This is a genomic window from Geojedonia litorea (assembly GCF_042654525.1).
In the GTDB taxonomy this organism is placed as follows: domain Bacteria; phylum Bacteroidota; class Bacteroidia; order Flavobacteriales; family Flavobacteriaceae; genus Geojedonia; species Geojedonia litorea.
Genome location: NZ_JBHSGP010000012.1, coordinates 115343 through 230685 on the forward strand (window position 1 = coordinate 115343; position 115343 = coordinate 230685).

Genomic DNA, 115343 nt, shown 5'->3' on the forward strand with positions numbered 1-115343 from the left:
AAAATAAACCTATTAGGATAAGTAAACCCAAAACAACAGAACTTGCCAATGAAATTCTGCTTCCAGTTTTAATGACTTGAGGTTCAAATTTGAATTCGATTGTATGCTTACCAGCAGGAATTTTCATTCCTCGTAAGGCGTAATCAACTCTATAATGAGGTATTTCTTCCCCATCAATTAATGACACCCAACCATTACCATAATACATTTCAGAAAAGACAGCAAATCCATCATTGGTGTTTGTTGATTGGTATTTTAAATAATTTGGTTTAACTTCTATTAGCTCAATAGTTGCCAAGGAATCAACTGTAAATCTTGAAGTTTTTAATTCTTCGGAAGTTGTAACAGCTTTTTGTTTTGTATCTAAGCTATCAAGTACTAACATTTCTTCATTGGCATGATTTAATTTTTCTAATTCACTAACAAACCATGCATTACCGTTAGCGTCTTCGTTGATATATGGAAAAACACTACCTTCCTCACCATCTGCAATAATATACTTTGTGTTTAGCATATTAAGCACACTCAAATTGGTTTGAGAAATATAAAAATCATACAACTCGTTGAATCGTTTTAACTTTGCAGCATGGTAACCATTGAGCGAATTATGAAAATATGCCGCTTTAGCAGGTGCTCGCGAGCCTTCAGTAGAAATATCTAATACCCTAAAATGCCCTTTGTCATTTAAAATTTGCTTATCAGCTTCGTTAGGTTGATAAGGTTTATTAACTCTTACAGACGACACAAAATTATCGTTATTTACATAACGCCTATCTACACCTACCAAATCAAAAAGTATAAGACCAGCAAATACAACAATGACCAAAGTTTCGGATAGTTTCTTTTTCAAAAACATCCAAATCGTTCCGGCAGATAACAACACCAAAACAAGTGTTCTAATAGTGTCCTTATTGAAAATGGCCTTTCTGTCTTCAATTACGGCCTCTATAAATCCTTGACCATAATTTTGGCGGTAATAACCATCATTTACTCCAACAAAATCAAACAAACTTCCTTTAAAAAGGAAAAATAAGAGTGTAAGTCCTCCCGTAATAAAAAGCGTATACTTTAAAGCTTTTTCTTTGATCTCTAATTTCTCGGCACTATTGAACAATCGTACCAATCCAAAAATGGCCAACACAGGAATGCAAAGTTCCAAAATAACCTGAATAGAGCTCACTGCCCTAAATTTATCGTATAATGGTATGTTATTGATAAAGATATCTGTAATAAAAGCAAAAGGTTCACTATCTCCATAAGATAAAAGTAAAGACACTATTGTTCCACCTAATAGCCACCATTTAAGACGTCCCTTCACTAAAAATAAAGCTAAAACAAATAGAAACAATACCACTGCTCCAATATATGCTGGCGCTTCTACTATGGGTTGATCTCCCCAGTAAGTAGGTATTTGTTTAGTTTGTTCTAAAGCTTGAACAGGTGAGGCACCTAAACTTAAAAAGTAATCGTAAGATGCCGATTCTTTACCTACATCTTCATAGCTTCCTCCTCCTAAAAATCTAGGTATAAATAGGTTAAACGTTTCTAATATTCCGTAACTATACTCGGTTATGTAATCTTTATCCAAACCAGTTGTGGCAACTTTTTCAGTTCCATCTGGGTTAATGGTCAATTCTGTTTTGCCTCTTGTGCTTTCTTTTACATATTCTTGAGTAGCTAATAAATTGGAAGCATTCAATCCTAGAGATAAAGCAACAGCCACTGTTAATATTCCTACCGATTTAAAATAATGTGGCAACCATTTCTTTTTGTAAGCATCAATTAAATAAGCTATTCCTAGTACAATAACCAATAGAAGTAAATAATAAGTCATTTGGAAATGATTGGCCCCAATTTCCAAAGCCATGGCAATTGCTGTTAGCAAAAAACCTATAATATATTTTTTTCGGAATGTTAAAATGATTCCGCTCAAAACTAAAGGCATATAGGCAATGGCGTGTGCCTTACTGTTATGGCCTACACCAAGTATAATGATTAAATAGGTCGAAAAACCAAACGCTAGGGCACCTAATCCCGCAAGTTTAAAATCAACTTTTAATACTAATAATAATATATAAAATCCTATAAAATAAAGGAACAAATAATCTGCCGGTCTTGGTAAGAATCGGAGTGCTAGATCTAATTTTTTGATATAATTATGAGGATATTTAGCTCCTAACTGGAATGTGGGCATACCTCCAAAGGCACTATTGGTCCAATAAGTTTCTTCACCAGTTTCAGCCCTAAAGTCATTTTGCTGTTTGGACATCCCGATATAATGCATAATATCGCTCTGAAAAATAGATTTTCCACTTAATACTGGACTAAAATAGGCTAATGAAATAATAACAAATCCTACAAGTACTAAAACATGAGGAAGAATTTTTTTAAATGTGGATTGCATGGGAATAATTTCAACTGTAAGTTCGAAAATTAATCAATTTCTTCGTAATCTATATATTCCCCAACCTTTTTATTTGAAGCATTATCTTGTTTTGGAACTTTATCAATCACTGTTTCGCCCTCTTTATGTTTGGGTTGAGACTGATTTTGATACTCTTGAAAAGATCCACCAAAACGCTCCTGCATTTTTTTTGACATATATCTAATAAGAAATGGTGCAAAAAGTCTAGTTAAAATCTTTATACCGTAATACACCAAAAGTATGATTAAGATGGTTCTTAAAAAACCTGTAAAGGATGCCGCCTGTAACATTAAAAAATATTTTTTTCAAAAATACAATTATCAAGGCGTAAAAACAGTTATAAATACTTAAAAAAAATATAAAATCTCTATATTTGAAACAAACATATTTCTCATGAAATCTATCAAATACTATCTACTTACATTATGCTTGGGCGTTTCAATCCAAGCATTTTCTCAATATACAGAAGTCATAAATTCCAATCGCCCTGGTGTTTCTCGAAGTGCCTTTTCTGTTGGTACTAATGTTGCTCAATTAGAAGTTGGTCCTTATATTATAAAAGAAGAACATTCACCTTTACGCTACGAAGTTTCCGGCTTTGGAATTGATTTTGCAGCTCGATACGGATTACTATTTGAAGAATTGGAGATTAATTTAGAAGGCACTTACCAAAAAGATACTTTTACAGATCATCGTTCATCAATTGCTGTTGAAGATTCACGTTCAAACTTTAAAAATTTCACTATTGGTGCCAAGTATTTGCTTTATGATCCCTTAAAAAATGCTGGTGAAGATAAACCCAACTTATATAGTTATCATGCCAATCGCGCCTTTAAATGGAACTCTTTAATTCCTGCTGTAGCCGTTTATGCAGGCGCCAATTTTGACACCAAAAACAACCCTTACACCGCTCCAGATGTTGAAGGATTCAGTCCAAAAGTGGCAATAATGACACAAAATAACTTTGCAGGAGGATGGGTATTTGTTATGAATCTTATTAAAGATAGAATTGGAAGTGATTATTCAGATTTTCAATATATTCTGACCTTAACACATTCGTTTAGTCCTAAATGGGTAGTTTTTGGCGAGGCACATGGTATAAAAAGTGATTTTTACGCCGATAATCTATTTCGATTTGGAGGCGCTTATTTATTAGGAAAAGATTTACAATTAGATACGGCTTTAACGTTGAATACTAAAGATACACCTTCAGTTTTTAGTGTTAATTTTGGTGCATCTTATCGTCTCGACTTTCATAAGGATAGAGAGATGGAAATTACTAATTAAAAGACCAATTTTTGAAATACTTTTTGAAAATCAACTTATGATTACAGTAAAAGAAATTAATTCACAAAAAGATTTAAACTTATTTGTAAAATTTCCTTTTGGTCTTTACAAAGGTTCTAAAACTTGGGTTCCCCCTATTATTAAAGAAGAACTTGCCACATTAGATAAAACAAAAAACCCGGTATTTAATGATGCAGAGGCTCGTTTTTTTCTAGCCTATAAGAATAATCAAATCGTAGGCAGAGTTGCTGCAATTATTAACTGGATTGAAGTCAACTCTCAAAAACAGCGTAAAATGCGTTTTGGATGGTTTGATGTTATTGACGATATAGAAGTTACAAAAGCTTTACTTGAAAAAGTTCATGAAATAGGCAAACAACATAATTTGGACTATGTTGAAGGGCCTGTTGGCTTTTCTAACCTTGATAAAGTTGGTGTTTTAACTGAAGGTTTTGATGAAATTGGAAATATGATTACTTGGCATAATCACCCTTACTATGCCGAGCATTTTAATAAATTAGGTTATAAGGTAGGTAAAACCTATTCTGAAAATAAAATGAATTTTAAGCATATTACACCAGAATCGTTTTCAAAAATTCAGGAATTAATTAAAAGACGATATCAATTAAAAGCATTAAATTTTACAAAGAATAAGGATATCATGCCTTATACCGATCAAATGTTTGAAGTGTTTTCTCAATCGCATTCTAAACTTTCATCTTTTGTAGAAATCAATCAAGAGCAACGTGAGTATTTTAAGAAAAAATTTATTGGATTTTTAAACCCCGAATATGTGAAATTCGTTCTAGATAAGGATGACAAACTCATTGCCTTTGGTATTGTGACACCCTCCTATGCAAAAGCGTTACAAAAAATGAATGGCAAATTATTTCCCTTCGGAATATTTCATCTATTACGTGCGAAAAAGTATGCCAAAACAGTAACTTTTTATTTAATTGGGGTATTACCAGAATACCAAAATAAAGGTGTGACGGCTATTATTTTTAAAGAATTCTATGATACTTTCAATGCAAAAAATGTTGAGTGGTGTATTAGAGGCCCAGAGTTAGATGACAATGTTGCTATACACCAAATATGGAAACACTTTAACCCAATAACGCATAAACGACGTTGCACGTTTACTAAAACAATTCAATAAAAAAATCCGATGATTAAACATCGGATATTTTAATTACAATTATTTTGAATTAGTCTATTGCCCCATCGCCGCAGCAACCGCAGCTGATAAACGTTTATAAGTTCCGTTTACCAAGCGCTCTCTAATGGCATCAAAGGCGTTCAATGTAATTTCAACATCTTCTAAAGTGTGTGTGGCTGTAGGAATCAATCGTAATAAAATCAATCCTTTAGGAATTACAGGGTACACAACAATAGAGCAGAAGATTCCATAATTTTCACGTAAATCTTTTACTAAAGCCATAGCTTCAGGAATACTTCCTTTTAAATATACTGGCGTCACACAACTTTGAGTTGTCCCAATATCAAATCCTCTTGCTATTAAACCAGATTGAAGTGCGTTGGTGTTTTCCCAAAGCTTTTCTTTTAGTTCTGGCATTGTTTTAAGCATTTCCAAACGTTTTAAAGCACCAATTACCAATTGCATTTGCAATGATTTGGCAAACATTTGAGAACGTAAGTTATATTTTAAATAATCAATAATTTCTTGATCGGCGGCTATAAAAGCTCCAGTACTAGCCAAAGATTTTGCAAACGTTGCAAAATAAACATCTATGCCATCTTGAATACCTTGCTCCTCACCTGCTCCAGCTCCTGTTTTACCCAAAGTGCCAAAACCATGTGCATCATCAACTAAAAACCTGAAATTAAATTTCTTCTTTAATTCAACTATTTCCTTTAAACGTCCTTGCTCTCCTCGCATTCCAAAAACGCCTTCAGAAATGACTAAAATCCCTCCACCGGTTTGCTCTGCCATTTTAGTAGCACGTTCCAAGTTTTTTTCTAAACTTTCAACATCATTGTGCTTATAGGTGAATCGTTTACCCATATGTAACCTAACACCATCAATGATACAGGCATGAGCATCAACATCATAAACAATAATATCGTCCTTAGACACCAAGGCATCTATGGTAGAAACCATTCCTTGATAACCAAAATTTAAGAGATAAGCCGCTTCTTTTTTCACAAATTGCGCTAACTCATTTTGAAGCTTTTCATGAAGGTCTGTATGTCCAGACATCATGCGCGCACCCATTGGATAGGCCGAACCGTAAGCTGCTCCTGCATCAGCATCTGTTTTTCTAATTTCAGGATGATTTGCCAAACCTAAATAATCGTTGATACTCCAAGTAATAACATCTTTTCCTTGAAATTTCATTCGATTGGAAATCTGCCCTTCCAATTTAGGAAACACAAAATACCCTTCTGCTTGTGAAGCCCATTTGCCTAAAGGCCCCTTGTCTCTATATATCTTTTCAAATAAATCCTTCATGTAAGCGTTTTTAGTCTAATTAGTTCGGGCAAAATTAATTAATTATAATATGATTGCATAATTAATTTTTAAACTTGTGTTTCTAGCCCATTTAACCAGAAAAAATCCCATAACAAATTTAACTTGTTACGGGATTTACTATTGAATTAGTTAGTTATTTTATGTATTGAATGGTTTCAACAGTAGCCGTATGCTTACTGTCAAAAAAGCCTTGTTCTTCCATCCATTTATCACTATAAATTTTGCTCATATATCGTGATCCGTGGTCTGGGAATATGACAACTACTTGATCTCCTTGTTTAAATTCTCCCTCTGCCTGAAGCTGTTTTAATGCTTGCATCGCTGCTCCACTAGTATAACCAACGAACAATCCTTCTGTTCGTGAAATTTCTCTAGCAGTATGAGCACTATCCTCATCTGTTACCTTCACAAATTTATCAATAAGATCAAAATCTGTAACTGTTGGAATTAAATTTTTCCCTAATCCTTCAATGCGATAAGGGTATATTTCAGATTCATCAAACTCTTTAGTTTCATGGTATTTTTTCAAAACAGAACCAAAGGCATCAACTCCTATAATCTTGATATCTTTATTTTTTTCTTTCAAAAATTTTCCAACTCCCGAAATTGTTCCTCCTGTTCCACTACAGGCTACCAAATGGGTAATCTTACCACTAGTTTGATTCCATATTTCTGGTCCAGAAGAATTATAATGCGCATCAACGTTAAGTTGATTGAAATATTGATTAATATAAATAGATCCTTTCATTTCCTCATGTAACCGCTTTGCTACTTGATAATATGAGCGAGGATCGTCTGCACTTACATGGGCTGGGCACACATAAACTTTTGCACCCATTGATTTTAACATATCTATCTTATCTGCCGATGATTTAGAGCTAACTGCCAAAATACATTCATAACCTTTAATAATACTAACCATAGCGATACTAAATCCAGTATTACCTGATGTAGTTTCAATAATTGTATCTCCTGGAGTTAAGATGCCTTGTCGTTCGGCTTCTTCTATTATGTGAAGTGCAATTCGGTCTTTTGAAGAATGGCCTGGATTAAATGCTTCAACCTTTGCATAAAAATCACCATCAAAGCCAGAGGTCATTCTATTTAGTTTAATAAGTGGTGTGTTCCCTATTAGGTCCAACACATTATTAAATACCTTTTTGTTTTGATTCATAAATGCTATTTATCAGTTCCAATTTAAAAAAATGTAACCTAAAACCTCGCAAAAATAAGAGATTTTTTTTAATTAGTCATTAATATTCTCCAAGTCGAGCAAAAATGCATACTCTTCGGCGTCTTCTTTTAATGCTTCAAATCGCCCAGAAGCACCACCATGACCCGCTTTCATATTAGTCTTTAGTAGTAATAAATTTTTATCAATTTTTTTATCTCGTAATTTAGCAACCCATTTGGCTGGTTCCCAATATTGTACTTGAGAATCATGTAAACCAGTTGTTACTAAAATATGTGGATAATTCTGTTCTGAAACGTTATCATATGGTGAATACGACTTTATATAATTGTAAAAATCCTTATCATTAGGGTTACCCCATTCGTCATATTCTCCTGTGGTTAATGGAATTGTATCGTCAAGCATCGTTGTTAATACGTCTACAAAAGGAACAGCTGCAATAACACCATTGTAGAGTTTAGGAGCCATATTAACAACAGCGCCTATAAGTAAACCGCCAGCACTTCCACCTAAAGCATAAAGATGTTTAGATGAGGTATATTTATTTTCAATTAAATATTTAGAACAGGCTATAAAATCAGAAAACGTGTTTGTTTTGTTTAACAGTTTGCCTTCCTCATACCATTTTCTGCCTAAATATTCTCCACCTCTAACATGCGAAATAGCATACACAAACCCTCTATCTAAAAGACTCAATCGTACACTTGAAAAATAAGGGTCAATAGTATGCCCATAAGCACCGTATGCATATTGTAGTAATGGCGTTGACTTACCAAGCTTAACATCTTTTCTGTACACCAATGAGATTGGGATTTTCTCACCATCGTTGGCTGTGGCCCATAAACGTTCAGACTTATAATTGGATTTGTCAAACTTCCCTCCTAAAACTTCCTGTTCTTTTAAAATGGTTTTTGTTTTAGTAGCCATATTAAAGTCTATAATTGAGGATGGACTGGTGAGTGCATTATAGGTAAATCGTAATATTTCAGTATCAAATTCAACATTGGTACTAGTATATGCCGTATAAGTTTCATTATCGAAGGGCAGGTAATAATCTATACTTTCATCCCATTTTTTAATTCTGATTTGATTAAGCCCATTGGTTCGTTCACTTAAGACTAAATAGTCCTTAAAAATATCTATATCCTCTAATAGAACATGTTCACGGTGCGGAATAAGGTCTTCCCAAGCTTCAATATTAGTTTTGTATTCAGGCGCTTTCATTAATTTAAAATTCGTAGCGCCATCTTTATTAGTTACAATATAAAAATGATCCTTATAATGGGAAATACTGTACTCTAATCCACGTATTCGTTTTTGAAACAGTTTAAAATCTTCGTTTGGTGTATTTGCGTCTAAAATATGATACTCATTGGTTAAAGTACTATAGCAGGCAATGATTAAATACTTTCTTGATTTAGATTTATAAACAGTAACTCCAAAAGTGTCATCTGCTTCATGAAATACAATGACATCTTTAGAAGACTTCGTGCCAAGGACATGCCTATATATTGTATGCGAACGTAAAGTTTCTTCGTCCTTTTTTGTGTAAAATAGCGTTTGGTTATCATTAGCCCAAGATGCTGAACCCGTAGTATTTTCTATAGTATCTGGAAAAATTGTGTTATCCAATAGGTTTTTAATCTGAATCGTATACTGTCGTCTTCCAACTGTATCTACACCAAAAGACACTTTGGTATTATCCAGACTAATACTCAATCCAACTAACCTGAAATAATCATGTCCTTTGGCCATTTCATTACAATCAAACAACAATTCTTCTTCTCCATCTAGAGTTCCGTTCTTTCTTGAATAAATGGGGTAATCCTTCCCTTTTTCATACTTAACAATATACCAATAGCCATTATATTTGTAAGGAACAGATTCATCATCTTCCTTAATTCGTGACTTCATTTCTTTAAATAATTTACTCTCAAATGCTTTGGTATGTGCAGTCATTTGATTGTAGTAGTCATTTTCGGCATTGAGATAATCTAACACGTCTTGATCCTCTCGTTGGTTAAGCCAGAAATAGTCATCAATTCGAACATCACCATGTTTTATAAGTTCTTTAGGAACTTTTTTAGCCTTTGGTGGTTGAACTTTTATTTTAGTCATTGAATAAACCGTATTAAAAACGATTGCAAAAATAGAACATTAATTACAATTGAGCGATCCCAATAAAATGTTTGCTAAACATTGTTCGTACTTAAAATTTAAGTTTTATAAATTAATTGATTTTGTAATTTTGCAACGTAATATAAAATTGACGACTATGTTTGGAGATATGATGGGAATGATGAATAAGTTAAAAGATACCCAGAAAAAAGTAGAAGAAACAAAACAAAGGCTTAATACTGTCTTGATTGATGAAATAAGTTCTGATCAACGCTTAAAAGTGACCATCACAGCTAATAGAACCATAAAATCAATATCCATTGATGATGTGTTGCTTGAAGATATAGAAATGCTTGAAGATTATTTAATATTGACTTTAAATAAAGCCATTGAACGGGCTACTAATGTTCATGAAGCTGAAATTGCTGCAGTGGCTAAAGAAGGCATGCCTAATATTCCAGGGCTAGATATGTTTAAGTAGTGTTTGGTATTTGGTAAATATTAAACGATTAATGTTTTTAAAGTTGACAGAAAATAATCGTGCATAACATTGGTATAGTCTAAATGTGTTACGATTCTTAATTTTCCGCCCCCCATACCAATTATATGAATGTTTTTTTCTTTTAGCAATTGAACAAATGCTGATTCATCAATGGTTTTATCCAATTCAAAAATTACAATATTGGTTTCAACAGGTTCTACAGTTTTGATAAATGGAAGTTTTCTTAACACTTCTTCTATTTCCTTGGCTCGTTTGTGATCTTCATTTAACCGTTCAATATTATGATCAAGAGCATATAACCCCGCAGCAGCAAGATATCCAACCTGTCGCATATTGCCTCCAAACACTTTTCTCAATCGGATTGATTTTTCCATTATTTCCTCATCACCTATAAGAACTGAACCTACTGGACATCCCAAACCCTTACTCAAACAAACTGATATCGTATCAAAAAGTTCTCCGTATTGTTGAGTTGTTTCATTTTTAGCCACCAAGGCATTCCACAATCGGGCACCATCTAAATGATACCCTAAATGATGTTCATCACAAACTTTTTTTATGTTTTTTAATTCGTTAAAATCCCAACATGCACCTCCGCCTTTATTGGTTGTGTTTTCAACCTCAACCAAGCGGGTTTCACTATAATAATAGGCATCTGGATTGATGGCATCTTTGACTTGTCGAGCTGTAAACATCCCTAAATGCCCATCAATCAATTTACAAGACACACCACTATTAAATGATGCTCCTCCAGCCTCATAATTATAAATATGGGCGTATTTATCACATATTACCTGATCACCAGGATTAGTATGAAGTTTAATTGCTGTTTGATTCGCCATACTTCCAGAAGGAAAAAATAGAGCTTTTGACTTTCCAAACATGTTTGCTAATCGCTCTTCTAATGCATTCACGGTTGGGTCTTCTTTAAATACATCATCTCCAACTTTAGCGCTCATCATAGCTTCCAACATTCCATGTGTTGGTTTTGTTACGGTATCACTTCTTAAATCTATTAACATATAATTTAATCGAATTGGAAACTACAAATATCCATACCAATTGGTGAACCATCAGGAATTTTTGGTGCTTCAGGGGCCTTGTAACCGCTAGGATTTCCTAAAAATTTATCAATTTCTTTAACCAATAACATGGCCATCGGATCTACCCGTCGCTCCTGTAAAATAACTTTAAGCTTCATAACTTCAAAATTAACCAAAGCTTGAACTTGCGGTAATAATTTATCATGACCAGAGATAGCCATTATATGCTTTAATACTGAAATGTTAATCGTCTGCTGAACTTCGGCTAAATAACCGCTTTCAGTTTTCTTTTTTATTGTAGCCTCTGCAATAGTTTCAATGAGTTCTTTTATACTCAATTGTGAAGGGTCAAGAACATGTTGTTGATATACACGATTCATACGTTCTCCATTTAGAAGAAGACTAAGGGTCATGTCACAAGACGTTTCAACTGCTCCAAAAGGATCAAATGCAACACCCATATTTCCTTTAAATGATTCTCTTGTTTTACCATAACCATAAGCTCTTGGAGGGAATAAACTTAACTTATCTTCGGGTATTGCCAAGTTTTTTGTTGAAAGTGTCCTTAAAATTGATTTTAAAGTTTCACGTTGTGTTTTGGCATCAACAACTTTGGTCGTTATTTGACCGTCATCTTTCACTACATAATTATAATCCAAACCGCCAATTACTTTTGAAGCAGCTTCAGTTTGGTAACGGTGGAAAAAATAAAGAGGTACAAAAACATCCTCTAGAACTGAATACGGTTCATTAGTTCTGATATTATCTTTTGAAAAATTTGAAATTGCTTTTTCCCGAACGTCCAATACATTTTCCAATTCTTCTGCAGGACTTTTACCATTATCCCATAAATGCGCGAAAGCATGTGCTCCATTTTGAGCACGAGCATCGTAATCGGCTATAAAACGAAGTCCATCATCTTGTGCCTTTTTTAAAATTTCATTTAAAGCTATTCTTTCGTTAGTATTCTCATCAAATTGAGAATAACTATAAGCAACTGTCACCTTATCCCAAGCACCAATTTTATTGTCATAGGCATCACTTAAATCAATCTTACCATCTGTAAGCTTTATTTTAGGGTGCGGATAATCCATTACCGATGCTCTGTTGTTAGTACTTGCAGCAAAATTGTGAGTAAAACCAAGGGTATGACCAACTTCATGTGCTCCTAATTGTCTAATTCTGGCCAATGCTAAATCTAACATTGGTTGATAATTATCATCACGTTCTGCAAATGGTTTATTCATTAATGCTTGAGCAATCATAAAATCCTGACGAATACGTAAACTTCCTAGACTTACGTGACCTTTTATAATTTCTCCTGTTCTTGGGTCGATTACACTTCCGCCATAACTCCAACCACGGGTTGATCTGTGTACCCATTGTATCATATTATATCTACAATCCATTGGATCGGCATCTTCAGGCAACATTTTAACCTGAAATGCATCCTTAAATCCAATGGCCTCGTATGCTTGGTTCCACCAGCTTGCACCTTCTAGTAGGGCTGATCGTACCGGTTCTGGTGTACCTGGGTCTAAATAATATATTATAGGCTCAACGGCTTCGCTTACCGGAAGTTCTGGATTCTTTTTTTCCAATCGATGTCGTGTTACATAGCGCTTAGTAATTAGTTCTTGAACAGGCGTTGCATAATCCATATAGGAAATAAAAATAGCACCACTTCGCGGATCAAAAACTCGTGGTTTATAATTATTATCTGGCAGTTCAACAAATGAATGATGCTGAATAACACTAACCAAAGATGGAGTTGGAGTAACACTTCTAATATTTCTGCCTTTGGGCTCTCCTTTAAAGGTTAAGAGCGCTTCAAATTCAACGTTTTTGGGAAAGGCTTTGGTACGCTCTAAAGACAAAGCACTTTTACTTAAATCTACCGAATAATTACCTTCATCTTGATAACGCAAGGTGTTTGCAACACCATGCATATCCTGCATTAAAAAGGACGTTATATCAATAATGTAACTATTCTTAAAACTCTCTTCAATTGGAAATCCAAACAATACGGATTTCGCAAAAGCTTGCTCAACACTTTTCTTTTCTAAATTGTTGTCGGTAATAGCCCTATAATCTTGATTGGGTTGAATGAGTAAAAGTTTATTTCCAGCTTTTACAAATTTTACAATGCGTTCTCCACCAAGTTGCCCTCGATCTAAACCAATATCATTAGACCCAACTCCCGAAGCTAGTGAACTTACATATAAAAACTCTTCATCTAATTTATCGACCTCTAGATAAATTTTATCTTCTGAAGCTTCATAATAAAAATTGAAATAACCTTTAAAGGTATCGAGACGTTTGTTTTTTAAAACCTGTGAGAATGAAAGATTAGAAATTAAAACCAGAATAAAAATAATACTTCGTGTTTTCATAGTGTTTGATTAGGCAATAAAACTACATAATTTTACTTAAAAAAATAGAAGCCTAAAAGTTTTAAATCGGAGTTTTAAATTATAAATTTGTTCAAAATTAAATTTTATGACTACATCTGATCAAATAAAGGATCTTGTAGAACGCCTTGGAGCGTTGAGGAGGTATCTTTGACATTGATGCCAAAACTATAGAAATTTCAAACGAAGAAGAAAAAACCTTCGATCCTAATTTTTGGAACGATTCAAAATCGGCCGAAATTATAATGAAATCGCTTCGCGAGAAGAAAAAATGGGTTCAGGATTATCAATCTGCCAAAACCTTAGTTGAAGATTTAGAAGTCTTTTATGAGTTTTACAAAGCTGAAGAAGTTTCTGCCAATGAATTAAATGCTCATTTTGAAAAGACTCTAGAGTTAATTGAGCGTTTAGAGTTTAAAAATATGCTTTCGGATGAAGGTGATAGTTTAAGTGCTGTACTTCAAATTACGGCAGGTGCTGGCGGAACTGAATCTTGTGATTGGGCAAGTATGCTGATGCGCATGTATTTAATGTATGCCGAAAAAAGCGGGTTTAAAGTAAAAGAACTCAATTTTCAAGAAGGCGATGTGGCAGGTATTAAAACCGTTACTTTAGAAATTGAAGGAGATTATGCCTTTGGTTGGCTTAAAGGCGAGAATGGTGTACATCGATTGGTTCGAATTTCTCCATTTGACAGTAACGCTAAACGCCATACCAGTTTTGCATCGGTGTATGTTTATCCTTTAGTTGATGATACCATTGAAATTGATATCAACCCAGCAGATATTGAAATTACTACGGCGCGTTCTAGTGGTGCCGGTGGACAAAACGTGAATAAAGTTGAAACGAAAGTTCAATTAACACATAAACCCACTGGTATTCAAATTTCCTGTTCTGAAACACGTTCACAACATGATAATAGGGCTCGTGCTTTACAAATGCTTAAATCACAACTTTACGAAATAGAGCTTCAAAAACAGCTATCCCAGCGTGATGATATTGAAGCTGAAAAAATGAAAATTGAATGGGGTAGTCAGATTCGCAACTATGTTTTACACCCTTATAAATTAATAAAAGATGTAAGAACTGGTCATGAAACCGGTAATGTCGATGCGGTTTTAGATGGCGACATTGAAGCTTTTCTAAAAGCGTATTTAATGATGATGGGACAAAAAGAAGAAGACACCAATACATTATGAAAATGAAACCGAAATTGAAGTTGAAACCTGAAATAATATAGCAATGAAAATTTCTAAAACAAATTCAAGTTCAAATTTAAATTCAGTTTAAAAATATGAAACAGATTGATACCATTATTTTCGACCTTGGTGGCGTTTTAATTGATTGGAATCCAGAATACGTTTATTTAGATGTGTTTAATGGAGATCGAGAAAAAATGCAATGGTTTTTTGACAACATTTGCACACACGATTGGAATGAAAATCAAGATGCTGGTTATCCATTAGCTAAAGCTACAGAAGAACGTGTAGCCTTATTTCCTGAACATGAAGATCATATTCGAATGTATTATGGTCGTTGGGTCGAAATGTTGGGTGATGCGATTGATGGAACAGTGAAAATTCTTGAACAATTAGTTAATAATAAAGAGTATAAAGTTGTGGCGCTAACCAATTGGAGTCATGAAACTTTCCCCATAGCTTTAGAGCGCTTCGAATTTTTACATTGGTTCGAAGGCATTGTCGTTTCAGGTACAGAGCAAACTAGAAAACCATTTAGAGAAATATATGAACTAACACTTAACAGGTTTAACATTCAGGCTGAAAAGGCCATTTTCATTGACGATAATTTAAGAAATATCAACGCAGCCAATGAAATAGGTATTAACGGCATACATTTTAAAAACCCTGAACACCTCAAAGAACAATTAAAAACTTATAGCATTAATTTATAATATGATTGAAATTTATCACAACCCTAGATGTAGTAAGTCTAGAGAAGGACTTCAACTTTTAGAAGATTCAAATAAAGATTTTAAAATAATAAAGTATTTGGATGAAGAATTAACCAAAAAAGACTTGAAGCATATTATTTCATTATTGGGGATTAAACCTATAGAGTTGGTAAGAACCAATGAAGCCATCTGGAAGACCAAATACAAATCAAAAAAACTCTCAGATACTCAAGTCATAGAAGCTTTGGTTGAAAACCCCAGACTCATTGAAAGGCCAATTATAATCAATGGTGGAAAAGCTGTCATTGGCAGGCCATCAGCCAAAATATTGGATATCATTTAGCTCAAATTCTGACGTAATTCTTTTAACACAATTTTAACCCTTCACCACTAAACCTAGGAATACTTTTACAGTCCAACTGAAAAAAGTAAACCATCAATAATGAGAAAAATCACATTTGCCTTAATTTGTATATTAACTTTTACAACAGTTTTTGCACAAAATCAACAGCCTACTAGCCCACAATCACCTGGCGAAAAAACAACTAAAATCATCACAAATGAAGTCAGAGATATTACTGTTACTGGTAAAGTCATTGACAAAGATGTAAATCTACCTTTAGAATATGCGACGGTAGCCTTTTTCAGTAGAAAAGAAAATAAAATAGTAACAGGGGGAATAACTGATATTGATGGTAATTTTTCAATTCCTGTGCCCACTGGAACATATGACATTACTGTTGAATATATCTCCTATCAGAAAAAAACAATTCCAAATCGAAGTCTTACTTCTGATACCGATTTAGGTGTTTTAGGAATCGCAATAAACGTAGAATCCCTTAATGCTGTTGAAGTTATAGCAGAACGAACTACAGTTGAGATAAAATTAGATAAAAAAATATATAACGTTGGAAAAGACTTAACCGTAAGAGGCGGTACCGTTAGTGATGTGCTTGACAATGTTCCTTCTGTTTCAGTTGATGTTGAAGGTAATGTGTCTTTAAGAGGAAATGACAACGTAAGAATTTTAATCAACGGTAAGCCTTCTGGTTTGGTTGGATTAAATTCTACAGATGCCCTACGTCAATTACCAGCAGAATCTATTGAGCGTGTAGAAGTCATCACCTCTCCCTCTGCCAGATATGATGCAGAAGGAACTGCAGGAATATTAAACATTATCTTAAGAAGAAGTAAACTACAAGGTCTTAACGGTGCGATTACGGCAAATGCCGGCCACCCTACTTCGGCAGGAATATCCGGAAATATAAATTATAGAACTGGTGATTTCAACTTTTTCAACACCTCTGGTTTCAGCTATAACGAATCTCCTGGTTTATCAAAAACAAGAACCGAATATTTTAATGGTATTGATCCTAGTACGTTTTTAAATGAAACTAGAAACTCTAATCGCGAAAGACAAGGTTTTAATACAAATCTTGGAGTCGAGTGGTACATTAATGATACGGCCTCATTAACAACATCGTTCTTATATAGAGACAGTGATCAAAATAACGAGAGTACAAATACAATTAATGAGTTAGATAGCAATGGTAATTTAATTAATCAATCCATTCGATTCGATCCAGAAGATGAAACCGATAAAACCATTCAATATTCTGTAAATTTTGATAAGCAATTTGGTGGTAATAGCGAACATAAACTTACAATGGATTTTCAATTTGAAACAAGTGATGAAATTGAAAAATCTATAATAGCACAAGATGGAGATGACGCAGAGCGTGTGCAAACCATTGAAAATCAAAGAGAAGTATTATTACAGAGTGACTACGTAAGACCAATAGGTGAAAATAGTCAGTTTGAATTTGGTTATCGCGGTAACTTTAACGAATTAGACACTGATTATACTCTAGAATTTAATGAAAATGGAGACTACGTTCTGGATACTGATGTAAGCAATAATTTAGTTTATCGTGAATATATTAATGCGCTTTACACACAATTTGGAAGCAAAATAAAAGATAAGTTTTCGTTCCTTTTAGGCTTACGTATGGAATCAACTCGAATTTCGATTAATCAAAAAACGAGTAATGATTTTGAAAGAAAAAATTATGTTGGCCTTTTCCCAACGGTAAATCTAGGTTATGAGATTTCTGATAAACAAAGTTTAACGCTCGGGTACAATAGACGAATTAGACGTCCGCGCTCTAGATTTATTAACCCATTCCCATCTCGTACCAGTGCTACAAATTTGTTTCAAGGAAATCCAGATGTTGACCCAAGTTATTCAAATTCATTTGATCTTGGTTATTTAAATAGATTAGGAAAATTAACTTTAAACTCATCAATCTATTTTCAGCATGCTACTGACGTGTTTACGTTTATCACTGAAGACACCGGAGACACTGCAATTGTTGGTGGAACAGAAGTTCCAGTGATCAGACGTTTTCCTATCAACCTTGCAACTAATGATCGCTATGGTTTTGAATTTACATTAACTTACCGTCCTACCAAAAAATGGAATATCAATGGTAACTTTAATTTATTTCAATCCATAACTAAAGGCGATTATAACGGAACCAGTTTTGATGCCGAAAACTTAAGCTGGTTTGTGAGATTGAATAATAAATACACTTTACCTGGAAATATTGATTGGCAAACACGTGTATTTTATATGGGGCCAAGTGAGGATGCACAAAACAAATCCAAAGGTATGTTCTCAACTGATTTAGCTTTTAGTAAGGATTTATTTAAAGATCAAGCTTCCATTACTTTTAATGTAAGTGATTTGTTTAATTCAAGAAAGCGTCAAACTACCTCTACTACTCCAACTTTTATTGGCTATAGTGAATTTCAATGGAGACAACGTAGTTTTAACTTGTCGTTTACCTATAGATTTAATCAACAAAAGAAACAACAACGTGAGCGTGGTCAAGGACCACAAGATGGCGGCGATGATTTTGAATTTGAAGGATAGATTTATCTGAAAAACTAATAGAAAATAAAAAAGGGAACCAAATTGGTTCCCTTTTATTATGTTTAACACTAATTATTAGCTATTTGCAGCTTCACGTTTTGCTTTTCGTTCTTCTCTCATTTCTTTTAAACGCTCAATTAATGAACCGCCAATCCAATAAGGAATCACAAACGTGATTAAAAAAATCATTAACCAAAAACCGATGGTTAAAATGGTTAAAAACGCTAAAAATCCTAAATATTGATCAAATTCAAACATAATAATGGTTCATTTTTTAAACTATGGCAAAGATATAATAAAGCATTTTGTTTTACAATACAAAATTTAAGATTTATTAACAGGGTTTTTAAAAGTTAAACTCGGCATCCTAATTTAAATTAGGCTGTGGTGTCATACGTAAATAAGGTTTAATTTCAATATGCCCCTTTGGAAACAAACTGGGAATATCTTCATTTGCTACAGAAGGTACAATTACACAGTCTTCACCATTATTCCAGTTGGCAGGAGTAGCAACCTTATGATAAGCCGTAAGCTGTAAAGAATCTATAACTCGTAATAATTCATCAAAATTACGGCCCGTTGAAGCGGGATAAGTAATCATTAATTTCACCTTTTTATCAGGATCAATCACAAATACAGATCGCACGGTAGCCTTTTCATCTGCGTTAGGATGAATCATATCATATAAAACAGCGACTTTTCGATCTTCATCTGCAATAATTGGAAAATTGACCGTTGTGTTTTGTGTTTCGTTAATGTCACTAATCCAACCGCGATGAGATTGCAAACCATCAACACTTAAAGCCACTACTTTCACATTTCGCTTTTCAAATTCTTTTTTATATTTAGCTACTGTACCTAACTCTGTTGTACAAACTGGTGTATAATCTGCTGGATGTGAAAATAAAACTCCCCAACTATTACCCAACCAATCATGAAAAATAATTTCACCTTCTGAAGATTGCGCAGTAAAGTTTGGGGCTTCGTCTCCTAATCTAATTGATGCCATTTTTATATTTTTTAAATTATACAATAATTATCCATTAAAGATAAACATAAATCTATTGAAAATGAAGGGATTGAAAGATTTAAGTGGTTTAAAATGTCCATTTAAAATAATCAAACAAAACTTAAACTGGTTTAATTTCACTGTAAAAAGCCGTAACTTTGTTCTAGATTTAAAAGACCTTTAGTTTATGAATTATAGAATTGAAAAAGACACCATGGGCAAGGTAGAAGTACCTGCGGATAAATTATGGGGAGCACAAACAGAACGCTCTAGAAACAATTTCAAAATTGGTGCTCCGGCTTCAATGCCATTAGAAATTATTTATGGTTTTGCCTATCTTAAAAAAGCAGCAGCATTCACTAATTGTGAACTTGGTGTGCTTTCTGAAGAAAAGCGAGATTTAATTGCCAATGTTTGTGATGAAATTTTGGATGGTAAGCACGATGATCAATTTCCTTTAGTGATATGGCAAACGGGTTCAGGCACACAAAGTAACATGAACGTGAATGAAGTTATTGCGAACAGAGCACAACAATTGGCAGGTCGTGTCATTGGTGATGGTGAAAAAGTGATTCAACCTAATGACGATGTTAATAAATCACAATCCTCTAATGATACATTTCCGACTGGAATGCACATAGCTGCTTATAAAAAAATAGCTGATGTCACTATTCCTGGGGTTATTAAATTGAGAAATACCTTACATGAAAAGTCAATTGCATTTAAAGACTGCGTTAAAATTGGACGAACGCATTTAATGGACGCAACACCACTTACACTTGGACAGGAATTTTCAGGCTATGTGTCTCAATTAGATCACGGACTCAAAGCTTTAGAAAATACAATGCCCCATTTAGCAGAATTGGCATTAGGTGGAACTGCTGTAGGAACTGGATTAAATACGCCTAAAGGATACGATGTTTTAGTTGCTAAATATATTGCTCAATTTACTGGATTGCCTTTTATTACGGCCGAAAATAAATTTGAAGCTCTTGCTGCGCACGACGCATTAGTTGAAACTCACGGTGCCTTAAAACAATTAGCGGTATCCCTCAATAAAATTGCTAACGATATTAGAATGATGGCTTCAGGGCCTAGAAGTGGGATTGGAGAAATTATCATACCTGCCAACGAACCAGGAAGTTCAATCATGCCAGGCAAAGTCAATCCAACACAGTGTGAGGCATTAACTATGGTTTGCGCACAAGTAATGGGTAATGATGTGGCCGTAACCGTTGGTGGAACACAAGGTCATTATGAACTGAATGTTTTTAAACCCATGATGGCGGCCAATGTTTTGGAATCAGCTCAATTATTAGGTGACGCTTGCGTAAGTTTTGAAGAACATTGTGCTGTAGGAATAGAGCCAAATCATCAAGTGATAAAACAATTGCTAAACAATTCGCTAATGTTGGTTACGGCACTTAATACCAAAATCGGGTATTACAAAGCGGCTGAAATTGCAAATACTGCTCATAAAAATGGAACTACTTTAAAAGAAGAAGCCATAAACTTAGGGTATGTTACTGCAGATGAGTATGATAAATGGGTAAAACCTGAAGATATGGTGGGTGGTCTGAAATAAAATATTATCTTAGGGAAATTAATTAATCCTCTTAATACTTCCCTATGAAGCAGACTTTACTTTCAATTTTATTAGGCATAATAATCAGTCCGAGCTTATTTTCGCAAATCACCTTCAGTAAATTTAGTATTTCAAGTAACAGTGTTGAACCATATACAATAGCTTCAGGCCATTTAACAAAAGACCAATTTTTAGATATTGCTATAGGTACAGATGCGGGTAGTACTGTAGAATGGTATAAGAATAAAGGTGATGGTACTTTTGAGGCAGGGATTACCCTAACTGCATTAGCCCCAGATGATTTATCGAAAGTTCAAGGAATTGCTATTGCCGATATTAATGGTGATGGATATAATGATATTTTGGCCTCAAGTTATGCTAATGACAAGTTGGTTTGGTTTGAAAACAATGAAGATGAAACTTTTCAAAATGCCGTAACAATTTCATCTGATCTTAAAAGCGCAGGTGCGATTATTGTTACTAATCTGGACAATGATGTCAACGGTTATTTAGACGTTATAATTTCGGTGTATGGCGATGGAGATGTGACCGATAGTGTTGTATATATGCTTGGAAATGGAGACGGTACTTTTGGTGTAAAGCGTTTTATATCACCCGAAACTGACGGAACAGGACCTGGGCCAATCAACATTATGGATTTTGATAATGATGGGGATATCGATGTTCTTGTCGCCCTCATTGATAGTGGGGAAATTAAAGTTTATGATAATAGACTTATCCCTGATGGAATTGATGGTAGTGGCAACATCCCTTTCGTAGCCTATACCAATGCCGTCGATACTGGAAATGGTTTTCTGTTTAATTCCATAAATTTTGCAGACATAAACGATGATGGAAGAGTAGACATTATTAAATCAGATTATTTACGCCAAGATGGAATTTCAGGGATTGCTTGGTATTCATATGACAACAGTGATCCAAGTAATGAGCCATTTCCGTTAACTACAACTACCTGGACTGAACATCACGTGAGTACCTCATTATTAAGAACAGGCACTGCGTCGGTAGCTAAGTTCTATGACGATTTAAATAGTGTTCTTGACGATCCTAAAAATGATCTTATTGTAACTAATGGTCGTCAGACTGATAACGATTTAGTTTGGTTTCAAAGTGATAATGCTGGTGGACTTGGATCTGAAACTTTAATTAATGATGATCAACCATCAATATTTGATATTGAAATACAGGACTTTGATAATGATGGTGATTTAGATTTTGTAACTGTGAGTTATTTATCAGATCAAGTAAGCTTATTTATTAATGACCTAATTACTTTAAGTGATGAAGGTGTTTCTGATAAAAATATTCTAATCTACCCAAATCCAACAAAAACAGAATTAAATTTCAAAGGGTTTTCTGAAAATGTCGATGTAACGGTTTATGATATTTTGGGTAAAAATGTTATGAATGAATCCTTAAAAATAAATGCGTCATTAGACGTTTCTAAACTTCACAATGGAATATATATTTTAAAGTTGAAGGGGTTTGACTCAACTTATAAATTTGTAAAAGAATAATTCATTTCATTAGAAAATCAAAACGTCAACTTAATAAGTTGACGTTTTTTTATTCTTAAAAAAATAATCAACTTTGAAAAAAATAAAGTTTTGACTATTCTTATTAAAAACATAAAGGAATTACTTCAGGTTAGAGAGCCTAATATTGCTATAGTGAAGGGTGAAGACATGAAACATCTTCCAACACTAAAAAATGCATATCTACTAATTGAAAATGATACCATTGTACAATTCGGTCCCATGGACGATTGCATCGGTATTGAGGCAAACAAGATAATTGATGCCAATGGAAAAACAGTGCTTCCTGCGTGGTGTGATTCTCATTCCCATTTGGTCTATACAGGCGATCGCACCCAAGAGTTTGTGGATCGAATTAATGGTCTAAGCTATGAAGAAATTGCCAATCGTGGTGGAGGAATTTTAAATTCAGCTGAAAAACTTCAACAAACAAACGAAGACGATTTATTTGAACAATCATTAAAACGACTTGAACTTGTTGCCAATCAAGGTACAGGAGCCATTGAAATAAAATCGGGCTACGGACTTACAATAGAAGCCGAACTCAAAATGTTAAGAGTCATTAAACGATTAAAAAAGCACTCACAAGTAAAAATAATTCCAACCCTTTTAGCCGCACATGCTGTTCCAAAAGCTTATAAAAATGATAAGCAAGGATTTTTAGATTTAGTTATTAATGAACTTATTCCCAAGGTAAAAAAGGAAGAACTTTCCAATTATATTGATGTGTTTTGTGAAAATGGGTATTTTGATCTTGATGATACCGAACAAATTTTGAAAGCCGGAAAAGCTCATGATATGATCCCAAAAATACATGTCAATCAATTCAACGCGTTTGGTGGCGTTGCTTTGGCTGTAAAATATAATGCCTTGTCAGTTGATCATCTTGAAGAATTGAACCCTGATGACATGGATGCCCTTAAAGGAAGTAATACTATGCCGGTTGCATTGCCCAGTTGCTCTTATTTTTTAAGTATTCCCTACACACCTGCTCGTAAACTAATTGATGCTGGTCTTCCATTAGCACTTGCAACTGATTATAATCCAGGTTCTACACCTAGTGGTAACATGAATTTCGTTATAAGTACTGCCTGTATTAAAATGAAAATGACACCTGAAGAAGCCATTAATGCGGCTACTATTAATGGGGCCTACGCTATGGGAATTAGTAATTTGTATGGAAGTATAACTAAAGGTAAAAAAGCCAATTTAATTATCACTAATGAAATTCCAAGCTATGCTTATATGCCTTACGCCTTTGGGGATAACCATATTGATAGCGTAATTATTAACGGTACAATTATTAAATAAAAAGCCCGAAAGGAAAACCTATCGGGCTTTTCAAAAAAATCAATTGTTTTTATTTTAGTGTAAACTCTGTAGTCGACACTAATTCTTTTTTATTAAATACGTTTACAGTGTATTTCCCTTTGATGAATTCATCATTTGGAGCAACAAACTCACAAATATTCAAGTTTCTATTTTCATAGTTGAATTTACTTATTAAACTGTAGTTTAATACTTGATCTCCAAACTGAATTTGCTCATTTGCCCCTAAAACATTGTCTTTAGGATCCAAAACCTGAACATATAATTCTTTGTCTCCTGCTCCAACTAAAGTGTTTTTAGCAACAGTATAACAAACTCTAATTTTATCACTTCGGCTAGCACGTTCGGTTGGTATCAATTTACCTGAACTTCTTTCAATAACTCCAAATCCTTTTAGTCCTACAGTCTGTAATACGGCAGCATTTTCCATAACGGTCGCCAATTCAGTGTTTTGAACTAATAATGAATCAGTAAACATGGTTCGTTCTGCAAGTTGAACTTGTGTACTATCTAATGAAGTTGCCAATAATGAATTTTCTACTTTAAGTTTTTCATTTTCGGTTAACAACACATCCATTTCTTCTTGTAAGGCAAGAAATTTCTTTTTGTAACTCCATAAACTAGCTACACTATTTTGTGAAATTTTTAAAGAGTCCATTAATCCTTGAATTCGAGCTCTCGCTTCAACTAAATCTTGATTAGCAGCTTCATTTTCACCTATGACAATGTCGTATTGTTTTGCCATTGTACTCAAATCGGCCATAACTTGTTCTTTCTCTTTAATTAAGGTTGCTTCAGTTTCTTTTTTATCCTTGTACAATTTGGAAGTATAAACTCCTGTACCGATAAACAAGGCTAATAAAATACCTATGGCTACTTTTAACCCTGTGCTTTTGTTGTTGTTTGTATTCTCCATGAGATTTTGTTTAAATTTTGTAATTAAATTAATCAATAACATTCGATGCTAAAAATAAAATATATGTATTTTTAAATAAATTTTAAATCCGTAATGGACAACCTTGTTTTATTTAATAAAAACGACTTAAAAAGTCTTTTAAAAAATCGTTCTGGTGAATCCAAGTTTGGAAAACATATTCATTTACTTTCTAACTTCAATTCTATATACGATGAGATTTTAAATTTGGACGTTACCTATGTCATTTTTGGTATAAAAGAAGATATTGGGGTATTTGCTAACTATGGTAACGTAGGAACGTCTAGAGCGTGGGATGCAGTTTTAAAGCCTTTATTGAACATTCAAAGTAATGAGTTTACACATGCCAATAAAGTACTTATACTTGGTCATTTAGATTATTCTAAATCATTAGAAAAGTTGAAAGAATTAAATCAAAGTCAAAAGAAACATATTCAAAAGGCACGAAAAAAAGTTGCTAAAATTGACAATGATGTTTCTGAATTAGTATATCAAATTGTAAAAGCTGGTAAAATTCCAATTATAATTGGAGGTGGCCACAACAATGCGTATGGTAATATTAAAGGGACTTCGCTTGCCTTAAAAGAGCCTATAAATGTGGTAAACTTTGACGCTCATTCTGATTTTAGAATCGAAGAAGGAAGGCATAGTGGCAACGGATTCACATATGCGCTACATGAAGGTTTTTTAGATCAATATTTTATTTTTGGTCTACATGAAAATTATACTCCACAGGAGATTTTTCAGACATTGAACAAAAACAAGCAAATTCATTATAACACATTTGAATCAATTGCAATCAGAAAAGAGAGGAAATTTAAAAAAGAACTCGAAAACGCATTAGAAATTGTATCTACACGTTCATTTGGAGTTGAATTTGATTGTGATGCCGTTGAAAATATACCGAGCAGTGCAATGACCCCAAGTGGTTTCAATACTATAAAAGCGCGAAGATATGTACATTTTTTTTCTCAAAACAAAAATGCCAAGTACCTTCATATTTGTGAAGCTTCACCAACTCAAGAAACCGAAACTCAAATTGGTAAATTCATTACTTATTTAATTACAGATTTTATTAGAGCCAATGCCAGTTAATATCTTACCATTTAATCAGAACTATGCTAGTAACTTTTATGATCTCAATATTGAGTGGTTAAAAACGTTTTTCTATGTTGAACCATTTGATGAAGAGGTATTAAGCAAACCTCAAGAGTATATCATTAATAAGGGAGGTCATATTTTTTTTGCGCAAATAAACAATGAAATTGTAGGTACAGTAGCTCTAATGCCAACTAACAATCCAAAAGTATTTGAACTCACAAAAATGGCTGTTTCACCCCAACATCGTGGACTTCAGATTGGTCAATTGCTCATGCAGCATTGCATTGATTTTTCTAACAATGTTGAAATTGAGTCACTTATGCTCTATTCTAACAGAATTTTGAAGAATGCCATTTATATTTATAAAAAATATGGTTTTGTTGAAATACCAATTGAGAAAAATTCTCCCTACAAACGTAGTAACATAAAAATGATTTTAAGCCTTAAACCAGAATAACCAATGTTGTTAATAATAATGATAACATTTTTATTATGAAACAGTTACCAAATTAAATAAAATTGTATATTTGGACATGTTAACCCTACTATCAACTTAGTTATGTCCACTATATTGAGCATTCTCTACGCTTTGGTAAGCACTTCACAATTGACTATTATTCTTATAATAACGGCTACGGTATTTTTGTTCTTTATAATAATAGCAGTGATAAAAATGTATAAGCTTAAAGCAGAAAACAAGAAATTAACTGAAATGAATTCTTCAATTGACGAAAGTTATAAAGATTTTACAGATGGTCATCTGTATGAAAATAAATAGTAAATAAACCTTTTAATACTTAAAAAAAGCCCTGCGATGCAGGGCTTTTTTTATCTTACTAACTTTTTATATTTGATACGCTTAGGCATTAAATCGCCACCTAATCGTTTTTTCTTATTGTCTTCATATTCACTAAAACTTCCTTCAAAGAAATAGACTTGTGAATTACCTTCAAATGCAAGAATATGGGTACAAATTCTGTCTAAAAACCATCTATCATGACTAATAACAACCGCACATCCTGCAAAATTCTCTAATCCTTCTTCAAGTGCTCTTAAGGTATTGACATCTAAATCATTAGTTGGTTCATCTAAAAGTAAAACGTTACCTTCTTCTTTAAGTGTCATTGCTAAATGCAAGCGGTTACGTTCACCACCAGAAAGCAACTTAACCTTTTTATTTTGCTCACTTCCAGAAAAGTTAAACCGGCTTAAGTAAGCTCTAGAGTTTACTTGACGTCCGCCCATTAATATCAATTCTTGTTCATCACTAAAATTTTGCCAAATGGATTTTTCAGGATCAATATTAGAGTGTTTTTGATCTACATAGGCCAATTTAGCGGTATCACCAACTTTAAATTCGCCTTTATCTGGTGTTTCTTCACCCATAATCATTCTGAAAATGGTTGTTTTACCAGCTCCATTTGGACCAATTACACCAACGATACCTGCTTGTGGAAGTTTAAAGTTTAAATCCTCATACAATAATTTATCATCGTACCCTTTACTAACCCCAACCGCTTCAATTACATTAGTTCCTAATCGTGGCCCATTAGGGATATATATTTCTAGTTTTTCGTCAAGTTGTTTTTGGTCTTGGCTCAACAATTTATCATAGTTATTCAAACGGGCTTTTTGTTTGGTTTGGCGCCCTTTAGCCCCTTGTCTTACCCATTCTAGCTCGCGTTCGAGGGTTTTTTGACGTTTAGAAGCCACTTTGCTTTCTTGTGCCAAACGTTTAGATTTTTGATCTAACCAAGATGAATAATTTCCTTTCCATGGAATCCCTTCTCCTCGATCAAGTTCTAAAATCCAACCAGCTACATTATCAAGAAAATACCTATCGTGTGTTACAGCAATTACTGTTCCTTTATACTGTGCTAAATGGTGCTCCAACCAATGTACCGATTCGGCATCTAAATGGTTAGTGGGCTCATCTAAAAGCAATACATCCGGTTCTTGTAATAGAAGACGGCACAATGCAACACGTCGACGTTCACCTCCCGAAAGTACTCCAATCTTCTTGTCTCCATCAGGAGTTCGCAACGCATCCATTGCAATCTCAAGTTTTGTGTCCAGTTCCCAAGCGTTTGCTGCATCAATCTGGTCTTGCAATTCGGCTTGGCGATTCATCAATTTTTCCATTTTATCTGGATTAGAATACACTTCTTCTAATCCAAACATGTCGTTGATTTTATTATACTCGTCAAGAATAGCAACAGTTTCGGCAGCACCTTCACGTACAACTTCCATTACCGTTTTATTATCATCTAATTGAGGTTCCTGCTCTAAATACCCAACAGTATACCCAGGAGAAAACACAACATCGCCCTGAAAATTTTTATCAACTCCTGCAATAATCTTTAAAAGAGTTGATTTTCCTGATCCATTAAGTCCTAATATCCCAATCTTAGCACCATAGAAAAAACTTAAATAAATATTTTTTAGAACTGGCGTATTTGCACTTTGAAATGTCTTAGTAACACCAGACATTGAAAAAATCACCTTTTTATCGTCACTCATTATTTTTGAATAGATAGAGAGTCAAGAACTGACTCAAGTTAAATTATCAAATTGTTACACTCTTCCTTTTAGTGCGTTAAACACCCACGCATTGGCAAAAAAACCAATACCTACGGCAGCAAAGCCCCAACCCGCAACATCATCGTACCTAAACGCGCCCAGAGCAATTAAAGCTAATCCTACAATTATCATAATGGTTGTAGCCCAAGCTAAAACCGTATTTTTATTCATCGCCATAATAGTTAGTTATTTTTATTCGAATCACAAATATCGGGTTTTTTCATAAAAAAAGCATTCAATTCTGAATGCTTCTTTATTTGAAATAATTAAAAATTTAAAAATTCATGGGAACTTCTATGAACAGTACACTAGAATCTTCTTCAGATGAAATTTCAAAGGATGAAGCATCCCATATACCAATAGCATCTCTTGTGTTTAAGGTTTTATTATCAATTGAAATTCTTCCATGAATATTCATTAAATATACTCCATGTTTGATACTCATTAAATTATATTGAAAATTTTGACCATTTTCTAAATCAATTCTTGAGATTTTAGCATCCTGGTGGATTTTTAGACTACCTTCATGATCATCATCAATTGAAGTCACCAAGGTTTGTAGTTTATTGATCCTATCATTTACATCAAATGTTTTTTGACCATAGCGCGGAGCAACATTTTGTTTATTTGGCATAATCCATATTTGAAAAAGACTTAAATGCTCAACAATTGATCCATTTATTTCGGAATGCTGTACTCCTGTGCCAGCTGACATTACTTGAACTTCTCCAGGCAAAACCGGTTGCCACTCATCATGCATATTATCGCGATGCTTTAGAACACCTTTTAATGGAATGGTTATGATTTCCATATTGTTATGTGGATGAGTTCCAAAACCCATTTTTGGTGCAATTACATCATCATTAAGTACTCTTAAAGCCCCAAAATTCATATTTTCTGGGTTATAATAATTGGCAAAACTGAATGAATGATTAGCTTGTAACCATCCGTGGTTAGCAAACCCTCTTGATTCTGCTTTATGAAACGTTGTTTTCATTTTATTAGTTTATTCTATTTTTGTTTTATCTTAATTTATCGAGTAAGTCACTTAATTTCGTGGCCTCTTGCTCTGTTATCTTTTCCAAAATATCTTCATTAAAATCTTCGTCTATTTCATTTAATAAACTCAACCCCTTCTCTGTTATTTCAATATGGACTACTCTTCTATCTCCTGGGCATGGTATGCGATCAATAAGTTGCTTAGCGCATAATTTATCCATTAAACGTGTAGCGTTCGGAGATCTATCAATCATTCTCCGCTTTATAGTTTGTACCTTTAGTGGTTGATCGGCGCCTCTTAATATTCTTAAAATATTATATTGCTGTGGTGAAATTCCAAAGGGTTTGAAATAGGTGTTTTGATAATTAGTTATCCAATTAGCAGTGTACAAAATATTGATTATTGCCTTCACTTTAGCATTGATGAATTTTGAATTTACGTCTTTTGAAATATCTCCCATTGGTTATTTTTTAACACATTATACTAAGCCATTACATCAAAATACACTTCTTTCTTCTTTTGAAAGACTGCATTTGCAAACGGACAAAGTGGAATTGCTTTAATTTCTTTTGCTCTCATAAATTGCACAGCAAATTCTACCAGCTTATAACCCACACCCTGACCTTTAAGTTTCTCACTAACTTCGGTATGATCAATAATAATTTTATGAGGGCCCGCATAAGTGTAAGTCATTTGAGCTTCTTCAACACCGTCGAGTTCCAAATAAAATTTTCCTTTTTTACCGTTATCTGTTTGCTTTATGTCCATTTTAAATCGCATTTTCAAAAAGTTCTACTTTTGATATTAATTCTTCCTTTAGTTCTTCGTTTACAATTTGTCCTTCCGAAAAATTTGAACCAAACGAAGGAAAAGAAAAGTCTGCAACAATATTTGCATTATGCCTTGGAAATCGATCATTTGCCATTGCAAGCACAGATTTCCCACCTCTACCTCCTGGTGAAGCTGCCATTAAAAGCATTGGTTTTCCATAAAAATTTTTAGACTCTATACGCGACATCCAATCTAACATGTTTTTAAATACAGCTGTATATGCACCATTATGTTCAGCCAAGGACAATAAAACGCCATCGGCTTGTTTTATTTGGTTCAATAGTAACTTGGCATTTTCGGGATGCCCCATTTCTGCCTCTAAATCTACCCCAAACAAGGGTACTTCGAAATCGTTTAAATCTAACAGGTCTACTTTGGCATTATCTAATAAACTCGAGGCATAAGTCACTAGTTGTTTATTTATAGACGACCTACTATTACTTCCTGCAAATGCTATTATATTCTTCATTTTAATTTATTTTCCATGGCAAATATATTAATTTTATTTTTATTTTCCTAGGTATATATTTCCATGTTATATTATTTAACAAATTATTCACTTTTTATACAAGCACATCTTTTGTAAATTCGTTGCAAATTAAATTTACTTATATGGACCTTAGCTTCAATAAAAACGAAGATCATAATAAACTCTTAATGTCTGATTTACGTCGCCGTCTTGCCAAAGTTAAGCTTGGTGGTGGGCAAAAAAGTATTGATAAACACCATTCTAAAGGTAAAATGACCGCAAGGGAGCGTATTGATTATCTTTTGGACTCAAAGTCAAAATCAATTGAAATCGGAGCTTTTGCAGGTGAAGAAATGTATAAAGAACATGGTGGTTGTCCATCTGGAGGTGTAGTGGTTAAAATTGGTTACATCAAAGGAAAACAATGCATGGTAGTTGCCAATGATGCGACGGTGAAAGCTGGCGCTTGGTTTCCAATAACTGGTAAAAAGAATTTACGCGCACAGGAAATTGCCATTGAAAATAAATTACCCATCATCTATTTGGTAGATTCTGCAGGCGTTTATTTACCTATGCAAGACGAGATTTTCCCGGATAAAGAACACTTTGGTCGAATTTTTAGAAATAACGCTATAATGAGTAGTATGGGCATTACTCAGATTGCCGCAGTCATGGGTAGTTGTGTGGCTGGAGGTGCATATTTACCCATTATGAGTGATGAAGCATTAATCGTTGATAAAACAGGAAGTATCTTTTTAGCAGGAAGTTATTTGGTAAAAGCGGCCATTGGTGAAACTATTGATAATGAAACTTTGGGAGGAGCCACAACACACTGTGAAATATCGGGTGTTACAGATTACAAGGCCAAAGATGATCAGGACGCACTAGACACCATCAAAAACATTATCGATAAAATTGGTGATTATGATAAAGCTGGCTTTAACCGAATTAAACCTGTTAAGCCTTCTGAAAATGAAGATGATATATTTGGAATTATCCCAAAATCGCGCGCCGATCAATATGACATGTACGAAATTATTAAACGATTAGTAGATAATTCTGAATTTGATGAATATAAGGCCGGGTATGGTAAAACCATTATTACGGCTTATGCCAGAATTGATGGCTGGGCAGTAGGTATAGTGGCCAATCAACGCCAGTTAGTTAAAACCAAAAAGGGTGAAATGCAATTTGGAGGTGTGATTTACAATGATAGCGCCGATAAAGCCACCCGCTTTATTGCCAATTGTAATCAGAAAAAGATTCCTTTGGTGTTTTTACAGGATGTCACCGGATTTATGGTGGGTAGTAAAAGTGAACATGGTGGTATTATAAAAGATGGCGCTAAAATGGTGAATGCTGTAAGCAACAGTATTGTTCCTAAATTTACTATTGTTATTGGTAATAGTTATGGCGCTGGAAATTATGCCATGTGTGGCAAGGCTTATGACCCTAGGCTGATTGTAGCTTGGCCTAGTGCAGAACTCGCTGTTATGAGTGGTAATTCGGCTGCGAAAGTTCTTTTGCAAATAGAAACAGCTTCACTAAAGAAAAAAGGTGAAACTATTACACAAGAAAAAGAAGAAGAACTGTTTAATAAAATTAAAGATCGCTATGACGCTCAAGTATCTCCGTACTATGCAGCAGCCAGACTATGGACAGATGCTATTATAAACCCATTAGATACTAGAACTTGGATTAGTATGGGAATTGAAGCCGCCAATCACTCCCCTATTGAGAAAAAATTTAATATGGGTGTTTTACAAGTATAAAACAAACTTTAAACACACTAAATGGTTACAGGAGGGTATTAAACTATATAAAACATGACCAATAAAAAATTAATTGCCTTGATGTAATTTTAGTCGAGGAATAGTAAGTAATTGGGTTTGGCGTCCATTAACATACCTAAATCCATCCACACCAAAAAACCCTGCTTCTTCAAGCATTATTCTCACATCTCTATTCCATTGAGGAACTGTGACCGTAGTATTTAACTCTATGGCATACACAGTATTGTAATATAACGGATAATCCCCATTACCTTCAACACCTTGTTGTGAATCCCACATACCTATTGTTGGTCCTGATGAATGCCCATAACTACCTAAAGGGTGTGTGTAAATTGACGGCCTCATTCCTACTTTTTTTGCTTCATTTAGTGATTTAAGTAAAATTTCATTCCCTGTTTTTCCTTCAATAAAATTTAGGGTTAAAATATCCTGAAGCTTATTTCCTTCAGCTAACGCGTCAATTAAAAATTTCGGAGGATCTGTTTCGTTTGGTTTTAAGACATAAGCCAATTCCTGACAGTCGGTATTTAGTCGCAAGTAAGTTATTCCAAAATCACAATGTAACAAATCACCTGGTAAAATAATGGTTTGGTCAGGTCGATTAGAAAATGAATATAAATGCCCTTTTAAACCTTCACTAGACCGTTGCACATCCACAGTTGGATGAAACCAAGTCTCAAGACCCAAATTGGTGACTTTTTCACGCATCCACCACTCAACATCAGATGTTGTAGTAACTCCTGGAGTAATAACTTTTTCTGAAAAAGCTTCAGCAATTATGTCATGGGTAATGTCAACTAATTGTCTATAAATAACCATTTCACGCTCTGTTCTTGTTTCTATCCATCCTATAGCCAATTTTTCCGCAGAAACGACTCTATCTCTATATTTCTCGGGCAAAAACTGCATAAATTCATCATAATCTGTTTTATCCAAACCATCTGCGATGTTAAAATTTTTGGAATAATTAAGTCCAATTGTATTAGGACTTCGGTCTTCAATTAACTCCATTAATGCTTTCCATTGACTAGGTTCCTTGTCCTTATCCCAAGCAGATATTATATTATCACCAAAATTATATCGAGCCACAGCCAGTTTTTCAATTGATTCATTAGCTTTATTTTTGTAAAACACAATAATTGTTCTTCGTCTAGCATTAAGCCAAGTAGCAGGTAGCATCGTTTTTAAAACAGGATCCTCATTGTATTCTCTTGATATTAATATCCACATATCTATTTCAGCCCTGTCCATTAAATCAGGTAATAGGTTATTAAACCTATCTGCTAATATATCGTCAACAACAGCTGCTCGCTCCTTTTCTGAAAGGACCTGTTGCGAATTACTATTAATAGTTATGGCTAAAAAAAATATCCAAATATATTTCATGGGATTGATGTTAACATTTTTAAAAAGTGAAATATAACTATTTTAAAGCTATATACAGAACTAACCTTTCTTCGATTTTATCACCATCAATTATTTCATTAATATTTTGTATCTTAACTACATTAAATCATTACATTTTTAATCATGGGAAAGATAAAATCACTCAATAAATGGGCTAATGCCCATACCTATGTACCATTAGATATACTACGTATGGCTTTAGGTGTTTTTTTATTTATGAAAGGCATTAATTTTATGGGTAATAGCCAAATGTTAGTCGAATTATTTGCTCCTTTTAAAAATATGGCCGGCGGCATGATCATGATTCATTATGTAGCACCCGCGCACTTTATAGGTGGAATTTTAATTGTTTTTGGATTACTCACCAGATGGGCAATTATTGGACAATTACCTATTTTGATTGGTGCCATAGTAATAAATTTTGCTGGAGAAATGAACACAACCAACTTACTACTAGCCAGTATTACATTTTTGGTTTGTGTATTTTTCTTGTTTTATGGTTCTGGAAAACATTCAGCTGACTATTACTTTAAAATGCAGCAATGACCTAATAAATTTAGACTACTCGAATTTTTAAGTTATTTTCTATTCACCAATTTTAAGGTTTCAGTTCGTTTGATTTTACCTGTTGGTGTCATTTCAAATTTTCGAACAGTATAAATAGCTTTAGGTGTTTCAAATTTTTTCAACCCTACAAAAACATCGTTTCTCAATGTGTTTTCGTCACTTTCCAATATTAATATCAGTTGTTCTCCAAGCTGATCATTTGGTTCAGAAGTTACAAAAAATTGTTGGTCGATCTTTCCTCTTAATTTCTCTTCAATTTGTTCAGGGAATATCTTGATTCCTCCTGAATTAATAACATTATCATAGCGTCCTAGCCACTCAAATTCAGTTTCAGAATGTAATTTTACAATATCGTTAGTTATAACTTTTTCATCTGAAATTGACGGAGCTTCAATAACCAAACAATCTCGGTCATCTTGAGAAAGGCTCACTCCTGGAAGAGCCTTAAAAAAAGCAGATTTTTTGGCGTGATTGATAGGTTTCAAGGCAATGTGCGTAGCTGTTTCGGTCATACCATAAGTCGCAAAAACTTTAGTTTGAATACCTTTTGTCATTTCTATTAATTGTGGAGAGACTAATGATCCTCCTACAATCATAATTTTTACATTATGCAAATAATTAAGTGTAGACTTGAGTTGCATTGGGAGCATTGCTGCAAAATGATACGTTTTATCATAGTCGAAAATCGGCTGTGAGGTAGGTTCAACCATATCAATTTCAAGACCTAAAATCATAGCTCTTACAAGCATCATTTTCCCAGCTATAAAATTTGTAGGTAGGCAGTGTAATGCCGTTTGTCCTGGTTCTAACTGTAAATAATTTCCCGTTGCAATGGCAGAATTCACCATAACTTGTTTATGCAAATGCATCACTTTAGGTTGACCAGTGGACCCTGAAGTATTAACAACAATATAATCCTTATCATCTAACCAGTCGAGCAAAAAGTCGCCAATAGTTTTTTCGTAATAAACCCCTTCTTTCACAAGGCTATATGCTACTTCCTTTAACTCTTCATGAGAATAGTTTGTATTATTTAATTTAAATTTTAAATGGATTTTATCAAAGGTTGGTATCATTTTTGGAACACAATTAATTGAAATAAAATTATACTATTTTTAACGATTCGAAGTTAAAAATTAATATTAAAATATAGTTATATTTGGAAATTAAGTTAGAATCTATGATGAGAGCCCTTATTATTCTTTTGAGCGTGCCATTAGTTGCATTTGCTCAAGACTTTTCAAACGAAGATTATATCTATCTCAAACGTTATGAAAATATAAAAATTGAACTGTCTGATCACAAATTTGATATTGCAAAACATGTTTCAGAACAGGCCCAGTATTTAACTTCAAAAAAGCTTTATTTTGCTAATGAAGTAATGCATTTTGATAGTTTTACGTCAATTGAAAATATTGATGCGTATACGTATTTACCAAAATTTGACAAAAAAATTAATGTAGATTATATTGAAACTAAACGCGAATTTGACAACGGTGTTTTTTACAGTGACCAAGAAGCTAAACATTTTACTTTTCCAGCCGTAACTGAAGGTGCAATTACAAATTTAAATTACACTGAAGTTATTAAAGATCCACATTTTTTAGGAATGTTTCGATTTGGCACCTATGTCCCTACAAAACATGCACAGCTTTCAATTGAATTCCCAAAGAATGTCACTATTGGCTATATAGATTTCAATACCGAAGGCATTAATTTAGACTTTAAAAAAGAATCCTTAAGTAATAGTAATAAATATACATGGACTGTAAACAACCTTAAAGGTTTTGAAGGTGAAGAAGATTCAGAGTCAGCCTTGTATTATTTGCCGCACATCATCGTCTATATTAAGAGCTATGAAGAAAATGGCAAGGTTCATAATGTACTCAACGACACTAAAGATTTATATAAATGGTACGCTTCCCTTGTGAAGCAAATAGATACCAATGCACTTGACAAGGTATATGCAATTGCCGAAAGTGTGACAAAAAATCTATCGTCAGATCGAGACAAAGCGGAAGCCATTTTTAATTGGGTACAAGATAATATTACTTATGTGGCTTTTGAAGATGGATTAGGTGGTTTTATACCAAGAGGAGCAGCGAGTGTATGTGAAAAACGTTATGGTGATTGTAAAGATATGGCCAATTTGCTTTATGAGATGCTCAATCATGTTGGAATCACATCATACAGAACATGGATAGGTACACGAGATCGTCATTATTCGTATAAAGAAGTACCAACTCCTATGGTAGATAATCATATGATTAATACCGTAATTATTGATAACGACACTATCTTTTTAGATGCTACTGATAGTTATGTCCCTTTTGGTATGCCTAGTGCCTTTACACAAACCAAAGAAGCACTTTTGGGTATTGATGAAGAAACCTTTAAAATCATAACCGTTCCTGCCCAAAAACCAGAACAAAGTGTTTCCAAGATTACAAGTCATATGTCTTTAAATGACGAAACCCTAAACGTTGCTGAACAACGACAATTAATTGGCTATGATAAGGTAGATTTCATCTCCGACTACACCTATAAAAAGGCGGATAAAACAGAAGAAGAATTCTTAAATACAACTTTAGCACTTGGAAATAATAAAACCAAGTATACTAATATCAAAATGGAGAATTTTGATAATAAAAACACGCCATTAGTCATTAATTATGACTTAAGTATTGAAAACTATGCTAAATCCATTGGAGGGAAATACTATGTTAATTTGAATATCGATCGCACTTTATCACAAAGTAATATTGACACAAAAGATAGAAAATACAGTAAAAAAATTGACTATAAATTCATAAAGGAGTTTACAACAACCTTCGATATTCCCAATGGATTTAAGGCCAGCTACATTCCTGAAACGCTTTCATTTGACAACCCAGATTACGGTTTTGAAATATCATATTCAACTGAAGGGTCTAAAGTAATTCAGCACAAATCAATTTATGTCAACACCTTAAGCATTCAAAACAAAGATTTCGAATCCTGGAACGACTTTATTAAAAGTCTTATAAAAGCCTACAAAAAAAGTATAATCATAGAACAACTATAATGATAAAGAACATAACTTTAGTCCTATTTCTAACCACTTCAACTTGCTTTTCGCAACATTATACTTCATACGACTGGAGTGCAAAGCCAGAACATCATTCATTAACTAAAGAAGAATTAAAAGAGTCTTCCGTTGGAATTTTAAAAAAACATATTGTTGAATTTAAAACAAGTGTTTTATCTCCAGAACCTAGATGTTTTGAAACAGAACACACAATTACACGCGTTAATGATGACAAGGGTATTGCAAGACACAATACCGTTTATATTCCTATGTACGGCGTAAAAACCCTTATTGATGTTAAAGCGCGTACCATAAATGCTAAAGGAAAAGTTACACTTTTAAATAAAGACAATATAAAAGAGGTAAAAAATGTTGAAGAATATGGTGATTTTAAAATTTTTGCTATTGAAGGCGTAGAAAAAAACTCTGAAATTGAAGTACTATACACCGTTGAAAAAGAGTTTGATATTTTTGGTTCAGAAACGCTTCAATCAAATTACCTCATAAAAGATGCGCAGTTTTTGTTCATTCCAGGTAGCCTCGAATACGACATAAAAGCTTATCGTACCAATTCCAAGTTTAAAGACATCACAGTTGATAGTAATAAAGCTAAACTATTACAGTTAAAAGATATTCCTGCCATACTTGAAGAAGAATATGCAACACCTAATGCCAACAAAATTGAAGTTGCTTATCAATGTTATCCACAAGGGCAATCCTTTACACAAGATATGTTTTGGGCCAATGTTTCAAATAATGTGGGCTCCAAGTTTTTTCCAGTAACCGTAGCTAGTCAAATTGAAAGTGATTTGGCATTAATTACTGAAGGAAAACAAGATTTATCAAATTTTGAAAAGGCATCTAGGGTAGATAATTTTATCAAAACAAATTTTACAATTGTTAAAAACAACAATGCCGAACTCACCAATATAGATTACATTTTAAAAAACAGATCGGCCAGTGATTATAGCATATTAAAGGCTTATGGTCATTATTTAAAAGCACTTAACGTTCCATACGAAATTGTGATTACAGCCAACAGGTTTCAGTTTAAATTTGATCCAGAGTTCTTTATTCCAAATATGCTGCGAGATTTTTTAATTTATCTTCCGACTGAAAAAAAATATATCGCACCTGATCGTATCGAAAACCGAGTTGCAGAGGCACCTTTTAATATTCTAGGAAATTATGGTATGTTTATAAACAGTGATTACAATTATTATTTTCATAAAATTGACCAAGAGGATCCAAATTACAGTAGAATCTACCGACAAATGGATATCAATTTTGAAAATGAATTTGAACACGTTTCAGTTAAAGAATACCAGGAATATTATGGTCATTGGTCTGAAACTAACAGAGCGGTCCTTACGCTATCGTCAGAACAAGGCATAAAAGAATTTAAAGACTACTTAACAGGATCTGGTATTGAGGATAAGGAAATTGTAGAATATTCTCTTGAAAATACCGATATGAATCAATTAGAATACAACAAACCTTTTATTGTAAAATCTAAAATCACATCAGAATCTTTACTCGAAGATGCAGGAGACAGCTATATTTTTGAAGTTGGAAAAGTTATTGGAATACAAAGCGAACTGTATCAAGAAACAAAACGTGTTAACCCAATTGAGATGCAGTATCCAAACCAATATGATTATACCATTACGGTTAATATCCCAGAAGGTTATGTAGCTGAAGGCCTAAACTCATTAGCAATTGACAATAGTTACAAATCTGAAAATGGTGAAAAGATCTGTAAATTTGAATCCAATTATAAAATGGATGGAAATAAAATCATAATCACTATTCAAGAGTTTTACAAATCTCATGAATATGATTTAACGCGTTACGACGAATTTAGGAATGTAATTAACGCCGCCTCCGATTTCAATAAAGCGGCCATACTTATTAAGGCAAAAGAATAAAAAAAAGCGACCAAATGGTCGCTTTTTTTTTATGATACTCCTATGTCATTTATTTCTTCATGAACTGATTGTTCCTCTACCCTTCCTAATAATTTGCCCTTCCAATTATTCCATTTATACACTTTTGAAAAAATAAACAGCAGTATTGGAAACACTACAAAAACTGGCATAAAAACATCAATAAAGCCTGCTTCGGTAGGATCTGACAAATCCTTAAAAATTGAATGCGTTTGAAAAGCTGTCCAATCTGCCGTAACCAACAAGGCCGTGAATAAATTATTAGCTGCATGAAACCCTAATGCAAGCTCCAAACCTTCATCCATAAGCGTCATAATACCCAAAAACAAGCCCGTGCCTATGTAATAAACCATTATGATATAGCCAAGTTTTTCGACCTCAGGATTCGAAATGTGCAGCAAACCAAAAACCAAAGAGGTGGTAATGAGTGGCACCCATTTTCTTTTAGTTATAATGCCCAGCCCTTGCATTAAATACCCTCTGAACAAGTATTCTTCAAAACTGGTCTGTAAAGGCACTAGAATAATAGCAATTACACACAGAATTAAAAATGGCGTAAGATTAAAATTTAATACATAGTCGTCTGGTGACATAAAATAATCGAGCAGTACTAATCCTGAAGATAGTATTCCCCAAAAGAAAAACACAAACCAAAAGCGTTTCCAATCGATACTTTTTCTGGTTGTTGTTAATTGAATTAATGGTTGCTTGTGTAGAAATTTTACTGCTAACAATAAACAAATTAATCCACCTACAAAAGGTAATAATATTAAAATGAGATTAATATTGGACTCAAAAAGGGTCATAATATAGTTGATGTCATTAAGTTTAGACATATCCACTTCTCCCTTTAGTTGCTTGTAAGCAATCGCGGCAGCATGAGGCACGGAAAATATGAAAACACCTGCTATAGCAATTATCACCCCAACTATATATCTCCACCAGTCATGAAGACCCTTATATGCTTGTTCTATATACATAATTATAAATTAAAATTCCAGTTTAGTTTTTTGTTATAGTTTAATTCACCATGAGTTACTTCTAACGGACAGTCAAAATTATTGGTGAATAAGCTACCAGTACCAAGTCCTTGCGGTAATTCATTTTTTAAATTATAAGTCCATTGAGCAATAGCATTCAACCCAATATTGCTTTCAAGTGCCGAAGTAACCCACCACGCAACACCAAATTGATCACAAATGGTAATCCATTCTTCACTTCCTCTATAGCCTCCAATAAAACTTGGCTTCAAAATAATAAATTGTGGCTGTATGGTTTGTAGCAATTGTTTCTTTTTTGTTACTGAAAAGACCCCTATTAATTCTTCATCTAAAGCTATTGGCAACGGCGTTTCGGCGCATAACCTTGCCATATCTTCCCACTGTTTCACTTTTATAGGTTGTTCAATGGAATGTAAATCAAGATCAGATAGATGCTTTAACTTTTCCATAGCTTCATTTTTAGAAAAAGCCCCATTAGCATCAACACGAAGTTCAATGTCCTTTGATGAAAATTCTTTTCTAATGGACTTTAAAAGCTGAATTTCAGTCTCGAAATCTATAGCTCCAATCTTCATTTTTATACAGCTGAAACCTGATTCTATTTTATCCTTGATTTGCTGTTTCATAAAAGTTTCAGAACCCATCCAAATCAATCCGTTAATAGGTATTGAATTCTTCCCTTCTGTAAACGCCGAAGGAAACACTATAAATGGGTTTTGACTTTCAATTGATCTAAAGGCCATTTCAAGTCCAAACTGAATACTAGGAAACTCCCTGTTAGATACATATAATTTTTCAAGGCCTAACGAGATGTTTTCGCAAGTCCATCTTAACTGATCGTCATAATCCGGTCTGTCATCAGCACTCAACCCTCTCAAGATACCACATTCACCAATGCCCAGCTTTCCTTCGTAATTCAGAATAATAAACCATGTTTCTTTGGTTTTCAAAATCCCTCTTGAAGTACCGCTTGGCTGCTTAAAATTGAGAATGTATTTGTGGTAATTTGCCTTCATATTGTGATGCCAAAAATAGTTAATTAATTTTGTAATTTAGATTTCAAATTGATACCATGCCAGAATTTCCAAATATCATTCTTTTCGCTATTCCTTTTTTTATTCTAGCAATGCTTGTTGAGCTGTTTTTCACTATTAAACTCAATCTAAAAACCTATGAACCTAAAGATGCATTTTCGTCTATTAGCATGGGTATTGGTAATGTTTTATTGGGATTTTTAAGCAAAGCTATTGTTCTGGCTTCATTTTTTTATATCTACGAACATTTTAGATTGGCTACAATTCCATTGGCATGGTGGAGTTTTGTCCTTCTTTTCTTCGCAGATGATATTTCGTACTATTGGTTTCATCGTATATCACATGAATGTCGCTTATTTTGGGCTTCTCACGTTGTGCATCACTCTTCTCAACATTATAATTTAAGTACAGCATTACGGCAAACATGGTCAGGCGGATTTTATTCTTTTATTTTTTGGTTATGGCTGCCATTAATAGGATTTCATCCCGGAATGATTATGCTTCAAATGTCTATTAGTTTACTGTATCAATTTTGGATTCACACCGAAACAATTCATAAAATGCCCAAATGGTTTGAAGCTGTAATGAATACACCTTCGCATCATCGCGTACACCATGGAAGCAACCCCTTATATTTAGACCGGAACCACGCTGGGATATTAATTATCTGGGATAAATTATTTGGCACCTTTCAACCCGAACTAGAAGATGAAAAGGTTATTTATGGCTTGGTAAAAAACATAAATACGTACAACCCTGTAAAAATTGCTTTTATAGAATGGGTGAATATGTTTAAAGATGCTTTTACAGGAAAAAAATCACTAAAAGATCGTGTTTTATACCTTACCAAACCGCCTGGATGGAAACATGACGGCACAGGAAAAATTAGTGATGAATTGAGAGAGGAATGGTTAACTTCAAAAAACTTAAATCACCCCAAAGACTAAATTAGTTCTGAAGATGATCTGAAAAGAATTGAATCATTGAAGGTTTCCATTCTGGGTTTCTCATCACAATATGATCCATACCTTGATACTCGATAAATTCATAATTTTTGTATCCTATATTTTTTAATTTTTCTACGAGAAAATAAGAGTCATCTATAGGAACATCATCATCTGCAGTGCCATGCACAATCATGAGTGGTGCTTTTAAACGATTCAATTTATCAGAAATTCTCGATTTTTTATATAGCTCTGGACAATTTTCTGGCAAACAGCCCATAAAGGGTTCAACAGCTACACGAAAATTTTCAGGGTCAATGGCCGGCGCATTAATGTGGCCCGCTTTATAAAAATCTGGAAATTCTACTAATGCACGAAGCGCAAAATGTCCTCCCCAGCTATGCCCCATAATTCCAACTTTTTCAAGGTTCATATATGACCGATTTTCAGCAAGTTGTTTTATGGCCTCTACATGATCTAAAAGTTCCACTTGACCTAATTTCCCATAGCTAAAATCGTTAAATGCTTTACCTCTCCCTTCAGTTCCCCGTCCATCAATACAAACTACTATAAATCCCTGTTTTGCGAGTATATTTAAATCCCAGAGCCACGGTGAGAAAAAATTCATATTGGCTACATTATTAAATGGCGCGCCATAAATATATTCAACAACAGGGTAGGATTTATTTGGATCCAAATCTGTAGGCTTTAGTACAAAAGCTTGAATGTTGGTTTTCTGATCGACAGCTTTAACCGTAGCAAATTCAAAATTAAAGTAGTTATTTCCAATCGAGGAAAAATTACCTTGCCAAGCCGTATTAAGAAATTGTCCTTCAGGAGAAAAGCAATCCAGTTTTAATAATTTTGGGAGCTCGGCTCTTAAAATCCAAAGTGTATCATTTTTACTTGAGACGAAATCCATAATCCCACTCGAATCTGAAATTTTATGAATGCTATTTGAGCTAAGAGAAGATTTAAACACTTGCATGCTATATGGTTGTTCTGGATTACTATAAGCTGTAAAATAGATGTAATCATTTTTTTTATCATAGCCCCTTGCTTCTGCAACTATTCCATTTTCTGTTTTATTGGTTAATGGTCTAATTAATTGACCATCATAACCATATAGATATAATTGTTTATAACCACTGCGATCACTCAACCAAATAAACTGCTGCTTGTGATCAATAAAAGTGATTAAATTCATATCCTTTAGTCGATTACTATAGCCTTGTAACAAGTTTAGACCTACTAAATACGTATCTGATTGTTCACTTAAAATGATTGAAGACTTCCCTGTTTCTGAATTAACATGTAATAAATTTATTTGTTTCATCAAGCGATCTGATGCAATCATAAAAAATGAACTGCTATCTGAATTCCATTCCATAATATGTACATAGGGATATTCAGGATCATAATCAACCACTATTTTTTCACCAGTTTTAACGTTAACTATATAATATTGATAAATAGGAATAGGCTCACCCGCTCTAAAATAGGGTTTGTACACTACATCTTCGGGCGTTGCCATGGTCAGTTTTATTTTTTTCACATTTCTATCATCTATCTGTTTTACTACAAGGTGTTGACCATCAGGAGACCAAGTTGCATTATCAATATCCCAGTATAAGCCTTCATTTGGTTTTATCGAAATATCGAATTTGTCTGATCCTAGAGTTCTAAAATAAAGATTACCTTGTTCAGTACCTGCAAATACTTGATTACTTTTTGAGTATACTTCAAATTGAGGTCGGTTATGTAAAAAAAACCCAGGGCCTAAATGTTTAGCCTCTGGATGCCAATCTTCACCAGGCTGCATCATTACCTCTGGTGGAGACTCCATGATTTGATTCATCATGGGTTGAGAAAAGGATAAACTAGATAATAAAACCGTACCTATAATAAGTAAATAATTCTGTTTTTTGATGTTCATGATCGTTTTGTAGTTATAAACTTATTATTAAATGTGTTCAAATCTTATTACAGTTCAATACTCTCTCCTATTTCTAATAACATGAGGTCTTTATCTTTATCAAAAAACTTACGCTTGGCTTCTTCATGATCGATTTCTATATAACCAAAAGTATCAAAATGGTAGCCTAAAATTTTGTCGCATTGTATAAAATCACTGGCTAAAATGGCGTCATCTACGCCCATTGTAAAATTGTCTCCTATAGGTAAAATAGCTAAATCGAGCTGGGTTTGCATAGGAATCAATTTCATATCCATCGTTAAAGCTGTATCTCCAGCGATATAAATATTTTTTCGCTCGCCTTCAATTACAAATCCTCCCGGTTGACCACCATAACTTCCGTCTGGAAATGAAGACGTATGAATGGCGTTAACATATTTAAGGTTTCCAAACTCAAAATCCCACTGTCCGCCATGATTCATTGGGTGTACTTCTAGTCCGAGCTTTTCATAATGTGTTGCTACTTCATAGTTTGAAACAATAACTGCATTGGTGCGTTTTGCAATCGCTTCAGCGTCTAAAATATGGTCCTGATGTGCATGAGTAAGTAAGATATAATCTGCCTTTAGTGTAGTAACATCAACGTTTGAGGCTTTTGGATTTCCAGAAATAAATGGATCAACTAAAATATGAACATCATTAACTTTTATCCCAAGACAAGCATGACCGTAAAATGTAATTTTCATGTTTTTAAAATTTAACTTGAAAATACAAAAAAGTGCTTAATAAAAACAGATTATAAAATATAACCTACTCCTAAAAGAATTGAAAACAAAAAAGTAGTGAGTGCCAAGACCTTTAATTGTGAATCAAAATCGTTTGGCTGTTTTGCGTTAGAAATATTTTTTAAATGAATAATAAGTGGGATATAAGCTAAAAAACACAAAAAATTGAGAACAGACGAATAATATAGGAGGGCGAATAAGAATGAAATAAGAATTGCACCACCAATAAGTATAAAATGATAAATTTTTGAAGCCTTACTCCCTAACTTTACAGCCAAAGTAATTTTATTAGATTGCTTATCAGTCTCTGAATCGCGCATATTATTGAGGTTCAAAACCCCTACACTTAACAAGCCCAATGCAGTTGCAGGTAAAAACACATGATGATCTAATTGTTTAGCATACAAAAAATAACTACCCACTACACTAACCAACCCGAAAAAAATAAATACAAAAACATCACCTAACCCTTTATATCCATAGGCCGATTTACCCATAGTGTAATTAATGGCGGCATAAACAGAAAAAGCTGCTAAACCAACAAACAATAAGATATATAGAAAATGCCCATTACCAAACGCATTATAAAGGAGTAAGAAAACCAATAAGATAATAATCAGTATATTAATTTTTATCGCTTCGAACATCTGTTGTGGCGTTATTGCGCCACTTTGAATTGCTCTTGTAGGGCCAACCCTTGAATCATTATCAGTACCCTTTATACCATCTCCATAGTCATTGGCCAAATTAGAAAGTACTTGAAGGCTAACCGTAGTTAAAATTGCGAGTACAAACACGGCTATATTAAAAAACCCATTATAATATGCAAAACAAGTACCAACGATGATCCCTGAAATAGATAGTGGAAGCGTTCTTAGTCGAATAGCAGACAACCAAGGCTTTAGATTATTCATTAATATTGGTTTTGGAGATTAAGGTATCCATTTTTTATCAAAATTAGGTTTCCGCTTTTCCAAAAATGCGTCGCGACCTTCTTTAGCTTCATCGGTCATATACGCTAATCGTGTAGCTTCTCCAGCAAAAACTTGTTGACCAACCATACCATCATCTGTCAAATTCATGGCGAATTTAAGCATTTTTATAGAGGTTGGAGATTTTGCCAAAATTTCTTGTGCCCATTGATAAGCTGTTGCCTCAAGATCTTTATGAGGTATAACAGCATTAACCATACCCATATTATAAGCCTCTGTAGCTGAATAATTTCGCCCTAAAAAGAATATTTCTCTAGCCTTTTTTTGTCCTACCATTTTTGCCAAGTAAGCAGATCCATAACCGCCATCAAAACTAGTCACATCAGCATCAGTTTGCTTAAAAATAGCATGTTCCTCACTCGCCAGCGTTAAATCACAAACCACATGAAGACTGTGACCTCCACCAACGGCCCACCCAGGAACAACAGCGATGACTGCTTTGGGCATAAACCGAATTAAACGTTGAACTTCAAGTATATTTAAACGATGGTAGCCATCTTCGCCTACATAGCCTTGGTGACCTCTGGCTTTTTGATCGCCTCCACTACAAAAACTCCAAACACCATCTTTTGTTGAAGGGCCTTCTGCCGACAATAAAACGACGCCTATATTAACATCTTCGTTGGCATCATAAAATGCATCATACAACTCGCTAGTAGTTTTAGGTCTAAAGGCATTTCGAATATCCGGTCTATTAAACGCGATTCGAGCTACTCCATTACATTTTTTGTACGTAATGTCGGTATACTCTTTAGCTGTTTTCCATTTTACTTCGCTCATAACTTATATTTAAAGGTGTGCAACACAATTAAACTAAATAAATTCCATCATCTTTAATTTCTATCAATCGTTGCTTGTACAAAGTTCCAATTGCTTTTTTAAAACTTTTTTTACTCATTTCTAGAGATTGCTTAATGGTTTCGGGATCAGACTTATCTGTTAATTTCAAAAAGCCATCATTATCTTCTAATTCTTGCATTATGGTTTCGGCATTAGGTTCGATATTTCGATAACCTATTTTTCCTAAAACAATATCTAGCTTATTATCAGGCCGTATTTTTTTCACGTAACCTTTCAAACGGTCACCAACACTTAAATCTTTATAAATGTCATCTTTAAAAATTAATCCTGAATGTTTTTTATTCACTATAACATTCATTCCTATTTCTGAAGGGTGTGATACAATAAGATCAACTTCTTCAAATTTTTCAACTGTTAATACTTTATTGTCTAAAAAACGATTCGTTTTACTTGAAGCGACTAATCTACCTGTTTCTTCATCTAAATAACAATACACCAAATACCAGCCACCAGCTTTCATTTTAAAGGCTTGCTCTTTAAAAGGACAAAATAGCTCCTTTAATAAGCCCCAATCAAGAAAAGCACCATGCTGAGTCACTTCATTACAACGCAACAAGGCAAATTCATTAACCTTTATGTATGGTTTATCTGTAACCGCTACTGGGCGTTCTTCATTATCTAAATAAACAAACACCTCTAATTTTTCCCAAATTTTAAAATTTTCTGGAACGTAGCGATTAGGTAACAGTACCTCATTACCTTCATCATCTGCTATATATAATCCTTGATCTGTTTCACGAAGAATTTCAAGCGTGTTGTAGTCACCAATTTGTATCATGTGGCAAAGGTAATAATATATAAGATTAGAATGTTAAAAATGAACGCAACTTTAGATTACTAAAATAACTTATTTCAAATACTTAAAATAGTCCAATAAAATCGAATCATTAAGTGTTCGCGGTGTAAAGATTTCTAACAGTTTAGGGCGTTCAGATTCTGAATAAAAGCCTTTTAATTTCAGTTTTAATTGCTTTTCATCGGCCACCGATGTGTACTCAAAATGATACATTTTACAGAGCTGTTTTGCACTCAAATTATGTTTGGTTTCAAAAAAGGCATCAAAATTTTCGGTGTCTTTATGACCAGGTAAAATTCTAAATATTCCACCACCCTGATTGTTAATAACTATAATCCTAAAACTATTTGGAATGTAGTTATTCCACAGCGCATTACTGTCATAAAAAAAGCTCAAATCACCTGATAATAAAACTGTTGGCTGTTCATTTATTGTTGCGCATCCAATAGCTGTTGAGGTACTCCCATCTATCCCGCTTGTACCTCTATTACAATACACCTGTAAGGTTTTATTGAGATCAAACAATTGCGCATAGCGAACCGTTGAGCTATTACTTAATTGCAAATTAGAGTTATCTGGCAAGGATTTTAAAACCACATCAAATACCTTTAAATCAGAATATTCTAATTCTTTGAGATAATCGTTATGACGCTGTGCTCGATATTTTTTCACCTCATCCCAAACCCTTCTATAGTCACTCTTTACGTAATGCGTGATTTTAGGCAAAAATTTCGAAAAAAAAGTATTTGGATCAATTGTAATCTGCTTTTCTAAACAGAAAAAGGTATCGTTAGCTTCCTTTTCTCCAATATGCCAATGTTGTTTTGGTTGATACTTGCGTAAAAATGCTTTTATCTTTTTTGAAACTATTAATCCTCCAAAAGTTAATAATATTTCAGGCTGTAGTTGCTTAAACTCATTATCGTCAAGTGGAGCGATAATTTTATCAATACTTGGAAAAAATTCATTGTGATTGAGATTAGAGGTCGTCTCTGTAAACACCAGAACACTATCATCGGCCGCCAATTCATCAAGCCATTTTTGTTCAATACTATTGGGGTGATTAACACCAACCAAAATCATTTTTTTAGAAGCTTCATTCCAATCCTCCAAACATTGCTTGATTTCAAAATCGTCAATTTTGTGGGCCTTTGTCTCTAATTTCACAGGTTTTAATTTGATGCTCAAATTATCAACCATTTCATATAATGGTTCGTCAAACGGAACATTTATGTGAACTGGTCCCGATTTTAAAACGGCTCTCTGAATGGCCGAATTAATTTCAATTTCATTAGATGTTTGAATATCCTGTTGCAGACCTAAAAAGCGTTCCAACTTATCTTCAATGCTCTTAAAAATGGGTAAATCTTCATCATCTGGAAGTCTGTGTTCATCTTTAAGATCCAACTTTAAATTAACCGATTCCAAAATATGATTGGCAAATACATCCTGCTGATTAATAGTTTGTCCATCACCTATGCCAATTAAATGTTTAGGTCTGTCTGCAGATAAAACAATTAGAGGAATATCGCTGTAAAACGCTTCAGCTATCGCGGGATAATAATTCAATAATGCACTCCCTGACGTGCATAATAAGGCCACAGGATGTTTTAGTTGTTGTGCTATACCTAAAGCAAAAAATGCAGCACAACGCTCATCTACAATACTATAACATTTAAAGTAGTCGTTATTTGTAAAACCAATTGTTAAAGGTGCATTTCGGCTTCCTGGAGAAATTACAATATGCTTTATTTGATGAGATTTGCAAAGCTCTATAACTGTCTGTGCAAGTGGAATTTTCGGGTACTTCATTTAATTTTTTAATCTGCCTACAAAATTAAGTAATAGAAAGCACAAACAAATCCTTAAAGCACACTTTTCATAGTTTGTGCTTTATTTTTTGTTTCTTCCCACTCTAATTCTGGATTAGAATCTGAAGTGATGCCGCCTCCAACATAAAGTATAGCTTCATTTTTTTTAATTTGCATACAACGAAGGTTAACAAATACATTAGAAACCTTTTTCACACTAGTATAGGCCCTGTTTTCAATATTGCGTCTATTAGAACTTCTTTCGTTTTTTACTACAAAATTTAGTTCGCCGAGAAAACCTGTATAAAATTCGCGATTATAATTTTCGTTTTTTAATATGAATTCCTTTGCCGATTCCTTGGGTAGTCCGCAAATTGCAGGAGTTGGGTGTAAAACGTTTAATATTTGTTTAATACCTACCTGATCTACATCAATTGTGGCAGAAATATCTGTTTTTAGGTGTAAAACATTACCTGCTTTAACCGTTTGTGGTTCACTTGTTTGCAAATGATTTGCCAAGGTGTTTAAATTATCCTGTATAAAATGAGTTACTAATTGCTGCTCATTACGTTCCTTTTCTTGCCAAATCACATCCATGTTACCTGTAAACTTTTGAGTTCCTGCCAATGAAGTAGTAAACAACCGTCTGCCTTCCATTTTCAATAGGGTCTCTGGAGTTGCACCCAGCCAAATTCCCACTTTTGGGTGATGAAAACAATACACAAAAGCCGTTGGATAATTAGCTAATAATCTTTTGAATATTTCTATAGGATTTGGGTCTGAATGTAATAGGATTTCAGTTCGCGCTAAGACTACTTTTTTTAGTGTGCCTTTTTCAATGGCATTGATTCCTTTTTGAACTAAATTTATATGAAACTCTTTATCAGAATGGACTTCAACAATCAAGTCTAATGTTTTATTAAATTGAAGGTCCTCTTCAGTTATTTGAGCAGAAATACTTTTTGAATGCCCTAATGGTATTAAAACAGCAACTTCATTGTCATCAAAAGGTGCAAACACAAAACCAGATTCGGTAAAATCTGAAGTATTATAAAGTGAAATGTCCTCTTGAAGTAAGGCCTTTACTTGTTCTGAATCAGGTTTTCTATAAGCTACAAAAGGTAGCGCTTGTTGGCAATGCGAATCAATCTGTTTAAAAAAATCTTCCAAATGCATTATTTCTTTTTTGGAAGGGAAATAGTGGTTAGCTTGCAAATTGAAATTAAATTATCATGATCATCAGTAATCTTAATTTCCAAAAGTTGTGTTGTTCTTCCTTTATGAATAAAAATAGCTTTAGCATGAACAAAACCTTCTGAAACACTCTTTAAATGATTGGCATTGATTTCAATCCCTCTCACAAAAACTTCATTTAAATTTAAAAATATATGAGATGCAAAACTACCAACACTTTCAGCTAATGCAACCGTAGCACCGCCATGTAAAATACCAGCGGGTTGATAAACTCTTTGGGTGACCGGCATTTTTGCAGCAAGCCAGTTATCTCCAAAATCGGTAAATTCAATCTGAAGCGTTTCCATTAACGTATTTTTACATACTTTATTGGTTTGAGCAATTAAATCTTCTTTAGATAATTCCATATAAAAACTTATTTTCGTAAAAGTACAAAACCAATCCAAAAAATGAATTCAGAAGAAAAAGAATTATCCTATACCTCAACAAATTCATACAGCACCTTGAATAACTTAACAGATCAAACAAAATATGTTTGGTTTGTGTGCCATGGTATGGGGTATTTAAGTCGTTATTTTTTGAAATATTTTGAAGGTTTAAATCCAACTGACCATTATATTATTGCGCCACAAGCACAAAGTAAATATTACATTGCTCCAACATTTAAACATGTTGGTGCGAGCTGGCTGACCAAGGAAAACACATTAAAAGAAACTGAAAACGTCATGCGCTATTTTGATGCTGTTTTTGAAGCTGAAAAATTGCCTAAAAATGTCCATTTAATTGTGTTTGGCTACTCACAAGGTGTAAGTGTGGCATTACGTTATATCGCTAAAAAGAAGCTTATTTGTTCACACGTTATAATGCATTCTGGAGGAATTCCAAAAGAACTAAAGCCACAGGATTTAGACTTTTTAAATACAAAAGCACATTTAGTATATGGCACTAAAGATGAATATTTAAATGAAGAACGTATGATGGAAGAAAAGAATAGAGCTTTAGAATTGTTTGGAAATCAACTTCAAATTCATCCGTTTGAAGGCAAGCATGTAGTTAATGTCAATTTTATAACATCTTTAAAATTATGAAGATTCCTGTTCTCGAAAATAAGCGTGTTAAACTTTCGCTATTAGATTTAAGCAATTATATGCACCTGCTTCCAATTGCTCAAGAAAAAGATCTAATTTATTATTCCCCTTCAGATATTTCAACTCCAGAAAAATTGAAATCGTATGTCCAAACGGCAGTTGATAATTATTACAATAAAACCGCCATTCCATTTATTGTATTTGATAAACTAAAACAGGCTTATGCTGGAAGCACTAGGTTTGGACTCATACATTGGGAAAATAAAGTACTTCATATTGGCTGGACTTGGCTAGGCCAAGATTTCCAAGGAACAGGGCTCAACTTACATATAAAATTTTTAATGCTAGAATACGCCTTTGAAACTTTAAATTTTGAGAAAGTAGAATTCAGGATTGATGAACGTAACATCCGTTCTAGAAAAGCTGTTGAAAAATTAGGCGCCACTTTTGAAGGTATTCTTCGTAAAGACACTGTAATGTCTGATGGTTTTAGAAGGAGTACCAGTTGTTATGGCATATTAAAGGAGGAATGGTCTAACATTAAAGAAACGCTTTATCTACGATTATAAACTATACTATTCAAATACAATGTATTAAACCATCACTTCACTAATCTGTATTATTGGTTCTATATTAGTATAATTTGGTATATCTCCCAAAATTTTATCTGCGTTTGGACCAAAGGAATTTTGAAATGCATCCATTGAATTGAAATACAAATTACCCATGGCAACATAGGTTGGTTGAGAATTGGGAGCTCCTCCAGCGATACCTTTCTCGATAGTTGCTCCAATTATAGCTTCACCCAATAATCCTGAAACCATTGCAACATGTGTGTTACAATAATATCCCATATCAAATGTTTTGCCTTCGCCATACGGATATAAAACACTGACTTTAATCGTTCCTTTTTTCATAATGTATAATTTTAAAATTAAAAAGGTAAGCAGGCAGATGGTACAACTTGTAAATTACTCATTTTTTGAAACTTAAAAAAATAATCTGTTATAAAGAACGCTATTTAACTAGCAAAAAACTCAAAGATTTAAATGCCTAATTAACAGCTTTCTCTTTTTTAACTTCCTCCAGAACATGAACGTTTTCAATTAAAGTTGATTTTAAACTAATTGCGATTTCATAAGCCATTAAAGGTGGTACTGCATTACCTATCTGCTGGTATTGGCTCAAACCTTTTTCCCAACTCATTTTGGTTCGCATACCTTCAAATATAAAATCATCAGGAAAGGACTGCAATCGTGCACCTTCCCTAGCTGTAAAATTCCGGTCTAGATACGGGTGAATAAAATTACTTTGAAAAGAAGCCGCAATAGTTGGTGCAGGTTTATCTTTAAAAAGGCGTAAATTATTCTGACTGAATTTAATTTTTGATTTTTCATTTGGGCTACCACGTTTCACCGCTCCGTGAGTTTCCCATACATCCAATAAATTTTGACCAGGCTTTATCGCTTTAAAACGATCAATCAAGCGCTGTGTATGTTTCATAGCTATATGATTATACACTTGCTTTGAATGTTTCCGCATTAATTTTTGATAGTTGTTTTTAGGCAGAGATAAATACGGCATTAAGACTTCCCCTTCGCCGGCATTAATGTCTGGTAAATCTGAAATCGCTTCACCAACGGTTATTTCTTTTGCTTCTTTTTTTGAAGGAAATAATGGAATTTTATTTAAATCTTTCCTTATTCCGATAACAATGACGCGTTCTCTGGATTGTGGCACTCCGTAATCAGAGGCTTTTAAGACTTCGTAACGCACCTCATAACCAAATTGTCCTGCCGATTGAAATTCTTCTAAAATCTGTTGCATCACTTGTCCGGATTGCATAGACAACAAGCCTTTAACGTTTTCCATCACAAAGGCCTTTGGATTGTACCAATCAATTGTTTTTACGAACTCATAAAACAGTTTATTTCTAGGATCTTCAGATACTTTATTTCTTCGTTTATTAGCTAAACTAAAGCCCTGACAAGGTGGACCTCCTAATATCACATCAATCTGTTTTGTATTAATGATATTATCAAAATCTACTTTGGTGAAATTTGACAAATCACCACATAAAAAAGGCGTTTCGGGAAAGTTTCTGGTAAAGGTTTTTTCGCAATTTTCATCAATATCTGAAGCCAAAACCGAATTAAACCCAGCCCAATGAAAGCCAAGCGTCATACCGCCACAACCAGAGAAAAGATCTATAGAGTTCAAAGAATAAGCTTATTCAAAATTCAATAACGAAAATAATTTTTTTAAGTTTTAAATCAGAATCTGAATTGAAGGACTTTTATCGAGTTATTAACAATAAAACTCATGTTTAATAAGCATTAGTGAATTTCACTTTCTCACTTTGTGATTAAATTCTTGATAATTTCTTTAGTTGGTAAAATGGCTCGGGTATGTTCGATGCTGGGTCCTGCTACCCAAACGGTTTTATAGGTAACCTCTTTCGCTGCTTTTTCAGTAGCACGCATACCTATTGAAAATCGAATCATCTTTACCCATTTTTTAAGTTTTTTGTTCTTATTTAAAATCGATTCTAACCACGTCGCTTTAGTACCCACTTTTTGAACATAAGGCGTGTTTATTACAGTACAAGGCGTACCTGAAATGCGTTCAGTTACAATAATATCATTTGCTCCATAATCTACACAGGCTTGCTTATACTCTTCTGTTACATTGGCTTCAATCGATGCAATAAAAGGACTACCTACTGATACTCCAGCGGCCCCATGGCTTAACATTTTATCTACATCAGCTCTACATCCCACACCACCAGCTGAAATTACAGGGATTGAAATGTTTTGCGTCAACAATTTAATGAGATCCTCGGGTGATAAATTACCTCTATGCCCTCCCGCTTCATTATTAACAGCAATGGCGGCATCGGCACCTAAAGCTTCAACTTTTTGTGCAAATTTTAAATCTACCACGTCACAAAATACTTTTATTCCAGCTTTATGGGCTTGCTTAATAGTTTCCTCTGGACTACCTAATGAAGTTATAATAAAATCACAGCCTTCTTGGCACAATACTTCTAGCTGCCCTTTATATTTAATATTTGATTTATTAACTATTAAATTGAAACCAAAAGCTCCCCCTTCAACTTTATTAGCTTTTAATTCTAGTATTGCCGCTCGAAGTTCGTCAAGTGTTCGGTAATTTAGGGCTGGAATACAACCGGCAATTCCACTCTTCATAGCTTCAATAACCATAGAAGTATTTGAAACCAAAAACATTGGAGCTTGGATGATGGGGTAATTGATTTTAAGTAATTCGTTGAGTTTAGCTGTCATTTATAATAAATTAAGATGTAACAAATATACTAATTTTGTTATGCATGCATAATATTTATGGGAGAAAACAATGTTTAAACCCCTGCAAATACTAATATTATATTAAAATTCTCATAAAACATTCTTAACAAGCACTTTAAATAAAATTATGATTTCTATATTTAAGTAATAATTTTAAACGGCATACTTTATAAATTCATCAATCAAAATCATCACAATCATCACCATCACCTTTAATGAGTTTTTAATAGTTAGTCCATAACCATCTTTAAAATTAGAATTTTAATTACGTAAAAATTTAAAACTCTAATATTATGAAAACTCAATTGTTTGGTTTATTATTTTTAGGACTAACCACCCTAGCCTATTCTCAATCTGAATCTGAAACAGACCCTGAAGCCGAAAATGTTGGCTTGAAAAATGTAGTTATTTCTGCTAACAGCAAATATCTAAGTGAAGCCTTTGATGATAACACTCCCAATTCGGTAAAAGATATCGAATATAAGGTTGCTACCTATGATTTAAGTAAGTCAGAGGTCTTTGACAAAGAATATGAAGGATATCTTGTAGATTTCGCTGGTGATAGTTTTAATGTTAAAACTTCTTACGATTCTGAAGGATTTATCATTTCTTCTAATGAACGATTTGAAGATGTCCTCTTACCACATTATTTGCGCCAGTCGGTTTATAAAGAATATCCTGGATGGATAGCTCACAGTAATTCCTATTCTGTACAGTACAATCACAAAACAGGTGCCAAAAAAAGATATAAAGTACAATTAAGAAAGGACGGTAAACGCAAGAACTTAAAAATAGATGTACAAAGTGACATGTCACTGGTATACAACTAAACTTGACTAATAGATATAAAAAAAACGCAACCAAATTGGTTGCGTTTTTACATTTATATTGAGATGCTGAAATGTTTTCAGCATTTTGATGTTTACTTAACTTCTTCGAAGTCTACGTCTTCAACATCGCTACCTTCTGCCTGTCCATTTTGGCTTGCATCAGGACCTGGTTGAGCTGCACCTTGTTGTGCTTCAGCTTGTGCTTTGTACATTTCTTCACTAGCAACTTTCCAAGCCTCATTGATTTTCTCTAAAGCTGGATCAATAACCTCTAAATCTTTTGTTTCAAAGGCTTTTTTCAACTCTTCTAAAGCTTCTTCAATTGGTTTCTTTTTATCATCTGATAATTTGTCACCAAACTCTTTAAGTTGACTTTCTGTTTGGAAAATCATAGCATCAGCCGCATTCAATTTATCTGCTTTTTCTTTAGCTTTTTTATCTGCTTCAGCATTTGCTTCAGCATCAGCTTTCATCTTTTGAATTTCTTCTTCTGTTAAGCCTGAAGAAGCTTCGATACGAATATCCTGCGTTTTATTGGTCGCCTTATCTGTAGCCGTTACATGAATGATCCCATTGGCATCAATATCAAAAGTTACTTCAATTTGAGGTGTACCACGTCTTGCTGGTGGAATTCCATCTAAATGGAAACGTCCAATAGTTTTATTGTCGGCAGCCATAGCTCTTTCTCCTTGCAAAACATGAATCTCAACAGAAGGTTGATTATCGGCTGCGGTAGAGAATACCTGTGACTTTTTAGTTGGGATTGTTGTGTTGGCTTCAATTAATTTAGTCATCACATTACCCATAGTTTCAATACCAAGTGATAATGGTGTTACGTCTAAAAGTAATACATCTTTAACATCTCCTGTTAAAACACCACCTTGGATTCCTGCACCTACAGCAACCACCTCATCTGGATTCACACCTTTACTCGGTGCTTTACCAAAGAATTTTTCTACAGCCGATTGTACTGCTGGAATACGAGTTGACCCCCCAACTAAGATGATTTCATCGATATCATTTTTAGTTAGACCAGCAGCTTTAAGTGCTGATTGACAAGGTTCAATTGTGCGTTTTACCAAGTCATCAATCAGTTGCTCAAATTTAGCTCTAGTTAATGTTCTCACCAAGTGTTTTGGTCCACTAGCAGTAGCAGTAACATAAGGCAAGTTTATTTCGGTTTGTGCAGATGATGATAATTCAATTTTAGCTTTTTCAGCAGCTTCTTTTAAACGCTGTAAGGCCATTGGGTCTTTACGTAAATCAATGCTTTCGTCCTTATTAAATTCGTCAGCTAACCAATCAATTACTTTTTGATCAACGTCATCACCACCTAAATGGGTATCACCATCAGTTGACAATACTTCAAAAACACCATCCCCTAACTCTAAGATCGACACATCATGGGTTCCACCTCCAAAGTCAAATACAACAATTTTTTGGTCTTTCCCCTTCTTGTCAAGACCATATGCTAATGCAGCAGCTGTTGGTTCGTTAATTATACGACGAACTTTTAATCCTGCGATTTCACCTGCTTCTTTAGTTGCTTGACGTTGTGAATCGTTAAAATAAGCTGGAACAGTAATAACCGCTTCACTAACGGTTGTCCCTAAATAATCTTCAGCAGTTTTCTTCATTTTTTGAAGAATCATCGCCGATAATTCTTGTGGGGTATATAAACGCCCATCAATATCAACTCTAGGAGTATCGTTATCCCCTTTTACTACTTTATAAGGTACACGTTCTGCTTCTTTTTTAGATTCAGAATATTTGTTACCCATAAAACGTTTAATAGAATAAACTGTTTTTGTTGGGTTTGTTACGGCCTGACGTTTTGCTGGGTCACCAACTTTAATTTCACCTCCGTCTACAAAGGCAATGACAGATGGTGTTGTACGTTTACCTTCCGCATTAGGAATAACAACTGGCTCGCTTCCTTCCATTACCGAAACACAAGAGTTGGTTGTTCCTAAATCGATTCCAATAATCTTACTCATAATTGTTCTCTTTTGTATTAATTAGTCCCTGTTAAACCAGAAACCTATATTGATTGTTCATTTTTAAATTCGTAAGGTATATGACAATGATTATGCCATGACAAAAAATATGACAAGGTGTCATTTTAATCATTTAAAGTTTTATTCTTCTTTACATATATATTCTTTTAAAGACTTTATATTTGTCCAAAATCTATAACGTTTTCGTACATGGAATGTATTTCGGTTTTCGATATGTTGAAAATTGGTGTCGGGCCTTCAAGCTCCCACACTTTAGGGCCTTGGAGAGCGGCTCAACGCTGGATAAAAGAGCTTAAGGAAAATAACAAGTTTGATGCAGTGGAACGTGTACAAGTTGACTTATATGGCTCTTTGTCATTAACTGGAAAGGGGCACGCTACAGATTATGCCATCATGTTAGGATTGAGTGGTGCCGATCCAGAAACCATTCCAACCGAAACCATTGATATAGTTATAGCTTCAATAAACAATACCAAGCAATTGCCTTTAAACAACGAAAAGGTTATTGACTTTGACCCTAAATCAGATATCGTTTTCAATAAACAATTTTTACCTTTTCATGCGAATGGATTAAAATTTACTGCAACGGTAAATGGTAAAAAAACGAGCTCTACGTTTTACTCAATTGGTGGTGGATTTGTGGTTAAGGAAGAACGCAAGAACTCAAAAAAGAATAAGGAAATATTTTTCAACACCTTTCCTTATCCCATCCAATTAGGAACAGAGCTATTAAACTATTGTAACCAGTTAAAAATGCCAATTTCTAGCGTAGTTCTGGAAAACGAAAAATCAATACGTACACCAGAACAGATAGATTTTGAACTCAAACGTATTTGGGACACCATGTTGGAGTGCATGTACATTGGTTGTCATACTGAAGGAAATTTACCCGGAGGGTTAAATGTACGCAGGCGTGCTTTTGATAGTCACCAAAAGTTAATTGGCGATTTACCCTATACTACGCCTCAAGAATGGTTAGAAACCATACGGAAAACTGAAGTTAAATTTAGACAGATTCTTAAATGGGTAAGTTGCTTTGCTTTAGCTGTAAATGAAGTAAATGCGTCGTTAGGTCGCGTAGTTACTGCCCCCACCAATGGTAGTGCAGGTGTCATCCCCGCAGTTTTGATGTATTATATGGTGATTGAAAACCATGAAGCCGATTTTGAACATGTCAAAAAGTTTCTTTTAGTTGCTGGTGAAATAGGAAGCATATTTAAAAAAGGTGCTACAATTTCTGCAGCCATGGGTGGTTGTCAGGCCGAAATAGGTGTTTCTGCGGCCATGGCTGCTGGTGCATTATGCGAGCTTCTTGGTGGTACGCCTGACCAAGTTTTAATTGCTGCTGAAATTGCTATGGAACACCATTTAGGACTTACTTGTGACCCTATTGGAGGATTGGTTCAAATTCCTTGTATTGAACGCAACTCCATGGGTGCTATAAAAGCCATAAACGCTGCTGAATTAGCAATTGATACCGATCCAAAAAATGTAAAGGTACCTTTGGACAAGGTGGTTGCAACCATGTGGGAAACTGCAAAGGATATGAATACAAAATATAAAGAAACTTCTGAAGGCGGTCTGGCAATTGGTGTTAACATGTCTGATTGTTAATCATTCGTTTCACAACCAATTTTTCTTCTAGTATCAATTAAATACACAATTTTCCATTTCCCGTTTTCATTAAATAACTGGAACGAGTTAACACCACAGTGACTAAATTTTCCATCAAACCAAAATTCGTAAGGTGTCCAGGCATGTGCCATCGGGCCATCGACCTGAATATTAAATCCTAGAAGTTTTTCTTCAAATTTCTGATTTTTTGGAATTGAAGTTATGGATTTTAAAAAATTACCAAAACCAACTGTTTTTACACTCGGCATACCTTCTGCATTATTGCCTATGGTTTGTAATATAACAGATTCACTTACATGTGGCTTAATTGCCAAACTATCTTGCTTATGAAATCCATCAAAAAATGAAAGGATGGTTTGTTTGACTTCTAGTTCTGATTTAGATTGGGAAAATCCATTTAATCCAAAAAGGAAAATTACAATAATAATCGTTTTATTCATGTTCATTTTAGTGTTTGAAAGTTTTAAAGATACTAGGATTTCACATTCATTTACCCAAAAGTTGCTCAAAACTCTTTATTTTTACATCAAACTTTAAAATTATGTCTGCAGCTAAAAACGATTACAAAAGAATTACGGTAAAAACTTTGGTAGATATGAAGGCTAAAGGTGAGAAAATATCAATGCTCACTGCCTACGATTATACCATGGCCAAAATAGTAGACGGCTCTGGAATTGATGTGATTCTCGTTGGTGATTCAGCAAGTAACGTGATGGCCGGACATGAAACTACACTGCCCATTACTTTAGACCAAATGATTTACCATGCGTCTTCTGTCATCAGGGCGATAGATAGAGCATTAGTTGTTGTTGATCTCCCGTTTGGAAGCTATCAGAGCGATCCTAAAGAAGCTTTGAGATCTGCAATTAGAATTATGAAAGAGAGTGGCGGACATGCCGTAAAAATGGAAGGTGGCCAAGAAATTAAAGAATCTATTAAACGTATTTTAAATGCGGGAATACCAGTTATGGGGCATCTAGGACTAACCCCACAATCTATATACAAGTTTGGAACCTATACCGTAAGAGCAAAGGAAGAACAAGAAGCTGAGAAGCTAAAGCAAGACGCTTTAATGCTCGAAAAAATAGGTTGTTTTGCTATTGTTTTAGAAAAAATTCCTGCGCAATTAGCTAAAGAAGTTGCCGAGAGTGTGAGTATTCCAGTGATTGGCATAGGAGCTGGAAACGGCGTTGATGGTCAGGTGTTAGTACTTCACGACATGCTTGGAATGACCCACGAATTCCATCCACGATTTTTACGTCGATATATGAACTTATTTGAAGATATGACTAAAGCCATTTCCCAATATGTCTCTGATGTAAAATCTGTAGATTTCCCAAGCGAAGAGGAACAATATTAGTTAACGACTCGTTATTTAGTGGCCGAAAAAACACTTTCCAACAAAAACAACTTAATTGTCTTATATGAAGACAATCACATTATCGTTGTCAATAAACGCGCTGGTGATATTGTACAAGGTGATAAAACAGGAGATCAACCCTTAAGTGAGGTCGTAAAAGACTATATCAAGGAAAAATACAACAAACCTGGTAATGTGTATTTAGGTGTTGTACATCGATTAGACCGTCCTACAACCGGTGTTGTGATGTTTTCAAAAACAAGCAAGGCCTTACCACGACTTAATAAATTATTCTCTGAAAAAAGTGCAAAAAAAACCTATTGGGCAATTGTAAAAAATACACCTCAACAACCACAAGCTACGCTTGTACATTGGTTGATTAAAAACCCAAAAAATAATAAGTCTACTGCATATTCAAAAGAAAAGAATCAGAGTAAAAAAGCAATACTTCATTACAAACTGTTAAAACAATTAGATAATTATTATTTGCTTGAAATTGAATTAGAAACAGGACGACATCACCAGATACGCGTACAATTAGCCAGTATTGGCTGCCCAATAAAAGGAGATCTTAAGTATGGGTTTGATAGAAGTAATAAAGATGCCAGCATAAGCCTTCACGCCAGAGAGTTACGTTTCACCCATCCAGTGTCTAATAATGAGATTCACGTTATTGCACCTCTACCTGATGACCCAATTTGGAATGCTTGCTTGGATTAAGAATTCAGTGGATATGTTAAAGTCAACCTTACACCTTCGTTTGGACGTGATTTTAATTCAAGCTGAGCTTGAATAAGCTCTGCTCTGCTCTGCATATTAAGTAATCCAGATCCTTTTTGAGCAGTTTCAATATTAAAGCCTAGGCCATCGTCTGAAGCCTGAATCAATAACTTATCTTGTTGATAATCAAGTTCGACCTTTAAATTTTTAGCTTCAGAATATTTCACCGAGTTAGAGAAAAATTCTTGAAGAATTCTGAACATAATAATTTCATGTTTTTTATTGGAAAGATTTACTTTTTCACCTTTAATATACAATTCTGCACTCTCAAACTTCATCTTCCTTAAGCGATTCAATTCATTGCCAATAGACGTTTCAAAACCAAGATTCAAAATAACTTCATTGTTCAAGGATTTTGAAAGCGACCTTACTTCTTTAAGACTTTCTTTTATCACGTCCTTGGTTTCATTAACTTTTGATTTAATGTCTTCAGATGCTTTTGAAGCAATTAAATTAAGCTGCATATTGGCATAGGCCAACAATTGACCAACATTGTCATGTAATTCCCAGCTAACATGCTTAAGGGTTTGCTCTTGAATCTCGGTTTGAGCCTGTTGTAGCTCTTCATCAAATAGTTGTTGTTGCTTTATTTTATCCATCAATAACTTATTCTTTCGCTTTTGAAATACAATAAAGAACACAATCACCAGAGTAGTTATGACCAGCAAAACAACAACCATATATGCTAATAAATACCTCTCGGCATCTGTACTTACTAATTGTTCTCCGGTTTGGACCATAATAAGGCAAATGTAAAAGTTGAATACATAAAAATGTTAGCGAATATAAATATTTGTGCTCTCAATTTTATAAAGTTTAAGTCGGCAGTACTATAATAAATTTGATAAAAAACAACAGGCGTAGTGACCAGCCACCAAATTAAAAGAGCTGCACTGGCATAAAAATTAAACGATCTATAAAAGGTTAGTATCTTATCGCCTCTTAAAATTTCAATAAAATATAAGACTATATTCAATAATATGACAATAAGTGCCATAATTTTAATGAACACCACAGAACGGTTAAAAAACTCATCAAAATTAAAAGTTAAGTAAACAATTGCCGCTGCTAAAAAAATAATGGCAGCCCATTTAACAACCGCCTTGTAAGGCTTAATTTTAATGATTTTATGATAGTAAAAAGAAAGAAATAGGGTACTCAATAAATTCCAAAACAAATTATAAACCCAAAAATTCCTTTCAAACTTAGTGCCTTTTAAAAACGCCTTAATATGTGATAAAGAAGGGTTATCGTGTAAAGCCGATGGATAACCTGCCAATAATTCGAAGGAAAAAATGTAAACTAAAAAGAATATAAAATACCTAACATTGGTGGTTTTATACTTTTTGTAAGTCACAAGTCCAAAAAAGGCCGAAGCTCCAATGAAGATCCTATAAATCAAGGAGTAATTGTTAAGGATGAAATCTTTCAAACACGTAAGATTTTATTAGTAGCCCGATCCAGGTGGATCTCCAGGATCCCCATCATTTAAAACATCTCCTCCAGGAATGTTATCGCCACCGTTTTGCATTGACCAACTAAATAAACTGAAACTTGATTCAGAGTGTGACTTTTTACCTGTTGGAACAACAAACATCGTTGTATAATCGGCCTTCCCTTCAGCTGCACTATTGGGATACACACCCAAATACACGCGAATGCCATCCATCTCGTAACCCAAACTTCCTGCTTGGTTTTCGGCATAAGCCAAGTAGTTTTGAATATCTTCTAAAGACCACCAAGACGATCTATTATCTGGACGACCCGCTGCGCTGTCAACGGCATTTTTTCTGGTTTTAGTCCAATTGGCATCCAAAACTTTAGCTTGAGCAGGAGTTATGACCCCAATTGGTTTTACAATTTCTTCTTCAGCTATGGATAGATAACCACAACAATAAAAGTATGTGGCTACGGCACCAAGCAAAAAACCAAGTAAAAATAGAATACTTTTTTTCATGATTAGTTAGATTTATAAATGTGTTACCATTCAAGTTTGCCCTCTAAAATACATAAATATTCCTACGCAATTAATTATGATTATTACAAAATTTTTAATCAACTAACTTGAATTGTAATAAACTACCCTTGTAGGTTTGTGCCAAAAAATTAATAGCTGATTCCTTTAACTGAAGAATCCGAGGATATCCCCCTGTGGTTTGTCCATCTCGCATTAAAATGATTAAACTTCCTGAAGGTGTTAATTGCACTGTACCTGGCATCACTGGAGACGTTAGAATTGATGGTAGGTTATTTTCCAGAAGCTCTTCTAATTGATAACCCATACGATTGTTTGAACCTGAAACCCTAAATGGCTGAAACAATCGTTCTTGTTGCGACGAATTTAGCAAGTCAAATTCGGGTCCCTTAAAGACTTCTATACAAGAAGAATTAAAAATTTCACTTTTAAATTTAAGACTTGAATTTACATTAGGAAATTTAACCTTTGGCGTAAGTATTGGTAGTAATTGGTTGGCTTCAATTTTAACTGTAGAAGTAATAGAATTAAACATACTACGGCTATCAAGACATAGCCCAGTTTGAAACCCTCCAAAAACCCCTAAATAAGCTCTAAATCCAGTTGTCAAACCTCCAAACGAAAGCAGGTCATTGGGTGATATATGCACTACTTTATTCATTTTAATAGGCGAAGCATTTAATTTGGGAGCCATATCTGCCCCAGAGATACATATATAAGTTTCGATTTGAAACTCCAAAATTGGCCCAGTCATGGTGATCTCCAATAGAGCGGCTTCTGGTTTGTTGTTTAGTACAGCATTGGCAAAACGTGATGAATACTGATCCATTGCTCCCGAAATTGGAACGCCATAATCTTGATAGCCTAATCGCCCTAAATCCTGAATAGTAGAATAAAACCCAGGCTTAATCACCCTAACCATCAATCACCTCACTTTCTAAATTATAAATACCTGCTTGCATTTCAACTTCAATACGACGGTAAGTTTTTAAATCAATCGGTACAAACTGAATTTTATCTCCTGCTTTAGCAAAGCAGGGTGTTTTCTTTGAAGCATCAAAAAATAATATGGGAGAATTCCCTATAATATGCCAACCTCCCGGACTTTGATTGGGATAAATACCAGTTTGACTTCCTCCTATACCTACATCTCCCTTATTAATCTGCAATCTTGGAGTCGACCTCCTAGGTGTAATTAGTCGGTTATCTAAACCTCCCAAATATAAAAACCCTGGCAAAAACCCAATAAAAAAAACAGTGTAAATGCCTGTTGAATGTATGTTAACAATCTCGGTTTTTGAAAGTTTTTTTAGCTTTGAAATATACTCTAAATCCAAGGCAAATTCATGGTCATAACATACAGGAACTTTCCAAAGTTTGCGTACTGGTAATGCTGTTTCAATTCTTGCCGAATATAAGGTTTTAAGAGTAGATATTTTGGTATTGATATTGTCTATACCTAAATCATAAGTAATTAATATCGAGTTATATGCAGACTTTATTTGAATTATTACTTCATTACTTCTTTCAATAATACAATTTTTGAAATTAAGGATATCTTCAAGAATATTTTCATCAATTTTTTTAGGCCATTCTATTAAAATTGACCGCTCCCCGTAAGACTTGTATGTAAGATCATATTTAAGCAAAATCTTATCGAATTAAAACATGATGTTCTTTCAGTTTTTGACTTAATCCTTCTAACAATTTTACCGCTTTAGGGTTATCGCCATGAACACAAAATGTTTCTGCTTTAACAACTACTTCTACTCCATCTACGGTTTTTACTTTCTGATTAAATATCATATTTTGAACATGCTCAAACATTAAATCTAGATTCTCAATTATAGCATTTGTTTTAGCCCTTGAGACCAATGTGAGATCTTTATTATAATTTCTGTCAGCAAATGCTTCATAAGTTACCTCAATATGCTCCTTTTCTGCTACTTCCGCTAAAACCGATTTATATGGAGCATACAGGTAAACAGGTAGCGCAATACTTTTGACTACCTCTACAACAACATTCGCTGTCCTTTCATCTCTTGCCGCTAAATTATATAAGGCACCATGAGGTTTAATATGATGCAGCATGAGATGCTCTTCACGCAACACCGTCATTAAATCCCTGATTTGCTGCTTTAAAGAAGTATAAAGATCTGCACATGACATCTCAATAATTTGTCTTCCAAAATTTTCTTTATCTGGAAATGACGGATGCGCTCCAATCTTAACCTGATGCTCTTTAGCCAACCTCACAACGGCTCTCATGGTATCTGGGTCACCAGCATGACCGCCACATGCAATGTTACACGAAGACACATATGGCATCAACAAGTGCTCATTATTTAATCCTTCCCCTACATCACAATTAATATCAATAATTAATTTTTGCATTACAATATTTCAAAAACTTTCAATATACTTTTTAAACCTAAAAATACAGCTATTCCCAAAACTATAAAAGCAATAAAATTTTGCACCCTGGTGTTTTTATAAACTCCTAAAATAGAAGACTTATTCATAACCCAGATCAAAAACCCTGCAACAAGAGGAAGCAATAAGCCATTGGTTACTTGGGCAAACTTTATTATTTCAATTGATTTAATTCCAATTGAAGAAAATAAAATCCCTAAACCTAAAACTAATATCCAAACCGCTCTAAATTTTATTGAACGCATATGAGAAGACCACCCTAAACAGCCTGTAGCCACATAAGCCGCTGCTAAAGGCGCAGTAATAGCACTTGTAATGCCTGCCGCAAACAGACCAATTGCTAAAACATATTTTGAAAGACTCCCAAACAAAGGCTCAAGCCCTAATGCTAAATCAGCAGCACTATTAATATGTTCTGACTGAATCGCGGCGGCTGCAATAATTATACACATTGAAACCATACCACCTAAAACTACTGCGATTATCGTATCCTTTCTAGCGTATTTCATATCCGATGCATTCTTCCATTTTTCTTTAACTAATGACGCATGCAGAAAAAGATTATATGGAACTACCGTAGTTCCTATTAGACCAATAACCACTAAAAGACTTCCTTTTGGTAGTTTAAAGCTAAAAATTCCATTTAAAATTTCAGTCACATCTGGTTTTGTGAGTACAGCCGCAATTAAAAACGAAATACTCATCAAAATCACTAAGGTAACCAAGGCCCTTTCAAGTATTTTGTAATTTCCAATGTACAATACAATAAATGCCACAATCCCAATAATTAAGCTAAACGAGTTAATTGTAACACTTCCTAAATTAAATACGGGGTTTTCAAAAATGGTTTCTAAACCCAATATACCACCGCTTATATTGCCTGCTTCATAAGCCGCATTTCCAATAACAATAGCTGATAAAATTAGAATAATTGCAAACGCTCTAACTAATGGGTTTTTAATTTCAAATCGTATAATTTCTGACAAACCTTTTTGGGTAATAATCCCTAATCTCGCTGACATTTCTTGCAAAACTATAGTTGCAATAATGGAAAAAATCATTGCCCAAAGCAATGCAAAACCAAATCCCACACCTGCTAGTGTGCAAATAGTTACGGTGCCAGGACCTATAAATGCAGCTGCCACCAAAGGACCTGGACCTATATTTTTAAAATAATTTTTTAGCATTTAATTGAATTTGACTGTTTACTGCATCTTAATGGTGTTTTCAATTTACCTATATTAACGACCAGCTTTTTGAATGAATAGTACTTAAATATATAAAGTTTTGTGTTATTAGTCTTAATATAGTTTGGAAATTATTTCAAGTCAATATTAATGACAAATATTCATAACGATTAACTTGAATATATTAATTATAAAATAGCATCCTATTACATATTATAACTATACTAGCTATATCACTCTATATAAAGCACTAATAACTTGCTAATAACCTTTCATTCAAAAAGTTGATTTTTATTTTAGACTGTATAACTTTGTAATATTAAACCAATCTTAATCGCCTATTATGAAGGGTACAGTACCTACTGATAGAACTAAAATTTAAATATTAATAGTCAGAGATGGAATTTAATTTATTAATCCAGGTTTTATTTTTAACTAAGATTGTATTGGATATAGTTGAAAGCCTAATTAAGTTATCCAAGTAAAATCGTAGATTGGAAGTGTGATTAACCAAAACCCCTTACATTTTTGTACGTTAAGGGGTTTTATTTTTTAAATTGACATGTTTTTTTTAAACTAAATTCATCCCAACCAACCTTCTCTATCCAAACTTCTGTATTGAATAGCCTCACTAATGTGCGAGCCATTTATATCTTCAACGCCTTCTAAATCGGCAATGGTCCTAGAGACTTTCAAAATCCTATCATAAGCCCTAGCTGATAAATTTAGACGCTCCATGGCCGTTTTAAGCAATTGTTTGGATGCATCGTCAAGGATACAATACGTTCTAATCTGTTTTGTACTCATTTGGGCGTTATAATGCACAGAATCTGAATCTGTAAAACGCTTTGTCTGCAACTCTCTTGCTGCCGTGACACGTTTTCTAATTTCAACTGACGATTCCCCTTTTCGTTCATCAGACAGCTTCTCAAAAGGCACTGGTGTCACTTCAATATGAATATCTATTCTATCCAATAAAGGTCCAGAAATCTTACTTAAATACCGTTGCATTTCGGCTGGTGAGGATGTCACTGGTGCATTGGGATCGTTAAAATAACCTCCAGGACTAGGATTCATGCTAGCTACTAGCATAAAGCTACTTGGATATGTTACTGTAAATTTTGCTCGAGATATGGTCACTTCGCGATCTTCTAAAGGCTGACGCATAACCTCCAAAACTTCGCGTTTAAATTCTGGCAACTCATCTAAAAACAAAACGCCATTATGCGATAATGAAATTTCGCCAGGCTGTGGACAGCTACCACCTCCAACTAGAGCAACGTTAGATATAGTATGATGCGGACTCCTAAATGGACGCTGGGACATTAACCCAGAATCTTTTAATCGCCCCACAACCGAATGAATTTTAGTCGTTTCCAAAGCTTCACTTAACGTCATAGGTGGTAAAATACTAGGTAAGCGCTTGGCCAACATGGTCTTTCCAGCCCCCGGCGGACCTATCAATATAATATTATGCCCTCCGGCTGCGGCAATTTCCATACAGCGTTTAATACCTTCTTGACCCTTAACATCGGCAAAATCATGTTCTGGGAAATCAAGATTTTTGTAAAACTCTTCTCGGGTATTTATAATAGTTTGCTCAAGCGCTATTCCTTTATCAAAAAAATCAATAACTTCCTTAATACCTTCAACACCATATACTTTTAAATCATTAACAATAGCAGCTTCCTTGGCATTTTGTTTTGGGAGAATAAATCCATTAAATCCTTCTTGACGTGCTTTAACAGCGATTGGCAAAGCACCTTTAATAGGCTGCAGTGTCCCGTCTAAAGACAACTCGCCCATAATTAAATAAGTTTCTAGATTGTCGGCCTTGATTTGATTTGAAGCTGCTAAAATACCAACAGCTAAAGTAAGGTCATATGCAGAGCCTTCTTTGCGTAAATCGGCCGGACTCATATTGATTATAATTTTTTTACCCGGGATTTTATAACCATTGTTTTGAAGTGCCGCAGCAATACGATAATTACTCTCTTTTATAGCGTTATCTGGAAGTCCAACTAAATGATATCCAATACCATTATCTACATTTACCTCAACTGTTACTGTAGTAGCTTCAACTCCAAAAACAGCACTCCCAAAAACTTTTTTCAGCATATATTAATTGGTTTATTTAAATGTAATAAAAGTATTTTTATAAAATATCATCCCTTTTGAAATATCAAATATTTTTCTCTCATGTTTAATAAAATAAGCGTTATATTTGTTAGCATATAGCGCGATTTTATGATATCTGTTGAGCAGGCCATAGATATAGTTCGAATAAACACCAAACCCATAGCTGCTTTTGAATTAAAAAAAGTTAAGGATGCTTATGGAGATATTTTATTTGAAGATGTTTTGTCTCCCATAAACATGCCTCCTTTTAGGCAATCTGCAATGGATGGTTATGCGCTGCACTTAAATGGTAGCGATAGTTATAGAATTATAGGCGAAGTCAAAGCAGGTGATGGTCATCATCCAATTCTCAAACCAGGAGAAGCTATTCGGATTTTTACAGGCGCTCCTGTACCTGATACAGCTAATGCATTGGTGATGCAAGAAAAAACAGCGGTTGATGACACCCGTTTAAAGCTTAAATCAGAAGTAGTCCAAAATGAAAATATACGGCCTCTTGGGGAACAAGTTCTAAAAGGTCAAACTGCATTAAATAAGGGCACACATTTGACAGCAGCAGCCATAGCATTTTTAACTTCTCTTGGCATAACTGATATTAAGGTCTATAAAAAGCCAACTATTGCAGTTGTGGTCACTGGTAATGAATTGGTAGAAGCTGGACAGCATCTCGCTTACGGACAAATTTACGAGAGTAATGCCACCATGTTAAGTGCTGCTCTTAAATGCTTGGAATATAACAATGTATCGATTCACAAAGTAAGTGATGATTATAAAAGCACTTTACATCTATTAAATCAAGTGATTTCTGATTATGATGTAATTTTAATATCTGGAGGAATTTCAGTTGGGGATTATGATTTTGTAGAGAAAGCACTTGACGAAATTGGTGTAGAACAATTGTTTTACAAAGTGAATCAAAAACCTGGTAAACCTTTATTCTTTGGAAAAAAAGAAAGTAAAACCGTATTTGCGTTACCCGGTAATCCTGCCGCCGCATTAAGTTGCTTTTATGTATATGTCTATCCTGCTTTGCAAAAAATGCGTGGTCATTTAGACTTTTCATTGACAAAAGCAAAGGCAATTTCTAAATCCAATTTTACCATTAATGTAAACAGAGCTCAATTCCTTAAAGCTATATATACAAATGGGGAAGTTGAAATTTTAGATGGCCAAAACTCTTCGATGTTACATACATTTGCCCTTGCTAACGCTCTAGCATATGTTCCTGAAACCTCTGGTTCAATAAAAATAAATGACATGGTTGAAGTTATTCTTTTTCCAATAAATTAAACGATCATGGATTACAAAATTAAAAGTCGAATATGGATTGAAGCCGATGGAAACATTTTACTCGGTGAGGGTCGCGTACATTTAATAAAAGCGATAGACCAAACAGGTTCCCTATCAAAAGCGGCCAAATCCATGGGCATGTCGTACAAAAAAGCCTGGTCATTAATTGATGCTGTAAATAAACGAGCAGAACAGCCCGTTATAATTTTAAGCACTGGTGGCAAAGGAGGTGGCGGTGCCCAATTGACACCTTACGGCAAATCTCTAGTAAGCACTTTTGAAACCATTAACCAAAATTGCTGGGAATTTTTGGATGAACAACTGGTCATTATTGAAAAATTTTAAGCTAATTAATAAAATGAGCAAAAGTTAAAAGTATTTAAAGTGCCTAAAAAATGAAGGATGGAAAATAAGGAATTCGCCAAAAAACTTGAATTGAGAACACTTCAATTTGCTGTTTCTATTATTAGTTTATCGGCTTCATTACCAAAATCGGCAGAAGCTTTGGTTATCAGAAATCAATTATCGAAATCTGGAACGAGTATAGGTGCCAACTACAGAGAAGCAAATCGCTCAAGGAGTAAAAAGGATTTTAAAAATAAAATTAATATTTCAGTAAGTGAAGCAAGCGAAACAGAATATTGGCTAGAAATCATTTTAGAATTGAATTGGTTAGAGCCAAATGCTTTAAAAGAGATTATGAAAGAGTCCAAAGAGCTATTGGCTATTTTCACTTCCATTTCAAATAAACTTTAAATACTTTAGACACTTATAACTTTAGACACTTATAAATTCAAATGTTACAAACCGAACACATATTAATATTTCTACTCATCCTTCCGGTTGTTGCATTTTTATATGCCACAGTAGGTCACGGTGGTGCAAGTGGTTATTTGGCCTTAATGGCTTTATTTTCATTTGCTCCCGAAACCATGAAACCCACTGCCCTATTACTTAATTTGTTTGTTGCTGGCATTGCGTTTTATCATTATTATAAAGCTGGATATTTTAAAATGAAATTATTCTTACCATTTGCCATAACCTCAATACCCTTGGCTTTTATAGGTGGAATGATAACCATAGATGATTCTATTTATAAAAAGATTTTAGCCTTTTTGTTAATTTTTGCCATTCTTAAACTTTTGAATGTTTTTGGTAAGGAAAATACCGAAATCAAAGATTTAAAACTATGGCAAGGCTTGATAGTTGGTGGTATTATTGGTTTCTTTTCAGGGCTCATTGGAATTGGTGGCGGCATCATACTAACCCCAATAATTTTGCTATTACACTGGGGAAACATGAAAGAAGCTGCTGCTGTATCGGCTTTGTTTATTTGGGTAAATTCGGTGTCTGGACTGTTCGGACAATTTACCAGTGGCGTAACCTTATCTTTACAATCGTTTGCTCTGGTTGCCATTGCCGTAATTGGAGGATTTATTGGAAGCTATTATGGTAGCCGAAAGTTTAACAATCAAGGGTTGCGAAATCTATTGGCCATTGTATTAATTATAGCTTGTGCCAAACTAATTTTTGCTTAAATGATAGAACGAAATAACATAACTGGACTAATTTTGGCAGGCGGAAAAAGTTCCAGAATGGGTACGGATAAAGGATTTCTTAAGTTGGAAGGTATTACTTTTATGGAACGTATTATTGAAACTATCCGACCATATGTCAACGAAATAATAATAGTCAGTCATAACAGTGATTATGATCAATTTGGATTTAAACGAATTGAAGATAGCATCAAAGATGCAGGCCCATTGGCAGGCTTGTATACGGGATTACATCATTCAGAGACTGAATACAACCTAGTTTTGAGTTGTGATGTTCCTTTGGTAAATAGTGCAATTTTAGATAAATTGTTTGAAGGAATTGACACAACTTCAGAGGTCATTCAATTGGAAAGTGATGGTAAAACCATGCCACTTATTGCCATTTATAAGAAAAAGTGCCAACATCGTTGTTTGGAAATGTTGCAAAGTGGAGAACGACGTTTACAGGTGGCTGTTAAACAGTTTAAAACTAAAACAAGAACCATTGATTCAGAACTGAATCCATTTGTTAAAAACATAAATACTTTAGAACAATTTAAAGCCTTGGAACATGAAATTGAACGTTAAATATTTTGGACTATTAGCTGAAATCACGGGCTGCAATGAAGAAACTATAGCCTTTAATGGCACAACACTTTATGAGTTGGAAGACTTGGTCTTTAAAAAATATCCTGCCTTGCAAAAAAAGGAATATCAAGTGGCACATAACAACGAAATCGTGAACAGCGATACAAAAATAACCGCTAAAGAAATTGCATTTTTACCACCTTTTTCAGGAGGATAAACTATGAGTAGGTACAACAGACATATTATTTTATCAGAAGTTGGACAAGAAGGCCAAGACAAGCTCTCTAAAGCTAAAGTGTTGGTGGTTGGTGCCGGAGGCTTAGGGTGTCCCGTATTGCAATATTTGGCTGCAGCAGGTATTGGCACACTTGGTATTGTGGATTTTGATGTAGTAGAAGAATCCAATTTACAACGGCAGGTTTTATTTGGGACTTCATCTATTGGAAAAAACAAAGCCTTGGCAGCAAAAGATAGGTTGGAAGATTTAAATCCTACTATTCTCATCGATACCTATCCTAAAAAATTGACTTCAAAAAATACTTTAGAACTATTCAAAACATATGACATTATTATGGATGGCACTGATAATTTCGCGACCCGATACCTCATCAACGATTTTGCCATTCGTTGTGGCAAACCGGTGGTATATGGTGCTATTTATAAATTTGAAGGTCAGGTTTCAGTGTTTAATTATAACAACGGACCTAGTTATCGCTGCCTATTCCCTTCCCCTCCAACAGACACTACCGCAATCAATTGCTCTGAAATTGGAGTATTAGGAGTTTTGCCAGGTATCATTGGCACCATGATGGCCAACGAAGTGCTAAAAATGATCTTGAATATTGAAACTGTGCTGTCAGGAAAACTACTTTGTTATTCCTCAAAAACTGCTGAAACCACCATTTTAAAAATCAGCAAAAATCAAAACAATTTTGAAAAGGTTTTGAATGAAAAGGAAGATTTGGCATTAATTTATATGGATGGAATTTGCAGCAATCCGGAAATCGAAATTTCTGAACGACAAATGCTGCTCATGGAGCCTATTCAAATTATTGATGTTCGTGAAGCCAATGAACTTCCAAAAATTGAATTGGAAAATTGCACCCAAATTCCTTTAGCCACTTTGGAGCAAAATATCGATAAATTAGATATAACAAAAACCTTGGTTTTGTTTTGCCAAACTGGTGTACGAAGCCTAAAAGCAGCGAATGCTTTACGCAAAAAAAACATCACCGACTGCTTTAGTTTAAAAGGAGGTGTTTCAACCTTAATGGAAGGATTAAAAATAAAAGTATGATGGACAAAAAAGTAAAAAACGTATTTATTAATGGTGCTATTTCTTCTGAATTTATAGGAGAATCTATTGCCAAGCACCAATCCAAAACTAGTATTGGTGCACATAATATTTTTCTGGGTCAGGTTCGGGCCGATGAGATTGACGGAAAACTTATTTCAGCCATTGAATATACCGCTTATGAAGACATGGCCAACGCGAAATTTCATGAGATACGTGAAGCCACTTTTGAAAAATTCAATTTGACCTGCATGCATATTTACCATAGTTTGGGAACGGTAAAGACAGGAGAAATCTGCCTTTTCGTATTTGTGTCCTCACCTCGAAGAAAAGAGGTATTCAAGTCTTTGGAATATGTAGTAGAAGAAATCAAAGCTAAAGTTCCTGTATTTGGAAAAGAACTATTTGAGGACAATACGCATCAATGGAAAGTGAATACCTAATGATTAAATTACTCAACAATAAAACAACTCAACAATAAAACATGGTCGATATCACAAACAAATCCAATACTCTTCGCGTTGCTACTGCGCAAGCTATTGTCAAGGTAAGCAAGGCAGAAACCATTAAGGCTATTGAGCAAGATACGGTTCCGAAGGGTAATGTATTCGCTATGAGCAAAGCTGCCGGATTGTTGGGCATTAAAAAAACACCCGATTTGCTTCCCGATTGCCATCCCATTCCTATTGAATTCGCCGGAATTGATTATGACATTGACGGACTTGAAATCACCATAACCTGCACCATAAAAACCATCTACAAAACTGGCGTAGAAGTAGAAGCCATGCATGGCGCTAGTGTTGTCGCCCTGAACATGTATGACATGTTGAAACCTATTGACAAAGGTGTTGAAATACATCACATAAAATTGTTGAAAAAGAAAGGTGGAAAAACAGATTTCAAAAGTCGTTACCGAGAGCAGTTAACAGCTGCTGTGGTTGTTTGTTCCGATACTATTTCGAAAGGCCAAAAGGAAGATTTAGCAGGAAAGGCCATTATTGAAAAGCTGAAAGCTTCTGATGTTTCCATTTCAGATTACATTATCATTCCTGATGAAAAAGAAACTATACAGAACAAAGTTAAACATTACGAAAGTGAAGGGATCGATCTCATTATTTTTACTGGTGGCACGGGCTTATCCATGCGAGATGTTACTCCTGAAGCACTTGATGAACTCATTGAACGCAAAATTCCTGGTATTGAAGAAGCCATAAGAAGCTATGGTCAAAACCGAACGCCTTATGCGATGCTATCACGAAGTGTGGCAGGAACTATAGGCAATTCGTTGGTTTTAGCATTGCCTGGCTCTACCAACGGTGCAAAAGAATCTATGGATGCTATTTTCCCATCAATCTTACACGTTTTTGGTATTTTAAAAGGCGAAAGACATAACTAATGAAGAAAAAACAAAACATATTACAAGACACTTTTGGAAGAGAGCATAGTTATCTGCGTATTTCACTTACCGAACTCTGTAATTTACGCTGCACTTACTGTATGCCGGCTGAAGGTGTCCAACTCTCGCCCAAGGCACATATCATGACTTTTGAAGAAGTCTATACCATTGCCAAAACATTTGTTGAACACGGTGTCACGAAAATTAGGTTGACAGGTGGCGAACCCTTGGTGAGAAAGGATGTAGACGTTATTCTGAAAAAATTAGCTACACTTCCTGTTGAATTAGCCATAAGCACCAATGCTGTCACAGTAGACCGGTTTATTGATACTTTTAAAGCTTGTGGCATCAAAAACATTAATGTGAGTTTGGATTCCTTGAATCCTGAAAAGTTCAATCAGATTACCCGTCGTAATGATTTCAAAAAAGTATATGAAAATATTCATTTATTGGTTCAAGAAGACTTCAAGGTGAAGCTCAATGCCGTATTGATGAAAAACTTTAACGACAATGAAATCATCGATTTTATTGAACTCACCAAAGAACTTCCAATTTCAGTTAGGTTTATAGAATTCATGCCATTTGACGGCAACAAATGGAACAAGGAAAAAATGGTGTCCTATGCTGAAGTCATGGAAATAGTTAATTCAGCTTTTGATGAGAATACTGTGATAAGAATTCAAGATGCGCCAAATGACACTTCCAAAAACTACAAAATTGAAGGTTATAAAGGGAGTTTTGCCGTCATCAGTTCGGTAACCAATCCGTTTTGTGATTCCTGTAATCGATTAAGGCTTACTGCTAATGGCCGTATTAAAAATTGTTTATTTTCTTCAACTGAATCCGATCTATTGACCCCACTTCGTGAGGGAAAAGATATTGAACCCATCATTCAAAAAGCGGTTCAGGCGAAATTCAAAATCCGAGGTGGCATGGATACCCTCGAAAAATTGGAAGAACCCAAGTTACACACTCAAAACAGAAGTATGATTACTATTGGTGGATAATACCGTAAAATGATATTTTACTTTATTGCCTTTTTAATCAGGGACAAAGTTTTGGTTGTATAGTTAAGCTTCAAGGCCACTTCATGTCCTTTCTCTGACATTTTTTGCCATGTTTTCCTTAAGATGTCTACCACTTTTTCTTCTTCATGTTTGGCGGCAAATTCTTCAAAATAATAGTCCAGAAAAACTAGGCAAATCACATCTTCCAATATTTGGGATTCCTTATCTTTTTTAATCATTTTCTTTTGAATCAAAAAAGAGACCCTATCAATAAATTCATGGTCATAACCAACTTCTTTTAAAATTTCTGAAATCAGTGCAGCATGCATATTTTTCAAGACTTCTCGCCATTTGATATAGCCTATTTTATCCATTGAATAGTCTTCCCTTGGAATTTTCCACCGACAAATATGTTGGGCATGTGCTGCAACACGAAGCGCTTCAGATGCGTTGGGGTGAAATTGCAAAAGCCGTTGGGACATGCGCATCGAATACAACACCTCTTTTGAAAATTTAACTCCAAAACGATGATACAAATTAATATCTTCTGAATTTTTCTTGTCAATTAAAGCTATGGCACATTCAAATTTATTTGGTTCCATATAATTTTATGTTTCAATAGTGATTTTCACACTTTTGGATGCCGGAGTTTTTGCTGTATGTGCAAAACTATCTAAAGGGACTAGAACATTGGTTTCAGGGAAATAGGTTGCACAACAGTTTTTCGGGATTTCGTAACCTACAACTTTAAAGTTTTTTGCTTCTCGAGTGACACCTTTATAATTAGATTTTAAATGAACAACCTGCTTTTCTCTCAAACCACGTTGTTTCATGTCGTCACGATTCATAAAAATAATGCGCCGTTCATTATAGATACCGCGATACCTATCGTTTAAACCGTAAATAGTCGTGTTAAATTGGTCGTGACTCCTGATGGTCATCATCATCAATTCATCATCCTTTAACTCCCAACCAGGCAATTTATTAATGCTGAAATGTGCCTTTCCTGTATTTGTTTTAAATTCCCGGGTTCTAGCACCATTTGGTAAATAAAATCCCGAGGGTTGCATTAATTTGGAATTGTAATCTTGAAACCCTTCAACTACTTCCTGAATATCATCACGCACCATGTTATAATCATCTACGTAAGCCAACCAATTGATTTTTGTCCGGCCTTTTAATGTTGCATAAGCCAAATTACAAACTACAGCAACTTCACTCATCAATAAATCCGAACACGGCTCTAAAACGCCTTTGGTTGAAGATACAATGCCCATAGAATTCTCAACACTTTGTATCTGCACTCCTGTTTTTTGATAATCCTTTTCAGTACGGCCTAAACATGGTAAAATTAGTGCTTCCTTACCTGTAACCAAATGCGATCGGTTGAGTTTGGTACTAACATGGACCGTTAAGTTACAGTTGGATAACGCTTCAGCCGAATAGCTCGTGTCCGGGACAGCTGAAATAAAATTTCCGCCTAAACCAAAAAACACTTTTGCCTTTTTCTCGTGCATCGCTTTTATGGCGTCAATGACGGAGTACCCGTGTTTTGACGTTGGCTTAAATCCGTATTTATTTTCAATTCTATCCAAAAAGGCTTGTGGAGCAGATTCCCAAATACCTACGGTTCTATCGCCTTGAACGTTTGAATGTCCGCGAACAGGACATGTACCAGCACCTTCTTTTCCTATACTTCCTTTCAGCAGTAATAAATTGACAAGTTCTCGAATATTGTCAACGGCATTTACGTGCTGCGTTAAGCCCATGGCCCAACAAATAATAATTTTATTATGATTTAATATGAGTTCAAAAGCTTCATTAAAAACATTTTCTGAAATACCTGACAGCTTTAAGCAATCTTCAAAATTATAGCGCTTTAAATCTGAAATAAACTCATCATATCCATCAGTATAGCCTTCAATAAATTCTTTATCAAAAACTGCTGCACTTTCTTCTTCCTTTTCTAATAATTTCAACAATATGGCCTTTAAAAAGGCAACATCGCCATTGATGCTTATTGGCACATGAACATCGGCAATAGTTGTTCCTCCAGAAATTAATTTCAATGGATTTTGCGGATTTGTGAACTTAATTAGGCCAACTTCAGGCAAAGGATTAACCGCAATTATTTTTCCTCCATTGGTTTTACACTTTTCTAAAGCCGTTAGCATTCTGGGATGGTTAGTCCCAGGATTTTGACCTATAACTATTACAAGTTCGGCCTTATATAAATCATCAAGCGTGACTGAACCCTTACCAATTCCCAAAGTTTGTGATAAAGCGCTGCCACTGGCTTCATGGCACATATTTGAGCAATCGGGCAGATTGGATGTCCCAAACTCCCTAACGAACAATTGATATAAAAAAGCAGCTTCATTGGTTGTTCTACCAGAAGTATAGAAAATTGCTTCATCAGGATGATCCAGCGCATTTAAATGTTTGCCCACTTTCTCAAATGCCTCTCCCCAAGTTATAGGCTGGTAATGTGTAGCCCCAGCGGGTAAATACATGGGACGCGAAAGTCGACCCGATTTACCAATTTCGAAATCAGTCCAACTAGATAATTGGCTTACACTATGTTTTTTAAAGAAATCACTATCAATTAAGTTTTTTTGGGCTTCTTCGGCAATAGCTTTAATGCCATTTTCACAATACTCACCCAATGAAGAACGCTCATCGTCTGGATCTGGCCATGCACAACCTGGACAATCAAAACCACCTTTTTGATTAATTTTGAAAGCCAGTTTTACAGCATCCAATGGTTTCATGTATTTAGAAACCTGATGAACTGATGATTTGATGGCGTCAAGACCAGCACTTGTTTTAGGTGGTGTTGAAACCTTTAAACTGGTAAAGGTTTCGGGAGTTTTGGCGTTATCTTTTGAAGGCACACTCATTTTAAGTTTTGAATTTTAAACGATATTCCTTTTCATAGTCTTCTAAAGTATCTAAATCTACGTTTTTTACTGGAGGAACTAAAGTTTTTACCAAGGATTGATGCTTTTTTATAAACTGTTTTGCACCAATATCACCTTTTAATTTTGAAAGTTCCTCAAAATAAAGGGCATCAAATAAAACAGGAACGCCTTGTATGAATTCGTCATAAGCAGTTGCTAAAATTTGCTTTTGGTCAGGGTTAAAACCATGTATCATCTTCTTTAAATAGTCACTGTCAATAAAAGGTTGGTCTGCCAAAACAATAAGTACGCCATCAAATTGGGTAGAAGATTCTAGAAGAAGTCGCACTCCTGAAGCAATTGAGGTTCCCAAACCTTGCGCCCAATCCAAATTGTTTAAAATTGTAACCGGATAACTTTTAATCTCATTTTGTAAAGAACTAAAGTTAGCTCCTAAAACCACGACGATTTCATCCGCATTAAGCTTAAGCGCGGTTTCAATTGTGTGTCCCAACAAGGTGCTCTTTCCCCAATTAAGAAGTTGCTTTGGCTGCCCCATTCTAGTGGAGCTTCCAGCTGCTAAAACGAGTATGGCAATTTTGGACACGACGTGTATTTTAAAAGCTTAAGTATGAATACGTCCCAATTTTTCTTTGAGTGGCATGGGCGTTTGCGCTCTAATCACCGATAAAATTTCTGAAATTATTGAAATTGCAATTTCTTGAGGCGTTTCGGCTCCAATATTTAATCCCGCTGGTCCATAAAGACGATCTAAAAACGATTCTTCAACATCTGGACAATATTCTATGAATTGAGACAATAATTTTTCACGGCGTTTACTAGGCCCTAAAAGTCCGATGTATGCTGGCTTTGTATCCTTTATTTCTAACAAATATTTTAAATCATTTGCAAAATTATGAGACATTACTACAATCGCCGTTTCATTATCAATAGAATTTAGCTCCAAGGTATCTGGTGAGACCGAAAAAAATGCGGTCGCTCCAGGAAAATCCTGAATACTTTTGGACTCTAAAGGTCCTGAAACCACGGTTACTTCCCATCCGTTAAAATGTGCCAATTTACACAGTTGAACAGCATCGTGTTCAGCTCCAAAAATGATGAGTTTAAAACACGGCTGAAGTGATTCCGTAAACACTGAAAGTGATCCTCTAGCTTTGGTGTGGGTTGAAAGATTATAAACTTCATTATTGATTTGAATATCAGAACCCAAACCTTCATGCTCTCCAACAGCTTTGGAATAAAAGCAATTGATGTTAAACGGATTACGGTTTAACAAAGCATTTTCAAAAGCTTTAAAGAACCTTTTTTCAGGAGAAAACTCTTCTATCAAAATATATAAAATCCCTTCACAACCCAATCGATATCGTCCATCATAGGTCATCATTTTTGGTTTTCCGGTTTTAAAAACGGATTCCGACTGTCGCAGCACGTCTTTTTCAACACAACCACCACTCACTGCACCAATCATGGTTCCATTCTCGAGTATCAACATGCGTACTCCAGGTTTTCGATATGAAGATCCGTCTAAATCAACCACAGTTGCTAAAACAGATTTTAAGCCTTCGTTTTTGGCAATTAGATAATGCTCAACAATAGTCTTGAATTCGTGCGTCATAAATGGTATATCAGATTAGCCTATAATTTTTTCTGGCTTCAAATATTTTGCAAAAGGCTGCTGCGTTAAACGCTGACCAGTTGCCGCATAAATGGCATTGGCTAAAGCACCAACCGCGGGCGGTAAACCAGGCTCTCCTAATCCAGTTGGGTCAATTTCGTTTTCAACAAAAAACACTTCTATCTCTTCAGGAGCTTGCGAATGACGAATTAATTGATATTTATCAAAGTTCGATTCATTAGCAGCACCATTGCTAAATGTTAGTTCACTATACATGGCGTGGCCAATACCATCAATAACCCCACCTTGAATCATATTTACAGCGCCATCAGGATTGACGACAATTCCACAATCCACAGCACACCATACCTTTTTGACTTTAGGATGCCCATTTTCCAGAACCAAATCAACGACTTCGGCAACATAAGTAGAATGGCAAAAGTATGCCGCCACACCACGATAAACGCCTGGTAGTTTTTCACCCCAGTTGGATTTTTCCTTGACTAGCTTTAGAACACCTGCGTAACGCTCTGCATCATATTCGTTCTTTTCTCCAACAGGATTATTTATGGCACGATCAAATAATTCTAATCGAAAATCTATAGGATCCTTTCCTGCCAATTCAGCCACCTCATCTAAAAATGATTGTTCTGCACCAGCCGTAAAATGCGATCGTGGTGCTCGCCATGCTCCTGTTGTGACATTGGTTTCGGTATTAATTTTTTCAGCTAAATAATTATCTACCGTTCCTGCAGGAAAACGATTTGGGAAAATAGGTCCTTCAGGCAATCCCACTCCTTTCACAGAGAATGCTATAAGGTTATTATTTTCGTCCAGACCAGCCTTATAAGTAGAACGATATGCAGGACGATAGGTCCCTTGTGTCATATCATCTTCTCTTGAATAAATAAGTTTAACGGGCTTACCTATTTTTTTAGATATAACAGCTGCTTCTAAACCATAATGTACATAAAGTCGTCTTCCAAAACCACCTCCCATACGCGTCATGTTAACCGTAATGTTTTCAAGAGGCATATTTAATAATTTTGAAACCGATTTCTCTAAAGGTTCGGGCATTTGTGTTGGGCCAATGAGCTCTGCCGAATTTTCGGTAACATTAGCAAAGAAATTCATGGGCTCCATAGTATTGTGCGCCATAAATGGGGAGGTATACGTACGCTCTATAACTTTAGCGGCCTTTTTAAAAGCGGCATCAGGGTTGCCATCTTTTCGAGCTTGATCAACATTGCCTGATCCAGAGGCGAGTGCTTGCTCTAGCTTTTTTGAATGCATCTCGGAGTTTTCCAATTCACTAACGGTTTCCCAATTGGCTTTTATAGCTTTTTTAGCTTTCATTAACTGCCATGTAGAATCTCCTACAATAGCTATAAGTTGAAGAAAACCCTTTTCATCATTCCAATCTGGTTCATCGATGGATATGTCTACTATAAATGCATCAGAAACACCTGACATAGCTTTGATTTCATCTTCATTGAAATCTATAAGCTTCATTCCAAAAGCGGGAGGATGTTGAATCATTGCTAACTTCATCCCTTCCCTCGTAAAATCTAAACCAAATAAAGGTTCACCTGTGACAATTTTTGATCCGTCAACATTCTTCTTACTGGTACCTATTAATTCAAAATTTTTAATTTCTTTTAGTTCAACCTCTTCCGGAATTTCAATCCCTACCGCTTTTGAAGCAATTTCTCCATAACCAATGGTGCGTTCGCCATTCTTCTCTTTAATAACACCTTTGTCAACGGTTAAATCTCCTACAGGAACACTCCATTCCTTTGCAGCAGCTTCTAACAACATGCGTCTCGCAGTAGCACCTGCCAATCGCAAAGCGTTCCAACTTAATCTAATGGACAAACTACCTCCAGCAAACTGATTTTGATAGAAACCTGTATTTAAAGGTGCTTGTTCAACAACAACATTATTCCAATCGACATCTAATTCTTCTGCCACAATCATTGGCATTGAGGTCCTAACGTTTTGTCCAATTTCAGGATTTGGTGAATATATGGTGACTAAACCTGTATCACCTATTTTTATATAACCATTGATTTCAAACCATTCATTTGGAATGGCAATTTTTTCTATTTTTTTCTCCGAAGTACAACCTGTTAACCAGCTAAACCCGATAAGCATTCCTCCGCCTGCGGCTACTGATACTTTCAAAAATGAACGACGATTATATTGTGTTTTTACGAGTGTCATGACTTTTTCTTTTTAGAGTTTTGATGCCGTTTTGACAGCTTGCTTTATTCTTAAATATGTCCCACATCTACAAATATTTCCACTCATAGTTGTTTCAATTTCCTTATCAGAAGGGTTTGGATTGCTCTCCAATAATGCGGCTGCGGTCATAATTTGCCCAGCTTGGCAATAACCACATTGTGGAACATCATGTTCTAACCACGCTTTTTGAACAGGGTGATCACCCTCTTTAGAAAGTCCTTCAATGGTGGTGATTTTCATGCCTTCAGCTTGAGATACTTGTAATAAACAACTACGTGTTGCACTACCATCTACATGAACTGTGCACGCACCGCATTGACCAACACCACAACCATACTTGGTACCTACCAAGCCTATTTCATCCCTCAATACCCATAATAAAGGCGTATCGGAATCTACTTCAACAGATCGTTTTTCCCCATTGATTTTTAAACTGTACTTTGGCATATTTAGAAGTTTTAATTAATAATATTATCTGAAAAAAGAAGATTTCTCAAGGTGTTCCATAAAAATACTAAAAAAAACAGAGTTTAGTTTAGTTTAACAAAGAATTAAGTACCAAGCACTCAAATTAATTTTGGTGTCAGTTGAGATATCGAAAATATTAAGTTAAAACAAGGTTAAAGCGACTCTACAAATTCTAAAGCTCGTTTTTCATTGTAGTAACAACCATTATAGGTAACAAATCCAACATGACCACCATGTTGCGGCATTTCTAAAAATACATTCGAGTTATTTTTAGCGGCTTTCACAGGATAACACTCTGGCGATAAAAATGAATCGTTTATGGCATTGATGATTAGTGTGGGCGTTTTTATACTATGGATAAATTGTAAACTACTAGATTTGGTATAATAGTCTAATGCATTTTTAAATCCATGGGCTTTGGAGGTGTAAATTTCGTCAAAATCATTAAGGGTTTTGATTGAATTAAGGGTTTCAACACTTAAATTATTGGGATGTTGTATCTGCTTTTGCTTTAATCTGCGAACTAGGTAGCGCCTGAAGTTTTCGTGAAAAAGTATATTTTTTAATTTATGCAATTCCTTGGCAGATCCATTTAAATCACAGGGTACAGACACAGCGACGATAGCTTTGATTTGTTCTGGAATTTCATTACGTTCACCTGCATATTTTAATGCCAAATTAGCTCCAAGACTAATACCTTTTATGTAGATATCGGTATATTGTTTTGATTGTGAAATGTGATTTACAACTTCATCTAAATCTTCGGTAGCTCCCGAATGATAAGAGCGGTATTTTAAGTTTAATTCACCACTACATCCTCTAAAATTAACAGCGACAGCATCAATACCATTGTCATTAAACAACCTTGCTGTTCCGGTAATATATGGGCGCTGGCCATTTCCTTCTAATCCATGTAGTAAAATAATAAGCTTATTACTTTTCTCTTTACCATAACTCCAATCGAGATCCATAAAATCGCCATCTGATAGAGTTATACGTTCACGTTGCTGCTTAACCCCTTTGACTTTCCTAATTAATCCTGAATAGACTGTAGAAACAAATCCGTTTCTAAAAAAATAAGGTGCTTTGTAGGAAGCTTGAAGTATTGGCATGTTTTGTAGTTGGTTTAGAGCTTATAGTTCTAGGTTTACAAATTTAAAATTATCGGCGTTAAAAAGACCTTTGTCACTTAATTTTAAACTAGGAATGACTAATAATGCCATAAACGACAAGGTCATAAATGGCGCATTCAAATTTGATCCCAATTGTTTGGCCATGGCATCTAATTTACTATAGTCTTTGCTCACACGTTCACCACTCTTATCGCTCATAATTCCTGCCACAGGAAGTGGTAGTATATACGATTGTGATTCCGAAACGGCGCTTACGCCTCCCTTATGTTCTATAATTAAATTCACTGCTTTACAAATGGCTTCGTCAGATACTCCAATTGCTATGATGTTATGGGAGTCATGACCTACAGATGAGGCTATAGCACCTTCCTTAAGTCCAAAATTTTTGATAAAAGCAATTGATGGTTTTTGATCAGAATAACGATTAACAACCGTCATTTTTAAAATATCCATGTCAATATTCGAAACTAAATATCCATCTTTAATCAAAGAATCGGCAATTATTTCATTGGTAACCAATTGACCTTCTAAAGCTTCAATTACTCTAATCTGTTTGGCTTTTGATTTAAAACTAAAATCAGATTCATTCTTTTTTGAGGTGTTGAAATTGTTTAAAACATCTAAAGGAACAGAATTTATTTTAGAAGTTTTCCCATCATACACTAAATGGCCTTCAATATAAGTTTGGAGTGTTTTAAAATTAATTAAATCTTCAACTACTATGAAATCGGCTGGATCACCTATATTCAGAGTACCTACGTCTAATTTGTAATTCTTTACAGGATTTAAACATGCCGCCTGAAGTACTTTAAACACATTGACTCCCTTTGCTACCGCTCTAGCACAAAGCTTATTAATATGATGTAAAATCAAATCGTCTGGATGCTTATCGTCACTACAAAACATCATGTTTTCAAAATGCTCGGGCAGTAAATCGATTAGCGCTTCGAAGTTTTTAGCTGCACTACCTTCACGTATAATGACCTTCATCCCTTTTTGTAATTTCTCCAATCCTTCTTCATAGCTAAAACATTCATGATCGGTCGAAATCCCAGCATTTATGTACTTGGTTAAACTATCTCCTCTTAAACCAGGTGCATGGCCATCAATAGGTTTGTTATAGTGTTTGGCCCAGTCGATTTTTTTAAGCACCTCTTCGTCATCAAATAAAACCCCGGGATAATTCATCATTTCGGCTAAATATTTGATATCGGGATTTTCAAGAAGTGTTTTTATGCCTTGAGCATCAATAACTGCTCCAGCCGATTCAAAATTTGTAGCAGGCACACAAGAAGGTGCACCAAAATTAAATTTAAAAGGTGTTTTCTTACCATTTTCAACCATAAATTCAACGCCTTTTACACCTAAAACATTGGCAATTTCATGGGGATCAGAAACTGTAGCAACAGTACCATGAGTTACTGCCAATCGTGCAAATTCACTTGGAACTAACATAGAACTTTCAATATGAATATGAGCATCTATAAACCCAGGAAGAATGAAATGATTTACGTTGTGGTCTTTTTCTACAATTGATACAATCTTACCTTGGTCGAGAGTGATTTCTCCTTTGTAAATGTGCTTGTTGCGTATATCTACGATTTGCCCTTGTATTCTCATTTATTGTAATTGAATCTTTAAAATATGTTGGGTCGATTCTGTAACTTTAAAGCGATTATCAGCCCGTCTGCCAACAATCCAAATTATTTTAGTTCCCGAACATAGTAATTGGCTTTGTTCTTTCTCAATCAAAGAAAGTTTTTCGTCTTTAAAATATTTACCCACTTTCTTTTTTCCTTTCATACCTATAGGAAAAAAAACATCCCCTTCTTGCCAAGATCTTAAAGTAAGTGGAAATTCCAAAGTATCCTTATCAACATAGATTACTGATTTAGACACCTCTCCAATGGCTTCAACCTCTTCAAAAGTTAAGTGACCTAAAGAGCACTGAATTTGTTTATCATTATAATTAATATCTTGATTTAATGATATATCAGAGGTTAATTCACTCAACAATAAAAATTCACGATCTTTCAATAATCGATGTGTGGCTGAAAATACGTGTTTCCCTGATTGCGCGGTTATTAAATTATAAACATCGTTAATTTCAGGAAAGTCAAAGGACTTAATAAGTTGATATAAATAGGCTTTGGGATGTGACAGTTGAAGTAATTTTTTAATATTGAATTTGATGATTTCGCCTTCAATAGAAACTACTTTTTTTTGCACTTCGGCAAGTGTATCATCTACAATTTCAGAAATTTCTTGTAAATGCACTTGGGTTATTTCTACATTCTGAAGTATTTGTGGATTGATTTCTTTTAAAACAGGAATGACTTCATGACGCAGTTTATTTCGTAGATATTTTGTAGACGCATTGCTACTGTCTTCTTGCCATTTTAATTTGTTGGCAGTGGCATAAGTTTCTATATCTTCCCTTGAAAACTTCAATAAAGGTCGTACAATATTTCCGTTGATTTCGGGAATCCCTATTAAACCATCCAATCCTGTTCCTCGTGATAAATTTATAAGGAAGGTTTCTAAATTATCATCGGCATGATGAGCTGTTAATATATAATCGAACTGAAGTTGAGTCGCTAAATCTTCAAACCATTGATAACGCAATTCACGAGCAGCCATTTGTGTAGACAACTTATTATTTTTTGCATAATCTTCGGTATCAAAACTTTCAATAAATACTTCTAAATCTAAATCTTCAGCTAATTGTAAAACAAAATCTTCATCGGCATCACTTTCTTCATTTCTTAAATTAAAATTGCAGTGCGCTAAACTTATATTGAGTTTTAATTTATGACATAAATGCGTCAAAACCACGCTATCTAAACCACCAGAAATAGCGACAAGCAGTTTGCCCTTAGTTATAAAAGCTAAATTGTGATCTATATGATTTTGAAAAGACCTTAACATTCTACTAATTTAAAGTTTTCAACCAGCTTAAAATAGATTCCATGAATTCATTTTTACAAATATCGTTATGTAATTCATGAAAACCATCGTCAAACACTACCAAATGAGCGTAATTTGTTTCATTGCAAAACTCAATTGACGCCTTATGATCTGTAATACGATCGCCAGTGCCATGTAACAGGAGCGTGGGGGTTTGCAAGGTTTTTGCAGCTTTAATTGCCCACTTTCCAGCAGCAATAACTGGAAAAGTATACATTGGACTTACCTTATCATGCACTAGTGGGTCGCTTACATAACGTATGACTTCATCTTCATCTCTTGAAATTGCACTAACATCTAATTCACTTGGCATAGTTACAGATGGTGCAATTTTTAATAGTAATTTACCAAGAATCATTTTCCACTTTGGTGGATGAAATGCCAAACGTAAGAATGGACTCGATGCAATAACTGCTTTTAAATTGTGCGGCCTTTTTAAAGCATAATTAAGCACAAGATTACCCCCTAAGCTATGACCATATAGAATAACTGGAGTATTGGGGAATAAGTTTTCAGCTGCATTTATAGTTACATGAATAGCTTCTAATAATGCTTCATAACTAGGCACACACCCTTTTTTTCCATTTGATTTTCCATGCCCAAACAAATCGAAAGCGACAACGGCGTATCCTTGCGTAAGAAGCTCAGGAATGACAAATCGTTCATATCTGGATGAATGTTCTCCCATACCATGAACCAATACCACAACCCTATTAACTACCATGGACTGCCAGTACTGTCCAAACAACTTGGTATTATGCACATTTAATGTAAATTGTTGATTCATAAATTAGTTTTCAAGGACCTCTCGCATAGCTTTTGCCTTTATCAAACATTCTTCATATTCTTTTAAAGGGTCACTTTTTGCTGTGATAGCACTCCCTACTGAATATGAGACATAGTTCTTACTTTCATTATATAGAATACTTCGTATGACCACATTAAAGTCAAAATCACCTTCAGGTGTTATATAACCCACTGCACCCGAATACAATCCGCGTTTAGTTTCTTCAAGTTCTTCAATGATTTTCATTGCTGAAATCTTTGGAGCCCCAGTCATACTTCCCATTGGAAATGTAGATGCAATAATATCTACCGGATGTGTAAATGCTTCAACTGTTGAACTAACAGTGGAAATCATTTGATGCACTTGTTCAAAACTATAAACTTTACATAATTCTTCAATCACAACGCTTCCTTTTAGGGCAGTATGCGCTAAATCGTTACGCACCAAATCTACTATCATGATGTTTTCACTTCTTTCCTTTTGGTCATGTTCTAAATCAAATTTTAATTGAGCGTCCTGAATAGGGTCTAAAGAGCGTTTGGCAGTTCCTTTAATGGGTTGAGAGATTACTTTATGACCTGCTTTTTTTAGATAGCGTTCTGGTGAAGCCGACAATAAATACTTATCGTCACACTTCAAAAAAGTTGCAAACGGTGGTTTTGAAATTGCATTTAATTTTAAATAAGTTTCTAAAGGGTTAATGTGTGTATTATCTGCATAAAATTCTTGACAAAAATTAGCTTCATAGATATCCCCACGATGAATATGCGTTAACATCGCTGTCACCTTTTCAACATAAGCATCTTTATGAATTTGTAGTTTGATTTTAATTTGCTTGCTGTCATTTACATTGGTTTCTTTTGATACTGAATAATTCTCGATTTGTTTTAAATCGAGATTAATAGCATCATGATACTCCTTTAAATACTGAACTTCTACAGTTGTTCCTTTTATCAAAAACACTTTTTTAGGCTGAAAAAACCATAATTCAGGAAATTCTAATTCATCCTTATTTTGTGATTCTAGGTCTTCCAAATCATTTTTTAAATCGTAGGTTAAATAACCAAATATCCAGTCTTTAACTTTGGATTGATAGCTTCTTAATTCTTTAAACGCTTGATATGTTGTTGCCTGAAGATTTGAAAATGCTTCTACAGCAACTATAAGGTCATAAGTGTTTTGATGCTCACTATACGAATTAGAATCTAACCAAACCACCTCATTAAACTGTTGAGCCCAATGAAGCAATCGATTTTTAAATTCATCGATGTTGTTAATACTATGTGTATGGTGAGTTCGCAAGGCTGTATAAATCTCCTGCAAATTACAGCAAATAAGTACGTAATCGCAACATCCCATATGAAAATTAAAACTATTACCTTTGCAAACTAAATTAACCGCTGTGAACCAGACTACCTTTCAGGATTTAAATTTAAACACGCCACTTTACAATGCTATTGATGACTTGGGATTTACTCATCCTACACCTATTCAAGAACAAGCGTTTGGTGTTGTGGCTTCAGGGAAAGATGTTGTAGGTATTGCGCAAACGGGTACAGGTAAAACCTTTGCCTATATGTTGCCCATTCTTAGAAATTTAAAGTTTTCAACTCAAGAAAATCCGCGAGTTTTGGTATTGGTTCCAACTCGTGAACTGGTTGTACAAGTTGTAGAAGAAATTGAAAAACTTGCTAAATATATAAACGTTAGAGTCCTTGGCGTTTACGGAGGCACTAATATTAACACCCAAAAACAAGACGTCGCGCAAGGTCAAGATATCATCGTGGCTACACCAGGGCGCTTATACGATTTGGCTGTAAGCCATGTTTTGAAACTTAAGTCTATTCAAAAAGTAGTTATTGATGAAGTTGATGTAATGCTAGATTTAGGGTTTAGACATCAATTATTAAACATATTTGATATTCTTCCAGAACGTCGCCAAAATATTATGTTTTCGGCCACGATGACTGAAGATGTGGATGCTTTAATCAACGATTTCTTTATTGCTCCACAAAAAATAACTATTGCTGTTTCGGGAACTCCTTTGGAAAACATTGCACAGGAACGCTACGAAGTTCCTAATTTTTATACCAAAGTTAATTTACTCAATTATTTATTAAGTGATACAGATCATTTTAGTAAAGTGCTCATTTTTGTGGCCTACAAAAAAATGGCTGATCGTTTGTTTGACCAATTAGAAGAACTGTTTCACGGTGAATGCTGCGTAATTCATTCAAATAAAACCCAGAATTACAGATTACGAAGTATTGAGAATTTTGAAAGCGGTCAACACCGCATTTTAATTGCAACCGACGTAATGGCTCGTGGATTGGATATTGACAATGTAAGCCATGTCATCAATTTTGACACGCCAAACTATCCTGAAAACTATATGCACCGCATAGGTAGAACTGGACGTGCCGAAAAGAAAGGACAAGCCATTACTTTTTCTACTGCAAGTGAATTAGAGGCTTTTCAGACTATTGAAACCTACATGAATATCAATGTGATGTTGCAAGCTTTTCCTGAAGACGTTGCAATTTCAACTGAATTAATTGAAGAAGAACGACCACAAGTACTAGAACCAAACAATCCACATAAACGTAAAAAAGATGCTATCGGACCCGCTTTTCATGAGAAAAAAGACAAGAACAAGAAGGAAAATTTAGGAGGTTCCTACCGAAGAGAAATTGCGAAAAAATACAAAAAACCAAAAACCCGAGGCGACAAAAATTATAATAAACGAAACAAGAAAAAATAGTAAATTGCCTACTCCTTAATGATTCGTTTAACCATTTTTCCTTCAGTCGTTTCTAGATTTAAAACATATATTCCATTAGACAGCGACCCTATATCCAAAGTATTATTTCCAGCTACAAAGGTTCCTGTTTTTAGTTCCTGCCCAAACATATTTATTAAGGAAAAGGAAGCGTTTATTTTAAGATCTATTTCAAACTTGTCTTTTACTGGATTCGGAAACAGCGTCACAGAGTCTTTATTAAAATCATCTATGCCCAATGAACAATTAAGAGAAAAGCTTGCACTTCCATCTCTCTGCCAATTTGGACTTGATTTAGCAGCTGCTTTTGCTAAATCGTCTACTTGTATACATGTCAAACTTGGATTGTCATGTGCCCACATCCAAGCCAAACCGTCAATATTACCGTTACTCAAATTTAGAGAAGTTAAGCTATTGTCATTGCAATAAAATTCAATTAAATTAGGTAACATACTAATATCTGCAGTGGTGAAATTATTGATGCCAATATCCAAATATTGTAATTGAGTATATTCAGAATAGTTCAAGGAAGATAAATTCATGTTGTAGGCCCATAATTGCGTTAAGGTGGTCTTATTAGTAGGTAAAGTTAAACTAGAAAGATTTGTATTACTGCCTGGTTCAACATACTCCAAATTCGCATTATTAGACAAATCTAAACTTGAGAGGTTGTTGTTCCAAAGACCAAAATCTATTAAGCTCGTTAAATTTGTAACATCTAGTGTGCTTAAATTGTTATTCGAGCAATATAAGGTTTGTAAATTAGGAAACACTGAAGCATCTAATGAACCAATTGGATTATCACTACAATCTAGGTATAGCAAAGCATTGTAATTACTATTTGTGAATGTTAACGTATTTATACCGCTTGAATAACATCTAATTTCACTTAAGGCAGTATTTGCTGAAAGGTCTAAACTGGTCAACGAATTATCGTAACACACTAATATATCTAGATTCATGCACTGTGTGACATCTAAACTTGTTATACCTGCATTTTGACAATATAATGTAGTTAAATTAGGATTTGAAGTAAGATCTAAATTACCTATACTGTTTCCAAAATTATTACTACATGATAAATAGGTCAATAAGGGATAGGCACTAACATCTAAACCACTTAAATTGTTATTTCCCATACTTAAATATGTAAGAATATTGTTGTTGGGCAATGTTAAACTTGTGATATCACAGTTATAGCTACGAATTTCTGTCAATGCAGTATTATTAAATACATTTAAGGAAGAAAGAAAAACATTGCTATAACAATGTAACGTTTCTAAAGCTGTAAAAGCTTGTATACCCGTTAAATCTGTTATACCTTTTGAAGAAACATTTAGTGTAGTAACACCGCTAATATCTGCGGTTAAAACTTGACCATCTGTCGGTCCGCCTTCAGAATCTATTCCTAAATCGATTAACGCTTGTTAAAAATTGGAATCTGGTATTGCTGTATATTGTGCATAGGCAGCGAGGCATGACAAAGCAAAAACAATTACAAGTATTGGAGTTTTCATATTAAATAATATTTTTCTAATTAAATAACATGAACAGACAAAGTTTTTAAAAAGAAGTAGATTTAAGACAGCTAGCTCAATTTAAAATGAATGCTTACAAGTTTCAAGATAATGAAAATCAGTCTTTTAAGCAACCTAAACATCAGATTATTACTTAAAAAACATTCGTACTATAAAAAATTCATCTATATCAAATATCTTTGAGCATAAATTAATCTCATAAAACTAATTTCAATATGAATCTCAAAGTAGTCTTCACGCTTATTGTTACCTTATTCCTTTTATACCCATTAAATGCAGGATCCAGATGGGGTAAAACCGGTCATCGTACAGTAGGTGCCATTGCAGACCAATATCTTACCAATAACACAAAGCGAGAACTTAAAAAATTGCTTAATCACGAATCTTTAGCGCTTGTGTCAACTTATGCCGATGAAATAAAATCAGATCGACAATATTCAAAATTTTATACATGGCACTACATTAATATGCCATTAGATTCCGAATATGATACTACAAATCAGCACCCTGAAGGCGATTTGGTTTCAGGGATTGAATTTTGTAAAACGGTGATAAAAGACAAGAATGCTTCAAAAGAAGACAGAGCATTTTATTTACGTATGCTCATTCACCTCATTGGTGATCTGCACCAACCCATGCATATTGGTCTTGAAGAAGATCGCGGAGGAAACGATTTTAAGGTGCAATGGCAATTTAGAGATACCAACCTGCATTCGGTTTGGGACAGTAAAATGATTGATGATTACGGTATGAGCTATTCTGAACTTGCCCATAATGCCGACTATCTTTCAAAGGCGCAAATAAAGGCTATTCAAGAAGGTTCGGTGATAGATTGGGTAAACGAAACTCATGTGTTGACTAGAGAGGTTTATAACTCGGTAGAATCTGGAGAAAACTTAAGAAATGAGTATTCGTATCGCTACTTAAATATTGCACGAAAGCAAATTCAATTAGCAGGAATTCGATTAGCAAAAACTTTAAACGAGCTTTTTTAATAAAACCAACTTAATAATTCTCGCGAATTTTTATATTGAATCGTATTGTTGACATCATTAAATAGTGTTTCCAAAGCAAGATTACTATTCAAATTCAAACGCGTTAAATAGTTGTTTCTGCAGTCTAGATATTTAAGAGATGTAAAAGCTTCGATACCTTTTAAACTTTGGATTTGTTTATTATTAACATCTAAAAACGTAACAAGTTGGGCATCTGTTCGCAATAGTACACCATTTACGGTTTTATCACTATCTATACCCTTTTCAATCAGAGCGAGCTCAAAGTTTTTGTCAGGAATATCAATGGTTTGCGAATAACAGGTAACTCCTATTATAGTACAAACTAATAGTAAAATGGATTTCATAATGATTGGTTATTAGTTATAAGCCAATAAGTTAATCCATTTGATTAACATTTCATTAACAAAATCAATTTTTAACGATTCAAAATAAAAAAGTGGTCAACAGACCACTTTTATTTAAATCGTATAAATTTTCGTTTTATTACAAATTAATATTGATTAAATGTGTAACGCACGGTCTTCTGTCGCCGCTAAAGCTGCTTCTTTAATAGCTTCAGTAAATGTTGGATGTGCATGCGACATTCTTGAAATATCTTCAGCAGAAGCTCTATATTCCATAGCTACTACTGCTTCAGCAATCATATCTGCCGCTCGTGCACCAATCATGTGAACGCCTAATATTTCATCAGTTGATTTATCTGCAAGTATTTTCACAAAACCATCTAAATCCATGCTTGCACGGCTTCTGCCTAAAGCACGCATAGGGAATTGACCAACTTTAAAGTCGACTCCTGCATCTTTTAATTCTTCTTCTGTTTTACCTACGCTAGCCACTTCTGGCCATGTATAGACTACACCAGGGATTAAATTATAATCAATATGTGGTTTTTGTCCAGCCAAAGTTTCAGCTACAAAAACACCTTCTTCTTCAGCCTTATGTGCTAACATTGCACCTTTAACCACATCGCCAATAGCATATATGTTTTTGGCACTTGTTTGAAGATGATCATTAACTTCTATTTGACCTCTATCGGTTAATTTCACACCGGCAGCTTCAGCATTTAGTCCGTCGGTATAAGGACGTCGGCCTACCGAGACCAAGCAATAATCGCCTTTAAATTCTACTTCATTTCCTTTTTTGTCATCGGCCTTTACAATGACTTCATCTCCTTTGCGCTCAACAGATTTCACCTTATGAGACACATTGATATTGTATTTTGCTTTTTTAAATACTTTATTCAATTCTTTAGATAATCCGCCATCCATAGTTGGAATGATACGGTCCATATATTCTACAACCGTTACTTCAGAACCCAAACGACCATATACCTGACCTAACTCTAAACCAATAACACCACCACCAATAACAATTAAATGTTTTGGTATTTCTTTTAATTTTAAAGCTTCAGTGGAAGTAATAATGCGTTCTTTATCTAAAGTGATAAATGGTAAATTAGAAGGTTTTGAACCTGTTGCTATTATAGTGTTTTTAGCTTCAATTTCTTCTTCTTTTTCACCTTTAATTAAAATATGGGTTGCATCCTTAAACGAACCCAATCCATGATATACATCAATCTTATTTTTCTTCATTAAAAAATCGATTCCGCCCGTAGTTTGATTTACAACAGCTTGTTTGCGCTCGATCATTTTTGAAAGATTTACCTTAACATCACCTGGAATTTCGATCCCGTGTTCTTCAAAATGCTTCACAGCATCTTCATAATGGTGCGATGAATCTAAAAGTGCTTTACTTGGAATACAACCAACATTTAAACACGTACCCCCTAGGGTTGCATATTTTTCAATAATTGCTGTTTTCATGCCCAACTGTGCACAACGGATTGCAGCTACATATCCACCAGGTCCAGAGCCTATAACGGCTACATCGTATGAATTCATAAGAAAATGTTTATTCAGTTTTGTTAAAACGAGTACAAAAATACAAATTTTGATTCACTCAAACCTATAGGTCTTCTGCATATTTTTTAGTATTTTATAGGGTATTTAACAATTAAAACTATTCAATTATGGAAGATCATGTATACAAAAAAATCGAAATCGTTGGAACTTCTGAAAAATCAAGTGACGATGCAGTTAGAAATGCACTGGCAAGAGCTTCTAAATCGGTTCAAAATTTGCGTTGGTTTGAGGTTTTAGATTCAAGAGGGAGTATAAAAAATGGAAAAGTGGAACATTGGCAAGTCACTATTAAACTAGGATTTACGATGAACTAGTTAGTAGAGAGGGATTTTTGTTTCCTTTGCTCCCAATGACATTAAATATTCTTTGACTTCTAAAGCCTCGTCTCCACCTCTATCGGCATGATGCAATAATGTAAAACCATGCGGGCCTTTGGCATGCAAAATACTAGGCGAAAAATCCAACATGGGTTTTATAATATCCATTCGACCAAAAAGAGCAGCAGTAAAAATATTGGCTTGCGCTCCTTGCTCGATAAAATATTTGACCAAATCTTTGTTGCCTACATGACTGGCTGCACCCAATCCTGTTTCAAAATCACCATATTTCCAATCATGGGCTGCGTTTAACAAGGTAGGGTGTTCTGCCAATAATACCTTGACACGATCAGGATCACTATGCGATTTACCCACAAATTCTTGGACTAATGACTTATCCAATTGTGGGTCGTCTTCTATTCTAAATGAAAGTAATGCCGTTGCCGGAAATATTAGAGAGGCTACCCCTGCCGATTTAAGAAATTGACTGCGTTTCATAATGAATTAATTTTTAGAAAGTTAACCATTATATTTTATACTACTTGACAGTTTAACACGTATTTAAGTTAATCTTTAGTTTGGAAACCCCAGCATACTTCCCATCCCAACCGTAAACAACCAGCAGCCATAAATAGCATGTTCAATACTCACCAATAAAGTTGAACGTGTTTTGTTGAATGTCGCTGCAAACAGCAATCCGCCAATAAATGTTAGCACGACGACCAATGCATTTCTAAAAAACAAATGCCCTAATGAAAATAGAATTGCATTAATGAATATGAATAATTTATCATTAGACACCAATTTTTGGTAGCGTTGGAAAAAGAAGGTTCGGTAAATAAGTTCTTGTGGATATACCGAAAGTAAGCTGTAAATAAACAACAACACTAACCACATCAAGGGCTTATTCAAAAAAACGATGAACAAGTTGTCACTATCCATTAACCACATGTATAAAGTTGTCACAACCATTATTACTAAAAGCTTTAGTATGGTGTGTTTAAAAAACTGTTTCCAATCTAAATTCGTAGCGATTTTGAATTTATTATGCTCCACTTTTAACAACACATAAATTACATAGCCAAACCCTAGCAGTCCAATACATAATTTAATCCAAATTGGATAGTTTAAAGTAAAACTGACAGGAGTCACAATAAAAATGAGAAAAAATTCAATGCTTTTGTAAAACTTGGATGACATCATTTTAAAACGCTAATTGCTGTAGTGTGTTTAACTTCGTTAATCATAAAAGAACTATAAGTACTACCTATATGATTAATCGTGGTCAGTTTTTTTACCATAAACTCCCTAAACGCTTCCATATCCGAGACAATAACCTTGAGCAAGTAATCGTAGTCACCACTAATATGATAACATTCTAAAACTTCCTCCAATTTAGCAACTTCTTTCTCGAATTTAACTACATAATCTTGAGAATGCTGTATGAGCTTAATACTACAAAAAGCAACAAATGATTTTCCAATATGACTTTTATCTACTAAAGCCACATATTTAGAAATTAATCCCTCGCGTTCTAACTTTTTAATGCGCTCATAAACTGCGGTAACCGATAAATTTAATTTGTTAGATAATTCTTTATTGGTCTGCTTACAATCTTGTTGAAGCAACTGAAGCAAATTTCGGTCTAGGTTATCTAATGCCATAAAGTTTAAAATTTTCTTTTTGAGCTAGGTTAATTCAATTAAATTAATAAATATATCTATATAAATGATATTATTTAGATATATTTTCTAAATATAAACAATTCAATTGATATATCATCTAAATATACTGACATTTGCAATATAAAGCATTTAATTTAAAACCTATGGCATTTAAACCCGCAAACAATATTCAAGATTTACAATATTTTGGAGAATTCGGAGGTGTAAATCCTTCTATATCAGATTCGTCAACCTATACCTTTTTATCAGCAAAAAAAATGTTTGATACTTTTGAAGGTAATGCAGACGGCTGCTACCTATACTCTCGTCATTCATCACCTTCTAATTTATATTTAGGTGAAGCTTTAGCAGCGATGGAAGGCACAGAAACTGCCAATGTAACAGCTTCAGGCATGGGAGCTATTACTCCTGTATTAATGCAATTGTGTGGTGCAGACGACCATATAGTTTCGAGTAGAACTATTTATGGTGGCTCATATGCTTTCTTGAAAAATTTTGCTCCAAAATTCAATATCAAAACCACTTTTGTTGATATAACAAAATTGGATATTGTTGAAGCCTCAATAACCAAAAACACCAAAGTTTTATATTGTGAATCAGTAAGTAACCCTCTTTTGGAGGTTGCTGACATAAAAGGCCTTTCAGCTATTGCAAAACGTCATAATCTTAAATTAGTAGTTGACAACACCTTTTCTCCGTTATCAATCTCACCAGTAAAACTAGGTGCCGATGTAGTTATTCACAGTTTAACCAAATTTATCAATGGAACTAGCGATACAGTCGCTGGTGTAATTTGTGGAACGCAAGAGTTTATTAATGACTTAAGAAATGTAAATAATGGAGCATGTATGCTTTTAGGATCTACAATGGATAGTTTTAGATCAGCATCGGTTTTAAAAAACTTAAGAACCCTGCATATTAGAATGCAACAGCACAGTTATAATGCAAGCTATTTAGCTGAAAAATTTGAGGCTGACGGCTTAAAAACTGTATACCCCGGATTAAAATCTCATCCTTCACATGAATTATTTAAATCAATGATGAATGAAAAATACGGTTTTGGAGGCATGTTAACCATAGATGTAGGCGATCAGAAAAAAGCCAACGATTTAATGGAACTCATGCAAGAGAAAAATTTAGGATATTTGGCTGTAAGTTTAGGGTTTTATAAAACATTATTCTCGGCACCAGGCAGTTCAACCTCTTCAGAGATTCCAGAGAACGAACAGATTGAAATGGGATTAAGTGATGGTTTAATTCGATTTTCTATTGGATTGGATGCTGATATTAAGCGCACCTACCAAATCATGCGTGAGTGTATGGAACAACTCGATATTTTAAAACCAGAATTAGTTTAACTTATTTACCCTTAATTCGCTTAAGCAAATAATTAAAATCTTCTCGAGTAGGAGCTTTACCATTAGAAGGCAATATGTTCCAACGTTTGCCTTCTTTTTGTATTATGAAACTAAATACTGCATTATTTGGATCATTCTTATCAAATGAAGGATAACGCAAATCATTATAGCGATACACCCCACTTTCTAAAGGTGTTAAATTATAATAGCCATTACTAAACCATGCCAATGTTTCTATATCGGATGTGCGATTCTCTATAAGATCATGATTCTTTGCAAGACGTTGCCAGTCTTCAACTTTTGATGAGGTGTCAAATAAAGAATAAAATCCAACGTAATAGCTATCATTTGTTTCAGCAATACCAAACCAAAGTATATTATTTAAAATAGTTGGTTGTGTTTGGAAACGTTCATAACTTATACCGGAATCGTTCAGAGATTTTTTAAAAACTGCATTAATATAAACCTTGTTTCCAAAAGTGAAAAGCAAATAGGCCGAACTAATACCTAATGCAAATTTCAACCATAATCTTCGTTTATCAGATTGCCTTTTAAAAAACATAAGCACAATCATGGCTAATAAAAACGGAACAGTATAAGCGGGATCTGCTACTGAAATCGTATTAAAAGCTACGCGATAATCACTAAATGGCGCAAAAAGTTGTGTACCATAAGGCGTAAAACCATCTAAAATTGGATGTGTGAAAATGGCAAGAAAAAACAGCAAAATCCAATCTTTTAGTGATGTAGTGTGCTTTCGTTTACCACTATTGTAGAGTCTAAATACTAGCCATCCAAACACAATTGCCCCAAGAATTGCAAACCAAATAGAATGCATTATACCGCGATGGAATGCCATAATATCTATTTCGTTTGTATAGAGCCACCGCCCTACAAATACGTCTAAATCAGGAATTGTACCCCCAATAGCTCCAAAAAACATGGCTCTATTACCTATTTTTTTTCCTAAAGCAACTTCGCCACAAGCGGCGCCTAAAACAATTTGAGTTAGTGAATCCATATACAGTTTCGCAAAAGTACAGAACTAATTTCATTTGCAAATGGTTTTTCAAAATCGTAACATTACAATCCAATTTCAAACTATTCTAAATGGAAAGCCAAGACATCAAACCACGTGAACCACAAGATGAACATATTGTTGAAAATAAAGAGCTAAATATTTGGGAAGCCCTAATACCGGTCATAGCCCTCGTAGTGATGTTATTTTACAATGTGTTTTTTGTTTACGGAGACGATGCTTTGAGCGGAAGTAATCAATTCATTTTACTATTAGGCGCTGCAGTGGCCGCTATTGTTGGATTTTTCAATAAGGTTTCCTATACCCAAATGCTCGATGAAGTAGCCGAAAATGTAAAATCAACTACAGGAGCCCTATTAATTCTATTAATGGTTGGTGCATTGGCAGGAACCTGGCTAATCAGCGGGATAATTCCAACTATGATTTATTATGGATTACAAATTTTAAACCCGACTATATTTCTTGCTGCTTGCGTCATCATTTGTGCGATTATTTCAGTGGCAACGGGAAGTTCATGGACTACTTCAGCCACCGTAGGGATTGCCTTAATTGGAATTGGTGAAACCTTGGGAATTTCTATGGGTATGACAGCCGGAGCAGTACTTTCTGGCGCCTATTTCGGTGATAAAATGTCGCCTTTAAGTGACACCACAAACCTTGCACCCGCCATGGCCGGAGCTGAACTTTTTGATCACATAAAATATATGGCTTTGACAACAGTTCCAACAATTGTGGTTACGCTCATTGTTTTTATAATCATTGGTTTGAATATTGACACTGTAGGAACTCCTGATATTTCAGATAAATTAATAGCTATAGACTCTGCTTTTAACATTTCGCCTTGGCTTTTTGTGGTCCCTTTAATTGTGATTTTGATGATAGTTAAAAAAACATCTCCTTTAATTGCATTGCTCGTTGGAACGCTATTAGGAGCAGTAGCAGCCATCATCGCACAACCTGATATCGTGACAACTATTGCTGGTGCAGATAGTCTAACTTTTAATTCAGCTTATAAAGGCGTAATGAATGCCATGACAGTTGACGTGGCTGTTGAAACTTCAAGTGCAGAACTTAATGATCTGTTTTCTGCTGGTGGTATGTCTGGAATGCTTGGCACCATTTGGTTGATTATTTGCGCCATGGTATTTGGTGGTGTTATGGATGCTATAGGAGCTTTGGCCAGAATTAGCCAAGCCTTATTAAGTTTAGCATCAACCACCTTCGGATTGTTTGCAAGCACTGTTGCGAGTTGTTTAGCCTTAAATACGACTGCATCCGATCAATATTTGGCCATAGTAGTTCCAGGAAAAATGTTTAAAAAAGCTTATGAAGATAAAAATCTAGCACCCGTAAATTTAAGTCGAACTCTAGAAGACTCAGGAACTGTAACTTCGGTTTTAGTACCTTGGAACACTTGTGGGGCTTACCAAAGTGGAGTTTTGGGCGTCCCTGTTGTGGATTACTTTTTCTTTGCCATATTTAACTGGTTGAGTCCGTTTATGACGCTACTTTTTGCTGCATTTTCAATTAAAATCAAACAACTTACAACCACTAAATAAAATATACGCAAAGCATCTTAAGGCTCTTTCATAATTCAATAAATTAAGCTTCAATTGATTATTGAATTATTAGAAATCTGCCTGTTTTTTAAAAGCATTTCTTACAACTATTTTACGATAGAATTTTATAATCACAGCCTATTGAAAGGCCTAATCGCTATTCCTATTTTTGCTTCAGAATTAATAAACATTAAAAACACAATTTATGGCATTTGTAGGAAAAAAATTTCCAAATTTAAACGTTAACGCTATGAACGACATGGGCGACACTTTTAAGCTTAACGTTCTTGAAGAAGCAAAAAACAACAATAAAAAAGTACTTTTATTTTGGTACCCAAAAGATTTCACTTTTGTATGCCCAACAGAATTACATGCATTTCAAGCTGCTTTAGGTGAGTTCGAAAAGAGAAACACCATGGTTATTGGTGCATCTTGTGATACAGCTGAAGTTCATTTTGCTTGGTTAAACACGGCTAAAGATAATGGTGGTATTGAAGGTGTTACTTACCCAATATTAGCAGATAGTAATAGAAACCTTGCATCTACCCTTGGCATTTTAGACATTACCAATGAACACTATGATGAAGAAACCGGCGTAGTTACAGTTGAAGGCGATAATGTAACCTATAGAGCTACCTATATTATTGATGAAGAAGGTACTGTAGTTCATGAAAGTATCAACCATATGCCGCTTGGTAGAAACGTTAACGAATTTTTACGTTTGATTGATGCCTATACGCATGTTCAACAAAAAGGTGAAGTTTGTCCTGCTAATTGGGAAGAAGGTAAAACAGCTATGAATGCGAATCGTAGCGGTGTCGCAGAATATTTAACCGCTCATTTAAATTAATCAAACAACTTTCAAATATCAAATTCCAAGAGTTTCTATGGGATTTGGTATTTGAAATTTTAATCATTGAAAATAATGTTACACGAATTAGATCAAGATAATTTAAAACAACTCGTATCAGAAAATGATACTGTAATTGTACAATATTCAGCGGGTTGGTGTGGCAACTGCAGAATTATGAAGCCAAAATTCAAAAAATTAGCTTCAGAAAAAGACTCAATTAAGTTTATAATTGCAGATGCAGAAAAATTTCCAGAGTCAAGAAAACTGGCTACAGTTGACAATCTACCTACCTTCGCGGCTTTTAAAAAAGGTGAGTTTGTGAGTCAAGTACAAACCAACAAGTTTGATGTGCTTATTGACCTCGTAAATCAATTAAATTAATATGAAATTACCCATCATAAAACATCTCACTCAATTTATTGAGGAAAATGATGAAGATTTCGTTTTAGAAACGATTGAAACTTTGGAGGCTTTAACTGAAGTGCCTTCACTAAAGGATGAAGAACTTGATGTTATTGGAGAGTTGATTTCCAATATGTATGGCGCTGTTGAAGTTCATAAAATGATTAAATCGGGTACAGCTAAAAAAGAAGCACTAAACAGTTTTATGCAACGTGTTTTAGGTGCAATTGATAATTAGTGCAGGATATATTTGAATAAGTATATTAAAACCTCTTCACTTGAAGAGGTTTTATTTTAACGTAGATTTAAGTGTTTTTCTAAATTCTAAACTAGAATTTTCGTATCTTAAAGGATATTAAATTTAAGTAAAATGGATAGCTACGTCAAAATATTTTCAGGAAGCTTTATTGTGGTTCAATTAGTGGTAGATCGTTTAGAAACTATTGGGATAAGCCCAATTATTAAAGATGAATCTGAATCAGGCCGATTAGCAGGTTTTGGATCTTCAATCCAAGGTTTTCAGGAACTTTATGTGCATAAAGATGAAGAACCTCATGCCAGACCTATTGTGGATGCTGTAAATTCAGAATTGCAAGAATAAAAAAAGCTCCAATTGGAGCTTTTTTATTTAAACTGTAACTGCATACATTTTCTCACGTTGTTCTTTAATTTTCTTATCACTCATATACTCATCAAAAGTCATGTAGCGATCAATCGCACCATTAGGTGTTAGCTCAATTACACGGTTCGCCACGGTTTGAGCAAATTCATGGTCATGTGTTGTAAACAACACAGTGCCTTTAAAATTCTTTAATGAATTATTAAATGCCGTAATACTTTCTAAATCTAGGTGGTTAGTAGGTTCATCTAGCATAAGAACATTCGCTCTCATCATCATCATGCGACTCAACATACAACGTACTTTTTCACCTCCAGATAATACATCAGCAGTTTTCAAGGCCTCTTCGCCACTAAAAATCATTTTCCCTAGAAATCCACGAATATAAACTTCTTCACGCTCCTCTTCAGTTGTTGCCCATTGACGCAACCAATCTACCAAGGTAAGTTTATTGTTAAAGAATTCACTATTGTCAAGAGGTAAATAAGATTGATTAGTGGTTACACCCCAATTATAAGTACCGGTATCTGCTTTCTCATTTCCATTTATAATTTGATAGAAGGCAGTTGTTGCTCTCGAATCTTTTGAATACACAACCACTTTATCTCCTTTTGCCAAATTAACATGAACATTTTGAAACAAAATTTCCCCATCAATTGAAGCACTTAAGTTATCTATATTTAATATTTGGTCACCAGCCTCGCGATCGCGCTCAAAAATAATAGCAGGATATCGTCTACTTGAAGGTTTGATGTCAGAAATATTCAATTTCTCAATCATTTTCTTTCTACTTGTTGCCTGTTTAGATTTCGCAACGTTGGCAGAGAAACGTCTAATAAACTCTTCAAGTTCTTTTTTCTTTTCTTCGGCTTTTTTATTTTGTTGTGCGCGTTGTCTGGCTGCTAGTTGCGATGATTCATACCAAAAGGTATAATTCCCAGAATAATGGTTGATTTTTCCAAAATCAATATCCGAAATATGCGTACAAACAGCATCTAAAAAGTGACGGTCGTGCGATACAACAATAACACAGTTATCATAATTGGCTAAAAAGTTTTCCAACCATGAAATAGTTTCATAATCTAAATCGTTGGTAGGCTCATCCATAATCAACACATCTGGATTACCAAATAAGGCCTGAGCTAATAACACTCTCACTTTTTGCTTACCATCTAGATCCTGCATGAGTGTATAATGAAATTCTTCCTTGATACCTAAATTGGAAAGCATTGCCGCAGCATCACTATCGGCGTTCCAACCATTCATTTCTTCAAACTCCACCTGAAGCTCCCCTATTTTTTCAGCGTTCTCATCGGTATAATCAGCATAAAGCGCATCCAATTCTGTTTTGAGCTTAAAAAGTGGTTTGTTACCCATAATGACGGTTTCTAAAACCGTATGTGCATCATATAAATTGTGGTTTTGTTCTAAAACAGACATACGCTTTCCTGGCTCTAAATGCACATGGCCAGATGTTGGGTCTTGTTTACCTGCCAAAATCTTTAAAAAAGTAGATTTCCCTGCTCCATTTGCACCTATGATACCATAGCAGTTTCCTTGATTGAATGTAGTGTTTACCTCATCAAAAAGGATGCGTTTTCCAAATTGAACTGAAAGATTAGAAACTGATAACATAGCCTTGTTTTAAATTTTGCTGCAAAAGTAGAAAAAACTCATCATAACATAAAACAAATACACTCTTATATAACATTTAACACGCTATTAACAAGAGGTTTTGTGCTCAAACTCTATTTTTGTTGATTAAGACATACTATACACTTTTCCATTTATGCGATTTTATATCATTATACTTTTTGTTATGACCTCACTATTAAGCTGCAAGAAATCTGTTGAAGCTGGTGAGGATTACGCATTTATAGGTGGTGAGGTGATAAATCCGAATAACGATTATGTAACTATTAGTAGTAGCACAAGATTTGACACCATAGCTTTAGATGCTAAAAATAGATTTTTATTCAAAATCAACAATTTAAAACCAGGTCTTTACGCTTTTGCTCATGGTGGAGAGTACCAAATGGTATTGCTTGAACCTCAAGACAGTATTATTTTTAGATTAAATACAAATGACTTCGATGAGTCTTTGGTTTATACAGGCCGCGGGGCTAAAAAGAATAATTATTTGATTAAAATGTTCTTAGATAATGAACAGGAAAATCAAAATTTCATGAATTTGTGCCAATTTGAGCCTTCGAGATTTGAGAAAGTTTTAGATTCCACACGTCATAGCAAGCTCAAGGAGTTAGATGAGTTTTTAAGTTTTAAGAGTTATTCTGATCTCTTCAAAACCATCGCAACTACAGGAATTAATTACAACTATTACGCTAATAAGGAAATTTATCCTTTTGGATATTATGGTTATCGCAATTTGATTCATTACAACGATTTACCTGAAAACTTCTATAGCTATAGAAAAGATATAGATTACAACAATGAAGATCTTATAGAATTTTACACTTATAATAAATTTTTATACTCGCATTTTAACAATTTAGCGCTTAAAAAATACTACCAAACTGCAACACATTACGATTTGTTTGACCGAACCTCGGTGATTTATAATCTAGAAAAATTAAATCTTATAGATAGTTTGGTGAGTAATCCTGCAATAAAAAATAACTTATTAAAATATACTACAAGAGATTTTATGTCGGTGAGCGAAGACAGCCTTGAGACACAAAAGGTCTTAAATTCATTTTTAGAAAAATGTAGTAGTGATCGCGACAAAAATTATATTAATAGCTTGGCATTTTCTCTAAAAGGCCTTAAAAAAGGAAAAAAACTCCCTAAACTTGTTTTAGTGGATTACAATGATAATGAAGTAGTTTTTGATTCAATCATTACCAAGCCAACGGTTATTTATTTCTGGTCTTCTAGTCTACCGCTCTTATTGAAGAATAGCCACTATAAGGTAAAACAGTTAAAGACCAAATTTCCAAATATCGATTTTATAGGAATAAACATCAATGATGATGACAATACCCATTGGAAAAAAATACTAAATCAGTATAATTTTCCAGTAACCCATGAATTTCAATTTAAGTATCCTAATGAATCTTTAAAAGCATTGGCAATTAACAGTGTCAAAAAATCAATTTTGGTGACTAAAGACTGCAAGATTATCAATCCTAACGTACTGCTCTACACTTCAGAATTTGAAGAAGAGTTAGCACAAATCAGTAAGAAAAAATGGTAAAAAAAAGGGCAAACTAATTAGATTGCCCTTTTTTTGTTAGAAATTCTAATTTCCTTTTTTATAATCTGCCAAAAATTTAGCAAGACCAATATCCGTTAATGGATGGTTAAGTAAACCTGTGATTGAACTTAAAGGCCCTGTCATTACATCAGCTCCCAATTTAGCGCAATCAATAACATGCATGGTATGGCGTACAGAGGCGGCTAAAATTTGAGTATCAAAACCATAGTTGTCATAAATTAAACGTATTTCTGAAATAAGGTTCAAACCATCTGTTGAAATATCATCTAATCGCCCAATGAATGGAGACACATAAGTTGCTCCTGCTTTGGCAGCCAAAAGTGCTTGTCCAGGTGAAAATACCAAAGTCACATTAGTTTTAACACCTTTATCACTAAAGTATTTACAGGCTTTTACACCATCTTTTATCATTGGTAATTTTATTACAATTTGCTCATGCAAATCAGCCAAAGCTTCTCCTTCTCTTACCATGCCATCAAAATCGGTTGAAATTACTTCGGCACTAACATCACCATCTACTATATTACAGATATTAACATAATGCTTCATTATATTATCGTGTCCTGTAATTCCTTCTTTGGCCATTAATGAAGGGTTGGTGGTAACGCCATCTAAAACGCCAAGATCTTGTGCTTCTTTAATTTGATCTAAATTGGCTGTATCAATAAAAAATTTCATTGCAAATAATTGTTTAGGATTTTCTTATAAAATTATTGCGAAATTACAATAATTAGCTACTTAACGAGGTAATTTCAACTAAAAACATATTAACAAATAGTGACAATATTGTCAATTAACCACTATAGAATATGTTTTGCTTATACTTTCGGCACATAAGCCATCACAATCATTAAACCTGTTTTCACACTCATCCTCATAATTGTCGGCCTGACTAACGCTTAAGTTAACTTTAAATGTATAAGTTCCTGCGACTACTGGGACACCTTCAAAAATCACATTTCTATAATCAATGTAATACTCAATACCGGGCGGCAATTCACCTGTTATGAAAAAATTGTAATAATAGCCATCATCAAAAGGTTCGTTTTTAATTTCAGAAGTGATGGTTTCAGTATAAAAATTGTTAACAAAAGCTATTTCCAATGGATTATCGGAGAGCTCCGGACGTCTATTAATAATACATTCTAAAAGGTCTTGACATCCAAGTAGCGACAAAAGACCTACGAGTATAATTGTGATAGCTAATTTTTTCATATAGGTCGATCAAAGTGTTGTTTTTAATTTATAACTTATAATGCTTCATTAAAAGTCGTTCATACCAGGTATCTGGAAGTATTCTTTTTAATACTATTGAGAACTTTTGCATGAATTCTCCAACTTTATAATGCACTCTTGGATTTTTAGTATTAATTATTTTGAAAATCATTTTTGCCATTAATGCTGGATCTTTACCACTATCAACATGTGAATTCATAAGTTTTAGGGTATTGGAATAATGCTTTTTATATGGAGAATCATTGGCAACTGGTGCATGATAACGTCCAGCTACAATATTCGTAGCAAAGTCGCCCGGGGCAACATTGGTCATTTTTATGTTAAAATCGTTTAGCTCCATTCTAAAAGTTTCGGTAATTAATTCTAATGCTCCTTTACTAGCACTATAAATACCGCGGTATGGCAATCCCATATACCCAGCAATTGAGGTAATATTTATGATTAGTCCAGCATTCTGGAGTCGCATTTGTGGCAAAACTGCTTTTATAACGTTAATGGGGCCAAAAAGATTAGTCTCAAAATTACGTTTGATCTCTTCTTCAGGAATTTCTTCAATTGGACCTGTAATCCCTGCGCCGGCATTATTAATGAGTACATCTAAGCGGCCAGCACGCTCAATCACAGATTCAACGGCTAGTTTTATAGTGTCTATTTTGGAAACATCCAAGGCAAGTAACGGAAAGTTACTATCCTTGTAGTTGTCTGGATTTCTACTAGTTCCAAACACTGTATAGCCGTTTGAACTTAAATAGTCGCCTACAGATTTTCCTATTCCTGAAGATCCACCAGTGATCAAAACAACTTTAGACATAGCTTGAAGAGAAATTTTGAGTTCCAAAAATACAATATAAAAAGGAAACTATTGGGTACAAAAAAAGGCAAGCTACCTACATCACACCGCTACGACCACTTACCTTTGCTGCGTTCCCGCCCTGGAGGATTCAGCAGGAGCTGGTTGTGTAGGACTTGCCGAATGCAAAGATACAACCTTTTAATACTTTTACAATGATTTTTTAAACTGATTTTTATTAAATACCTTGCCTTAAATTTTTCAAAGAATGAAGACATCATTTAAATTTTTAGCTGTCATTGGGTTAGCACTTCTTTTATTTACTTGCGGAAATAATAACGATAAGAAAAAGAACAATTTTTCTATAGAAACCAATGTGAAAAATAATACTATCGCTTTAGGTGAAACTTTGAACCTTACTATTACAAACAAAAAAAATCTTGATGTAAAAGCGGTGGAATACGTTCTCGACGGAAAGGCTATTACCCCTTCATATACTTTAGAAAACCTGAAGTTAGGAGAACACAGACTTTCCGCTACTATTACCTATGATGATACCAATGAAACTGTTTCAACTTCCTTGTTTATCTTAAACAACGTACAACCTAAAATTTATACGTATACCATCGTAAACACCTATACTCATGATATTACTTCATACACACAAGGTTTGGAGTTTCATGATGGAGAATTATATGAGAGTACCGGACAATATGGTGAGTCTAAGTTGAGAAAAGTTGATTACAAAACTGGCGAGGTATTAAAAAACATAAATCTATCCAATCAATATTTTGGAGAAGGCTTAACTGTGTTAAATAACAATATCTATCTGTTAACATGGAAAGAAAATACCGGGTTTGTTTATGACATTGAAACTTTTGAAAAAACTGGAACTTTTAAATATGGCCAAAGCAAGGAAGGCTGGGGGCTTTGTAATGATGACTCAATTCTATTTAAAAGTGATGGTACTGAAAATATCTGGCTGCTAGACCCTAAAACACTTACCGAAACCAATCGCATTCAAGCGTATCATAACCGTGGAAAGGTCATAGGTCTTAATGAACTGGAATGGGTTAATGGAAAAATATATGCCAACCGTTACCAACTCAACGGGGTTGCTATTATCGATCCAAATACTGGTGCAGTTGAAGGTGTGATTGATTTTTCTCCTTTACACAAGCTTGTAACCCAACATCAAGGATTAGATGTACTCAACGGAATAGCATATAATTCTGAAACCAATACGCTTTTTGTAACAGGTAAGCGATGGGATAAATTGTTCGAAGTTAAAATCACTGAACAGTAGTATGCAAGTTTTAGAGACTTCAGTAAAAGTTGATAGCAAGCATCTTGATGCACTTAAACACGTTAACAACGTGCAATATGTGCAATGGGTTCAGGATGTAGCAGAACAACATTGGAATTCAAAAGCCACTCCTGAAATTTTGAATACTTACTTTTGGGTCATGTTGAGCCATCATATTCAATATAAAGGTCAAGCTGTTTTAGATGATGTACTCACCTTAAAAACCTTTGTCACAAAATCTGAAGGTGTAACCTCAACACGAATGGTTGAGATTTATAACAAAGCTTCTGGTAAACTATTAACAACTTCAGAAACCAACTGGTGCTTAATGTCGCGTACAACACTCAAACCGGCTAGAATTCCTCAAGAGATTATTGATCTATTTAGTTAGAAACCTGGATTTTAGTGTTAAAGTATCTTAATTATTTTATCTTTTTAATTAAAAACCTATTAATTTAACACAACTAACCTTTACGTCTTTCTTGTGTTAAAAACCACCTTTTTTGTTTTACTATGTTCATATTCGATTTCCTTTTCACAAAATTTGGTTGGAAAAGTCTATGATGCTGAAGCAACAGTTAAAGGAGCTAAAGTTGTTAATAGTACAAAGGACATTATAACGTTTACTGACGACGATGGTAATTTTGAAATACTAGCCAACAGTAATGATTCTATTAGCTTTTCTTCCTTATTTCACAAAACATTGACAATTAAAGTCAGACCTTCAGACTTACAAGATATTATTGTGGTTGAGCTCAAAAAAGTAGTAAACGAACTTAACGAAGTAACTGTAACTAAAACCCAAGAAAAACCTTTTGATTCAACCCAAGTTAAAAATCTGATGAAAATTCAAATCGAAAATGATTTCAAAACCAATCCGCACAACTATCAATCATTAGGAAATGGCAGCATGGATTTTATTGCTATTGGAAGGCTCATCTTTAGTTTATTCAAGAATAAAAAAACCAATCAAACGTCAATATATGTCCAATTTGAGCATTTAGAAACTCTATTTAAGAATGATTATTTTTTCAATCAGGAGCTTTTACTCAACGAGTTGCATCTAAAAAAGGAACATCAGGCTTTGTTCTTCGAATATTGCGAAGCAGAACAGATAGACGTGTCCTTACTTGAGAAGGAAAATCATCTAGTGCTTCTTGAGCGATTGTTTCAATTGAGTAAATCCTTTAATGCCGCATTGAGGCTTCAAGAAAACCAAAATTCAAAAAATTAAATATCAAATTATGGCTTACATACTATTTCATAAATTCAAAAGTTATATTTTTGGGCTTATAGTCATGTAACCTATTTGATGATATGAAGCTTCAATTTGCTATGAAAAAATTTGCCTATTTCATTTTAACACTTATGATATTGGTGTTTTGGAGTTCCTGTAGGACCGACTTTGAGTTTTCTCCAAGTTCAGGAAATTTAGGCTTTTCAAAGGACACGGTTTATCTAGATACCGTATTTTCCAACATAGGTTCAAGCACATACAATTTAAAAGTTTATAATAAAAGTAATACCGATATTGTTATTCCAACTGTGCGTTTAACACAAGGGCAGGCATCAAATTACCGCCTTAATGTTGACGGTATTCCAGGAAAGGAATTTGAAAACGTAGAACTGCTTGCCAAAGACAGCATGTATATTTTTATTGAAACCACTATTGACATCCAAGCTTTGGCAACTTCTTCAACACAATTTTTATATACTGATGCCATTGAATTTGATAGCGGGGCTAACCTGCAAAAAGTAGAATTAGTCACATTGGTAAAAGATGCTGTTTTTATCTATCCAAATAAGGATTCGGTAGGTATTATTGAAACGCTTTCATTTGATATCGATAATGATGGGCAAGCAGATGACACAAACATTCAGGGGCGATTTTTAACCGATAGTGAATTGACTTTTACTAATGAAAAACCCTATGTTATTTACGGTTATGCTGCAGTTGACGAAGGTAAAACACTTACAGTACAAGCTGGAGCAAGAGTGCATTTTCATGCCAATTCTGGTTTATTAATTACCAATACAGCATCGCTTATTGTAAATGGTGCTTTAAGCAATAATCAGGAAGAACTGGAAAATGAAGTCATTTTTGAAGGCGATCGCTTAGAGCCCATTTTTGAAGATGTTCCAGGACAATGGGGAACCATTTGGTTATTCAATGGTAGCGGAAACAATCAGATTAATTACGCCACCATAAAAAATGCAACGGTCGGAATTTTAAGCGACGGAAATCAAAATGGCCCAAATAACAAACTAACCATTTCGAATTCAAAAATTTATAACTCTAGTAATTTTGGTATTCTTGGACGAGGTACTTCAATATTAGCAGAAAACGTGGTTATTAATAAGGCTGGCCAATCTTCATTTGCAGGCACTTACGGTGGTAAGTATAATTTTACGCATTGTACGATTGCAAATTATTGGAGTAGCAGTTTTAGGCAATTTCCTTCTCTATTCTTGAACAATTATGTGACCGATGAAAACAATGCGGTATTTACTAATGACTTAACTGAAGCCAATTTCAACAATTGCATTATTTACGGAAATGACAACCCAGAATTGCTTTTAGACGAAGAAAACGGAAGTGCATTTAATTTTAAGTTCACCAATTGCTTGATTCGTTTTGAAGATAATAGCAATCATTTTACGGGTCCTAACTATAATTTCAATGATGCTTTGTTATATGAAAATGTGATATTCAATCAGAACCCTGATTTCAAAGAACCATTTGAAAATGAACTTATTATTGGAGCCGATTCGGCAGCCAACAATAAAGGAAACACCGTATTTGCTAATCAAGTTCCTTTTGATATTTTGAATGTAAATCGTTCGGCGGCACCAGATTTAGGTGCCTATCAGCATATTATTTTTGAAGATTAAAAAAATAGCTCTGAAATTCAGAGCTATTTTTTTTAAAAGGAATGTTTTTGTTTATGAGAATAAAGGCAAACCTTTCATCATAGAGTTTACCTTATCAGCTACTGCCTCTAAAACTGCTTCATTTTCGTAGTTATTGATAACTTCATCAATTAAATCTACTATGGTTTGCATATCAGCCTCCTTTAAACCTCTTGTCGTAACTGCGGCAGTACCTACGCGTATTCCTGAAGTTACAAAAGGTGATTTATCATCAAAAGGTACCATGTTTTTATTAACCGTAATATCTGCTTTTACTAAAGCCTCTTCAGCATCTTTACCGGTAATATTTTTATTTCGTAGATCGATAAGCATCATATGATTATCGGTTCCTCCAGAGATAATGTGGTAATCTTTAGCTACAAAGGCTTTTGCCATAGCGGCAGCATTTTTCTTTACTTGCAGCATATAATGCATAAAATCTTCTGAAAGGGCTTCTCCAAAAGCAATTGCTTTAGCCGCGATGATATGCTCTAACGGACCACCTTGATTTCCTGGAAACACGGCAGAATCAAATAATGATGACATCATACGTAAATTTCCATTCTTCAATTTTAAACCAAAGGGATTTTCAAAGTCCTTACCCATAAGAATCATTCCTCCTCTTGGTCCACGTAAGGTTTTGTGTGTAGTTGTAGTTACCACATGACAATGAGGAATAGGGTCGTTTAAGATACCTTTGGCAATTAAACCTGCTGGATGTGAAATATCGGCCATTAAAATTGCTCCTACACTATCTGCAATCTCGCGGAATCGTTTAAAATCCATATCACGCGAATATGCAGAAGCCCCAGCAATAATTAATTGCGGTTTTTCAGCTTTAGCGATAGCCGCCATTTTATCGTAATTGATACGACCGGTTTCTTTATCAACCCCATAAAACACAGGATTGTACAATTTTCCTGAAAAATTCACCGGTGAGCCATGAGTCAAATGCCCACCATGTGACAAATCAAATCCTAATATTTTATCTCCTGGTTTCAAACACGCCGCAAAAACTGCTGTATTTGCCTGACTACCTGAATGTGGCTGCACATTGGCATAAGCTGCTCCAAAAAGGGTTTTTGCACGATCAATAGCAATTTGCTCCACTTCATCAACTACTTCGCAACCACCATAATAACGCTTACCCGGATACCCTTCGGCATATTTATTGGTTAAAACTGAACCTGCGGCTTCCATCACCTGATCACTCACAAAGTTTTCAGAAGCAATAAGTTCAAGTCCGTGTAATTGTCTTTCTTTTTCAGCTTCAATGAGCTCAAAAATTTGTTGATCGCGTTGCATAATTTCCTATTTTGTTAAATTTTGTCAAAAATAATAAATACATTAGTTAAATACATCAAAAAACATATATTTGAAATAGATTTAGTGAACAATTAATTAACAAAAAAACTATGCCATTATCCGCCAATAATCCTGATAGAACTTCGTGGTTACACGTTGGTAAAAATTCAGATTTCCCAATACAAAATATACCTTTTGGTGTATTTCTAACAAGAGACGATATTATTACCATTGGAACCCGAATAGGCGATACGGCAATAGATTTAGGCGCATTACATCAATTAGGGTATTTTGATGGTATTCCTTTAACAGATGACATTTTTTTACAAGATACGCTGAACGATTTTATTGCTGACGGTAGAAAAACATGGCGTGCTGTGAGAAACAGGATTGCTCAAATATTTGATAGCAATAACACCACCTTAAAAAATAATACCAAGCATAAAGAGATTGTTTTGTTTCGTTTAGATGAAATCGAAATGCAATTACCTGTTCAAATTGGGGATTACACCGATTTTTACTCAAGCATAGAACACGCTACCAATGTAGGATCTATGTTTAGAGACCCAGAAAATGCATTAATGCCCAATTGGTTACATATCCCGGTTGGTTATCATGGTAGAAGTAGTTCT

113 protein-coding genes and 1 other RNA gene (2 of these 114 running past the window's edge) are annotated in these 115343 nt (G+C 34.5%); 49 read left to right on the forward strand and 65 right to left on the reverse strand.

The features are described from left to right. Both ACFO5O_RS06625 and ACFO5O_RS06630 read right to left on the reverse strand, forming a co-directional pair. Positions 1-2404: the 5' portion of a YfhO family protein gene (locus tag ACFO5O_RS06625; protein WP_387962121.1), read on the reverse strand. Its footprint begins 20 nt before the window's first position; 2404 of the gene's 2424 nt are visible here — the first part of the coding sequence; it begins with the start codon at positions 2402-2404; the stop codon falls past the left edge of the window. A gap of 29 nt (positions 2405-2433) precedes the next feature. Continuing rightward, entirely contained in the window at positions 2434-2715 is a 282-nt protein-coding gene (locus ACFO5O_RS06630; RefSeq protein WP_387962123.1) for a DUF4834 family protein, read from the reverse strand. 103 nt (positions 2716-2818) lie between these two features. Here ACFO5O_RS06630 and ACFO5O_RS06635 point away from each other — a divergent pair, with 103 nt between their 5' ends. Further along, complete coding sequence (locus ACFO5O_RS06635; RefSeq protein ID WP_387962125.1) at positions 2819-3712, forward strand: transporter; 894 nt, start codon at positions 2819-2821, stop codon at positions 3710-3712. 37 nt (positions 3713-3749) lie between these two features. After that, the gene (locus ACFO5O_RS06640) at positions 3750-4871 is read left to right on the forward strand and encodes a GTP cyclohydrolase (protein ID WP_387962127.1); all 1122 of its coding nucleotides are present in this window, start codon (positions 3750-3752) and stop codon (positions 4869-4871) included. 54 nt (positions 4872-4925) lie between these two features. Here ACFO5O_RS06640 and ACFO5O_RS06645 read toward each other — a convergent pair whose 3' ends face one another. The 3 genes from ACFO5O_RS06645 to ACFO5O_RS06655 form a co-directional block, all read right to left on the reverse strand. Further along, positions 4926-6185 carry an aminotransferase class I/II-fold pyridoxal phosphate-dependent enzyme gene (locus ACFO5O_RS06645; RefSeq protein WP_387962129.1) on the reverse strand — a complete coding sequence of 420 codons (1260 nt, stop codon included), beginning with the start codon at positions 6183-6185 and terminating at the stop codon, positions 4926-4928. Between the two features lie 154 nt (positions 6186-6339). Then, positions 6340-7380 carry a PLP-dependent cysteine synthase family protein gene (locus ACFO5O_RS06650; protein ID WP_387962131.1) on the reverse strand — a complete coding sequence of 347 codons (1041 nt, stop codon included), beginning with the start codon at positions 7378-7380 and terminating at the stop codon, positions 6340-6342. A 72-nt stretch (positions 7381-7452) separates the two neighbouring features. Further along, entirely contained in the window at positions 7453-9516 is a 2064-nt protein-coding gene (locus ACFO5O_RS06655) for a S9 family peptidase (RefSeq protein ID WP_387962133.1), read from the reverse strand. A gap of 157 nt (positions 9517-9673) precedes the next feature. On the opposite strand from ACFO5O_RS06655, the gene ACFO5O_RS06660 reads away from it, so the two are divergent. Next, positions 9674-9997 (forward strand): YbaB/EbfC family nucleoid-associated protein, encoded by a 324-nt coding sequence (locus tag ACFO5O_RS06660; RefSeq protein ID WP_387962135.1) that lies wholly within the window; start codon positions 9674-9676, stop codon positions 9995-9997. Positions 9998-10017: 20 nt separating this feature from the next. On the opposite strand, the gene ACFO5O_RS06665 is transcribed toward ACFO5O_RS06660, so the two are convergent. Further along, a complete protein-coding gene (locus ACFO5O_RS06665; RefSeq protein WP_387962137.1) occupies positions 10018-11040 on the reverse strand; it encodes a threonine aldolase family protein in 1023 nt (340 codons plus the stop codon). Positions 11041-11045: 5 nt separating this feature from the next. Then, positions 11046-13454 (reverse strand): zinc-dependent metalloprotease, encoded by a 2409-nt coding sequence (locus ACFO5O_RS06670; RefSeq protein WP_387962139.1) that lies wholly within the window; start codon positions 13452-13454, stop codon positions 11046-11048. A gap of 106 nt (positions 13455-13560) precedes the next feature. Between ACFO5O_RS06670 and prfB the strand changes: the two genes are divergently transcribed. The 4 genes from prfB (at position 13561) to ACFO5O_RS06690 (ending at position 18319) form a co-directional block, all read left to right on the forward strand. Then, positions 13561-14671, forward strand: a protein-coding gene (prfB, locus tag ACFO5O_RS06675) for a peptide chain release factor 2 (protein WP_387962141.1) whose coding sequence is annotated in 2 segments (ribosomal slippage) — positions 13561-13623 and positions 13625-14671 — 1110 coding nt in all. Because the reading frame shifts where the segments join, the coding sequence is not laid out codon by codon here. 95 nt (positions 14672-14766) lie between these two features. Further along, the gene (locus tag ACFO5O_RS06680) at positions 14767-15384 is read left to right on the forward strand and encodes an HAD family hydrolase (RefSeq protein WP_387962143.1); all 618 of its coding nucleotides are present in this window, start codon (positions 14767-14769) and stop codon (positions 15382-15384) included. A 1-nt stretch (position 15385) separates the two neighbouring features. Further along, positions 15386-15727, forward strand: a complete 342-nt coding sequence (gene arsC, locus ACFO5O_RS06685) for an arsenate reductase (glutaredoxin) (RefSeq protein WP_387962145.1) — start codon at positions 15386-15388, stop codon at positions 15725-15727. Positions 15728-15826: 99 nt separating this feature from the next. Next, positions 15827-18319 (forward strand): TonB-dependent receptor domain-containing protein, encoded by a 2493-nt coding sequence (locus tag ACFO5O_RS06690; RefSeq protein WP_387962147.1) that lies wholly within the window; start codon positions 15827-15829, stop codon positions 18317-18319. Between the two features lie 75 nt (positions 18320-18394). On the opposite strand, the gene ACFO5O_RS06695 is transcribed toward ACFO5O_RS06690, so the two are convergent. Together ACFO5O_RS06695 and ACFO5O_RS06700 are read right to left on the reverse strand one after the other, a co-directional pair. Next, positions 18395-18577 (reverse strand): hypothetical protein, encoded by a 183-nt coding sequence (locus ACFO5O_RS06695; RefSeq protein WP_387962149.1) that lies wholly within the window; start codon positions 18575-18577, stop codon positions 18395-18397. Positions 18578-18686: 109 nt separating this feature from the next. Beyond that, on the reverse strand, positions 18687-19328 hold the full coding sequence (locus ACFO5O_RS06700; protein ID WP_387962151.1) for a peroxiredoxin: 642 nt from the start codon (positions 19326-19328) through the stop codon (positions 18687-18689). A 187-nt stretch (positions 19329-19515) separates the two neighbouring features. On the opposite strand from ACFO5O_RS06700, the gene fumC reads away from it, so the two are divergent. The 3 genes from fumC (at position 19516) to hutI (ending at position 23780) form a co-directional block, all read left to right on the forward strand. Further along, the gene (gene fumC / locus ACFO5O_RS06705) at positions 19516-20913 is read left to right on the forward strand and encodes a class II fumarate hydratase (RefSeq protein ID WP_387962153.1); all 1398 of its coding nucleotides are present in this window, start codon (positions 19516-19518) and stop codon (positions 20911-20913) included. Positions 20914-20957: 44 nt separating this feature from the next. Continuing rightward, positions 20958-22451, forward strand: coding sequence for a T9SS type A sorting domain-containing protein (locus ACFO5O_RS06710; RefSeq protein ID WP_387962155.1), 1494 nt, complete (start codon positions 20958-20960; stop codon positions 22449-22451). A 90-nt stretch (positions 22452-22541) separates the two neighbouring features. Next, positions 22542-23780 (forward strand): imidazolonepropionase, encoded by a 1239-nt coding sequence (gene hutI / locus ACFO5O_RS06715; RefSeq protein WP_387962157.1) that lies wholly within the window; start codon positions 22542-22544, stop codon positions 23778-23780. Positions 23781-23829: 49 nt separating this feature from the next. Here the strand turns inward: hutI and ACFO5O_RS06720 are convergent, their stop codons facing one another. After that, entirely contained in the window at positions 23830-24714 is an 885-nt protein-coding gene (locus ACFO5O_RS06720; protein WP_387962159.1) for a chromosome partitioning protein ParA, read from the reverse strand. A gap of 93 nt (positions 24715-24807) precedes the next feature. Between ACFO5O_RS06720 and ACFO5O_RS06725 the strand changes: the two genes are divergently transcribed. From ACFO5O_RS06725 to ACFO5O_RS06735, 3 genes are all read left to right on the forward strand, one after another. After that, entirely contained in the window at positions 24808-25827 is a 1020-nt protein-coding gene (locus ACFO5O_RS06725; protein WP_387962161.1) for a formimidoylglutamase, read from the forward strand. After that, complete coding sequence (locus ACFO5O_RS06730; protein WP_387962163.1) at positions 25817-26290, forward strand: GNAT family N-acetyltransferase; 474 nt, start codon at positions 25817-25819, stop codon at positions 26288-26290. The genes ACFO5O_RS06725 and ACFO5O_RS06730 overlap by 11 nt, the downstream gene beginning before the upstream one ends. Positions 26291-26392: 102 nt before the next feature. Further along, on the forward strand, positions 26393-26611 hold the full coding sequence (locus ACFO5O_RS06735) for a hypothetical protein (RefSeq protein ID WP_387962165.1): 219 nt from the start codon (positions 26393-26395) through the stop codon (positions 26609-26611). Positions 26612-26661: 50 nt separating this feature from the next. Here the strand turns inward: ACFO5O_RS06735 and ettA are convergent, their stop codons facing one another. The 6 genes from ettA to ACFO5O_RS06765 form a co-directional block, all read right to left on the reverse strand. After that, on the reverse strand, positions 26662-28353 hold the full coding sequence (gene ettA / locus ACFO5O_RS06740) for an energy-dependent translational throttle protein EttA (RefSeq protein ID WP_387962167.1): 1692 nt from the start codon (positions 28351-28353) through the stop codon (positions 26662-26664). Between the two features lie 54 nt (positions 28354-28407). Beyond that, positions 28408-28590: a CAL67264 family membrane protein gene (locus ACFO5O_RS06745; protein WP_099566061.1), complete on the reverse strand. Its 183-nt coding sequence runs from the start codon at positions 28588-28590 to the stop codon at positions 28408-28410. A gap of 97 nt (positions 28591-28687) precedes the next feature. Beyond that, a complete protein-coding gene (locus tag ACFO5O_RS06750; RefSeq protein WP_387962170.1) occupies positions 28688-29410 on the reverse strand; it encodes a pirin family protein in 723 nt (240 codons plus the stop codon). Positions 29411-29435: 25 nt separating this feature from the next. Continuing rightward, positions 29436-29873, reverse strand: coding sequence for a MarR family winged helix-turn-helix transcriptional regulator (locus tag ACFO5O_RS06755; protein WP_387962172.1), 438 nt, complete (start codon positions 29871-29873; stop codon positions 29436-29438). A 23-nt stretch (positions 29874-29896) separates the two neighbouring features. Continuing rightward, positions 29897-30181, reverse strand: a complete 285-nt coding sequence (locus tag ACFO5O_RS06760; protein ID WP_387962174.1) for a GNAT family N-acetyltransferase — start codon at positions 30179-30181, stop codon at positions 29897-29899. A gap of 1 nt (position 30182) precedes the next feature. After that, positions 30183-30713, reverse strand: coding sequence for an NADPH-dependent FMN reductase (locus ACFO5O_RS06765; RefSeq protein WP_387962176.1), 531 nt, complete (start codon positions 30711-30713; stop codon positions 30183-30185). Between the two features lie 143 nt (positions 30714-30856). On the opposite strand from ACFO5O_RS06765, the gene ACFO5O_RS06770 reads away from it, so the two are divergent. After that, on the forward strand, positions 30857-32485 hold the full coding sequence (locus ACFO5O_RS06770; protein ID WP_387962178.1) for an acyl-CoA carboxylase subunit beta: 1629 nt from the start codon (positions 30857-30859) through the stop codon (positions 32483-32485). A gap of 69 nt (positions 32486-32554) precedes the next feature. Here the strand turns inward: ACFO5O_RS06770 and ACFO5O_RS06775 are convergent, their stop codons facing one another. After that, positions 32555-33892, reverse strand: coding sequence for a M24 family metallopeptidase (locus ACFO5O_RS06775; RefSeq protein WP_387962180.1), 1338 nt, complete (start codon positions 33890-33892; stop codon positions 32555-32557). 144 nt (positions 33893-34036) lie between these two features. On the opposite strand from ACFO5O_RS06775, the gene ACFO5O_RS06780 reads away from it, so the two are divergent. Next, positions 34037-34459, forward strand: a complete 423-nt coding sequence (locus ACFO5O_RS06780) for a DoxX family protein (RefSeq protein WP_387962182.1) — start codon at positions 34037-34039, stop codon at positions 34457-34459. 32 nt (positions 34460-34491) lie between these two features. On the opposite strand, the gene ACFO5O_RS06785 is transcribed toward ACFO5O_RS06780, so the two are convergent. After that, complete coding sequence (locus ACFO5O_RS06785) at positions 34492-35556, reverse strand: AMP-binding protein (protein ID WP_387962184.1); 1065 nt, start codon at positions 35554-35556, stop codon at positions 34492-34494. A gap of 104 nt (positions 35557-35660) precedes the next feature. On the opposite strand from ACFO5O_RS06785, the gene ACFO5O_RS06790 reads away from it, so the two are divergent. Continuing rightward, positions 35661-37544: a DUF3857 domain-containing protein gene (locus ACFO5O_RS06790; RefSeq protein WP_387962186.1), complete on the forward strand. Its 1884-nt coding sequence runs from the start codon at positions 35661-35663 to the stop codon at positions 37542-37544. Continuing rightward, positions 37544-39475: a hypothetical protein gene (locus tag ACFO5O_RS06795; RefSeq protein WP_387962188.1), complete on the forward strand. Its 1932-nt coding sequence runs from the start codon at positions 37544-37546 to the stop codon at positions 39473-39475. Before ACFO5O_RS06790 ends, ACFO5O_RS06795 begins: the two co-directional genes overlap by 1 nt. 29 nt (positions 39476-39504) lie before the next feature. On the opposite strand, the gene ACFO5O_RS06800 is transcribed toward ACFO5O_RS06795, so the two are convergent. Further along, positions 39505-40473, reverse strand: a complete 969-nt coding sequence (locus tag ACFO5O_RS06800; RefSeq protein ID WP_387962190.1) for a CPBP family intramembrane glutamic endopeptidase — start codon at positions 40471-40473, stop codon at positions 39505-39507. A 2-nt stretch (positions 40474-40475) separates the two neighbouring features. Further along, entirely contained in the window at positions 40476-41510 is a 1035-nt protein-coding gene (locus tag ACFO5O_RS06805; protein WP_387962192.1) for an o-succinylbenzoate synthase, read from the reverse strand. A 56-nt stretch (positions 41511-41566) separates the two neighbouring features. Between ACFO5O_RS06805 and ACFO5O_RS06810 the strand changes: the two genes are divergently transcribed. After that, entirely contained in the window at positions 41567-42475 is a 909-nt protein-coding gene (locus ACFO5O_RS06810) for a sterol desaturase family protein (RefSeq protein WP_387962194.1), read from the forward strand. 1 nt (position 42476) lies between these two features. On the opposite strand, the gene ACFO5O_RS06815 is transcribed toward ACFO5O_RS06810, so the two are convergent. From ACFO5O_RS06815 to ACFO5O_RS06850, 8 genes are all read right to left on the reverse strand, one after another. Continuing rightward, positions 42477-44408 (reverse strand): S9 family peptidase, encoded by a 1932-nt coding sequence (locus ACFO5O_RS06815; RefSeq protein ID WP_387962196.1) that lies wholly within the window; start codon positions 44406-44408, stop codon positions 42477-42479. 47 nt (positions 44409-44455) lie between these two features. Next, positions 44456-45133 carry a metal-dependent hydrolase gene (locus ACFO5O_RS06820; RefSeq protein ID WP_387962198.1) on the reverse strand — a complete coding sequence of 226 codons (678 nt, stop codon included), beginning with the start codon at positions 45131-45133 and terminating at the stop codon, positions 44456-44458. 50 nt (positions 45134-45183) lie between these two features. Next, entirely contained in the window at positions 45184-46086 is a 903-nt protein-coding gene (gene menA, locus ACFO5O_RS06825; RefSeq protein ID WP_387962200.1) for a 1,4-dihydroxy-2-naphthoate octaprenyltransferase, read from the reverse strand. A gap of 18 nt (positions 46087-46104) precedes the next feature. Further along, complete coding sequence (locus ACFO5O_RS06830) at positions 46105-46944, reverse strand: 1,4-dihydroxy-2-naphthoyl-CoA synthase (protein WP_387962201.1); 840 nt, start codon at positions 46942-46944, stop codon at positions 46105-46107. A 28-nt stretch (positions 46945-46972) separates the two neighbouring features. Beyond that, positions 46973-47803 (reverse strand): CvfB family protein, encoded by an 831-nt coding sequence (locus ACFO5O_RS06835; RefSeq protein ID WP_387962202.1) that lies wholly within the window; start codon positions 47801-47803, stop codon positions 46973-46975. Positions 47804-47872: 69 nt separating this feature from the next. Then, positions 47873-49633, reverse strand: coding sequence for a 2-succinyl-5-enolpyruvyl-6-hydroxy-3-cyclohexene-1-carboxylate synthase (menD, locus tag ACFO5O_RS06840; RefSeq protein WP_387962203.1), 1761 nt, complete (start codon positions 49631-49633; stop codon positions 47873-47875). Between the two features lie 53 nt (positions 49634-49686). Further along, the gene (locus ACFO5O_RS06845; protein WP_387962205.1) at positions 49687-50808 is read right to left on the reverse strand and encodes a chorismate-binding protein; all 1122 of its coding nucleotides are present in this window, start codon (positions 50806-50808) and stop codon (positions 49687-49689) included. Beyond that, entirely contained in the window at positions 50808-51233 is a 426-nt protein-coding gene (locus ACFO5O_RS06850; protein WP_387962207.1) for a PaaI family thioesterase, read from the reverse strand. Before ACFO5O_RS06850 ends, ACFO5O_RS06845 begins: the two co-directional genes overlap by 1 nt. A 42-nt stretch (positions 51234-51275) precedes the next feature. Here ACFO5O_RS06850 and ACFO5O_RS06855 point away from each other — a divergent pair, with 42 nt between their 5' ends. Then, positions 51276-51914 carry an alpha/beta hydrolase gene (locus tag ACFO5O_RS06855; RefSeq protein ID WP_387962209.1) on the forward strand — a complete coding sequence of 213 codons (639 nt, stop codon included), beginning with the start codon at positions 51276-51278 and terminating at the stop codon, positions 51912-51914. Beyond that, positions 51911-52483 carry a GNAT family N-acetyltransferase gene (locus ACFO5O_RS06860; RefSeq protein ID WP_387962211.1) on the forward strand — a complete coding sequence of 191 codons (573 nt, stop codon included), beginning with the start codon at positions 51911-51913 and terminating at the stop codon, positions 52481-52483. Before ACFO5O_RS06855 ends, ACFO5O_RS06860 begins: the two co-directional genes overlap by 4 nt. Before the next feature lie 24 nt (positions 52484-52507). On the opposite strand, the gene ACFO5O_RS06865 is transcribed toward ACFO5O_RS06860, so the two are convergent. The 3 genes from ACFO5O_RS06865 to ACFO5O_RS06875 all read right to left on the reverse strand — a co-directional run bounded on the left by ACFO5O_RS06865 (position 52508) and on the right by ACFO5O_RS06875 (position 55219). Next, on the reverse strand, positions 52508-52831 hold the full coding sequence (locus tag ACFO5O_RS06865; RefSeq protein WP_387962213.1) for an EthD family reductase: 324 nt from the start codon (positions 52829-52831) through the stop codon (positions 52508-52510). Positions 52832-52967: 136 nt separating this feature from the next. Then, on the reverse strand, positions 52968-54134 hold the full coding sequence (locus ACFO5O_RS06870; protein ID WP_387962215.1) for a DNA cytosine methyltransferase: 1167 nt from the start codon (positions 54132-54134) through the stop codon (positions 52968-52970). A 134-nt stretch (positions 54135-54268) separates the two neighbouring features. Continuing rightward, positions 54269-55219 carry an NAD(P)H-dependent flavin oxidoreductase gene (locus ACFO5O_RS06875; RefSeq protein ID WP_387962217.1) on the reverse strand — a complete coding sequence of 317 codons (951 nt, stop codon included), beginning with the start codon at positions 55217-55219 and terminating at the stop codon, positions 54269-54271. A gap of 314 nt (positions 55220-55533) precedes the next feature. On the opposite strand from ACFO5O_RS06875, the gene ACFO5O_RS06880 reads away from it, so the two are divergent. Further along, entirely contained in the window at positions 55534-56070 is a 537-nt protein-coding gene (locus tag ACFO5O_RS06880) for a hypothetical protein (RefSeq protein ID WP_387962219.1), read from the forward strand. 92 nt (positions 56071-56162) lie between these two features. On the opposite strand, the gene dnaK is transcribed toward ACFO5O_RS06880, so the two are convergent. After that, entirely contained in the window at positions 56163-58067 is a 1905-nt protein-coding gene (gene dnaK / locus ACFO5O_RS06885; protein ID WP_387962221.1) for a molecular chaperone DnaK, read from the reverse strand. A gap of 210 nt (positions 58068-58277) precedes the next feature. Here dnaK and ACFO5O_RS06890 point away from each other — a divergent pair, with 210 nt between their 5' ends. Then, positions 58278-59702 (forward strand): L-serine ammonia-lyase, encoded by a 1425-nt coding sequence (locus ACFO5O_RS06890; protein ID WP_387962222.1) that lies wholly within the window; start codon positions 58278-58280, stop codon positions 59700-59702. Here the strand turns inward: ACFO5O_RS06890 and ACFO5O_RS06895 are convergent. Then, positions 59699-60163 carry a nuclear transport factor 2 family protein gene (locus ACFO5O_RS06895; protein ID WP_387962224.1) on the reverse strand — a complete coding sequence of 155 codons (465 nt, stop codon included), beginning with the start codon at positions 60161-60163 and terminating at the stop codon, positions 59699-59701. The two genes, ACFO5O_RS06890 and ACFO5O_RS06895, sit on opposite strands and share 4 nt — an antisense overlap. Positions 60164-60264: 101 nt before the next feature. Here ACFO5O_RS06895 and panB point away from each other — a divergent pair, with 101 nt between their 5' ends. Next, complete coding sequence (gene panB / locus ACFO5O_RS06900; protein ID WP_387962226.1) at positions 60265-61083, forward strand: 3-methyl-2-oxobutanoate hydroxymethyltransferase; 819 nt, start codon at positions 60265-60267, stop codon at positions 61081-61083. 18 nt (positions 61084-61101) lie between these two features. Beyond that, a complete protein-coding gene (locus tag ACFO5O_RS06905) occupies positions 61102-61803 on the forward strand; it encodes an RluA family pseudouridine synthase (RefSeq protein ID WP_387962228.1) in 702 nt (233 codons plus the stop codon). On the opposite strand, the gene ACFO5O_RS06910 is transcribed toward ACFO5O_RS06905, so the two are convergent. From ACFO5O_RS06910 to ACFO5O_RS06945, 8 genes are all read right to left on the reverse strand, one after another. Next, positions 61800-62603, reverse strand: coding sequence for a sensor histidine kinase (locus ACFO5O_RS06910; protein ID WP_387962230.1), 804 nt, complete (start codon positions 62601-62603; stop codon positions 61800-61802). The genes ACFO5O_RS06905 and ACFO5O_RS06910 overlap by 4 nt on opposite strands. Continuing rightward, the gene (locus ACFO5O_RS06915) at positions 62579-63295 is read right to left on the reverse strand and encodes a hypothetical protein (protein WP_387962232.1); all 717 of its coding nucleotides are present in this window, start codon (positions 63293-63295) and stop codon (positions 62579-62581) included. Before ACFO5O_RS06915 ends, ACFO5O_RS06910 begins: the two co-directional genes overlap by 25 nt. Positions 63296-63310: 15 nt before the next feature. Continuing rightward, a complete protein-coding gene (locus ACFO5O_RS06920) occupies positions 63311-63820 on the reverse strand; it encodes a hypothetical protein (RefSeq protein WP_387962234.1) in 510 nt (169 codons plus the stop codon). A gap of 94 nt (positions 63821-63914) precedes the next feature. Further along, on the reverse strand, positions 63915-64760 hold the full coding sequence (locus ACFO5O_RS06925; RefSeq protein ID WP_387962235.1) for a 5-oxoprolinase subunit C family protein: 846 nt from the start codon (positions 64758-64760) through the stop codon (positions 63915-63917). Then, the gene (pxpB, locus tag ACFO5O_RS06930; RefSeq protein WP_387962237.1) at positions 64753-65487 is read right to left on the reverse strand and encodes a 5-oxoprolinase subunit PxpB; all 735 of its coding nucleotides are present in this window, start codon (positions 65485-65487) and stop codon (positions 64753-64755) included. Before pxpB ends, ACFO5O_RS06925 begins: the two co-directional genes overlap by 8 nt. Before the next feature lie 4 nt (positions 65488-65491). Then, the gene (pxpA, locus tag ACFO5O_RS06935; protein WP_387962239.1) at positions 65492-66232 is read right to left on the reverse strand and encodes a 5-oxoprolinase subunit PxpA; all 741 of its coding nucleotides are present in this window, start codon (positions 66230-66232) and stop codon (positions 65492-65494) included. Further along, a complete protein-coding gene (locus ACFO5O_RS06940) occupies positions 66232-67458 on the reverse strand; it encodes an Nramp family divalent metal transporter (RefSeq protein ID WP_387962241.1) in 1227 nt (408 codons plus the stop codon). The genes pxpA and ACFO5O_RS06940 overlap by 1 nt, the downstream gene beginning before the upstream one ends. Positions 67459-68040: 582 nt before the next feature. Then, positions 68041-69576 carry a YifB family Mg chelatase-like AAA ATPase gene (locus tag ACFO5O_RS06945; protein ID WP_387962243.1) on the reverse strand — a complete coding sequence of 512 codons (1536 nt, stop codon included), beginning with the start codon at positions 69574-69576 and terminating at the stop codon, positions 68041-68043. 129 nt (positions 69577-69705) lie between these two features. Here ACFO5O_RS06945 and ACFO5O_RS06950 point away from each other — a divergent pair, with 129 nt between their 5' ends. From ACFO5O_RS06950 to moaA, 10 genes are read left to right on the forward strand one after another with little or no spacing between them, the layout of a single operon-like run. Continuing rightward, positions 69706-70887 (forward strand): molybdopterin molybdotransferase MoeA, encoded by a 1182-nt coding sequence (locus ACFO5O_RS06950; protein WP_387962245.1) that lies wholly within the window; start codon positions 69706-69708, stop codon positions 70885-70887. Positions 70888-70893: 6 nt separating this feature from the next. Beyond that, positions 70894-71232: a winged helix-turn-helix domain-containing protein gene (locus tag ACFO5O_RS06955; protein ID WP_387962247.1), complete on the forward strand. Its 339-nt coding sequence runs from the start codon at positions 70894-70896 to the stop codon at positions 71230-71232. Between the two features lie 57 nt (positions 71233-71289). Continuing rightward, positions 71290-71643: a four helix bundle protein gene (locus ACFO5O_RS06960; RefSeq protein WP_387962249.1), complete on the forward strand. Its 354-nt coding sequence runs from the start codon at positions 71290-71292 to the stop codon at positions 71641-71643. 41 nt (positions 71644-71684) lie between these two features. Continuing rightward, positions 71685-72425: a sulfite exporter TauE/SafE family protein gene (locus tag ACFO5O_RS06965; protein WP_387962251.1), complete on the forward strand. Its 741-nt coding sequence runs from the start codon at positions 71685-71687 to the stop codon at positions 72423-72425. Next, a complete protein-coding gene (gene mobA / locus ACFO5O_RS06970; RefSeq protein ID WP_387962253.1) occupies positions 72426-73010 on the forward strand; it encodes a molybdenum cofactor guanylyltransferase in 585 nt (194 codons plus the stop codon). Next, positions 72994-73227 carry a MoaD/ThiS family protein gene (locus ACFO5O_RS06975; protein ID WP_387962255.1) on the forward strand — a complete coding sequence of 78 codons (234 nt, stop codon included), beginning with the start codon at positions 72994-72996 and terminating at the stop codon, positions 73225-73227. The genes mobA and ACFO5O_RS06975 overlap by 17 nt, the downstream gene beginning before the upstream one ends. A gap of 3 nt (positions 73228-73230) precedes the next feature. Then, positions 73231-74307, forward strand: coding sequence for a molybdopterin-synthase adenylyltransferase MoeB (moeB, locus tag ACFO5O_RS06980; RefSeq protein ID WP_387962257.1), 1077 nt, complete (start codon positions 73231-73233; stop codon positions 74305-74307). Further along, on the forward strand, positions 74304-74747 hold the full coding sequence (locus tag ACFO5O_RS06985; protein WP_387962259.1) for a molybdenum cofactor biosynthesis protein MoaE: 444 nt from the start codon (positions 74304-74306) through the stop codon (positions 74745-74747). The genes moeB and ACFO5O_RS06985 overlap by 4 nt, the downstream gene beginning before the upstream one ends. Positions 74748-74788: 41 nt before the next feature. Next, positions 74789-75700: a bifunctional molybdenum cofactor biosynthesis protein MoaC/MoaB gene (moaCB, locus tag ACFO5O_RS06990; RefSeq protein ID WP_387962261.1), complete on the forward strand. Its 912-nt coding sequence runs from the start codon at positions 74789-74791 to the stop codon at positions 75698-75700. After that, positions 75700-76707 (forward strand): GTP 3',8-cyclase MoaA, encoded by a 1008-nt coding sequence (moaA, locus tag ACFO5O_RS06995; RefSeq protein WP_387962263.1) that lies wholly within the window; start codon positions 75700-75702, stop codon positions 76705-76707. Before moaCB ends, moaA begins: the two co-directional genes overlap by 1 nt. Positions 76708-76724: 17 nt before the next feature. On the opposite strand, the gene ACFO5O_RS07000 is transcribed toward moaA, so the two are convergent. From ACFO5O_RS07000 to ACFO5O_RS07050, 11 genes are all read right to left on the reverse strand, one after another. Continuing rightward, complete coding sequence (locus tag ACFO5O_RS07000) at positions 76725-77309, reverse strand: DUF4202 domain-containing protein (protein WP_387962265.1); 585 nt, start codon at positions 77307-77309, stop codon at positions 76725-76727. A gap of 6 nt (positions 77310-77315) precedes the next feature. Further along, positions 77316-79607 carry an FdhF/YdeP family oxidoreductase gene (locus ACFO5O_RS07005; protein WP_387962267.1) on the reverse strand — a complete coding sequence of 764 codons (2292 nt, stop codon included), beginning with the start codon at positions 79605-79607 and terminating at the stop codon, positions 77316-77318. Position 79608: 1 nt separating this feature from the next. Beyond that, positions 79609-80214, reverse strand: a complete 606-nt coding sequence (locus tag ACFO5O_RS07010; protein ID WP_387962269.1) for a nucleotidyltransferase family protein — start codon at positions 80212-80214, stop codon at positions 79609-79611. A gap of 18 nt (positions 80215-80232) precedes the next feature. Continuing rightward, a complete protein-coding gene (locus tag ACFO5O_RS07015) occupies positions 80233-81243 on the reverse strand; it encodes an XdhC family protein (RefSeq protein WP_387962271.1) in 1011 nt (336 codons plus the stop codon). A gap of 15 nt (positions 81244-81258) precedes the next feature. Beyond that, positions 81259-83466 carry a xanthine dehydrogenase family protein molybdopterin-binding subunit gene (locus ACFO5O_RS07020; RefSeq protein WP_387962273.1) on the reverse strand — a complete coding sequence of 736 codons (2208 nt, stop codon included), beginning with the start codon at positions 83464-83466 and terminating at the stop codon, positions 81259-81261. Positions 83467-83478: 12 nt separating this feature from the next. After that, positions 83479-83934 carry a (2Fe-2S)-binding protein gene (locus tag ACFO5O_RS07025; RefSeq protein ID WP_387962275.1) on the reverse strand — a complete coding sequence of 152 codons (456 nt, stop codon included), beginning with the start codon at positions 83932-83934 and terminating at the stop codon, positions 83479-83481. Between the two features lie 173 nt (positions 83935-84107). Beyond that, positions 84108-85067, reverse strand: a complete 960-nt coding sequence (locus ACFO5O_RS07030; RefSeq protein WP_387962277.1) for a YheT family hydrolase — start codon at positions 85065-85067, stop codon at positions 84108-84110. Between the two features lie 21 nt (positions 85068-85088). Next, positions 85089-86708, reverse strand: coding sequence for an adenine deaminase (ade, locus tag ACFO5O_RS07035; RefSeq protein WP_387962279.1), 1620 nt, complete (start codon positions 86706-86708; stop codon positions 85089-85091). Beyond that, the gene (gene tilS / locus ACFO5O_RS07040; protein ID WP_387962281.1) at positions 86709-88016 is read right to left on the reverse strand and encodes a tRNA lysidine(34) synthetase TilS; all 1308 of its coding nucleotides are present in this window, start codon (positions 88014-88016) and stop codon (positions 86709-86711) included. A gap of 4 nt (positions 88017-88020) precedes the next feature. Continuing rightward, positions 88021-88842: an alpha/beta hydrolase gene (locus tag ACFO5O_RS07045; protein WP_387962283.1), complete on the reverse strand. Its 822-nt coding sequence runs from the start codon at positions 88840-88842 to the stop codon at positions 88021-88023. 3 nt (positions 88843-88845) lie between these two features. After that, a complete protein-coding gene (locus tag ACFO5O_RS07050) occupies positions 88846-90201 on the reverse strand; it encodes an anthranilate synthase component I family protein (protein WP_387962285.1) in 1356 nt (451 codons plus the stop codon). Between the two features lie 43 nt (positions 90202-90244). Here ACFO5O_RS07050 and ACFO5O_RS07055 point away from each other — a divergent pair, with 43 nt between their 5' ends. Next, positions 90245-91603 carry a DEAD/DEAH box helicase gene (locus ACFO5O_RS07055; protein WP_387962458.1) on the forward strand — a complete coding sequence of 453 codons (1359 nt, stop codon included), beginning with the start codon at positions 90245-90247 and terminating at the stop codon, positions 91601-91603. A gap of 8 nt (positions 91604-91611) precedes the next feature. Here the strand turns inward: ACFO5O_RS07055 and ACFO5O_RS07060 are convergent, their stop codons facing one another. After that, complete coding sequence (locus ACFO5O_RS07060) at positions 91612-92760, reverse strand: leucine-rich repeat domain-containing protein (RefSeq protein WP_387962287.1); 1149 nt, start codon at positions 92758-92760, stop codon at positions 91612-91614. A gap of 614 nt (positions 92761-93374) precedes the next feature. On the opposite strand from ACFO5O_RS07060, the gene ACFO5O_RS07065 reads away from it, so the two are divergent. Further along, positions 93375-94154: a S1/P1 nuclease gene (locus ACFO5O_RS07065; protein ID WP_387962289.1), complete on the forward strand. Its 780-nt coding sequence runs from the start codon at positions 93375-93377 to the stop codon at positions 94152-94154. On the opposite strand, the gene ACFO5O_RS07070 is transcribed toward ACFO5O_RS07065, so the two are convergent. Then, on the reverse strand, positions 94151-94519 hold the full coding sequence (locus ACFO5O_RS07070) for a hypothetical protein (protein ID WP_387962291.1): 369 nt from the start codon (positions 94517-94519) through the stop codon (positions 94151-94153). The two genes, ACFO5O_RS07065 and ACFO5O_RS07070, sit on opposite strands and share 4 nt — an antisense overlap. 156 nt (positions 94520-94675) lie before the next feature. Continuing rightward, on the reverse strand, positions 94676-96076 hold the full coding sequence (lpdA, locus tag ACFO5O_RS07075) for a dihydrolipoyl dehydrogenase (RefSeq protein WP_387962293.1): 1401 nt from the start codon (positions 96074-96076) through the stop codon (positions 94676-94678). Positions 96077-96204: 128 nt separating this feature from the next. Between lpdA and ACFO5O_RS07080 the strand changes: the two genes are divergently transcribed. Beyond that, on the forward strand, positions 96205-96411 hold the full coding sequence (locus ACFO5O_RS07080; protein ID WP_387962294.1) for a dodecin: 207 nt from the start codon (positions 96205-96207) through the stop codon (positions 96409-96411). Here the strand turns inward: ACFO5O_RS07080 and ACFO5O_RS07085 are convergent, their stop codons facing one another. From ACFO5O_RS07085 to ACFO5O_RS07095, 3 genes are all read right to left on the reverse strand, one after another. Continuing rightward, on the reverse strand, positions 96412-96912 hold the full coding sequence (locus ACFO5O_RS07085) for a hypothetical protein (protein WP_387962296.1): 501 nt from the start codon (positions 96910-96912) through the stop codon (positions 96412-96414). Positions 96913-96987: 75 nt separating this feature from the next. Continuing rightward, positions 96988-97617: a CPBP family intramembrane glutamic endopeptidase gene (locus ACFO5O_RS07090; RefSeq protein ID WP_387962298.1), complete on the reverse strand. Its 630-nt coding sequence runs from the start codon at positions 97615-97617 to the stop codon at positions 96988-96990. Further along, positions 97614-98078 (reverse strand): Lrp/AsnC family transcriptional regulator, encoded by a 465-nt coding sequence (locus ACFO5O_RS07095; protein ID WP_387962300.1) that lies wholly within the window; start codon positions 98076-98078, stop codon positions 97614-97616. Before ACFO5O_RS07095 ends, ACFO5O_RS07090 begins: the two co-directional genes overlap by 4 nt. A gap of 164 nt (positions 98079-98242) precedes the next feature. Between ACFO5O_RS07095 and ACFO5O_RS07100 the strand changes: the two genes are divergently transcribed. Beyond that, the gene (locus ACFO5O_RS07100; protein WP_387962302.1) at positions 98243-99457 is read left to right on the forward strand and encodes an aminotransferase class I/II-fold pyridoxal phosphate-dependent enzyme; all 1215 of its coding nucleotides are present in this window, start codon (positions 98243-98245) and stop codon (positions 99455-99457) included. A 1-nt stretch (position 99458) separates the two neighbouring features. Here ACFO5O_RS07100 and ACFO5O_RS07105 read toward each other — a convergent pair whose 3' ends face one another. Continuing rightward, the gene (locus ACFO5O_RS07105) at positions 99459-100478 is read right to left on the reverse strand and encodes a metal-dependent hydrolase (protein ID WP_387962304.1); all 1020 of its coding nucleotides are present in this window, start codon (positions 100476-100478) and stop codon (positions 99459-99461) included. An 89-nt stretch (positions 100479-100567) separates the two neighbouring features. Here ACFO5O_RS07105 and nhaC point away from each other — a divergent pair, with 89 nt between their 5' ends. The 5 genes from nhaC (at position 100568) to ACFO5O_RS07130 (ending at position 103911) form a co-directional block, all read left to right on the forward strand. Next, a complete protein-coding gene (nhaC, locus tag ACFO5O_RS07110; RefSeq protein WP_387962306.1) occupies positions 100568-102055 on the forward strand; it encodes a Na+/H+ antiporter NhaC in 1488 nt (495 codons plus the stop codon). A gap of 205 nt (positions 102056-102260) precedes the next feature. Then, positions 102261-102905: a peroxiredoxin gene (locus ACFO5O_RS07115; RefSeq protein ID WP_387962308.1), complete on the forward strand. Its 645-nt coding sequence runs from the start codon at positions 102261-102263 to the stop codon at positions 102903-102905. A 75-nt stretch (positions 102906-102980) separates the two neighbouring features. Then, entirely contained in the window at positions 102981-103289 is a 309-nt protein-coding gene (locus ACFO5O_RS07120; RefSeq protein WP_387962310.1) for a thioredoxin family protein, read from the forward strand. A 1-nt stretch (position 103290) separates the two neighbouring features. Continuing rightward, positions 103291-103548 carry a DUF6952 family protein gene (locus ACFO5O_RS07125; protein WP_387962312.1) on the forward strand — a complete coding sequence of 86 codons (258 nt, stop codon included), beginning with the start codon at positions 103291-103293 and terminating at the stop codon, positions 103546-103548. Positions 103549-103680: 132 nt separating this feature from the next. Further along, positions 103681-103911, forward strand: a complete 231-nt coding sequence (locus ACFO5O_RS07130) for a DUF2007 domain-containing protein (protein ID WP_387962314.1) — start codon at positions 103681-103683, stop codon at positions 103909-103911. Between the two features lie 27 nt (positions 103912-103938). On the opposite strand, the gene ACFO5O_RS07135 is transcribed toward ACFO5O_RS07130, so the two are convergent. Further along, on the reverse strand, positions 103939-105564 hold the full coding sequence (locus tag ACFO5O_RS07135) for an ABC-F family ATP-binding cassette domain-containing protein (protein WP_387962316.1): 1626 nt from the start codon (positions 105562-105564) through the stop codon (positions 103939-103941). A 184-nt stretch (positions 105565-105748) separates the two neighbouring features. Here ACFO5O_RS07135 and ACFO5O_RS07140 point away from each other — a divergent pair, with 184 nt between their 5' ends. Beyond that, positions 105749-107143 (forward strand): TlpA family protein disulfide reductase, encoded by a 1395-nt coding sequence (locus ACFO5O_RS07140; RefSeq protein ID WP_387962318.1) that lies wholly within the window; start codon positions 105749-105751, stop codon positions 107141-107143. Positions 107144-107188: 45 nt separating this feature from the next. Here ACFO5O_RS07140 and fsa read toward each other — a convergent pair whose 3' ends face one another. The 4 genes from fsa to ffs form a co-directional block, all read right to left on the reverse strand. Next, positions 107189-107842 (reverse strand): fructose-6-phosphate aldolase, encoded by a 654-nt coding sequence (gene fsa / locus ACFO5O_RS07145; protein ID WP_387962320.1) that lies wholly within the window; start codon positions 107840-107842, stop codon positions 107189-107191. A gap of 111 nt (positions 107843-107953) precedes the next feature. Further along, positions 107954-108379, reverse strand: a complete 426-nt coding sequence (locus tag ACFO5O_RS07150) for a hypothetical protein (RefSeq protein WP_387962321.1) — start codon at positions 108377-108379, stop codon at positions 107954-107956. A 28-nt stretch (positions 108380-108407) separates the two neighbouring features. After that, positions 108408-109211, reverse strand: coding sequence for an SDR family oxidoreductase (locus ACFO5O_RS07155; protein ID WP_387962323.1), 804 nt, complete (start codon positions 109209-109211; stop codon positions 108408-108410). Positions 109212-109273: 62 nt separating this feature from the next. Beyond that, positions 109274-109372, reverse strand: an RNA gene (ffs, locus tag ACFO5O_RS07160) — signal recognition particle sRNA small type. A gap of 86 nt (positions 109373-109458) precedes the next feature. Here ffs and ACFO5O_RS07165 point away from each other — a divergent pair. The 4 genes from ACFO5O_RS07165 (at position 109459) to ACFO5O_RS07180 (ending at position 113388) form a co-directional block, all read left to right on the forward strand. After that, on the forward strand, positions 109459-110496 hold the full coding sequence (locus ACFO5O_RS07165) for a glutaminyl-peptide cyclotransferase (protein WP_387962325.1): 1038 nt from the start codon (positions 109459-109461) through the stop codon (positions 110494-110496). A gap of 1 nt (position 110497) precedes the next feature. Next, positions 110498-110887 (forward strand): acyl-CoA thioesterase, encoded by a 390-nt coding sequence (locus ACFO5O_RS07170; RefSeq protein WP_387962327.1) that lies wholly within the window; start codon positions 110498-110500, stop codon positions 110885-110887. Between the two features lie 153 nt (positions 110888-111040). Next, on the forward strand, positions 111041-111730 hold the full coding sequence (locus ACFO5O_RS07175) for a carboxypeptidase-like regulatory domain-containing protein (protein ID WP_387962328.1): 690 nt from the start codon (positions 111041-111043) through the stop codon (positions 111728-111730). A gap of 83 nt (positions 111731-111813) precedes the next feature. Further along, complete coding sequence (locus tag ACFO5O_RS07180) at positions 111814-113388, forward strand: right-handed parallel beta-helix repeat-containing protein (protein ID WP_387962330.1); 1575 nt, start codon at positions 111814-111816, stop codon at positions 113386-113388. Between the two features lie 51 nt (positions 113389-113439). Here ACFO5O_RS07180 and glyA read toward each other — a convergent pair whose 3' ends face one another. Further along, positions 113440-114711 carry a serine hydroxymethyltransferase gene (gene glyA / locus ACFO5O_RS07185; protein ID WP_387962332.1) on the reverse strand — a complete coding sequence of 424 codons (1272 nt, stop codon included), beginning with the start codon at positions 114709-114711 and terminating at the stop codon, positions 113440-113442. 110 nt (positions 114712-114821) lie between these two features. Between glyA and fahA the strand changes: the two genes are divergently transcribed. After that, positions 114822-115343 carry the beginning of a fumarylacetoacetase gene (fahA, locus tag ACFO5O_RS07190; RefSeq protein ID WP_387962334.1) on the forward strand. Its footprint extends 771 nt past the window's final position, so the window shows 522 of its 1293 coding nt (coding positions 1-522); its start codon is at positions 114822-114824; the stop codon falls past the right edge of the window.

What these genes read in the sequence shown, in the direction of transcription:
- ACFO5O_RS06630 (WP_387962123.1), bottom strand. Translation starts at nt 2,715, where the DNA reads ATGTTACAGGCGGCATCCTTTACAGGTTTTTTAAGAACCATCTTAATC.
- ACFO5O_RS06635 (WP_387962125.1), top strand. Translation starts at nt 2,819, where the DNA reads ATGAAATCTATCAAATACTATCTACTTACATTATGCTTGGGCGTTTCA.
- ACFO5O_RS06640 (WP_387962127.1), top strand. Translation starts at nt 3,750, where the DNA reads ATGATTACAGTAAAAGAAATTAATTCACAAAAAGATTTAAACTTATTT.
- ACFO5O_RS06645 (WP_387962129.1), bottom strand. Translation starts at nt 6,185, where the DNA reads ATGAAGGATTTATTTGAAAAGATATATAGAGACAAGGGGCCTTTAGGC.
- ACFO5O_RS06650 (WP_387962131.1), bottom strand. Translation starts at nt 7,380, where the DNA reads ATGAATCAAAACAAAAAGGTATTTAATAATGTGTTGGACCTAATAGGG.
- ACFO5O_RS06655 (WP_387962133.1), bottom strand. Translation starts at nt 9,516, where the DNA reads ATGACTAAAATAAAAGTTCAACCACCAAAGGCTAAAAAAGTTCCTAAA.
- ACFO5O_RS06660 (WP_387962135.1), top strand. Translation starts at nt 9,674, where the DNA reads ATGTTTGGAGATATGATGGGAATGATGAATAAGTTAAAAGATACCCAG.
- ACFO5O_RS06665 (WP_387962137.1), bottom strand. Translation starts at nt 11,040, where the DNA reads ATGTTAATAGATTTAAGAAGTGATACCGTAACAAAACCAACACATGGA.
- ACFO5O_RS06670 (WP_387962139.1), bottom strand. Translation starts at nt 13,454, where the DNA reads ATGAAAACACGAAGTATTATTTTTATTCTGGTTTTAATTTCTAATCTT.
- ACFO5O_RS06680 (WP_387962143.1), top strand. Translation starts at nt 14,767, where the DNA reads ATGAAACAGATTGATACCATTATTTTCGACCTTGGTGGCGTTTTAATT.
- arsC (WP_387962145.1), top strand. Translation starts at nt 15,386, where the DNA reads ATGATTGAAATTTATCACAACCCTAGATGTAGTAAGTCTAGAGAAGGA.
- ACFO5O_RS06690 (WP_387962147.1), top strand. Translation starts at nt 15,827, where the DNA reads ATGAGAAAAATCACATTTGCCTTAATTTGTATATTAACTTTTACAACA.
- ACFO5O_RS06695 (WP_387962149.1), bottom strand. Translation starts at nt 18,577, where the DNA reads ATGTTTGAATTTGATCAATATTTAGGATTTTTAGCGTTTTTAACCATT.
- ACFO5O_RS06700 (WP_387962151.1), bottom strand. Translation starts at nt 19,328, where the DNA reads ATGGCATCAATTAGATTAGGAGACGAAGCCCCAAACTTTACTGCGCAA.
- fumC (WP_387962153.1), top strand. Translation starts at nt 19,516, where the DNA reads ATGAATTATAGAATTGAAAAAGACACCATGGGCAAGGTAGAAGTACCT.
- ACFO5O_RS06710 (WP_387962155.1), top strand. Translation starts at nt 20,958, where the DNA reads ATGAAGCAGACTTTACTTTCAATTTTATTAGGCATAATAATCAGTCCG.
- ACFO5O_RS06720 (WP_387962159.1), bottom strand. Translation starts at nt 24,714, where the DNA reads ATGGAGAATACAAACAACAACAAAAGCACAGGGTTAAAAGTAGCCATA.
- ACFO5O_RS06725 (WP_387962161.1), top strand. Translation starts at nt 24,808, where the DNA reads ATGGACAACCTTGTTTTATTTAATAAAAACGACTTAAAAAGTCTTTTA.
- ACFO5O_RS06730 (WP_387962163.1), top strand. Translation starts at nt 25,817, where the DNA reads ATGCCAGTTAATATCTTACCATTTAATCAGAACTATGCTAGTAACTTT.
- ACFO5O_RS06735 (WP_387962165.1), top strand. Translation starts at nt 26,393, where the DNA reads ATGTCCACTATATTGAGCATTCTCTACGCTTTGGTAAGCACTTCACAA.
- ettA (WP_387962167.1), bottom strand. Translation starts at nt 28,353, where the DNA reads ATGAGTGACGATAAAAAGGTGATTTTTTCAATGTCTGGTGTTACTAAG.
- ACFO5O_RS06745 (WP_099566061.1), bottom strand. Translation starts at nt 28,590, where the DNA reads ATGGCGATGAATAAAAATACGGTTTTAGCTTGGGCTACAACCATTATG.
- ACFO5O_RS06750 (WP_387962170.1), bottom strand. Translation starts at nt 29,410, where the DNA reads ATGAAAACAACGTTTCATAAAGCAGAATCAAGAGGGTTTGCTAACCAC.
- ACFO5O_RS06755 (WP_387962172.1), bottom strand. Translation starts at nt 29,873, where the DNA reads ATGGGAGATATTTCAAAAGACGTAAATTCAAAATTCATCAATGCTAAA.
- ACFO5O_RS06760 (WP_387962174.1), bottom strand. Translation starts at nt 30,181, where the DNA reads ATGGACATAAAGCAAACAGATAACGGTAAAAAAGGAAAATTTTATTTG.
- ACFO5O_RS06765 (WP_387962176.1), bottom strand. Translation starts at nt 30,713, where the DNA reads ATGAAGAATATAATAGCATTTGCAGGAAGTAATAGTAGGTCGTCTATA.
- ACFO5O_RS06770 (WP_387962178.1), top strand. Translation starts at nt 30,857, where the DNA reads ATGGACCTTAGCTTCAATAAAAACGAAGATCATAATAAACTCTTAATG.
- ACFO5O_RS06775 (WP_387962180.1), bottom strand. Translation starts at nt 33,892, where the DNA reads ATGAAATATATTTGGATATTTTTTTTAGCCATAACTATTAATAGTAAT.
- ACFO5O_RS06780 (WP_387962182.1), top strand. Translation starts at nt 34,037, where the DNA reads ATGGGAAAGATAAAATCACTCAATAAATGGGCTAATGCCCATACCTAT.
- ACFO5O_RS06785 (WP_387962184.1), bottom strand. Translation starts at nt 35,556, where the DNA reads ATGATACCAACCTTTGATAAAATCCATTTAAAATTTAAATTAAATAAT.
- ACFO5O_RS06790 (WP_387962186.1), top strand. Translation starts at nt 35,661, where the DNA reads ATGATGAGAGCCCTTATTATTCTTTTGAGCGTGCCATTAGTTGCATTT.
- ACFO5O_RS06795 (WP_387962188.1), top strand. Translation starts at nt 37,544, where the DNA reads ATGATAAAGAACATAACTTTAGTCCTATTTCTAACCACTTCAACTTGC.
- ACFO5O_RS06800 (WP_387962190.1), bottom strand. Translation starts at nt 40,473, where the DNA reads ATGTATATAGAACAAGCATATAAGGGTCTTCATGACTGGTGGAGATAT.
- ACFO5O_RS06805 (WP_387962192.1), bottom strand. Translation starts at nt 41,510, where the DNA reads ATGAAGGCAAATTACCACAAATACATTCTCAATTTTAAGCAGCCAAGC.
- ACFO5O_RS06810 (WP_387962194.1), top strand. Translation starts at nt 41,567, where the DNA reads ATGCCAGAATTTCCAAATATCATTCTTTTCGCTATTCCTTTTTTTATT.
- ACFO5O_RS06815 (WP_387962196.1), bottom strand. Translation starts at nt 44,408, where the DNA reads ATGAACATCAAAAAACAGAATTATTTACTTATTATAGGTACGGTTTTA.
- ACFO5O_RS06820 (WP_387962198.1), bottom strand. Translation starts at nt 45,133, where the DNA reads ATGAAAATTACATTTTACGGTCATGCTTGTCTTGGGATAAAAGTTAAT.
- menA (WP_387962200.1), bottom strand. Translation starts at nt 46,086, where the DNA reads ATGAATAATCTAAAGCCTTGGTTGTCTGCTATTCGACTAAGAACGCTT.
- ACFO5O_RS06830 (WP_387962201.1), bottom strand. Translation starts at nt 46,944, where the DNA reads ATGAGCGAAGTAAAATGGAAAACAGCTAAAGAGTATACCGACATTACG.
- ACFO5O_RS06835 (WP_387962202.1), bottom strand. Translation starts at nt 47,803, where the DNA reads ATGATACAAATTGGTGACTACAACACGCTTGAAATTCTTCGTGAAACA.
- menD (WP_387962203.1), bottom strand. Translation starts at nt 49,633, where the DNA reads ATGAAGTACCCGAAAATTCCACTTGCACAGACAGTTATAGAGCTTTGC.
- ACFO5O_RS06845 (WP_387962205.1), bottom strand. Translation starts at nt 50,808, where the DNA reads ATGCATTTGGAAGATTTTTTTAAACAGATTGATTCGCATTGCCAACAA.
- ACFO5O_RS06850 (WP_387962207.1), bottom strand. Translation starts at nt 51,233, where the DNA reads ATGGAATTATCTAAAGAAGATTTAATTGCTCAAACCAATAAAGTATGT.
- ACFO5O_RS06855 (WP_387962209.1), top strand. Translation starts at nt 51,276, where the DNA reads ATGAATTCAGAAGAAAAAGAATTATCCTATACCTCAACAAATTCATAC.
- ACFO5O_RS06860 (WP_387962211.1), top strand. Translation starts at nt 51,911, where the DNA reads ATGAAGATTCCTGTTCTCGAAAATAAGCGTGTTAAACTTTCGCTATTA.
- ACFO5O_RS06865 (WP_387962213.1), bottom strand. Translation starts at nt 52,831, where the DNA reads ATGAAAAAAGGAACGATTAAAGTCAGTGTTTTATATCCGTATGGCGAA.
- ACFO5O_RS06875 (WP_387962217.1), bottom strand. Translation starts at nt 55,219, where the DNA reads ATGACAGCTAAACTCAACGAATTACTTAAAATCAATTACCCCATCATC.
- ACFO5O_RS06880 (WP_387962219.1), top strand. Translation starts at nt 55,534, where the DNA reads ATGAAAACTCAATTGTTTGGTTTATTATTTTTAGGACTAACCACCCTA.
- dnaK (WP_387962221.1), bottom strand. Translation starts at nt 58,067, where the DNA reads ATGAGTAAGATTATTGGAATCGATTTAGGAACAACCAACTCTTGTGTT.
- ACFO5O_RS06890 (WP_387962222.1), top strand. Translation starts at nt 58,278, where the DNA reads ATGGAATGTATTTCGGTTTTCGATATGTTGAAAATTGGTGTCGGGCCT.
- ACFO5O_RS06895 (WP_387962224.1), bottom strand. Translation starts at nt 60,163, where the DNA reads ATGAATAAAACGATTATTATTGTAATTTTCCTTTTTGGATTAAATGGA.
- panB (WP_387962226.1), top strand. Translation starts at nt 60,265, where the DNA reads ATGTCTGCAGCTAAAAACGATTACAAAAGAATTACGGTAAAAACTTTG.
- ACFO5O_RS06910 (WP_387962230.1), bottom strand. Translation starts at nt 62,603, where the DNA reads ATGGTCCAAACCGGAGAACAATTAGTAAGTACAGATGCCGAGAGGTAT.
- ACFO5O_RS06920 (WP_387962234.1), bottom strand. Translation starts at nt 63,820, where the DNA reads ATGAAAAAAAGTATTCTATTTTTACTTGGTTTTTTGCTTGGTGCCGTA.
- ACFO5O_RS06925 (WP_387962235.1), bottom strand. Translation starts at nt 64,760, where the DNA reads ATGGTTAGGGTGATTAAGCCTGGGTTTTATTCTACTATTCAGGATTTA.
- pxpA (WP_387962239.1), bottom strand. Translation starts at nt 66,232, where the DNA reads ATGCAAAAATTAATTATTGATATTAATTGTGATGTAGGGGAAGGATTA.
- ACFO5O_RS06940 (WP_387962241.1), bottom strand. Translation starts at nt 67,458, where the DNA reads ATGCTAAAAAATTATTTTAAAAATATAGGTCCAGGTCCTTTGGTGGCA.
- ACFO5O_RS06945 (WP_387962243.1), bottom strand. Translation starts at nt 69,576, where the DNA reads ATGCTGAAAAAAGTTTTTGGGAGTGCTGTTTTTGGAGTTGAAGCTACT.
- ACFO5O_RS06950 (WP_387962245.1), top strand. Translation starts at nt 69,706, where the DNA reads ATGATATCTGTTGAGCAGGCCATAGATATAGTTCGAATAAACACCAAA.
- ACFO5O_RS06955 (WP_387962247.1), top strand. Translation starts at nt 70,894, where the DNA reads ATGGATTACAAAATTAAAAGTCGAATATGGATTGAAGCCGATGGAAAC.
- ACFO5O_RS06960 (WP_387962249.1), top strand. Translation starts at nt 71,290, where the DNA reads ATGGAAAATAAGGAATTCGCCAAAAAACTTGAATTGAGAACACTTCAA.
- ACFO5O_RS06965 (WP_387962251.1), top strand. Translation starts at nt 71,685, where the DNA reads ATGTTACAAACCGAACACATATTAATATTTCTACTCATCCTTCCGGTT.
- mobA (WP_387962253.1), top strand. Translation starts at nt 72,426, where the DNA reads ATGATAGAACGAAATAACATAACTGGACTAATTTTGGCAGGCGGAAAA.
- ACFO5O_RS06975 (WP_387962255.1), top strand. Translation starts at nt 72,994, where the DNA reads ATGAAATTGAACGTTAAATATTTTGGACTATTAGCTGAAATCACGGGC.
- moeB (WP_387962257.1), top strand. Translation starts at nt 73,231, where the DNA reads ATGAGTAGGTACAACAGACATATTATTTTATCAGAAGTTGGACAAGAA.
- ACFO5O_RS06985 (WP_387962259.1), top strand. Translation starts at nt 74,304, where the DNA reads ATGATGGACAAAAAAGTAAAAAACGTATTTATTAATGGTGCTATTTCT.
- moaCB (WP_387962261.1), top strand. Translation starts at nt 74,789, where the DNA reads ATGGTCGATATCACAAACAAATCCAATACTCTTCGCGTTGCTACTGCG.
- moaA (WP_387962263.1), top strand. Translation starts at nt 75,700, where the DNA reads ATGAAGAAAAAACAAAACATATTACAAGACACTTTTGGAAGAGAGCAT.
- ACFO5O_RS07000 (WP_387962265.1), bottom strand. Translation starts at nt 77,309, where the DNA reads ATGGAACCAAATAAATTTGAATGTGCCATAGCTTTAATTGACAAGAAA.
- ACFO5O_RS07005 (WP_387962267.1), bottom strand. Translation starts at nt 79,607, where the DNA reads ATGAGTGTGCCTTCAAAAGATAACGCCAAAACTCCCGAAACCTTTACC.
- ACFO5O_RS07015 (WP_387962271.1), bottom strand. Translation starts at nt 81,243, where the DNA reads ATGACGCACGAATTCAAGACTATTGTTGAGCATTATCTAATTGCCAAA.
- ACFO5O_RS07020 (WP_387962273.1), bottom strand. Translation starts at nt 83,466, where the DNA reads ATGACACTCGTAAAAACACAATATAATCGTCGTTCATTTTTGAAAGTA.
- ACFO5O_RS07025 (WP_387962275.1), bottom strand. Translation starts at nt 83,934, where the DNA reads ATGCCAAAGTACAGTTTAAAAATCAATGGGGAAAAACGATCTGTTGAA.
- ACFO5O_RS07030 (WP_387962277.1), bottom strand. Translation starts at nt 85,067, where the DNA reads ATGCCAATACTTCAAGCTTCCTACAAAGCACCTTATTTTTTTAGAAAC.
- ade (WP_387962279.1), bottom strand. Translation starts at nt 86,708, where the DNA reads ATGAGAATACAAGGGCAAATCGTAGATATACGCAACAAGCACATTTAC.
- tilS (WP_387962281.1), bottom strand. Translation starts at nt 88,016, where the DNA reads ATGTTAAGGTCTTTTCAAAATCATATAGATCACAATTTAGCTTTTATA.
- ACFO5O_RS07045 (WP_387962283.1), bottom strand. Translation starts at nt 88,842, where the DNA reads ATGAATCAACAATTTACATTAAATGTGCATAATACCAAGTTGTTTGGA.
- ACFO5O_RS07050 (WP_387962285.1), bottom strand. Translation starts at nt 90,201, where the DNA reads ATGGGATGTTGCGATTACGTACTTATTTGCTGTAATTTGCAGGAGATT.
- ACFO5O_RS07060 (WP_387962287.1), bottom strand. Translation starts at nt 92,760, where the DNA reads ATGGGAAATAACAATTTAAGTGGTTTAGATGTTAGTGCCTATCCCTTA.
- ACFO5O_RS07065 (WP_387962289.1), top strand. Translation starts at nt 93,375, where the DNA reads ATGAATCTCAAAGTAGTCTTCACGCTTATTGTTACCTTATTCCTTTTA.
- ACFO5O_RS07070 (WP_387962291.1), bottom strand. Translation starts at nt 94,519, where the DNA reads ATGAAATCCATTTTACTATTAGTTTGTACTATAATAGGAGTTACCTGT.
- lpdA (WP_387962293.1), bottom strand. Translation starts at nt 96,076, where the DNA reads ATGAATTCATACGATGTAGCCGTTATAGGCTCTGGACCTGGTGGATAT.
- ACFO5O_RS07080 (WP_387962294.1), top strand. Translation starts at nt 96,205, where the DNA reads ATGGAAGATCATGTATACAAAAAAATCGAAATCGTTGGAACTTCTGAA.
- ACFO5O_RS07085 (WP_387962296.1), bottom strand. Translation starts at nt 96,912, where the DNA reads ATGAAACGCAGTCAATTTCTTAAATCGGCAGGGGTAGCCTCTCTAATA.
- ACFO5O_RS07090 (WP_387962298.1), bottom strand. Translation starts at nt 97,617, where the DNA reads ATGATGTCATCCAAGTTTTACAAAAGCATTGAATTTTTTCTCATTTTT.
- ACFO5O_RS07095 (WP_387962300.1), bottom strand. Translation starts at nt 98,078, where the DNA reads ATGGCATTAGATAACCTAGACCGAAATTTGCTTCAGTTGCTTCAACAA.
- ACFO5O_RS07100 (WP_387962302.1), top strand. Translation starts at nt 98,243, where the DNA reads ATGGCATTTAAACCCGCAAACAATATTCAAGATTTACAATATTTTGGA.
- ACFO5O_RS07105 (WP_387962304.1), bottom strand. Translation starts at nt 100,478, where the DNA reads ATGGATTCACTAACTCAAATTGTTTTAGGCGCCGCTTGTGGCGAAGTT.
- nhaC (WP_387962306.1), top strand. Translation starts at nt 100,568, where the DNA reads ATGGAAAGCCAAGACATCAAACCACGTGAACCACAAGATGAACATATT.
- ACFO5O_RS07115 (WP_387962308.1), top strand. Translation starts at nt 102,261, where the DNA reads ATGGCATTTGTAGGAAAAAAATTTCCAAATTTAAACGTTAACGCTATG.
- ACFO5O_RS07120 (WP_387962310.1), top strand. Translation starts at nt 102,981, where the DNA reads ATGTTACACGAATTAGATCAAGATAATTTAAAACAACTCGTATCAGAA.
- ACFO5O_RS07125 (WP_387962312.1), top strand. Translation starts at nt 103,291, where the DNA reads ATGAAATTACCCATCATAAAACATCTCACTCAATTTATTGAGGAAAAT.
- ACFO5O_RS07130 (WP_387962314.1), top strand. Translation starts at nt 103,681, where the DNA reads ATGGATAGCTACGTCAAAATATTTTCAGGAAGCTTTATTGTGGTTCAA.
- ACFO5O_RS07135 (WP_387962316.1), bottom strand. Translation starts at nt 105,564, where the DNA reads ATGTTATCAGTTTCTAATCTTTCAGTTCAATTTGGAAAACGCATCCTT.
- ACFO5O_RS07140 (WP_387962318.1), top strand. Translation starts at nt 105,749, where the DNA reads ATGACCTCACTATTAAGCTGCAAGAAATCTGTTGAAGCTGGTGAGGAT.
- fsa (WP_387962320.1), bottom strand. Translation starts at nt 107,842, where the DNA reads ATGAAATTTTTTATTGATACAGCCAATTTAGATCAAATTAAAGAAGCA.
- ACFO5O_RS07150 (WP_387962321.1), bottom strand. Translation starts at nt 108,379, where the DNA reads ATGAAAAAATTAGCTATCACAATTATACTCGTAGGTCTTTTGTCGCTA.
- ACFO5O_RS07155 (WP_387962323.1), bottom strand. Translation starts at nt 109,211, where the DNA reads ATGTCTAAAGTTGTTTTGATCACTGGTGGATCTTCAGGAATAGGAAAA.
- ACFO5O_RS07165 (WP_387962325.1), top strand. Translation starts at nt 109,459, where the DNA reads ATGAAGACATCATTTAAATTTTTAGCTGTCATTGGGTTAGCACTTCTT.
- ACFO5O_RS07170 (WP_387962327.1), top strand. Translation starts at nt 110,498, where the DNA reads ATGCAAGTTTTAGAGACTTCAGTAAAAGTTGATAGCAAGCATCTTGAT.
- ACFO5O_RS07180 (WP_387962330.1), top strand. Translation starts at nt 111,814, where the DNA reads ATGAAGCTTCAATTTGCTATGAAAAAATTTGCCTATTTCATTTTAACA.
- glyA (WP_387962332.1), bottom strand. Translation starts at nt 114,711, where the DNA reads ATGCAACGCGATCAACAAATTTTTGAGCTCATTGAAGCTGAAAAAGAA.